Here is a 111954-nt window from a genome sequence, read left to right on the forward strand (position 1 = left end):
CGGCAACGCCGTGGGAGCTCAGGTCCGACATGGGCTATGCCTATGACAAGGACGGCAAGGCCTTCGCCTACAAGATGGGCACCAGCAATGCCGGCGAACTCCTGAAGGGCGCCAAGAAGGTGCCGAAGGGCACGCTCTTCTTCATCGGCCATAACGGCCAGCTCTACATGCGCACCGGCCCGTATCTTGAAGGCGACGGCAAGTTCAAGTTCGGGCCGGATCAGTAGGGGCGCCGGCGAACCCAAGCATTCGGTGTCATCACCCGCGAAGGCGGGTGATCCAGTATTCCAGAGGCCGTTGTGATTCAATCGACAGGCTGCGGCCTACTGGATGCCCCGGTCAGGCCGGGGCATGACAGCGGAGGATGTGGCAGCGAGGACTAAAACGCCCCCGCCAGCTCCCGCGCACCGGCATTATTGCTGTTGCTGTCCATCCGCGTATCCGTCACGGCCAGCAGCTTCGCCACCGTGTTGTGGCGGATCGCGACCGGGTTGCGCTCGTAGCCGCCGCGCTGGAAGAAGTTCGAAGTCGGCACCTGCTCGCGCATCGCCTGCGGCATCGTCACCATGTCGAGACCGGTGCCATCGCCGGTGAGGTTCATCATCTCGAGCTCGGCCGCGCTGAGCGGACGGCTGTACCCCTTGGTGCGAGCGAACAGCACCGAGGTCAAGAGCTTGTGGGTCTGCAGCATCGGGCCGATGTCGATGTCGAGCACCATCGCATGCATGGCCCAGCCCTGCGCGGTGTTGCCGATCTTCTCGTGCTCCGACCAGGTGTCGGGCACCGACTTCGCATGGGCCACCATCTTCTTCAGCACAGTGAGCTTGTGCTCGAGCGCCTGGCGCGCCGGCCCAGAGCTCCGCGCCACCTTGTCGGAGAGCGCGCGGATGAATTCGTGGCCCTGTTCGGCCAGCAGCTCGACGCTGTTGGTGGTCAAGAGTTGATTGTAGCCCATCGCGGTCGAGATCGCGCGCTTGCCGCCGTGCTCGATGCCCGCCTGCACGTCGTAGCTGCCGGTGCCGCCGGTTTCGAACGAATAAACCCGCACCGCCTGCTCGCGCGTCAGGCCTGATGCGAGCGCGTAGCGTGCGTAGGCGCGCTTGAACTCGATCTCGCTGGACGGCCGCTGCGGCGTGAACTGGTAGAGCTCCCGCGCCGCGCTCAGGAGATCGGCGACGACGGGAATCGGCTTCCTGGTCGGGCGCTCCGGCGTCTCCTCCGGCTCCGGATTCACCGGCCGCTTCGGCCCGTTATAGAGCGGCGGATGCTCCAGCACGTAATCGTCCAGCGTCACCTGCTGTCCGCTGCGCCGCTTGGCGTTGCGGCCTTTTCGCTTCTCGGAGATCTGGCTCCAATAGGCGCCGGCCTGCTCGTCGAAGGCGGCGCGCGCCGCCTGATATTCCTGCAGCTTGCGGCGATATTCGAGCACGGCCGGCGAGGCCCCGCCTTGCGCAAAAAACTGCGACAGGAGCTGGGCCTTGGCATCGCGGACGGCGGGCGGCAGCGCGTCGGACTCCCCGCCACGCGCGGCGGGCGCAAGCAGGACGAGCGCGAATGGAACCAGAGCCAAGGAAACTGACAGGCGATTTCGAATCGAGTGATGCATGCTGCCCTCTTAGCAGGCATCCGGTAACCGTCACGTTAACGCGCCGTTTACCATCGTCACTTCCAGGCGAACACCGGCTGTTCCAGCTCGGTGACGCGGGTATGCCGCCCCGCCAGCACCTCGCGGAACTGATAGATCAGCGCCGCCGTCGGCGCGTGGATCAGGCTCATCTGATGATGGAAGCGGATTACGCGGCGGGAGCTTTCGGGGATCGCGGTGAAGTCGAACGCATCTTCGCGCTCGATCGTGGCGAGCGCGATGCGGTGAACGGAGGCGACCTCATCCGGGTTCGGCCGGATCGCGGCACTGTCGGCCGTCCAAACCACCACCGGCGTGATCAGATAGCCGGAGCGGGTCGGATAATCGTCGAGCGTGCCGAGCACCTCCGCGTGCGTGAGGCGGAGGCCAAGCTCCTCATCAAGCTCGCGCAGCGCCGCCTCGACCGGCGTCTCGCCGGCGTCGCAGCGACCGCCCGGCAAGGCCCATTGGCCGCGATGGGCACGAAGGCTCGATGCGCGCTTGGTGAGCAGGAAAGCGGTGTCGTCGCCGTCATTGGATTCGGTCAGCGCCAGCACCACTGCGGCACGCTTCAGCGCCGACGGCTCGACCTCGTCAGGCAGCCGCGCGAATGCCGCACAGGCCTCTGCGATATTCCGTCTGGTGGCATCGTCGAAAGCTCTCATGATGCTTGACTACACCAGGACTGCATCTGATGAAACGAGGAGAGATCAAGCGTTGCAAGGATGGACTGGAAGATGACGAGCAAGGCCGCCGCGAGGCTCAAATCGGACGGCTGGAGCATCCTCGAGACCACGGGCTTCATGCACCTGATCGGCCCCTTGTGGGAACGCAAGGTCGACGGACATTACGAATTCGCACTCGCGACCGAGGACAAGCACCACAACCGCCGCGGCATGGTCCAGGGCGGCGTGATGATGACGTTCGCGGACCGCACCTGCGGCATGACCGCCCGCTACGTCTCCGGCAAGGAGTTCATGGCGACGGTGCAGCTCGACACCCATTTCGTCGAGGCCGGCCAGATCGGGGACATCCTGATCTCCCGCCCGCGCGTGGTGCGCTCGACGCGCAGCCTGATCTTCATGAGCACCGAAGTCACCGTCGACGGCCGCTGCATCGTGATGGCGAATGGCGTGTTCAAGATCTTGAAGGGGCCGGCATAGGCGCGCGGCCAGGCCGACGCTACGCGCCACACCCACCTCGTCATTGCGAGCGCAGCGAAGCAATCCAGCATCTTTCCGCGGGTGCATCTCTGGATGGCTTCGCTGCGCTCGCAATGACGGAATTAGCTGGCTATGCTGTCTGCTCCGATAGCGTTGAGGAAATAGCCCATGCAATACCGCCAGCTCGGCCGTAGCGGCCTGAAAGTGTCGCCGATCTGTCTGGGCACCATGATGTTCGGCGGGCCGACGGATGAAGCCGCATCCAAACGGATCATCGCGAAAGCGCATGAGGCCGGGATCAATTTCATCGACACGGCCGACGCCTATTCGAAGGGCGCCTCCGAGGAGGTCGTCGGCCGCGCCATCGCCAGCGATCGTCACGCCTGGGTGCTTGCCACGAAACTCGCCAATCCCATGGGCGACGATCCCAACCGTGTCGGGCTGTCGCGGCGCTGGGTGTTGCAGGCAGCGGACGAGAGCCTGAAGCGGCTCGGCACCGACCACATCGACATCTACTATCTGCACAAGGAGGACCATGCGACGCCGCTGGAGGAGACGGTGCGCGCAATGGGCGATTTGATCCGCGCCGGCAAGGTTCGCTATTTCGGCGTCTCGAACTATCGCGCCTGGCGCGTCGCCGAGATCTGCAACATCTGCGACCGGCTCGGCATCGACCGGCCCGCGGTAAGCCAGCCCTATTACAACGCGATGAACCGCATGCCCGAGGTCGAGCACTTTCCGGCCTGCTCCTATTACGGCCTCGGCATCGTCCCCTACAGCCCGCTGGCGCGCGGCGTCCTCACCGGCAAGTACAGGCCCGACGCAGCGCCGGACAAGGAGACGCGCGCCGGCCGCAACGACACCCGCATGATGCAGACGGAATGGCGGCCGGAATCGCTCCAGCTCGCGCAGGAGATCAAGAATCACGCCGAGAAAAAGGGCATCACCGCCGGCCAGTTCGCGGTCGCCTGGGTGCTGAACTCCGCCTTCGTCTCCTCGATCGTCGGGGGTCCGCGCACCGAGGAGCAGTGGGACGGCTACATCGGCGCGCTCGGCTACCGCTTCACTGCGGATGACGAGGCGCTGATCGACCGGCTGGTCGTGCCGGGCCATCCCTCGACGCCGGGCTACAACGATCCCGCCTATCCGATCGAAGGACGCCGCGCGCGGACGGCGTGAACTTTCGGGGACAACGATGCTGCTTGAAGACCGCTTCGGCCTGCCGCTCTCCACCTCTTCGGATGAGGCGGCATCCGCCTATCGCAACGGCGTCGACCTCATGCTCGCGGGGTGGACCGGCACGGCGGAAACGCTGGAGCGCGCCATCGCGGCCGATCCGGATTTCGCGCTTCCGCACATTGCTCGCGCCCGCGTTCATGCCTTCTACCAGCAGGGCGATCTCGCGCGGCAGAAGGCGACGGCCGCGCGCGAGTTGGTGGCGAAACGCGGCACGGAGCGCGAGCGCTCGCATGTCGAGACGCTGGCGCTCGCGATCGAGGGCCGGCTGGTCGAAGCGATCGCAGCAATGCGAAAGCATATCGAGAGCTGGCCGCGCGATGCGGTGGTGCTGTCGCTGCCGCTCGGTGCGTTCGGCCTGTTCGCGTTCTCCGGCATGGCCGATCACGACCGCGCGCGGCACGAGTTGTGCGAGCGCGTCGCGCAGCACTATGGCGAGGACTGGTGGTTTCTCACCATGTACGGCTGGGCCATGACCGAAAACGGCGACGTCGCGCGCGGCCGCCGCGTCACCGAGCGTGGCTTCGACCTGCGCCGTCAGAACGCCCACGCCGCACACGCCGTGCTGCATGCGATGTTCGAGGACGGCTCGATCGACGCGGCCGATCGTCTCGTCGACGAATGGATACCCTCTTACGATCGCGCTGGCATCCTGCACGGCCATATCCGCTGGCACCAGGCGCTCGGCGCGCTCGAACATGGCGATGCGGCGCGCGCGCTTGCGATCTATGCCGACGTGCTCCAGCCCTCCGCCACGCAGGCGCCGCCGCTCAACGTCATCACCGACGGCGCCTCGCTGCTCTGGCGCCTGTCGGCTTACGGCCACACCGTGCCGGAGGCGCTCTGGCTCGAGGCCGATGCCACCGCGCAAAAACTGTTTCCGAAATCGAGCCTGCCCTTTGCCGACGTCCACATGGCGCTGTTCGCTGCGGCGATGCAGAACCAGGAGGCGCTCACCGCGCGCCTTGCGGCGATCGAGCAGCGGCTCGGCGACGGCAAGCTACCGGCCGGTCCCGTGGTGCCGGCGATCTGCCGTGCGCTCGTGGCCTTTGCCGGCGCGGACTACACTTCATGCGTGCAAACGCTCGCGCCGGTCCTCGGCGAGGTCGTGCGCATCGGCGGCAGCCATGCCCAGCGCGAACTGATCGAGGATACCTACATCGTCGCGCTCATGCGCAGCGGCGAGCTGCCCCGCGCCCGCGCGCTGCTCGACGCCCGCCTGCACCGCCGGCCTTCACTTCGCGACACGCGCTGGCAGGCGGCGATGGGCTAGCTCTGCCACGAAAAAAACATCGGTCTGGCAGCAAGTGCCCTGCTAGGACGGGATGGGGCGATCAGGTGAATCGCCGATGGGTGGCGCGGTGGTATTCCAGTCGGGCTTGGCTGAACAAACGGGATCGCAACCTATTTGCGGTTCGATCGTTGTCGGGCGGAACTTTTCCGCCGCCGTGGCCCCCTGGCATACGAGCCTGATGATGCGCCTCCGCCGACCGGTCCTCGCCGCGGCCCTCGCGGCTCTCGCAAGCCCTTGTTTTGCCGAATCTTCTGCGCCCATTCCCGTCAACAACCCGCCGGCGCAAAACGCCTTCATCGACCTTCTGGCGCTGATGTCGGGCCACTGCAAGACGCTGAAGGTCGATGGGCGTACCTTCGCTTGCAAGACCGTGGCCTACGCCCATGGCGACAAGGGCCGGGTCAATTTCGCGGTCGCCGTCGACGATCCCTCCGACGCCAACCATGTCGTGTCGTTCTCCGGCGAGAACGGCCAGCGCGCGGACGACAATTCCTACGAGCTGCGAATCGACCGCATGCTGCTCAATTCCAAGGACCGGCCCAAGGTCGACGGCCTGCCGGTGCCGGCAGAGCAGACCTCGACCGGTGTCTGCCGCCAGACCGGCAATTTCGCCGCCAAGAAGGTGACGGACGTCACCTGTTCAGCCACCGACAGCGAGGGCCGCAGATACGAACTGCTGTTCGTCTCCGACGGCAAGCCGGTGAGCGTGCGCCGCATCCGGCAATCGTCGCCATCGATCCAGGATCCGTTCAAATAGCGCTCGTCGCGCCGCCCTGCTTGTCACCGGGCGAGCGCGCATCCTTCCGTTGAAACTCCAGGTCAGCCTTGTATGCTCTCTCGTGCGTCCTCATTGAGGATCGCGATCGGAGGCGGGGCCCGAGAGTTCAGCAATGCGCATCATCACCGAGCTGGCGCGCATCCTGATCATCTGTCTGTTCGCCAGCCTGTCGCGTGAATGCATCGCAGCCGACGGCCCGCGGCAGCGTTCGATCCTGGTTCTCGAGGAAGCCGATTTTCGTTCGCCTTTTTATTCGGAGATCTTTGCCGGTATCCGCGCCGCAGCAAAGCAGAACGGCAGAAGCCATACGGTGATCTACGGCGAGAGCCTTGATCTCGCCCGCTTCCCGGGACCACACTACGAAGAGAGTCTCGTCGGTCACCTCAAAACCAAATATGCACAGCGGCCGATCGACGTCATCGTCTCGATCGGCGTCACATCGGCGAAATTCCTTCAGACGCGGAAGCAGGAGATCTGGCCCGCCGCGCCTGTCGTCTACGGCTTCGTGCCCGATCTCCCCGAAACGCGCGCGCTGTTCCTGCCCGACACGACGGCCGTCTTCGCCAGAGTGAAGCCGACCCATCTCCTCACTGCAGCGCGCGCAATCGTTCCCGACCTGACCCGTGTCGTCCTGGTGGGCGACGCCTGGAAGAATCCGCTGGTGTACGGACACTGGAAGCAGGATTTCGCGGCAGCGATGCCCGGTCTCGAGGTCATCGATCTGTCCGACGCTGTGCTGCGCGAAGTCCGCAAGCAGGTCGCCACCCTGCCCGCCCGCTCTGCGATCCTGACCTCGGCAATGTATTCCGACGGCGAAGGCACGTATTATTCCCCCGCCTCGGCCCTCGCACGCGTCGCAGAGAGCGCGAACCGCCCAATCATCATCACATCAGATACATTCCTCGGGCAGTCGGGAGTGGGCGGCTTCCTGCTGCTGCCCGATATCATCGGACGGGAAGCCGGCGAGGTGGCGATGCGGATTCTCGATGGCGAAGCGCCGTCGAGCATCACGCCCACCGGCGGGGACAACGTGAAGCCGATCTTCGACTGGCGGCAGTTGAAACACTGGAACGTGGACGAAGCCAACCTGCCGCAGGGCAGCGAGGTGCGTTTCCGCGAACAGAGCTTCTGGGAGCAGTATCGCTGGCAGTTGATGACCCTCGCGAGCGTGGTGCTCGTGCAGGCGCTGTTGATCACCATCCTGCTGCGCGAGCGAAGGCTGCGATCCCTGGCCGAGGTCGAGGCACGTCAGCGCATGTCGGAGCTCGCCCACATGAACCGCCGCGCGACCGCGGGAGAGATGTCCGCCTCGATTGCACACGAACTGAGCCAGCCACTCGCCGCGATTCTGATCAATGCCGAGTCGGCCCAGCTGGTGTTGCAGAATCCGACCCCTGACCTCGGCGAGCTCAGGAACATATTGGACCACATCCGCTGCGACGATCAGCGGGCAGCCCAGGTCATCGACCGGCTGCGCTCGTTTCTGAAGCGACACCCGACCGAACGGCGCGAGCTCGACCTCAATGCGACGGTCGGCGAGGTATTCCGATTTCTCTCCGTGCAGGCGCTGACCCACGACGTCGGGCTCGCGACGGAGCCGTCGTCCGCGGACATTCGCGTGAAAGGCGACAAGGTACAATTGCAGCAAGCCATCCTGAACCTTGTCGTGAACGGCATGGATGCGGTGGCCCATCTTCCGGACGGTCGACGCCGCGTCGTCGGTCGAACCGGTTTCGCCGACGGGAATCAGGCCCTCGTCTCCATCGCCGATGCGGGCGACGGCATTCTTGCGGAGAACGTAACCGAGATCTTCGAGCCGTTCTTCACGACCAAGACGCAGGGCATGGGCATAGGCCTCTCGATCGCGCGCACCATCATCGAGGCGCATGGCGGGCGGATCTGGGCCGAAAACGCGCCGTCAGGGGGCGCCGTCTTTCACATCAGCCTGCCGCTGGTATCGCCGCGATAGCTGCGATCGCGTCGCGAAACGAGGGAAGATTGACATTGCGTGCTTTCCTCCCTGCCTCGCATATTCGGCTCAACACGCTCACCGAAAGATCCGATCATGCCCAGCCCCCTCCCCGCCCTCGTCGTCGTCGACGTTCAGCGCGCGTTCGACGAATGGGAGGCCGCGGGCAAGCGGCGCAACAATCCGGATGCGGTGGCGCGCATCGCCGATCTCCTCGCGGCGTTCCGGACGCGCGGCGCGCCGATCTTCCACATCCGCCACGAAGGCACCAAGCCGAATTCGACATTCCTGCCGTCGCGCTCCGGCTACGCCGTCAAGGACGAAGCGCGCGAGCAGCCGGGCGAACCGGTCATCGTCAAGCGCGTCAACAGCGCCTTTATCGGCACCGATCTCGAGCAGCGCCTGCGCGCGGGCAACATCACGACGCTCGTGATCTGCGGCGCGACGACCAATCATTGTGTCGAAACGACGACGCGGATGGCCGGCAATCTAGGCTTCGACGCATGGCTTGTGCGCGATGCGAGCTGGACGTTCGACCGCATCGGGCCCGACGGCGACAAGCATTCCGCCGAGGAAATTCATGCGATGACGCTGTCGAACCTCAACGGCGAATTCGCGCGCATCGTCACCGCCGATGACGTGGTCGCTTCACTCGAAGCGATGCGACAATAGACCGCGCGACATCGGCTCATTCACACGCGTTGATCGGAACTGATCTGCGTCGTTTCGACGCCCGCACTTTTCGGAACGTACCGGACTCCCATCTGTTGTCACACGATTTCTCAACTGGAGTGATGACATGAAGTATCTCTTTGTCGCGATGGCTGTCGGTGCTGCGGCGCTCGCCGGTGGATCCACGGCCAACGCGGCAGGCAAGGCCAGCGCGAAGCAGAACGCGCAAGCCGGCCAGTCGACCGACATCAGCGCGCAGCACAGGCACCACCACCACGGCCATCGCCATCACCACTGGCGTCATCACAACCACGGCTACTATCGCCCGCACTACCGGAGCTATGGCTACTACCCGCGGCACCACGGCTATTACGGCGGCGGACCGTACGGCTACTATGGCGGCGGAGGTCCCGGCGTGACGTTCAGCTTCGGCGGCGGCCGCTGGTAAGAGATAAGGCCCGCCAATGTGCGGGCCTTTTTTTCATCCCCGCAAGATCATCTCCGCCGTCTCCAGCCCGCTCGCCAGCGCCGCCTCGACCGTCCCCATGTCGCGGCCGCGATAGAGCGCTTCACCGGAGAACAGCACCGGGCGGTCGGCGCGCGCGAGAATCGCCTGGGCCTCGCGCGTCCGCGGCGTCGCCCATGAATAGGCGCCGCGGGCGAAGGGATCGTGCAGCCAGTTTGTCGCCGCAGCCGCCACGAGATCGCGCGCGATGTCGTCCCGCGACACGCCGAAGACGGCCGCAAGCGAATCGACCCCGGCATCGATCAGCCCTTGCCGATCGAGCTTCGCCAGTTCGGCCGTCCGCGGCCCGCCGAACCAGCCGGTGAGCACGGGATGCTGGTCCGGATGCCGCGTCCACCACACCGGGATCGACTGGTCCGACAGCAGGAAGGTCATATCCGCGAGATCTTCGGTTCGCTCGCGCCACCACGGCCGCGCGAACCGCAGCAGGATTTTTATCACGCTGCCAAAGCCGATATCGTCAGCTGCCGCAGCCTTCGCGCGTGCGGGCTCTGGCAGCGCGATCTCGCGCAGCAACGGCAACGGAACGGTGAGGATCGCGCGATCGCAGCCATGCACGTTGCCGCCGGCACAGCGGACGGCCAGCGCGCCGCCCGTCTCCTCGATCGCCGACACCGCGCAGCCGAAGCGAAACGTCACGCCAAGCCTGCGGCACTCACCCGCCAGAAAATCGATCAGCGCGCCATAGCCGCCGACGATGCGCGCCTGGGTGTGATGCCCGCCGTCCATCCATTCCTCGCGCAGCGCCAGCGTCGAGGCGCGCTCGGGGTCGGCGGCGTCATAGCCCTCGACCATGCGTTCGATCGAATGGCGCAGCTGAACATACTCGGGCTCGGCGAAATAACTGCGGAGGAAATCGGCAACCGTGAGATCATCCTTCAACGCCCCCAGCGCCGCGTGAAGCTCTGCCTCGTGCGGATCGTGACGGTCTTCGTGCGAGAGCCCCGTGCCGTCAAAGCTCCACTGGGTGCCTTCGATCTTCTGCAGCGACAGTCCCGCCTCGCACACAAGCTTGCGCGTGACCGGCGCCTCGCCATGGACGAATTCGGCGCCGCCGTCGGCGGGGTAGCCGAACTCCGACGCCGGCAGCGGATGGATCCGCCCGCCGCAACGCTCGCGCGCCTCCAGGATCGTGACCGTCCTGCCCGCACGTGCCAGCTCGCGCGCCGCCATCAACCCGGCCGCGCCGGCGCCGACGATGACGATGTGCTCCGGTTGTCCCATGCCGATGCCTTACTTGGGCATCGCTTGCGGGTCGTTCTTGATCAGATACCGCAGCAGCAACACGCCGCCACCGAGGTCGCGCGTACTCTCCAGCGTCATCGCGGCGAGCGGCGCGCGCTTGTCGCTGTCCGCGTCCGTGGAATCGAACACGAAGGGTGCGCCCCTGGCGCCATCGATCGCAGGGCTGAGGATCAGGTTGAATTCGTCGATGAGGCCGGCGCGCAGGAATGCGCCATTGGCGACGCCGCCGCCTTCCACCAGCAGGCGCTTCACGCCGAGCTCGCGATTGAGGCTATCAAGCGTCAGCGCGAGATCGATCTCGGACCTGCCGGCGAAGATGTAGGACACACCCTCGCCGCGGAGCCCGGCCAGATGCGAATCCGGGACGCTCTCGGTCAGCACCACCACGATCGGATCGCCGCCTATGTCGGAGCGGCCCCAGCCGATCTTGCCGTGCGCGTCGAGCACGACGCCGTAGGTCTTCGCATCGCGCCGCGCGAGCCAGTTTTCGCGCGGGAATGTCTCGGTCGTCGTGGGATAAGGCTTGCCCTTGGCGAACTCCGAGCCGGTGACGCGGCCGATCACCCAGGCGTCTCCGCCCAGTTCGTCATGGATCTTCTCGAACCAGTCTGTGCCCGCCCCCTTCGGACGCCAGCGGCTGGAATGCGTGCGGCCGTCCAGGCTCGCGTGCATCAGACAAATGACGTAAGGCTTCATGTAAATTTCTCCGGACTTTTCACGCTGGCTGCCCGCCGCCCTTATCGCGATCATTCTTATCGCGATCATTCTTGGCGCGATCGTTCACGATCACCGCCAGTGGATTGAGCTTGGGCGGTGCGACCAGCTTGAGCGTGTTGCTGTCGTGATGGTTGAACGGCGCGCCGCGCACGAACAACTCGGTCTGGATCAGATAGGTCCAGCTTCCGTCATCGTTGAAGGTGATGTCGCAGCGATAAGAGTCGGTACGGAAAGCCTGTTCCAGGAAATCGGTCGAGCAGATTCCGTAAGCGGTATCGCCGCGCTTCGCTGTGACGGAGATCGCCTTGTCATCGGGCCCGGCCTTGCCCGAGGCGAGCAGCACCTGTCCGCGCGGGATCGCGAGCGTCTGCATGATCAGCCCGGTCGCGGGCTCCCAGAGCCAGTAGCCGACCTGGTCGTGGAAGGTGATGTCTTCCTCGGGCGTGTTGATGTGGATGTGATAGCGCAGCCCGTAAAGCAGCTGCGGCCCGTTGGCCTGCGGATCGATCGGGTCCATGCGGATGTGCTCGATGAAGGTCCGCCGCTCCGGCCCCTCCGCCTTCGGATTGATATCGATGCCCTTGTCGGCCTGCCAAATGCCCGCGAGACGGCGGAGCGGACCGAGATTGGCAAGGCCGTCGGGCGAGACGTCCTCGGGCTCGGTGAAGATGTCGGCTGGAATGGGGAGCATGGGGGCCTCGCGTCGTTGCGGGGAACAGCAATAGCACAAGGGCGGCGGGAATCGACTGGAATGGAACCAGAGCGCGCGCCGGGTGTTATCTGCGCTTGAGTACGAGCCGCCGGCTCGAATGGGCAAGGCCGCCCATGTCACGTGTAGCGGGGGATCCGGTGCTGTCTGAGAAAGCTGCTCGGCAGTCAACTGATCTGGGCTTCCTCGCTGACGGAGGCGAGCTGGGCGCGATGATGAGCGCCCGCGACTGGTCGGATTCACCGCTCGGTCATCCCCGCGATTGGTCTCAGGCGCTGAAAGCGACGGTCGGCATGCTGCTGGCCGCGCAGGCCCAGATCGTCCTGTTCTGGGGGCCCGATTTCGTCGCGCTCTACAATGACGCCTACGCCCCGGGCATCGGCGCCAATCACCCCCGCGCTCTCGGTCGCCCGGCGATCGAGAACTGGGGAGAACTGTGGGACGATCTCGAACCGCTGCTATCCGGCGTGCGCCGAACCCGAAAGACATTCGCCGCCAAGGATCGTCCGTTCTACGTCGAGCGTCATGGCTACGGCGAAACCAGCTACTGGGACGTCTCTTACTCAGCGGTGCGGGACGATGACGGCTCGGTCGGCGGCGTGCTCTGCATCGTGTCCGAGACGACGGAGCGCGTGCTGGGCGAGACGCGGCTGCGGGCGAGCGAAGCGCGATACAGAGAGCTGACCACGACCCTCGAGCAGCGCGTGGCCGAACGGACCGCCGAGCGTCATTTGCTGGCGACGATCGTGGAAACCACCGACGGACAGATCCAGGCGCTCGATCTCGATTATCGCTGGCTTGCCATCAACACATCCTGCGCCGATGCCTATCAGCGCATCTACGGCAAGCGCCCGAAGGTCGGCGATTCCCTGCACGAATTCCTGGCCGACCGACCCGGGCATCTCGCTGCGGCAACCGCGATCTGGAGCCGGGCGCTGGCCGGCGAAGCCTTCACCAACATCGAGGAGTTCGGCGATCCCCGGTTCGACCGCCGCGTCTACGAGTTGAAGTTCGAGGTGCTGCGCGCTCCTGATGGCACGCGGATCGGCGCGTTCCTGACGGGGATCGACGTGACGGATCGCCTGGAGGAGCAGGCGCGGCTCGCGCAGGCCGAGGAAGCGCTCCGCCAGGCCCAGAAGATGGAGGCCATGGGCCAGCTCACGGGCGGCGTCGCGCACGATTTCAACAATCTGCTCACGCCGATCGTCGGCCTGCTCGACATGTTTCAGCGCAAGGGCATCGGCGGCGAGCGCGAGCGTCGCCTCATTACCGGCGCAGCGCAGGCGGCCGAGCGCGCCAAGACGCTGGTTCAGCGCCTGCTCGCTTTTGCGCGCCGGCAACCGCTTCAGGCCATTCCCGTCAACATCGGTCTCCTCGTTGCCGAGATGGGAGACCTGATCTCCAGCACGACCGGACCGCAAATCCAGGTGACGGTGGACACGCCGGAAGACCTTCCCGCGGCCATGGCCGATCCCAACCAGATCGAGATGGCGATCCTGAACCTCAGCGTGAACGCCAGGGATGCCATGCCCGACGGTGGCAAGTTGCGCATCTCGGCGAAGACCCGGACGGTTGGAGACTCTCGCAATCCGGAGTTGGCACCGGGCACCTATGTCTGTATCTCCGTCGCCGACACGGGCATCGGTATGGACGAATCCACGCTGGCCCACGCCGTCGAACCGTTCTTCTCGACCAAGGGTGTCGGGCAAGGCACCGGTCTCGGCCTCTCAATGGTCCACGGCCTTGCGTCACAGCTCGGCGGCGCGCTCACGATCAGGAGCGCCGTGGGAGCGGGGACGACGGTCGAGCTGTGGCTGCCGGTCAGCCACGCCGTCGCGGGTGCGATTGATGCCGTCCCGCAACCGAAGCTGCGACCACCGCCCGCCGGCACGGCTCTGCTGGTGGATGACGAACCGCTGGTGCGCATGAGCACCGCCGAGATGCTGGACGAGCTCGGCTACAGCGTCGTCGAAGCCGGCTCGGCGGAAGATGCGCTTCAACGCGTCAGGGAAGGCCTGCGGCCGAACCTGCTCGTCACCGACCATTTGATGCCCGGCATGAGCGGAACGGATCTCGGCCTTGCGCTGCGCAATCAATATCCCGAGCTGCAGATCCTCGTCGTATCGGGCTACGCCAACAACGAAGGCATCACGCCGGACCTGTCGCGGCTGACGAAGCCGTTCCGAAGCGATGAGCTGGCGGCGAGCCTGGCGGGCTTGGCGAAGGCGGGGCGGTAGCCGACGCAAGCGGCGAGCAGCTCGCATGAGCGAAAGCGACATGCCGGTGCGATGATGTGTATCGGCGATCACGCCGTGATTATTGATGCGCGGGCGACTGTACCCCAGTCCGATCGGAGGAGGCTGCCCAGCGGACGAACCTCCTCAACCCCGGCCGCATCTACTTCAACGCCAGACTCTGGGCGTGAACTGAGAAGACCGAGGTGGAGGCCCGCCGGTTCACGCTGGCGGGCTCGCTACGTTCTGAGAGCGTCAACCGCATGGGCGACGAGAACGCCAATGCTGAGTACGATCAGGCAAATAATCGCCGCTTGAAATAACATCGGAGTAAATTCCGTGGGCCAGGGTCGGCTTTTATAAGCCCTCACATTCCGCCAGCATTTGGCCACCCAGAAGGCGCTTCGGTGTCCGCCTCGTTACAAGTATGCAAGGTTCATTGGCCTTGCGCGACGACGCCTCACTCCTTCAAAGCGGTGAGAATCTACCAGTCGATCAGCAGCACAACGATTGCTAACATGGCGTAGATAGTCCTGCGGCCGATCCGGTTCATTCGAAAACCTCGTATCCGAACGCCACTCCCTCAGGATCGTTCTCTACGAACCATGCTTCCGCGGCATCCTGGCTGGCGAACACCTTGATGTGGTCCTTATCGCCGACCTGCTTGGCGATCTTGGCGTAAACGAAGACGGTCATTGATCCCTCTTCCATTTGCGCACATCGTGCTTTTTCTTCGGCAGCGCGGCGATGTATTCGCCGGCGTTTAGCGGCGTCGCGAGCTTGCGGCCGTCGACCTCGATTGGCTCCTCGAAAGGCCGCCTCAGCCCCTGGTCATTGCGTGTTTTGTATCCCAACAGGTGAGCCGGCGGCTTGCCTTGCTCAAAATCTGGCTCGACATCGGCGCCCGCCTGCCGCAGGCGGCGCAGATGAAACGGGGCTCGATATCCGAAAGCCGTACGTCATCCGGCCAGCGGTCCGCATTCGAGGCCACGCAATGGCAATTGTTACGTTTACCTACAAGCGGTTCCGAGCCTGAATAGCATGAGCAGTTTTCGCGCCAGGTAGCATCAATAAACGCCCCAGCGTCTGGCAAGGGTTTTTACTGGCGGTATTCCCCTAGCGCCGCCAGTATATTCACCTCCATCCATCCACGGAGATCGATATGCATCGTGTCGCTCCGATGCTGACGTTACTCACTGCCGCTGTGTTCCTTGCTTTTTTGGAGCCAGTTCGAGCTGCCGAGGCGGATCGATACTGCCTGCGAGGTCGCAATTGGGGCTTTCCGGGCAATTGTCAGTTCGCCACCCGCTCGCAATGCCTGGCTGCTGCTTCTGGCACGAACGCATATTGCGGCATCAACCCGCGCTATGCCGCTCCGCGGCGGCGCTAAGCGCCGCTCGGCGATTTGGCGGCACGGCATGGCAGAAGCGGTCAATCAAGGAAGGCCCCCGATGCGAAAGCTTGCACTGTTCGTCATCCTGCTCTCGTTCGCAGGAATGGTCCCTTCCAGCGAATCATTTGCTCAGAGTGCGCTGCGAGGTGCCGTCATCGGTGGTGCTGTTGGTGGTCGCCGCGGCGCTGCCATAGGGGCGACGGCCGGAGCCATCGCGGGCGCCCACCGGCGACATCACCATTGGCATCGATATTATTGGAGGAACGGCAACTGCTGGTACCGCTCGACCAGCGGAAGGTCGCATCGCGTGTCGCATCGGTACTGCCGTTGAGCCTTCGCGTAGCGGGCCGTGCGACTGGCCCACAGAAAAGATCGAGAACGGCAACTCAATAAGGAGATCGCAATGTTCTTCGCTCAGGAAGGATTCACATATCGAAATTTTCTGATGGATATAATTGCTGTATTCGCATTTGTCGTTTGGTTCTGGCTGCTCATTGTCATCTATGGCGACCTGTTCAGGCGCCACGACATTTCCGGATGGGGTAAGGCGCTGTGGGTGCTTGCACTTGTTCTGACCTCCTACCTCGGCATCTTTGCTTACCTCATCACCCAAGGCAGGGGAATGGCGGAACGCAGCGCTGAGCAGGCTCAGCGGGCGCGCGAGGAATTACGGCACATCGTCGGCTTTAGTCTCGCAGACGAGATTTCCAAGCTCGATCAGCTCAAAAAATCGGGATCCATAACGGACGCCGAGTACGGGCGCCTTCGCACCAAGCTGGTCTCCTAACCATCGGTGAGGGAAGCGGGAGGCCCATGATGTTCGCAAAGCCTTTTGGCACCGTTGGAGCTCTTATTGCTGGCTTTGCAATTGCGTGGACTGAAAGCGCGCATGCGGAAATATTCATAACAACAGCCACCATATCGCGGGGCGAGTTGGTCATCGTCGGAAGAGTAAGACGGCCCCGCGAGGCCAGCGTGGAAATGAAGATCAGTCCGAGCAAAACCGTGAAAGTCGAGAGCACTTCGACCGGAGGATTTCGGTGGATTGGACCGGAGTTTCCATCGACTTGCATCGTAAAGATCACGTCCGGACCAGATACGAGAGACGTGGTGATACAGAATTGCGGTCTCCAAGGACCAGCGGGTCCTCCAGGGCCGGCCGGACCTGCAGGCCCGATCGGACCGCCCGGGCCCAAAGGGAATTAGAAGGCAGACTTCGTCTTGCCGGTTTGCAGGTTGCCCACCGGATCGCTCTCACATCAACAATCGAGGTGTCGGTTCGAAGTCCTGACGGAGTGCTACTGCGCATTATTGGGCTTGGTCGCGTTTTCGACCGGAACCGCAGCGTGAGTTCCGCCATCCGTCCTTGTCCACCTCGACTTTGAAGCCAAGCGGCATCGGCGGCGAGCGCGCGCATCGCCTAATCGCCGGTGCGGCACAGGCGGCCGAGCGCGCCAAGACGCTGGTTCAGCGCCTGCTCGCTTTCGCACTCGATAGGACGGCGTCCAGGCGGCATCCGCATCGGTGCCGCATAAGTCAACTTGCCGCGCGGTCAAAAACCGCGCGGCGATGGGTAGCATTGCTTTTTTGATCGCAGAGTTCGTTCTCTGTTAGAGAGTAGATCTTATCGATCGTGGGTGCGCTCTCGCGAGAGGCCAGCACATGATTGAGCTTTGGAACAAGTGGTACGGGACCTTCGCCTCTGTCGAGGCGCTGGCAGCCGTCGTCGTTATTGCCGTGGTGACCGCTGGCATTCTTACGCTAATTGAGAGCCAGCGGCATAGGACAAAACATTGATGGGGAGGCGTAGGAAAACGGTCAGCTGGACCATCCGGTGAGAGGCGTTAAATGCTCCTATGCAGGAGGATCAAATGATCCTTTCTCGTGCAAGCTGGACACACAGGAATGCTCCTTGGCAGGAAGCATTATGCACATGCGCGGTGTTGAGCATACTGGTCGCGGCTCCTGCATTCTTGATGATACTCCTGCTGGATTCCCAGCTCCTCTTACCAGCGCTCAGTATTCTATTTTTCTCAGACGCGATGATCACTGCGCTCTTGGCTTGGGCAAAGTCGGGAAATGCGACATTCGAAAATGTAACGCTATGGGATGTTGCCGGGGCATTGACCATGTTGGGTTGTGCCGCAGCGATTCTTGGCGAACCAGATCAAGTGGCACTGCTTTTCGAGCAACCGGTCGGACAACATTCGGACGCGGCTCCAAGCGATAGCCCCTGATAACCGGCGACGTTAGGCCCCCGTTTCTTGGTGGCAGGTATCGCTCAACCGATCCTCGCTTGGAGCTGTCCATTCCCCTGCACCGGGGACATGACTCGTGCTTGATTATTTCAATACAGATGTCCTTAGCGTCCTCTTGCAGGTCGTTCTGATCGATCTTGTTCTCGCTGGCGACAACGCCATCGTCATCGGTCTTGCCGCAGCGGGACTTCCTCAGGCGCAACGAGGCAAGGCGATTTTCATCGGGATCGCCGCGGCGACGATACTGCGCCTATTGTTCGCCGGGCTGGCGACACAAATCCTTCAGATCGTCGGGCTCCTGCTCGCTGGCGGGATCCTGTTGTTGTGGGTATGTTGGAAAATGTGGCGCGAATTACATACGTCTTCCACGGAGCCCGCAGGTGCGAAGGAGGTTGCTGGAGCTGCAGGAAACAAACCTCGCAAAACACTCGCCCAAGCGAGTTGGCAGATTATCGTGGCCGACGCTTCCATGTCGCTCGACAATATCCTGGCCGTAGCGGGGGCGGCACGCGAGCATCCAGTGGTTTTGATTTTCGGCTTGGGGCTTTCCATCGCGATGATGGGCGTGGCCGCATCATTCATTGCCCGCCTTCTGCAAACTCATCGATGGATTGCTTACGTCGGCCTAGCCGTCATCCTTTATGTGGCGGGTGAGATGATATTTCGAGGGACGTTGGATGTCATCAAGGTTGCGTCGATATGACGGCCCTGTCTTAGGCTTGGACAACAAGGCGTCGGGCGAGTTCATGGGGCTCAAGCGACTCGCGAAACGCAAGCAGGCCGCCAAACGGTCAGCGGCAGTCCATTCGTCTCGGCGTTCGACGGACGGCAAGCCCCGAGCCTTCAGCGAGCGGAGGGCAGCTGCGAAGACAAGGTCGCTACTGATGCCCGCGATGGTCTTGGCTTGGGCTGAACCGCCAAAAACGCGATAACTTCAGACACTCAAGCGGTTATCTGAGTTAGATGGTGCCCAGGGGCGGAATCGAACCACCGACACTGCGATTTTCAGTCGCATGCTCTACCAACTGAGCTACCTGGGCGTGCTCCAAGAGAGGGGCCAAAGCCCATCGAGCGGGCGGTTTATAGTGGGCTGGAAGCGGCCTGTCCACCCACGCTTCGCCGATGGCTTCGCGGGGCACGACCCGGCTGTGCACAAGCTGGGGCGGGCTTGCCGCGGCTGGCGTGCAGCCCGTCAACCACGCCATTAAATAATTGATATTATTTATCTATTCTTCGCCATCCGCCTCGTCGTCACGACCGGGGATGACGTAGGAGCCTTTCAGCCAGCGGTTCAGGTCGACGTCGCGGCAGCGCGACGAGCAGAACGGACGGGTGGCCTGCGCCTGCGGCTTGCCGCAGATCGGGCAGGTTTTGAGCGGGCCGGCGGGCTTTTTGACGTGGTCGTCCATGATGTCGGCGGCTTACTCGGGATGAGGGCGTTCAAGAGCCTGTCGGCAAAGCGGTTCCTCGGGCGGACGCGCAGGCGTCGCGGGCCGGGTCCGGTGGCCCCATTCTACTGTGCATGGGGTTGTTTTCGAGATTTTTGTCGGCGGCTAGATGGCCGTGGCGTTGAGCCAGCCGAAGCGGGTCGGAAAACCTTCGCCGCCGAGCAGCGTCGTGGTCTCGTACAGCGGCAGGCCGACGACGTTGCTGTAGGAGCCGACCATCTTGACCACGAAGGAGCCGGCGATGCCCTGCACGGCGTAGCCGCCGGCTTTGCCGCGCCATTCGCCCGAGCCGATATAGGCCTGGATGTCGTCCTCGGAGAGGCGCTTGAAGCGGACGCGGGTCTCGACCAGGCGCTGGCGGAAGGCCTCGCGCGGCGTGACCAGGCAGATCGCGGTGTAGACGCGGTGGTTGCGGCCCGACAGCAGCCGCAGGCACTGTGCGGCCTCATCGACAAGGTTGGCCTTGGGCAGGATGCGGCGGCCGACCGCCACAACCGTATCGGCCGAGAGGATGAAGGCGCCGCGCAGCTCGTCGTCGAGCTGCACCGATTTCAGCGCCGCATCGGCCTTGGCCCTCGCGAGACGGTTGGCGCAGGCGCGCGGCAGCTCGCCCCGCTTCGGCGTCTCATCGACGTCGGCCGGCCGGAGCGCGTCCGGCTCGATGCCGGCCTGGTTGAGCAGCGACAGGCGCCGCGGCGAACCGGAGGCAAGAACGAATTTGGGGCGGCCGAGCATCAGGTGATTGGGGGATGAAGCAGGGGGTGAATTGCGCGCGGAACCTATCGGAAGGGGGCTGATTTCACAACCCGGGAACCCGGACTTTGGTGATTCGAGGCGTCCAACATGCGTGTGCCCTCGGTCTGTGACGCGGGTGTTACGGCTACCCGCTCGCCGCGCCGACCTTTGCAAAACGCCTGCGGATACGCATCAGGAGCTGGTCGCAGACCTCGCGGTAGGCGGCGAGCTTCTGGTCGCGGCTGCCTTCGATGGTGGTGGGATCCTGTGTCGGCCAGTATTCGACGTCGGCGGCGAGCGTGCGGGTCAGCTCCAGCGCCTTGTGGTGCGCTTCGGGCGAGAGCGTGATGATGAGGTCGAAATTCAGCCCCTCCCAGTCCTCCAGCTCCTCGAAGGTCTGCGGCTTGTGGACGGAGATGTCCTGGCCGAGCTCGGCCATCACGCTGACCGCGAACGGATCGAGCTCGCCCTTCCTCGCGCCGGCCGATTTCACGTAGAGGCCTTGCGGAAACATGTGCCGCAGTAGGCTCTCGGCCATCGGCGAGCGCACGCTGTTCATCGCACAGGCGAACAGCACCGATTGCGGATCGCGTGCGCGTGGGGGCGCAGCCATCCGCGTTTAGCCCTTCCAATGAAGAACAGTAATGAGCGTGAACAGCCGGCGCGAGGTCTCGAAGTCGACCCGCACCTTGCCCTTCAGCCGCTCCTGGAGCGTGCGCGATCCCTCGTCATGGATGCCGCGGCGCCCCATGTCGATGGCCTCGATCTTGTCCGGGGTCGCCGTCCGGATCGCCTGATAGTAGCTGTCGCAGATCATGAAATAGTCCTTCACGATCCGCCGGAACGGCGTCAGCGACAACAGATGCGCGACCACGGGCGCGCCGTCCTCGCGGCGGATGTCGAACATCAGCCGGCTGCCGGTGATGCCGATATGCAGCGTGAACGGCCCCTTCCCGTTGGCACCGTCAGGCGCAAACAAATTCTGCTCGATCAGGTCGTAGATGGCGATCGCGCGCTCGTGCTCGATGTCGGGCCCGGAACGGCCGATCGAGTCCTCGTCGAGCGTGACCGCGACGATGCGATTGGTCGAGTCGTCCTGTTCGGGCGGCTGGGTCATGACAGATTGAGGCGCAATCCAATCGAGCGCGAATGGGCGTCCAGCCCTTCCGCTTGTCCGAGCGTCATCGCGGCAGGTCCCAGCGCACGCAGCTGGTCCGGGCCGCATTTCAGGATCGAGGTGCGCTTCATGAAGTCGGCGACCCCGAGGCCTGAGGAGAATCGCGCCGAGCGCGCCGTGGGCAGCACATGGTTGGAGCCGCCGACATAATCGCCGATCGCCTCGGGCGTATGCGCGCCGAGGAACACCGCGCCGGCATTGCGGATCTTTCCGGCGAGCGCGTCGGGATCATCAGTCATGATCTCGAGATGCTCGGCCGCGATCGCATCCGCGAGCGGAACGGCGTCGGCAAGATTCTTCACCATGATGATGGCACCGAAATCGGCCCAGGATGCGCTGGCGATCGCGGTGCGCGGCAGTGTCTTCAGCTGGGCCTCGACAGCCTTTTCGACATCCGCGGCGAGGCGCGCGGAATCCGTGATCAGGATCGATTGCGCGCTGGCATCATGTTCGGCCTGTGCCAAAAGGTCGGCGGCGATCCAGTCGGCATTGCCGGTGTCGTCGGCGATCACCAGCACCTCGGAGGGGCCGGCGATCATGTCGATGCCGACCTTGCCGAACACCAGCCGTTTTGCAGCGGCGACATAGGCATTGCCGGGCCCGACGATCTTGGCTACCGGCGCGATCGTCGCAGTGCCGTGCGCGAGCGCGGCAACGGCCTGCGCGCCGCCGACCCGGTAGATCTCGCTAACGCCGCCGAGTTGGGCTGCCGCCAGCACCAGCGGATTGAGCTTGCCGTCCGGCGACGGCACCACCATTACGAGGCGCGCGACGCCGGCGACCTTCGCGGGTACCGCGTTCATCAGCACCGAGGACGGATAGGCCGCGGTGCCGCCGGGCACATAGAGGCCGGCGGATTCGATCGCGGTGTAGCGCCAGCCGAGCTCGACGCCAAGCGGATCGGTGAAGCGCTCGTCCTTCGGAAGCTGGCGGCGGTGATAGGTCTCGATGCGGTCGCGCGCGAGCATGAGCGCATCCAGCGTCGCCGCATCGCAAGCCTTTACGGCCGTCTCGATCTCGGCGACGGTGACGCGCAGGCCAGACGCATCCAGCTTCAGCCGGTCGAACTTTGCGGTGGCCTCGAGCAGGGCCGCATCGCCCCGCCTGGCCACGTCGTCGACGATGGCACGCGCGGCGGCCTCGACGTCGGCCGAGACCTCGCGCTTGGCGGCGAGGAAGGCCGCGAATCGCTGGTCAAAATCGGCGCTGCTGCGGTCGAGACGAACGGGCATTTTTGGCTTGGCTTCTGGCTGGTCTTTGGGGCGGATTGGCGTACCCGCCCCCCTGCTCAATGGCGCGGCGGGAAAGCTGCGTCAACCCTCGGGAGATGCCGTTCCGGCAGCGGCCCGACCTGGTTTGACTGGTATACCGGCCAACTCACCCCTCCTCCTCGATGCCCAGTCCCGCCCCCAGCTCGTCCGCCCCCAGATCCGTCAATTCGCATTCCAGACATTCGACGTCGAGGCGGATGGCGCCGCCATGGGCGAACAGCAGCAGGGCGCTGCCGCCGGGCTCCTCGTCGCGGCCGTCCTGAGGGTGAAACTCGATGCCGACGAGGTCCAGAACCTCGTCCGGCGCGCCGAGGTCGATTTTGCGCGACTTGCAGGCGAGCACGCGGTCGAAGCGGAGCGCGGCGACCAGCCGGCGGGGTTCGGCCTCGCCGTCCAGAGTCTGCTCCCAGTCCAGCCGGCTCATCCCGACCACCAGCCGCTTCTCGCTTTGCCGCCAGATGATGTCGGCGGCCTGGACGCGGGCGTCCTGCACATGGGTCGAGATCACGGCGAGATCGTCGGCGTCGAGCGCGATCAGTTTGAGCTGGGGAGACATCGCCGGCATTTCTCCTCGGGGACCGATAAGGCTCAACGCGCGCGGACGCGGAAATTTCCGTGAAACTAACGGGCCAGCCGGCTAGAGGCTATTGATATCCTCCATCTCCAGCACCTTGCGCGGATACCCCTCCCGGGCGACACGAATCATGGCGCGGCCCATCTGCTCGGTCGAGGTGACGAGCCGCGGCGAGATCCGGCGCAATACCGACCAGAGCGGCCCGGTCACATTGTAGACCGCCTGCACCCAGGCGGTCTTGGAGCGGATGCCGTGCAGCGGCTGGATCGCGCCGGGCCGGAACATGTAGGCCGCCTTGAACGGCAGCTTGAAGAGATCGTTCTCGGTCTTGCCCTTGACCCGCGCCCACATCCGCGATCCCTGCTCGGTGGAATCGGTGCCGGCGCCGGTGACGTAGACGAATGTCATCTGCGGATTGAGCTTCGCGAGCGTCGTCGCGGCCGCGAGCGTGAGATCGTAGGTGAGATGGCGATAGCGATCCTCGCTCATGCCGATCGAGGAGACGCCGAGGCAGAAGAAGCAGGCATCGAAGCCCGTGAGCTGCGCTTCGATCGCCGAGTAGTCGGTGAAATCGCCGTGCGAGATTTCGGTGAGCTTGGCGTTGCGCACGCCGGTCAGGCTGCGGCCGACCACGAGCACGCGGTCGATGCCGGGGTCGATCAGGCATTCGCGCAATACGCCCTGCCCGACCATGCCGGTCGCGCCAAAGATGATGACTTGCATCGGGACGCCCCCAACGGGCTCGCGGCTCATGCGGCGACCGCTATCTCGTCAAAGGATACACCGGTCAACGTCGCCGAGACATCCCACAGCATGGCGGCCGCGGCGAAATCCTTCGCCTGCGGCATGATCTTCGCCGGCCCGGGCGGCCCCTTCAATTCGTAGAACCAGTTCGGACCGTAGTAACCGCCGGGCTCTGCGGCCGGCGAGGTCGCGGCGAGCAAGGTTGGCAGTGCACCTTCGGCCGCAGACTGGCTGATGAAAGGCTGGAGCCAGCGGCTGACACGCGACTGGAAGGTCTTGGCGCCCGGCCCGTTCGCAATGAGATCGGTCCGCGCATAGCCGGGATGGGCGGCAAGGCTCATCAGCTCCCAGCCGGCGGCGAGGCTGCGGCGCTGCAACTCCAGCGAAAACATCAGCATCGCCAGCTTGGACTGGCAATAGGCGCGCCAGGGACGATAGGAACGCTTGCTCTGCAAATCGTCGAAATTGATCGCGCCGGAGCGGTGCGCGAGGCTCGACAGATTGACGATGCGAGGCGCTTTCGCGCGGCGAAGCTGCGGCAACAGCTGTGCCGTCAGCGCGTAATGGCCGAGATAGTTGGTGCCGAGCTGCATCTCGAAACCATCCTCCGTCTGCTGCCGCTTCGGCAGCGCCATCACGCCGGCATTGTTGATCAGGAGGTCGAGCTGCTCGTTGCTGGCGGCAAAGCGCCTGGTAAAATCGGCGACGGAGGAAAGACTGGCGAGATCGAGATGCTCGTAGGCGATCAATGCGTTGGGAAACCGCTCGCAAATGCCCTCGATCGCCCGCAGGCCCTTTGCGTCGTTGCGTCCGGTGAGTATGACAATGGCACCGGCGCCTGCCAGCGCCATCGCCGTCTCGTAGCCGAGGCCGCCCGTCGCCCCGGTCACGACGGCGGTCTTGCCGCTGAGAGAGGGGATGTCTGCCGTGCTCCAGTCGGTCATGCCATGTCTCCAGGCGCTATCAGGGGGTGGAAAAGGCCCGCGACCGGTCTAAATGTGCACTGGGTGCAAGTTTGCAAGAGGTGAAATAATTTGAAGGCTTCGAAGCCCGCCGCGAAATCAGTCAGGAAAAGCGCCAAGCCATTGTCGGCAGGAGCAAAATCCTCTGATGGCCCCGGCCTGCGCCAGCGTAAATTGCAAGCGACCCGCGAGCGGCTGACCCGCGCGGCGATGGCGCTGTTCCTGGAGCGCGGCTTCGAGGCCACGACCATCGACGACATCGCGACCGCGGCGGACGTGTCGCGCCGCAGCTTCTTCCATTATTTCGCGTCCAAGGAGGACGTCGTCTCCGCCTGGCAGGAGGGCGCGGCAACCGCGCTGGTCGCGGAGATCGTCGCGCGGCCCGCGAACGAGTCCATGCTGACCGCGGCCGAGAATGCGATCGCGGGGGCGATCAAGCGGATCGACCCTGCGGAAGCGGCGGCGATGTCGCGGCTCAAGCGCGACAATCCCGCGCTTCAGGCGCGCGACCAGCTCAAATACGAGAAGCTCGAGCGGGCGCTGGCCGAGGGGCTCGCCCAGCGCGCGAAAAACAAACCGGACAGACTGAAAGCGCAGCTCGTCGCCATGATCGCCACCGGCGCCATGCGCGTCGGCGGCGAGAGCTGGATCGGCGAAGGTGTGCGGGAGAAGCCGGAAGTTTTCGTGAAGCGCACGTTCGATGCGATCAGGGGTATCTTGAAGTGACGCACTTCCCTCTCCCTCGCAGAAATATCGTAGGGTGGGCAAAGCGAAGCGTGCCCACGCATTTTTTGCGATAGGGAGAGATGGTGGGCACGGCGCAAGTGCGCCTTTGCCCACCCTACGTTCCGCCCGAGGGGAGAGATCACCCCACCCCGCTCGCGCTGCGCGCGATCGACCCTCCCCCTCCAGGCCCCTGGAGGGGGAGGGTAAGAGTCTCTCACGCCTTGAAGAACGCCAGCAGGTCGGCGTTGATCGTCTCGGCGTGCGTGGTCGGCATGCCGTGCGGAAAACCCTTGTAGGTCTTCAGCGTGCCGTTCTTCAGCAGCTTGGCCGACAGCGGCGCGGAATCGGCGTAAGGCACGATCTGGTCGTCGTCGCCGTGCATCACCAGCACGGGCACGGTGATCTTCTTGAGGTCCTCGGTGAAATCGGTCTGCGAGAACGCGACGATGCCGTCGTAATGCGCCTTAGCGCCGCCCATCATGCCCTGCCGCCACCAGTTCTGGATCACCGCTTCCGACGGTTTCGCGCCGGGGCGGTTGTAGCCGTAGAACGGACCGGCCGGGAGATCGCGGTAGAACTGCGTGCGGCTGGCGGCGAGTTGCGCCTGGAGGCCGTCGAACACGCTCTTCGGCAGGCCGCCCGGATTGGCCGCCGTCTGCACCATCAGCGGCGGCACCGCCGAGAGGATCGCAGCCTTCGCCACCCGGCTCTCACCGTGACGCGCGATGTAATGCACGACCTCGCCGCCGCCGGTGGAGTGGCCGACATGGATGGCGTTCCCGAGGTCGAGATGCGCGGTCACCGCCGCGAGATCATCGGCATAGTGATCCATGTCGTGGCCGTCGGCGACCTGCGACGAGCGGCCGTGGCCGCGGCGGTCATGGGCGATGACGCGGTAGCCGTGCGCGACGAAGAACAGCATCTGCGCGTCCCAGTCGTCGGCCGACAGCGGCCAGCCATGGCTGAACACGATCGGCTGACCCGCGCCCCAATCCTTGAAAAAGATCTCGACGCCGTCTTTGGTGGTGATGGTGGGCATGAATGGCTCCTTCAGTGAGAATCAATCCGGGGCTCGCAAAAACGCGAGCCGGCAATCCGGAGATGGTCGGGCGATATCACGAGGTCGATGCCGCGCACCGACCGCGAACGTGCAATCAGGCAAACGTCATCGGCTTGTAGCGGCGCCAGGCGCCGATGGTCAGCACCACGAAAAACACCAGCACGATGCCCTGCACCACGGCGAAGACGGGGCCTCCCGGCGGATTCGGCGGCACGGCGGGCGCGAGCGCGGCGAGCGCCGGCACCTTCAGGAACGACTGGATAACCAGCACGAAACAGTTGAAATAGAGCGAGATCATCGCGGTCACGATATAGACCGGACGCCACACACCTTTGAGCTTCATGCCGTACAGCGCGAGGCAGGCGATCGCGAGCAGCACCAGCGAGATGATGCCGATGATATGCGAGGGCAGCAGCTCCTTGAACGGAAACAGGAAGCCGGTGACGCTGGTGAGGATCGTGAACAGCAGGAAGATCGCGGTGAGGCCCGGCATCGGCTTCGACCCGAGCAGGCCGAACATGACGACCAGGCCGGCGACGATGCCGATCAGGCTGATGATGACATGGACCAACGTGAAGGCGGGCAGGCTCAACCCAAGAACCACGGCATCTCTCCTACTCTCTGCATTGAGATCAGGCGATTGATATTACGGTCCTCATCGGATGGCTACATACGCGATGTCACAGGCTCGTGCGGAGCCATGCGCCGTCGTGCGAATCGACAAGCGCATGACTGGATTTTTTGCACCGCTGTCACAAACGAGAGCAGTTTGCATTTTGCAGCCCGGATTGTGCTTCCGCCTTCGCTCTTCGAGCTACGGCGGACAAGTCGCTCCATCCGGGCTACGAGGTCTTCGACGAAAGTTGGATCACACTTCCTTGGTGTCGAAGATCAGCAGATCGGCGCCGCCGCTGGCGAATTTCGGCACGTCGCCCGCGGCCGCCTTGCCCGCTTCGCTGCCGAATGCCGCCTGGATCGCGGCCACGTTGTCGAAGCTGAGAATGGCGACGAGATGGACCCCGGAAGGTCCGGCGGGAGAGCCGACCGTCCCCGTGCTGACGGCGTATTTCTTCAAGCCGGGAAGTTTCTTGGCGAGCGGAATGTGGGTTTCGGCATAGTGCTTGTCGAAGGCGGCAGCGTCCTTGGGCGTCTTGTAGAGCACGACGAGTTCGGCCATTTAGTCCTCCCTTTGAAGCTTGTTGTATTTAGATCCTCATGGTGAGGAGGCGCGCTAGCGCCTCTGCGGACGATGCTTTCACATCGCCGCCCGAACCATGAAGGCCCGGGTCGCGTTCCGGGCCTGCATCCTTCGGGACGCCGCTGTCGCGGCTCCTCAGGATGAGGGGATAGTCTGTGGGACACGTCGGGATGGCAAGCCTCATTCGACTTGCCATTCGCTTGTCTTGTCCTTGACTAAAGCGCCGGTTTTGCGGCGTCGCCGAGATAGCCGTGCAGGGAGGCCACGACCTGCGCGCCTTCGCCGATGGCGCCGCCGACGCGCTTGACCGAGCCGGAGCGGACGTCGCCGACCGCGTAGACGCCGGGCACCGAGGTCTCCAGTGGGGCCACCAGCTTGCCCTGGTTCAGCTCGGACTGGGCACCCGTCACGACGAAGCCGCCGCGATCGAGCGTGACGCCGCAGCCGTCGAGCCAGCTGGTGGCGGGATCGGCGCCGACGAACAAAAAGAGATTCTTGATGTCGGCAGAGTCTTCGTCGCTCGACAACCGGCTCTTCCAGCGGATGCGCCGCAGCAGCGAGGCCTCGTCGCCCTCGAGCGCGGTGATCTCGGTGTTGAACATCAATTCGATGTTGGGTGTCGCTTCGATGCGCTCGATGAGATAGCGCGACATGCTGGCCCCCAGGCCGCCGCCGCGGATGATCATCAGCACCTTCCTGGCGTGCCCCGACAGGAACACGGCCGCCTGCCCTGCCGAATTGCCGGCACCGACCAGGGCCACCTCCTCGCCGGCGCAGAGCCGCGCCTCGACCGGAGAGGCCCAATACCAGACGCCGCGGCCCTCGAACTTGTCGAGATTCTGGATCTCGGGGCGGCGATAACGCGCGCCGCTCGCAACCACCACTGCGCGCGAACGCAAGGGATCGCTGCCGTCGAGCGTCACCGCAAAGGCGCCGTCCCTGCGCGTGCAGTCGAGCGACTTCACCGTGACCGGGATCATGATGTCGGCGCCGAACTTCTGTGCCTGGTTGAACGCGCGTGCGGTCAAGGCTAGGCCGGAAATGCCGGTCGGAAAGCCCAGATAGTTTTCGATGCGCGCGCTGGCGCCGGCCTGGCCGCCGAAGGCGCGGGTGTCGAGCACGGCGACCGAAAGCCCTTCGGAGGCGGCATACACCGCGGTCGCCAGCCCGGCGGGTCCGCAGCCGACGATCGCAACGTCGTAGATGCGGTCGTTGCGAGGGCCTCCGATCATGCCGATCGCGCGCGCAACCTCGGTTTCGCTGGGGTTGCGCAGCACCTCGCCGCTTGCCGCGACGACCAGCGGCCAGTCTTCGGGTTTTGGCGAATAGCGCGCGATCACCTCGGCGGCGTCGCGGTCACGCTCGGGATCGAGCAGATGATGCGGCTGGCCGTTGCGGGTGAGGAAGCCCTGCAAGCGCACCACGCCGGCCGAATGCGAGGGACCGATCAGCACCACACCGCCGACGCCGGCCTGAAGCAGATTGACCCGGCGCAGGATCAGCGCGCGCATGATGCGCTCGCCGAGCTCCGCCTCGGCGACCAGCAGCGCGCGCAGGCGGGGCGGCGGCAGCAGCAGCGTCTCGACCTCGCCTTCGGCGCGGCCGTCGACCAGCGCCGGCCGACCCGAAAGCTGGCTGAGCTCGGCCAGAAATTGCCCCGGCCCCTGGTCGATCAGCGGCGTGACGTTGCCGAGCCCGTCGCGCTGGGTGATGGCGACGTGGCCCTTCAGCACGACGAACATGCCCGGCCCGGGCTTGCCGGTCTCGAACAGGAACTCTCCGTCGGCGTAAGTGCGGACCTCGCCGAAATTCCGCATGCGCTCGATCTCGGCCGATGTCAGCGCGGGAAAGGTCTGCTCGGGGCGCGTGAATCGCGACATCTGCGCGTCACCATCGTTTCGTTGCTGCTCGTCCTGCCCCGTTGCCACGTCCATGCACTCCAAAAAATTCTAATCGCCGGTCTTGCCGGCGGTCCCCTCATCTAGGGAAGCATCGTCGTTCTGCGAGGGGTCGGTGATTGCGGCGCGTTCGCGCGCCTGCACTTTCCGCCGCTTCAGGTTTTCGCGCAGCGCCGATTTCAGCCGGTCGTCCCGGGACGATCGGTCCTGCTTCGCGCTCTTGTCGTTCTCGCCAGCCATCACGGGTCCCATTACAGCGGTCCGCGATAACATGCCCAGAGAATGCGGCAGCTCAAGAGGCCCGCGCGATCCGATCGTGCGAAACTCGAAATGGATCGAATGCGAGCCTTGAGGCAACTGGCCAGTTGACGGGGGATATCGGAACCGAAATCGACGCAAAGTTGGTCGTTTCGCGCCAAAACGAGCATTTTGGCCCCGATATCGACCCGATTTTCTCGTTCTGGCAGGTCCTGCAAGCTTGCACAGGAGGGGGGCTTGTGGCAGATATCGGCCCGCTTGGTAGGCCCCCTTGGCGGCCGATTCTTATCCCAGCACAAGCTGCCGTAGCTCAGTGGTAGAGCACTCCATTGGTAATGGAGAGGTCGACAGTTCAATCCTGTCTGGCAGCACCATTCTCTGGGTTTCATCGCGCATCGATCGGCATTCTCGCGGCACCTGACGCCCGAGTTTTGCTTCAGTCCTCACCCCCTTCCGTGAAGAGGGCGCAGGGAAGACCGGGTGCCGGCTGGCACCCATGGTCCGCTGTGCTGAAGATGCGCACACGCAAATGCACAACGGAAAACAGGTGGGCCGGAAAACACCCGGCCTTCCCTGCGCGATGGGTTGACGGCTTATGCGCGCTCTCCCCGGAGCCGAGTTCCTTCTGGCCTCCGTCGCCTTGCGAATTGACGATGCCCCGAGACCCGGTTGAGCCTGGAAACATCTTCGCAAGGCTTGACCGTAGCGACGACGGTCAGGACCACACGTTTTCGCCGTACGCAGCTTCACCCCCTGCATCGCCCCGAAGGGCTTCGCGAGGGCGTTGGCGCCGTCCGTTCCGCTGGGAGTAAGGACCTCACGAGGTTCATCTCGCCCTGGTCCCGCGTTCCCATGCCCGGCGCTGCCGCGTCCACCGCCCCCCGACCCACGTTCGACACGACGTACGATCGCCCCTCTTCCAGGATCGGGATGGCGGGATAGTGCCGTAATTCCGAATTTCGGTAAAGTGGAATATTTTTGGAATAGAGGGTTGACGAGGTTTTGTGGGAGACGGGTGTTTTGCCCGTCGGGTCAGTTCCGCTGAACGACGAGTGCGTCCCGAGCACGCGGGAGTTTCTCTAATCCTGTGGCAAAGCTCTGCGTGCAACCAATCGGCGAGGAACGAAACACCAGTCGCCGCATTGCTGTTTTCGCTAACCTGAACTCTGCGAGAAAGGAACAAAAATGAAATCGACGAAACTCCTCTTCGCTATCGGCCTTTTCGCTGCCGCGGCAACCGCAGTTCCGGACAGCGCTGAGGCGCGCCGTGGGGGCGGCTTTCACGCGGGCGGGGCGCGTGTCGCACATTTCCACGGCGGCGGACGCCCAGGTTGGCATGGCGGTGGTACGCAATGGCACGGGGGCGGAGCGCGATGGGCCGGCGGCGGACGCTATTATCGCGGCGGCTACTACCGTGGGGGCTATGGTTGGGGAGCCGCGGCGGCGGGCGTCGCAACCGGTGCGGCGTTGGGCGCGGCTGCAGCTTATGGATCGTCCTGCTATCAACAGCAATGGAACGGCTATAGCTACGTGACGGTGAGAGTGTGCTGAGGAGCCGAAGCTTCGAGCGCATTCGTCCACTTGCGTTCGGCATTTCGCGAAATAATGGCGCCGACTGAGGACGTCCCTACCGAAGGACAAAGGGTGGCGACTGTTCCGCCACCCTTAATTAGATGTGATGGGTTTCGCTTGCGCTCACCCCATCCTAGGTCCCTACTCCGCCAATTCCCGCATCACCTTGATCAGGTCCGACTTGCCTTCGAAGCCGATGCCGGGAAGCTCGGGCATGACGATGTGTCCGGCTTCGACCTTCACGCCATCGGGGAAGCCGCCGTAGGGCTGGAACAGATCGGGATAGCTCTCGTTGCCGCCTAGACCCAGGCCGGCCGCGATGTTGAGCGACATCTGGTGACCGCCGTGCGGGATGCAGCGGGACGGCGACCAGCCGAATTGATGCAGCACGTCGAGGGTGCGCAGATATTCGACGAGACCGTATGACAGCGCGCAATCGAACTGCAGCCAATCGCGGTCCGGCCGCATTCCGCCGTAGCGCAGGAGGTTGCGTGCATCCTGATGCGAGAACAGGTTCTCGCCGGTCGCCATCGGACCGGGATAGAACTCCGAGAGCGCAGCCTGGAGCGCGTAGTCGAGGGGATCGCCGACCTCCTCGTACCAGAACAGCGGGTACTGGCGGAGCATCTTGGCATAGGCGATGCCGGTCTCCAGATCGAAGCGGCCGTTCGCATCGACGGCCAGCCGCGCCTCCGAACCGATCTCGGACAGCACCGCTTCGATGCGGCGCTTGTCGTCGTCGATGGGGGCGCCGCCGATCTTCATCTTGACGACGTTGTAGCCGCGGTTGAGGTAGCCGCGCATCTCGGCGCGCAGCGCCGTGTTGTCCTTGCCGGGGTAGTAGTAACCTCCGGCGGCGTAGACGAAGACGCGCGGATTGGCTTCGCGCCCCTTCTGCTCGGCCAGCAGCCGGAATAGTGGCTTGCCGGCGATCTTGGCGGTGGCGTCCCAGATCGCCATGTCGAGCGTTCCGACCGCAACCGAGCGCTCGCCGTGGCCGCCGGGCTTCTCGTTGCTCATCATCGCCGCCCAGAGCTTGTGCGGATCGAGATTGTCGCCGGCCTCGTTGAGGACGCTTTTGGGATCGGCTTCGAGAATGCGATTGCGAAACCGCTCGCGGATGAGTCCGCCCTGGCCGTATCGGCCATTGGAGTTGAAGCCATAGCCGACGACGCGCCGGCCATCGCGCTCGACGTCGGTGACGACAGCGACGAGGCTGGCCGTCATCTTCGAGAAGTCGATATAGGCATTCCGGATCGGGGACGAGATCGGCTTGGTGATCTCACGGACGTCGACGATGCGCATGGCGTGCTCCTGGCTCTGCGAGACCTTCTGTATTGCTCGTTGGCGAGCTTTACAAATGTGTAGTTCTGGACAGGGCGAATTGGCCAATGCCATGATCGGCTCGCCTCATGCGCAATCGGCATCGACTGGACTTCCCTTGGACCTCGACTGGCTCAAAGACTTCTCGGCGCTGGCGGAACTGAAGAGTTTCTCGCGGGCCGCCGACGCGCGGAACGTGACGCAGCCGGCCTTCAGCCGCCGAATTCGCGCGCTGGAGGATTGGATCGGAACCCCTCTGTTCGTACGCGGGGCGCAAGGCGCCGGCCTGACCTCGGCCGGTCAGCACTTTCAGCCGCTGGCCACTGACTTGATCCGCAGCCTGGAGCGAGCGCAGCGTGATACCCGATCCGTGGGCGAGCGCGATACGGTCGCCCTGTCCATTGCGGCCACGCATGCGCTGTCCTTCACCTTCTTTCCCGGGTGGATTCGACGGCACCTTCGCTTCGAGGCTCTCGGTGCGCTCAGCCTGATTTCGGAAAGCATGGAAGGCTGCGAGCAGATCATGCTCGGCGGGGAGGTCCACTTTCTGCTGTGCCACTATCATCCGGAAGCACCAGCGCGCTTCGAGCCGAACCGTTTCCAGAGCCATGGGATCGGCGACGACCGTCTGGTCCCTCTTTGCGCGCCCTGCGCTGATGGCCAACCGTCATGGCCGCTGGCCGGTACGACCACGCGTCCGGCACGTCTCCTTTCGTACAGCCGCGCCTCCGGACTAGGTCGCATCCTCTCGGCCCATCAGATCGGTCGAACCACGATCGCGACCATGGAGACCGGCTTCACGTCGCATCTCGCCGCGACGCTGATGACCATGGCGCGCGAAGGTCACGGCGTTGCCTGGCTGCCGCTGACATTGGCAAGAGAGGATGTCGAACAGGGCCGCCTCGTTCGTGCAGGACCGGAACAGTTCGATATTCCAATCGAGATCAGGCTGTTCAGGTCACCCGATTGCCGGAATGCCGTGGCCGACGATCTCTGGCATTCGCTGACCGCGGGCTGAGCGGCGTAGAGCAACATCATCTCGCAGGGGCTTCCCCTTCACCCACCTCATGTCCGTCGAAGCGATCGTCAGCGCGGCGCAGCCGCCGCTCGAAGAGCGAAGGCGGAAGCGAAACCCATCGCGCTTTGCCTGCGCGGAAGCATGATGGGCTTCGCAAATGCTCCACCCATCCGACGCGCTCTCGCTCCACGCCTGTAATCTGACGCGGGTCACGAACATCGTGCCGCTGATCACTGCGATCATGGCCTGAGAGACACTGCAGGAATCTGGCTGCGGTGCCGACGCACCTGCGAGGACGTTTTACACGGCCAAGACCCATGGCCGACGTCGCGCGCGCCATTCACGCCGGGTTCCATCAAGCCATGCTGCTGACGCATTCTCTGTCTTAGTCGGTGAGAACTTAAAACACTGCGTGAGAGCCACTCTGGTTCGCACAACGGTTCCACAGCCAAGGGGTTGGCTCGAATCCGCAAATGATTGGCGCAAGTTCATGAACGCTTCCGCGTTCGCTTGACCTTGTTTGCGGTGGAACCGGACGATCGAAAAAATCACAGGAGTTATAATGCTATTCCGCTCGAGCGCCGCAATTTGCGGCGCCCTGGTTGCGCTTGCCGTTTCTGTTACCGCTGCTCGAAGTGAAGCGGGTGGGGTTCACTCAAGCGCCGTCGTCGATGCCGCCTCTGGGGATGCGATCGTTGGCGCAGCATCCATGTACAATCCGTTCAAGCCCGGCAAGGAGGAGGGCGGTCCGAACACAGCCTCCGGCGAGCGTTATGATCCCTCTGTCTGGGCGGCTGCCATCAAGACGAGCTTGCGTCGGAAATTTGGTGGGGTCCAATTTGGCGCAAGGCCGAAGTATGCCCTCGTCGAGGCCGTAGGCAAGAAGGTCATCGTCAAGATAAATGACGTGGGGCCATTGAGGCCTGGCCGCATCATTGACCTCAACGAGCGAGCGATGCGCCATTTCGATCCAAGCCTGGAGCGCGGGGTCATTCATGACGTCAGAGTCGTCCCGCTTTCAGGGGACGATTGGATCCCGGGACCGGTGGGCTGAACGTCCCACGCGAAGGAGGTCGTGCACGTCGCGGACGGTGGGGGCGCCTTGATGGCCTCGCGATCAATTCTGCTTTGCCTCGCTGCCGCGCAACGTCCGCTTTCGCCAGACCTTCAGGTCAGCCATGACCTTTACGGTTGCCGCGAGGACAGCTGCGCAAAGCACGACCTTCGAGATTGTCTCCATCGTCCCCTCGATCAACAGGCAATGGATCACGCTGCCTGCGACGATGACGATCGCGAGGGGTATATGGACCATGCGCCACGTTCGCAGTCGCAGTCCCAATCGCCGGCGCAGCGCAGCCAGGAGCGCGACGGTGAAGATGGCCCACATGGCGATCACGCCAAAGGGGGAGAACGGCGTCGGCGATGAAAAGGTAAGGGCGTCGATCATGTCGGGCGGACTGGTGATCCAGAGGCCGGCGACATGGATCACCACCGCCACGGCCAGCGCGCCGCCGATCCAGTGATGTGCACGCCGTCCACGATAAGCCGACAGTCCCGGCAGGTATCCGCCAATCAGCAAAGGCTGAACGAGCACAAGACCGAGCGCGATAATGCCGGCGAAGCCGGCCAGGATGTAGACCGGGCCGCGCCATGCGAGCTGCTCGCTTCCCGCAGCAATGGCGACCGGCACGACAATGGCTGCCGCAAGGGCGACCCAGATCAGGGTCACCCGGGCCAGTCTCCACCCCTTCATTCGCAATCCGGTCAGGCCGCTTGAAGGACGAAGTGCGCTTCCAGGCTGGTTTCCTTTGCGCTCCGCATCACCGGACGCAGAAAGACGGTTTTGAATTCACCGCTGTCATAGGCGAGGTGACCATGCGGCTGGCCGAAGATGGGAATGATCTGCGGCATCTCGAGTCGGAACTTGCCGTCCTTGTCGGTGAGCGTGGCGCCATGACTCTGTGGCTCGTGCTCCTGCCCTTCGACCGTGTGCGCCCAGATCTGGATGCGCTGCCCGGCGAGTGGAGCCCCGTCGCCTGCGCGGCGAACGGTGCCGCTCATCCAGAAGCCACCCTTGCCGATCCGGTCCACGATCGCCGCGCCCTTGCGGTAGTTGTTCGCCCCGCCTGACATCGTTTCAGTCGGTGCGAGGCCTTCAGCGCGGGCGGGCAGGATGAGCCCGGAAACCCCGGTTGCCAAAACCCCGGTTGCCAAAACTTTGGTTGCAAAGACGGAGCCGCCGGCGACGAGGAGGTTGCGGCGGTTGAGTACGACGATGGTCATATCAGTTCCTCCTGGCACCGTGCAGCGGCGCCGCCGAGGGTACAACAACAGACGCGAGACGCCCAGTTGGGACGAAGGGTGCCATAGGTCGCAATAACAGTGTTGTGAACGGAGGTACGGGCCGGTCGTCACAGGCGGATGCCAAGCGACGACGGCGGGGTCTCTCAGACCCCGCCCTTATCCATCCACCGAGAACGGCACTGTTCAGTCACGCTTGCCCTGTCGTTCAAGGCGGAGCCTTTGCGCTCTCATACGTTTTATCTCTTCATTGAGAGCGTCGGTCTTTTCATCAAGGCGTGAATTCTCTGATTTCGGCTCGTCGCGCTGACGTATCTTCTCGAGTGCTTTCTCCACCGAGAGCTTGGTCGGATCGGCCATGATACCTCTCCAGCAAGGAAATCGAAGCAGCCAAGGTTGGAAATGAAAATGAAGCCAAGTTTTGAATGTTGACGTAAGTCAATCCTGCCCTGAAAGTCCGCTGGGGTCAAAAGCGTTGGGCCCGGACTCGGCGCTGGCGGCAATACTCCTTGGAGTCATCGCTCCCTTTGATGCCGCGTCTGGTCCTTAGCCGAGATTCAGACTCAAACCCGACAACTGCGTCCTGACGCGGTGTCATTTTTGTCCCGGATGCGCAGCGATTGCAGTCGTATGCTCGCCGTTCCTTTTTCGACGACAGCCACCGTCATCGTGTCGGGCTCGAAGGTCACCTCGATGTCGGCGCCGGCATCGACGGCAGTGCCGATCATCACCAGATCGACGAATTCCCTCCCATCGTTATCGCCGAAGATGGCACGCTTGATACCCAACCAACTTTGGACCGGCACCCTGAGCGGGTCGCATTCGTTTGCGTAGGCCAGAGTCACGCTGCCCCGAGGCCTGGCGCCGTTATGCACGAGATAGATGCCTTGGCCACCGACAAGCCAGAAACCGGGCGAATCTCGACCGTTCATGGCTCGCACCGCAACCGGCCATTGCCGGACGGCCTCGTTCCAGAGCGCCTTCAGCCTTGCATGAGGGAAGGTCAGCTTCATTGGAATTGGCTCCGCCGAGCTGCGTGGTTATACGTGATCGCGTCGGCAATCTGGTCGCGTGGCACAACGCACACGATCTGGGCATCATTCGGCAGGGCGAACGTCAGCCAATAGGTTTCGGCGTCGTACGCGGCGATCACCACGACGGCTTCGACGTAGGCAGCCTTGCTGTTGTCGGCGACGGAAAACCCAGCGTCCGTCAGCGCGGTGCGTTCCTGTTCGTCAAACTTCACGGCGTCATCTCGTGTCTGGAGGACGCCCCCCGCGACTCGCGGTTTACCCACATCGCTTACGGAAACCTCGTTAAACCGCATTAAGGTTGTGAAGGATTGGCAATGTCCGGCAACGATGGGAGCCCGACGACTCGAGCGTCACGGCTGCGCGAACGAGACCCAAGCCATTGAATGATCTTTCTTGTCAGCGCCGCATCCCTCAATATTCGGCAGGCATCCGCTGGTGGCGCCGCAGCGCCCTACCGCGACTGCGTCCAGATGTCGCGCTCCTCGTCCATGGTCAGGACGATCGGCATCGGCTTCGGCCGGATCGGTTGTTACCGCGATTTAACTGGCTGATCTCTCCGGATCGGGCGAGGGCTGCACGCGAGCACACCGTCCGCGAGAACGACCAACAATGCCGGAAATTGAAATTACCGACGAGTGCCGCGCTCTGATTGCGGCCGAGTTCCCGTCCGACGATACCGGACGACGCCTGGCAAGCGGCAAATGGCAGATACAGATCGATGAGGTGACGTGGCAAATGCTGCACAAGGCACGGCGGCCCGGCGAGTCAGTATCGGACTGCATCATTCGCGTTATCATCATCATCCAGCACAAGCGCGGCTTGCTGTAGCTGCCGCCAACGGGAAAGGTGCCGATCTATCTGCCGCTCTTCGCCGTGCCACGTGGAGTAGGAACGGCAGAACAATTCACGAGATGGAGTCAAAACTAGTAACGGAGGGCGATTTCGCTCTTGAGAAGCAAAGAGGTAAAATCCTGGCCCGCTATATCGTCTCTGAACGTTAGCACAGCAGATTTGGATTGCATTTGCGCGCTACGGCCGCGCTAACATTTCCATAATAAGCCACTACATGTGAGGCCGCAGCGCACATCGCACTCCCACCCGGTACCCACCCATGATCCCCTTCTCCGTGCTCGACCTCGCTCCCATCCGAAGAGGTGGCGATGCGGCGCAGGCGTTCCGCAATTCGCTCGACCTCGCCCAGCATGCCGAGGCCTGGGGCTACAAGCGGTTCTGGCTGGCCGAGCATCACAACATGACGGGTATCGCGAGCGCGGCGACGTCGGTGGTGATCGGGCACGTCGCGGGCGGGACCAGGACGATCCGGGTCGGGTCCGGCGGGATCATGCTGCCGAACCATTCGCCGCTGGTCATCGCCGAGCAGTTCGGCACGCTGGAGTCGCTCTATCCCGGGCGGATCGATCTCGGGCTCGGCCGCGCGCCGGGCACCGACCAGTTCACGGCGCGGGCACTGCGGCGCGACCTCGCCACGACTTCCGAAAATTTTCCACACGACGTGCTGGAGTTGCAGGCGCTGCTCGGTGATGTCCAGCCGAACCAGGCGATCCGCGCCGTGCCCGGCATGGGGACGAAGGTACCGCTGTGGATTCTGGGCTCCAGTACATTCGGCGCGCAGCTTGCGGCGATGCTCGGGCTGCCCTTCGCCTTCGCCTCGCACTTCGCGCCGCAGATGATGATGCCGGCGCTGCGCGAGTATCGCGCGCGCTTCGAGCCGTCGGCGCAGCTCGACAAGCCCTACGCGATGGTCGGCGTCAACGTGTTCGCCGCCGACAGCGACGCGGAGGCGCAGCGGATGTTCTCCTCGCTCCAGCAGCAGTTCATCAATCTGCGACGCGGCACGCCCGGCCCGCTGCCGCCGCCTGTGGACGACATGGACGCGCTGTGGTCGCCGGCGGAAAAGGCCGGCGTCGGCCAGTCACTGTCCTGCTCGGCGGTCGGCTCGCCTGCAACGGTCGAAGAGAAGCTGAAGGCGCTGATCGCCGAGACCGGCGCGGACGAGCTGATGACCACGGGCCAGATCTACGACCACGCCGCCCGGCTGCGCTCGTTCGAGATCGCGGCCGAGGTGCGGGACCGGCTGGCGAAGCAGCCGGCGGTGTGAGCGGGTGCGCTCCCTCCCCCGCAAGCGGGAGAGGTTAAAGCGAGTCTGCGACCGATCGGCCTAACCCAAGGTCGTCATACTTCTGACTCGCGCCGCTTACGCCGCGCGGATCGAGTTCATGAACCCGGCGACGCCGCGCTTGAGGCGCGCGCTTTCATTGGCGAGCGATTGCGCTGCCGATTGCACCTGCGCGGAGGCACCGCCGGTCTCGGAAGCGCCGCGCTGGACGTCGGCGATGCTGGTTTCGACCTGCGAGGTGCCTGCGGCGGCGCGCTGCACGTTGCGGGAGATTTCCTGCGTGGCGGAGCCCTGCTGCTCGACCGAGGTCGAGATCGCGGACGAGATCTCTGAGATGCGCCCGATCGTGGTACCGATCTCCTTGATCGCCGCGACCGAGTCGCGCGTCGCCGACTGGATGTCGGCGATCTGCTGGCTGATCTCATCGGTTGCCTTGGCTGTCTGCTCGGCGAGCGATTTCACCTCGGAGGCCACCACGGCAAAACCGCGGCCCGCTTCACCGGCGCGTGCCGCCTCGATGGTCGCGTTCAGCGCCAGGAGATTGGTCTGGCCGGCGATGGTCTGAATGAGATCGACGACGTCGCCGATCCGGCCCGCGGCCTGCGACAGCTCGCTGATGCGGCTGTCGGTCTTCTGCGCCTGGCTGACGGCCTCGCCGGCGATCCGCGCCGAGGTCTCGACCTGGCGGCTGATCTCACCGATCGAGGAGGCAAGCTCTTCGCTCGCAGCAGCCACCGAGTGCACGTTGGCCGAGGCTTCGCCCGACGCCGTGGAGGCGCGGCTGGAAACCTGCGAGACGGTGTCGGCGGTCTTCGACAGCGTCGTCGACGATGTCTCGAGCTGGCCGGCGGCAACCGAGACGAGCTCGATGATCTCGCCGACCTCGCGCTCGAACTGATCGGCAAGCCGGTTCATGTCGACCTTGCGGGATTCGAGCTGGCGCTGCTCGGTGACCGCCTGCTCTTCGCGCAGGCGATTGGTCTCCAGCATGGCGTCGCGGAACACCTGGACGGTGCGCGCCATCTCGCCGATCTCGTCGCGGCGATCGGCATGCGCGACCGGCGCCTCCAGCTGGCCTTCGCTGAGCGAGGCCATGCGCTCCTTCAAGGCCGTGAGCGGCTTGACCACGCTGCGGCCGACTGCCCAGGCGATCGCGATCGAGATCAGCATCAAGACGGCGATGACCACCGAGGCGGTCTGCGCCATCGACCAGAAGGAATTGTCGACCTCGGACATGTATTCGGCCGAGCCGATCATCAGGTTCCACGGCGCGAAGCCGCGGGTGAAGGCGACCTTGTCGAGCGGGGTCGCGTCGGCGCCGCTGCGGCGGAACGAATAGCGCAGCGTACCCTGGCCCTTCTTCGCGATGTCCATCAGCGCGACGGCGAACAGCATGCCGTTGGCGTCCTTGTTCGGACGCATGTCCTTGCCGACGAATTGCGGAATGCCGGGGTTGGAGACGCAAAGCCCGGTCTCGTAGTCATAAATATAAGCGTAGTTGCTGTGGTCTTCGTACCAGACGAAATTGTTGGCTTCGAGGAAGCGCTTCTTGGCCTCCTCCTCCGTCATCTGCCCGGCCTTGAACGCCTTGTAATAGCCGTCGGCGAGATTCCAGACGATATCGACGGCGGCGTGCGCCTTCTCGACGCGCTCGGTGACGAGCTGATTGCGGGCGATCCACAGCACGGTCGAGGCGACCAGCGCCATGCAGATGGCGGCGACCAGCGTCATGAGCGCGAGCTTGGCGCCGATCGAGCGCAGCGAAAACAGGTTCTTGAGAGCCGGCATTCTGCCTCTTCGGTGTTGCTGGACGGCGCACACACGAATCAGGGCGCAGGCCATCAGAAGGTGGGAATGCGCAAATTAGAGGCAATACGTTAAGAACTCAGTTACGCCGCAAAATCGCCGTGGCGTGCCGCGGGTGTTACTGAAGGGTTAATATCGCGCCTCCCGTCATTGCGAGCGCAGCGAAGCAATCCAGAATCCTTCCGCGTCGGGGGTCTGGATTGCTTCGTCGCAAGTGCTCCTCGCGATGACGCGAATGGTCTTGGATCAATCCGGAAACCCGAACAGCTTCGCCGGATTGCGCACGAGGATCTTCTCCAACTCCGCCTGATCCGCTGCGAAGCGGAACATCAGCTCGAGCAGATCGGCATCGTTCGGCGGCTGCTTGACGGAGACGGGATGCGGCCAGTCGCTGGCCCAGACGCAGCGGTCGATTGCGGCTTCGATGTAAGTGCGCGCGATCGGGATCACGTCGTCGTAAGGCGGGCCGGCCTGCGAGGTCTTCTCGCCGAGCGAGAGCATCACCCAGAAATTGCCCTTCTTGAGCAGCTCCAGCATCTTGCGCAGGTTCGGATCGTCCCTGCCGTTCGAAGGCACGGGCCGCGCCATGTGGTCGATCAGCACGGGCACGTCGAGATTCTCGTACTTGGCGACGCTGGAGACGATGCCGTCCTTCTCGGGCTGGATCTTCACGTACCAGCCGAGCTCGCGGATGCGCGCGATGGCGCGGGCGAAATCGGCGTCCGACAGCACGGCGCCGAGCTCCTGGCGGAAGCTGAAGCGCGCGCCGCGGACGCCGGCATCATGCAGCTTGGCGAGATAAGCGTCGTTCGCCTCCGCGAACACCAGCGCATTGGCGCAGCCGCGATAGTTCGGGCCCATCGCCGCGAGACCGTCGAGTACGACGGAATGATCCGCACCATAGGTCGTGGTCTGCACGATGATGCCGCGCTCGATGCCGAGCGTCTTGTGCACGCGCAGCGCCGCTTCCCAGGTTGCCGTCGGCATCCGATAGGCCGCGCCGGGGCGTTCCGGATATTTGTCGATGGGACCCAGCACATGAAACTGGCTGTCGACGGTCTTCGGCGGCGGCGCCTTGATCGGGCGGCGGGGGTTCGGATCGAACGGCAGATAGGTCGGCATGCAAAAAAACTCCCTCAGTCGATCACAGCGGTGAAGTCGCACTGCACCAGCGCGCCACCATCCATGTTGTCCATCGGCAGCGCGTGGCGCGCCGGGCGCGAATGCTCGTCCGGAAACATCTTCAGCCACTCGAGATTGACCGGGCCGCGCTGCGTACGGTCCTTCAGCCACACCGTCATCTTGATGATGTCGTCCGTGGTGCCGCCGGCGGCTTCCACTGTCGCCTTCATATGCGCGAACATGTTGGCGCATTGCGCATCCAGGCTCGCGGGCATCACGCCGGCCGCATCGCGGCCGAGAATGACGCCGGACATCACGAGATTGCCGATGCGGCAGGCGTTGGGAATCGGGTTGGCGTGCTTGAAGCCGCCGATATGGATGCTTTTGCGCCGCGTTTGACCCGTCATGATGCGCTCCCTCTTATGTGTTGATTCAGACGAACTGGCACGACACCGAGCCGAACGCGCCATAGTCGGCGTGAAAGGTGTCCCCGCGGCGGATGTCGACCGGCCGCGTGAAAGACCCCGCCAGCACCACCTCGCCGGCCGCGAGATGTTCGTCATGCGGCGCGAGACGGTTGGCGAGCCAGGCGATGCCGTTGGCGGGATGGTTGAGCACGCCGGCGGCAAGCCCCGTCTCCTCGACCTCGCCATTGCGGAACAGCAGCGCGCCGATCCAGCGTAGGTCCGCGTCCAGCGGACGGAACGGCCGGCCGCCCAGCACCAGCGCGGCGTTCGCCGCATTGTCCGAGATCGTGTCCATGACCTTCCGCGTTTTGCCGGTCTCGGGATCGACGCGATGCATGCGAGTCTCCAGGATTTCGAGCGCAGGCGTGACGTAGTCCGTGGCGTTGAGCACGTCGAAGATGGTGCAGTCAGGTCCACGCAGCGGCGCCTTCAGCACGAAGGCGAGCTCGACCTCGATCCGCGGCGCGTGAAAGCGGTCGAACGGGATTGGCGTGGCGTCGGCATAGAACATGTCGGCGAACAGCACGCCGTAATCGGGCTCGGAGATGCCGACCGCGTTCTGCATCGCCTTCGAGGTCAGGCCGATCTTGTGGCCCTTGATGACGCGGCCGCGCCCGAGCTGAAGTTTCGTCCAGGCGCGCTGGACGGCGTAGGCATCCTCGACGCTGAACTCGGGATATTCCTTCGACAACATCGGGATCAGCGCCTTGGTGCGCTCGGCTTCATCCAGGCGCGCAGCAAGGCGTTCGATCGTGGCATTATCCAGCATCGCTTACGGTTCCGCAGCGACGGTGTTGCGCAGCACGCCGATGCGGCTCGATTCGACCTCGACGACGTCGCCGACCTTGAGCCAGCGCGGCGGATCGAAGCGAACGCCCGCCCCGGTCGGCGTGCCCGTCACGATCATGTCGCCGGGCTTCAGCGTGGCGAACGTCGAGAGATAGGAAATCAGATAGTCGAACGGGAACATCAGCCGCTCGGTCGTGTCCTGCTGCCGTACCTCGCCGTTGACGCGCGTGATGATGTCATGAGGCCCGCGCGGATCGAGCTCGTCCGTCGTGACGATCCACGGCCCGATGCTGCCCGAGCGGTCGAAATTCTTGCCCTGGGTCACGTTGAACTTGCCGTGGCGCAGCCAGTCGCGGATCGTACCCTCGTTGCACAACGTCATGCCGAAGATGTGCGCCCAGGCCTTTTCGCGCGGGATGTGACGGCCGCCCTGCCCGATCACGATGACGAGCTCGCCCTCGTAGTCGAGTTGCTCAGAGACATGCGGCTTCTCCAGCGTCTGACCTGAGCCGGTCATCGAGGACATGCTGCGCACGAACAGGCTGGGGTATTTGGGCAGATCGGAGTTGTCATTATATTCGGCGTTGCGCTCGGCGTAGTTGACGCCGATGCACCAGAGCTTTTCCGGCGCGAGCACCGGCGGAAGCAGGACGAGGTTTTCCAGTGCGTGGTCGGGCTTTTGCCCGGCAACCGCTTCCTGCGCGTCGGCGAGCGCATTGGCCGCGATCAACGCCTTGACGTCGGAGAAGTCATGGCCGATCCGTTTGGTCAGATCAACCACGCCGCCTGCGACGGCCGCGCCGTAGCGCGGCTCTCCGTTCAACAGATAGCTCAGGAGTCGCATTGTCGTTCTCCAATGGTCTTGAGGCGGCGCGCGCGACGCAGCCACGCGATCAGTCTTTCGATTTGGGCGTCTGGAAGACGGTGTTCAGCGTCACGATCTCGCCAAGTCGGGCGTAGCGGGGACCGCCGATGCGCGCGATCGGATCGAGTGCCTTGGTCTCGACCTTGCCGTCGTTCACGAGGCCGTCGCGGATGTGGAACATCACGACCTCGCCGACGATCAGCCGGCTGCGGGCGTCGCCGAATTCGAGGCATTGCCGGAAGCGGCACTCCATCGCCACGGGCGCTGCCGCGAGCCGCGGCACTTTGATGCGCTCGCTGGCGAGCGTTTCCAAGCCCAGCTCCGCGACCTCGCTGATTTCAGGCGGATGCTCGACGGAGCTGTCGTGCACCGCAGACATCAACGGAGTGTCGGCGATGTGGATGACATATTCCTCGGTGTCGAGGATGTTGTGCGCGGTGTCCTTGTAATCGGCTCCCTTGCGGCCGACGCTGATGGCGAGCATCGGCGGCTTCTGCGAGACGAAGGTGAAGGCGCTGAAGGGGGCGAGATTGAGCACGCCCGAGCGCGACAGGCTCGTCACCCAGGCAATCGGGCGCGGCACCACGATTCCGGTCATCAGCCGGTAGATGCGCTCCGCGCCGAGCTCGGTGGGGTCGATCCGCATCGATCAGTCAGCCTTGATGTTGGCCTTGCGCACGACCGGAATCCACTTGGCGTCCTCGCGCTCGAGATAGGCCTTGAACTCGGCCGGCGTCATCGGGGTGGATTCGCCACCAAGCTTTTCGAACTTGTCGACCACACCGGGATCTTTCAGGATCGCGACCAGCGTCTCGTGAAGCTTGTCGACGATCGGCGCCGGCGTGCCGGCGGGCGCGAACAGGCCCGTAAAGGTCTGGCCGTCGAAATCCTTGTAGCCAAGCTCGGCGAAGGTCGGCACATCAGGCAGCGACTTCAGGCGATGCGGACTGGTGACGGCGAGCGCGCGGAACAGGCCGGCCTTGATGTGCTGGAGGCTGACCGTGAGCTGGTCGAACGCGAACTGCACCTGGCCCCCCAGGAGATCGTTGATCGCCGGCGCATTGCCGCGGTAATGCGCGGTGACCCATTGCAGGTCGAGGCTGGACTGCATCAACTCGCTGAGCAGGTGGTTGGTGGTGCCGGGGCCGGGCGAGGCCATCGTCAGCTTGCCGGGCTCGCGCTTGGCGAGCTCGATGAATTCCCCGAAATTCGTGGCCTGCACGGACGGGTGCACTTCGAGCACCAGCGGCGTCATCGAGATCGTCGAGATCGGAAGAAAATTCTTCTTCCAGCTATAGGCCTCGCGCTTGTTGATCTCGGTCGCGAACAACACCGGGCCGTTGGCACCGACGAACAGCGTGTAGCCGTCCGGCGCCGATTTTGCGAAGGCTTCGCCCGCGATCATGCCGCCGGCGCCGGCCTTGTTCTCGATGATGAAGGGCTGGCCGAGCTTTTCCTGGAGCTTGTCGGCCACGATGCGCGCGGCGCTGTCGACATTGCCGCCGGCCGGATAGGGCACGATCAGCTTGACGCTGCGCGCCGGCCATTGCTGGCCCGATGCGGGTCCCGCCAGCATCGCAGTGGCAGCAGCTATGGCAATCCAGATCAATCGCATGTCAACCTCCCGGCGGCGCTTCCAATTCCATATCGAGTGCCGTTGACGTCGCGCATGGCGCCCGATCGCGGCGCAATCTCCAGACGAGCGCTTTACCTGTCGAGTGAATTGTGGCGTTCTTGTCCATATTATGGACAAGACAAACTCCAGGAAATCCGCCCGCAGCGCGCTGGAGCCGCGACAAGGCGCGCAGGCGATCCGGCGCGCGCTCGCCGTGCTGCGCATTCTTGCCGCAGGTCGCGAGGACGGTGTGCCATTGGCCGAGGTCGTGCGAACGACCGGCCTCACCCGTCCGACCGTACATCGCATCGTCCACGTGCTGATCGAGGAAGGCATTGTCGAACGGCACGGCCGGAGCGGCCGCTATGCAATCGGCAATCAGGTGCCGGAGCTTGCTCTCGCACGCCCGCGGCCGTCGCGACTGCTGGTCGCGGCGAACCCGTCGCTGCAACGTGCCTCCACCGAGATCGGCGACACGCTATTCCTGACGGTGCGGACCGGCAACGACACGCTGTGCGTCGATCGCAGGATCGGCATTTATCCGATCCAGGTGCTGTCGATCGAGGTCGGCGCGCGCCGGCCGCTCGGCGTCAGCAGCGCCGGCGTCGCCATCCTCGCCGCGATGCCGGCGCCGGACGCGCGAAAAATCGTCGCAGCCAACGAGAAGAGATTTGCGGCCTACCGGACCGACGTTGCGACGGTGCTCGGCCAGGTCACTGCCGCGAGACGGCTGGGGTACGGCATGAGGGAGATCGGCCTCGTGCAGGGCACGAAATCGATCTCCACCTGGATCAAGACGCCGGATGGACAGCCGGCCGCAGCGATGACGGTCTCCGCCGTTCGGACGAGGCTCGGCCCGCGCCGCGAGCAGGAAGTCGTGGAGATCCTGCTGCGGGAGGCGCGCAGCATCGAGCAGGCGATCCACGGCTAGCTTCGCTTCTCCCCGCCTGCGGTAAGTCAATCGCATACGAGCGGGGGCGCATTAAGGCCATCACAGCGTCATGGCCGGGCTTGTCCCGGGCATGACGACCTCTTGTGAATAGTCAATGGGCTGACGTTCCGTACCAATTTATGGCACAACGGCCGCTTCCGACGACCGACCAACGAGGCCACGCATGCCCGCGCCAAAACCGCCTGCCTTCGAGACCCTGAGCCTGCATGCGGGCCAGCATCCGGATCCCGCGACCGGGGCCCGCGCAGTGCCGATCTACCAGACCACATCCTACGTGTTCCAGGATTCCGACCACGCCGCCGCGCTGTTCAATCTCGAGCGTGCCGGCCATATCTATACGCGCATCTCCAACCCGACCACCGGCGTGCTGGAAGAGCGGCTGGCGGCGCTCGAAGGCGGCGTCGGCGCGATCTGCACCGCGAGCGGCATGGCCGCGCTGCATCTGGCCATCGCGACGCTCCTGAATGCCGGCGACCATATCGTGGCGTCGAGCTCGCTCTATGGCGGCACCATCAATTTGCTGGCGCACACACTGCCGCGCTTCGGCATCACCACCACCTTCGTCAAGCCGCGCGACCTCGACGCGTTCCGCGCAGCGATCAAGCCGAACACCAGGCTCGTGATCGGCGAGACCATCGGCAACCCAGGGCTCGAGGTGCTGGACATTCCAAAGGTCGCGGCGATCGCGCATGAGGCAAAGATCCCACTGCTGATCGACAATACCTTTGCCACGCCCTATCTCAGCCGCCCGATCGAGCTCGGCGCCGACATCGTCATGCATTCGGCGACCAAATGGATCGGCGGCCACGGCATCGCGATCGGCGGCGCCATCGTCGACGGCGGCCGCTTCGACTGGCGCGGCTCCGGAAAGTTCGGCGTGCTGACCGAGCCTTATGGCGGCTACCACGGCATCGTCTTCGACGAACAGTTCGGCACGAGCGCCTTCATCATGCGCGCACGCACCGAGGGCTTGCGCGATTTCGGCGCCTGCCTGTCACCGACCAACGCATTCCAGCTCTTGCAAGGCGTGGAGACGCTCGGCGTGCGCATGGACCGCCACATGCAAAATACGCACCTCGTGCTGGAAGCCCTGAAGGCCAACAAGGCCGTCGACTGGGTGCTGCATCCCTCGCTTGAGGACCACACGGACTACCAGCTCGCAAAGACGCTGCTTCCGCGCGGCGCGGGCTCGATCGTCTCCTTCGGCATCAAGGGTGGGCGGCCCGCGGGGCGCAAGTTCATCGAATCGCTCCGCATGATCAGCCATCTCGCCAATGTCGGCGACGCCAAGACGCTGGTGATCCACCCCGCCTCGACCACGCATCAGCAGATGGACGCCGAACAGCTCAAGGCCGCCGGCATCGGCGAAGAGCTGGTGCGGCTGTCGGTCGGCATCGAGACGGCAAGCGACATCATCGACGATCTTGCGCAGGCGCTGCGCATCTCGCAAAAGGTCTGACACCATGAAGCTCACTGTCAACGGCGCCGAGGCGTTTGTCGCAACCGGCGGCCGCGAATTCGACAAGTCCCTGCCCGCGGTCGTCTTCATCCATGGCGCCGGCTTCGATCATTCGACCTGGGCGCTACACACGCGCTGGTTCGCCCATCACGGCTTTGGCGTGCTGGCGCCGGATCTGCCCGGTCACGGCCGCTCGGCCGGACCTTCGCTGTCAAGCATCGCGGAGATGGCCGACTGGACTGCGGCGCTGCTCGATGCGGCAGGAGCTAAGAAAGCGCATCTGATCGGCCACTCCATGGGATCACTGATCTCGCTGGAGACCGCGGCGCGACACCCCGGCAAGGTCTCCGCATTGAGCCTGATCGGCACCGCCGCGACCATGACGGTGGGCCCGGATCTGCTGAGGGCTGCCGAAGCCAATTCGCAGGATGCCAACGACATGGTCTCGATCTGGGGACTCGGCTTCAACGCGGAGCTCGGCGGCAGTCTCGCACCGGGCCTGTGGATGCATGGTGGCGCGCAGGCTGTGCTGAAGTCCTGCGAGCCCGGCGTGCTGTTCAAGGATTTGTCGGCCTGCAATGCTTACGCGAATGCGCTCGCTGCCGCCGCGACAATCAAGGTGCCGGCGACCCTCATCCTCGGCGAGCGCGACATGATGACACCGGCGAAGGCTGGCAAGGCGCTCGCCGCGGCGATCCCGCATGCGAAGACCGTCGTAGTGCCGGGCGCGGGCCACATGATCATGGCCGAGCGTCCGGATGAGTTGCTGGCCGCGCTGAAGGGCTGAGCCCGCTCACGACCCCGGCGTCCACTTCCAGACGATGTCGGAGACGTTGACCGGCTTCGGGATCAGTCCGAGCTTTGCAAAACGATCGGCGACGGCCTGCTGGGTCCTGATCACCTCGGCGTCGAGCGGCACCACGCTATAGCTGGAGCGGTTGACGAAGCGGCGGACCGCGTCGATGTCGACGCCGGTCGCCTCGGACTGCGCCTTTGCGACCTCCTCGTGGTGCGCTTCCGCCCACTTGCCTTCGGACGCGAAGGTCGTGTTGAGCTTTGCGACCAGCGACGGATACTTCTCCACGAAATCGGTGTTGGAGATGTAATAGGCGTTCGGCTTGTGGACGTCCTTGTCGAAAGCGAGAACGCGCGCGTTCTCCTTCAGTTCGGCGAGCGCCAGATAGGGGTCCCAGATCGACCAGGCGTCGACCGAGCCCTTCACGAAGGCCGCCGTCGCATCAGCGGGCGCGAGCGGCGCCGGCGTGATGTCGGACCACGACAGGCCGGCCTTTTCGAGCGATGCGACCAGGAGATTGTGCGCGCTCGATCCCTTGCCGAAAGCGACGCGCTTGCCTTTGAGGTCGGCCAGCGTCTTGATCGGCGAATCCTTCGGCACGATGATCGCCTGGTTGTCGCCCTCCGACTTCACGGCCGCGACATATTTGATTTTTGCGCCGCCGGCTTGCGCGAAGATCGGCGGCGTGTCGCCGACGAAGCCGAAATCGACGCTGCCGACGTTGATGGCCTCCAGCAGCGGCGGACCGAACTGGAAATCGACCCATTTGATCTCGATGCCGAGCGGCCTGAAGGCGTTTTCGAGCGTCTGACGCTGGCGCACGGCCGGGAAGAAGCCGCCCTTCTGGGTTCCGATGCGGATTTCCGCCGGCTTGTCCTCGGCGCGCGCGGGCGCGGCAAGGGCGGTCGCGAACAGCAGCGCTGCGGTCAGAATATGTCGTCGTGCAATCATGTTGGGGCCCTTTGCGTCAGGTTCAGTTGGCGAAGAGTGAGGAACTCGTGCGCCCGCTCCGCTCGGCGAACACAGCGCGGGCCGCACGCTCGGCCTCGCGCGCCGAGCGGAACTGGCGGCCTTCGAGGCTGTCGAACAGGCGTTCGGAGGAGAAGAAGCGGAAGCCACGCTCGTCTCTTGTGATGATACCGGCGGCGCGGTCGTGAATTTCGATGATGTAGGCGTTCGATTGGGCTTGGGACATGGCTGCTTGTTCGCCGAAGTTCGGCGTTCCTGTCTTTAAATTTGCGGTGTGAGAAGTTGCTAGGATGCGGTCAGCAACAACAGGCGCCGGTGGCCGCCGAGAAACAGCGCCGCGTCATGCACGCCTGCATGTCGTCAGGGTTACGCTGGTGATCGGTTCTCATATTGCGGCATCAAGCTCGAGGAGCAATTTCGACGTTCCGAATATCGAGCGATTGGCGCGATTGGTCAATGAAATGGCTATCCATATTTGGCAGCGGTGCGCTCGGGCGCTTCTCCCACCGCAAGCACTGACAGTCGGATTCATCTCGCGATGAGTTCAACACGGGCGTGTGGCCGACATGATACGCTTCCAGCAACCACGAGGTGGTCGATTTGGGAGGTCCTGATATGGCGGATGATCTGAAGGGGCGCACGGCGCTCGTCACCGGCGGCTCGCGCGGGATCGGCGCGGCCGTCTGTCGCGCGTTGGCCGAAGCAGGTGCGGCCGTGGCGATCAACTGCCGCGAGCAGATCGGGCAGGCCGAGCAGCTGGCAGGCGAGATCGTGAAGCAAGGCGGCCGTGCCATCGTCGTTGCCGCCGACGTCTCGCAGCGCGAGGCTGTCGCCGGCATGGCCGAGCGCGTCACGGCCGGGCTCGGCCCGATCGATATCCTCGTCAACAATGCCGGCATCGCGATCACGCGCGGCGTCGACGATCTCACCGAGGACGATTTCGACCGCACCATTTTGGTCAACCTGAAATCCGTCTTCCTGTGCACGCAGGCGGTGCTGCCAGAGATGCGCGCGCGGAAATGGGGCCGCATCGTCAACATCTCCTCGGGCGCTGCACGCGGCGCCGGCTCGATCGGCCCGCACTACAATGCGTCGAAGGCCGGCATGGAGGGACTGACGCGCGGTTATGCGGCGCGGCTGGTGAAGGAAGGCATCACCGTCAACGCGGTGGCGCCGTCGTTGATCGAGACCGATATGATGAGCGGCCAGCCGCAACTCGTCAGCCGCATTCCGCTCGGCCGCTTCGGCACGGCGGATGAGGTCGCGAAAGCCGTGATGCTGCTGGTCGACAATGCCTACATGACCGGGCAGACCATCGCGCTGAGCGGCGGGATGGCGTTCAATTAGGGCAATGCAGTAACCGCGGGCTCTCTCTTCCTTCTCCCCTTGTGGGAGAAGGTGGCGCGAAGCGCCGGATGAGGGGTATCTCTCCGCGCACGCCGATTGAGAGATGAGCTCGCGGATAGATACCCCTCACCCGTCTCGCCGCTACGCGGCGAGCCACCCTCTCCCACAAGGGGGGAGGGAAAAGAAGGTGATCACCACATCGTCGCAGCTGCCCGCTCCGGCCAGATGCGATCATACTCGGCGCCGCCGACCCTGTTCTCGCTCATCTCGGCGAGGATCTGGCCGGGCGTTGGCAGCGTCTTGGGATCGATCCGCTTGTCCGGATTCCAGAGGTCGGAGCGGACGATGGCGCGGGCGCACTGGAAGTAGATCTCGTCGACCTCCATCACCATGACGCTGCGCGGCGCCTTGCCCTCGACCTTGAACGAGGCGAGCAGCTCGGGATCGACGGACAGATGGGCGCGGCCGTTGGCCCGCACCGCGTTGCCGGAGCCGGGGATCAGGAACATCAACGATACCCTGGGATCGCGCACGATGTTGCGCAAGGAATCGACCCGGTTGTTGCCGCGGCGATCCGGCAGCATCAGCGTCTTCGGATCATGGATGCGGACGAAGCCGGGAAGATCGCCACGCGGCGAACAGTCGATACCCTCAGGCCCGATGGTGGCGAGCGCGGCGAACGGCGCCTTCTCGATGAAGATGCGGTAGAGCGGTGTGACATGGTCGGCGACTTTCACGGTCGAGGCGTCATTGGTGGCGCCGTAGATAGCCTCCAGTTCTTCGACCGTATTGATCACCGTCATTCCGCTCTCCTGGTTGCGCGGGCCTCTATTCGAGCCAGCCTTCGTTCCTGATCACGCGCACAAGCTGACGGCTGTGATAATCCGCGCTGCCCGCGTTGAGGATGGTGACATCGGCGTTGGCCGATGCGTCGTCGACGCTGCGCGCAAGGCGATCCGCGATATTGCCGTCGCTGTGCCGGGCCCGGGCAGCGAGCCGCTGCGCCAGCACGTCCGGCGGCGCCGTGATCGCGACCACCACGACGTTGGCATAGGCCTGGCGGAGCGCGCCGATCACCGTGCGCGAGACATTGGCGACGACGGCCCGGCCAGCACGGATGTCATCGTTGATTTCGAGCGGGAGAGCGTAGGAATGACCATGCGCTTCCCAGTGCACGGCGAAATCGCCGTGCTCGCGCGCGCGGCGGAATTCGTCCTGGCTCATCGCCATATTGTCTTCGGCGTCGGAAGATTCGCGCGTCACGACACGGCGCGGAAAGACGACGTCCTGATCGTCAATGCAGGCCGCCTGCGCGAGCCGCAACAGCGTGTCCTTGCCCGCGCCGCTGGGACCGACCACGAGCACGAGCCGCCCGGGTCCGATCCCGCTGGCCTCATCGTGTGCCATGGTCGCGGTCTCGCTCATGCGACGCGGTGTCCTTCGCGCCAGACGCTGCGGACCACGGGAACGTCGCCCGCGACATGCACACGGATCAGGTCGGCCCGCTTGCCGGTCGCGACCTCGCCACGATCCGACAGGCCAACCGCCTCGGCTGGCGCCTTCGTCACGGTGCGAACCGCCGCCGGAAGGCTGATCGCGCGCACATGCTCCGGCAATTGCAGCGCGGCCATCAGGAGGCTGGACGGGATGTAGTCCGACGACAGGATGTCGAGCAGGCCCTCGCGGGCGAGATCGACCGCGGCGATGTTGCCGGAGTGCGAGCCGCCGCGCACGACGTTCGGCGCGCCCATCAGGATGTCGATGCCGGCCTGATGCAGGCCGCGCGCGGCCTCCAGCGTGGTCGGGAATTCCGCCACCGACACGCGATCGCGCACGGCGTCTGCAACATTCTCGTCGGTGGTGTCGTCGTGACTCGCGAGGGGAATCTTGTACTGATGCGCCAGCGCCACGATCTCGCGCATGTTGGTCGCGGCATAGGCCTTCTGGTACTCGAAGCGTTTCGCGAACAGCTCGTCGAGCTCGGCATCGGTCTTGCCGCCGCCCTTGCCGCGATAATAGTCGCGCAGCTTGACCTCGTCCCGGAACTGGCGCTGGCCGGGTGTGTGGTCCATCAGCGACATCAGCTTGACGTCGGGACGGTCGATCAGCTCCTTGGCCTCCTCCACCACGCTCGGCATCGGGATTTCGCAGCGCAGATGCAGGAAGTGGTCGGCGCGCAGCAGGCTGGCGTCGCGCGCGGTGGTGATGGCGGCGGCGAGCACGCCGGCGCGGCCATCGACTTCCTCGGCGCCGTCCTCGCGCCAGACCCGGAGCGAGTCGAACACGGTGGTGATGCCTGATGTGGCGAGCTGGCCGTCATACGAGATGACGGCGGCAACCGGATTCCAGAACACCTTTGGGCGCGGCACGTAATGCGCTTCGAGATGATCGGTGTGGAGCTCGATCAGGCCGGGCATGATGAGGTCGCCGCCGGCATCCTCGGCACCGGCGGGCGCCCTGCTCTCGCCGATCTCGGCGATGCGCCCGTCGGCAAGAGCGAGCCAGCCCTGCTCGATCACCCGGTCAGCCAGCACGATCCTGGCGTTGGCGATCACTGTTTCCTTCGGCTTGGCATTCATTTCCATTTCCTTCAGGCCGCGGCGGCAAAGCTGGTGACGTCAACAATACGGTCGGCAATCAAATGGCGGATTTCGTCGTCATGGACAATGGCGACCATGGCGACGCCCTGGCGTTTCTTCTCGGCAACCAGCTCGACCACGACGGCGCGGTTGGCGGCATCCAGCGAAGCGGTCGGCTCGTCCAGCAGCAGGATCGGCAGATCCGAGATGAAGCCGCGCGCGATGTTGACGCGCTGCTGCTCGCCGCCGGAGAACGTCGCGGGCGGGAGCTGCCAGAGTCTTTCAGGAATGTTGAGGCGGTGCAGCAACTCGCCGGCGCGGGCTTGCGCCTCCGCGCGCGCCAGGCCGTTCACGATCAGGGGCTCGGCGACGACGTCGATGGTCGCAACCCGCGGCACAGCGCGCAGGAACTGGCTGACATAGCCGATCGTGGAGCGGCGGATATTGAGAACCTGCCGCGGCTCGGCGGTGGCGAGATCGACCACCGCGCCGCGATGGCGGATGCCGATGCGGCCGGAATCGCAGCGGTAGTTGCCAAAGATCATCTTCAGGATCGATGATTTGCCAGCACCCGACGGGCCGGAGAGCACGACGCATTCGCCGGGGTTGACGTGGAAGGTCACGCCGCTGACGACAGGCAATTCGATGCCGCCCTGCAGGTGCATCGTGAAGGTCTTCTTGGCATCAGCGATGTCGATCATGGCGGTCATCGGAAAACTCATCTTGGAAGGCTCATGGCGGCAGAATCGAGGAGACGAGGAGCTGGGTATAGGGCTCACGGGGATCGTCGAGCACCTGGTCGGTGAGACCGGTCTCGATGACGCGGCCGCCTTTCATCACCATCACGCGATGCGACAACAGCCGGGCGACCGCGAGATCGTGGGTGACGATGATGACGGCGAGATGCAACTCGGCGACGAGGCTACGCACGAGATCGAGCAGGCGGGCCTGCACGGAAACATCGAGGCCGCCGGTCGGTTCGTCCATGAACACCAGCCGCGGCTCGGTGACGAGGTTGCGGGCGATCTGGAGGCGCTGGCGCATGCCGCCGGAGTAGGTCCGCGGCGCATCGTCGATGCGCGCGATGTCGATCTCGACACGGGTGAGCCAGTCCGACGCGGTGTCGCGAATGCGGCCATAGTGATTCCAGCCCACCGCCATCAGCCGCTCGCCGACATTGGCGCCGGCCGACACCGCCATGCGGAGGCCCTGCGCGGGATCCTGATGCACAAAACCCCAATCGGTGCGGAACAGGAAGCGCCGCTCGGCTTCGCCGAGGCTCGTGAGATCGCGGGTGACGCCGTCGCGCATCCGGTAAGAGACCTGGCCGGCGCTCGGCGCGAGCTGGCCCGACAGCATCTGCAGCAGTGTCGACTTGCCCGACCCGGACTCGCCGACGATCGCCAGCACCTCGCCGGGATAGAGCGAGAACGACACGTCGCGGCACGCGGCGATGCGGCCATAGGACTTGCTGAGAGACTCGGAGACCAGCAGCGGCTGGTCGTTTTCGAGACTATCGAGATCAGCCATGTGAGCCCGCCTTCTCCTTGTACGGCGCAGCGCTCAGGCTGCCGTGATGGCCGGCGGCCTGACGGCCTTCACAATAATCGGTGTCCGAGCACACGAACATGCGCCCGCCCTTGTCGTCGGTGACGATCTCGTCGAGATAGGAATTCTCGGCGCCGCACAGCGCGCAGGGCGCGTTGAAACGATACGGCTCGAACGGATGATCCTCGAAATCGAGCGACACCACCTGCGTATAGGGCGGGATCGCATAGATGCGCTTCTCGCGGCCGGCGCCGAACAATTGCAGTGCCGGGCAATTGTCCATCTTGGGATTGTCGAATTTCGGCGTCGGCGACGGGTCCATCACGTAGCGCGCATTCACCTTCACCGGATAGGCGTAGGCGGTGGCGATGTGGCCGAAGCGGGCGATGTCCTCGTAGAGCTTCACATGCATCAGGCCGTATTCAGCCAGCGCATGCATGCGCCGCGTGTCGGTCTCGCGCGGTTCGAGGAAACGCAGGGGTTCGGGGATCGGCACCTGATAGACCAGCACCTGGCTTGCGTGCAGCGAGGTCTCCGGGATGCGGTGACGGGTCTGGATCACGGTCGCCTGATCCGTCGCCGTCGTCGTGGCGACGCCGGCGGTCTTGGCGAAGAATTTGCGGATCGAGATCGCGTTCGTGGTGTCGTCGGAACCCTGGTCGATTACCTTCAGCACATCCTGGGGACCGAGGATCGCCGCGGTCACCTGCACGCCGCCGGTGCCCCAGCCATAGGGCATCGGCATCTCGCGGCTGGCGAACGGCACCTGATAGCCGGGGATCGCGATCGCCTTGAGGATCGCGCGGCGGATCATCCGCTTGGTCTGTTCGTCGAGATAGGCAAAATTGTAGGCGGGCGCGTTCATTCCGCGGCCTCCTTCATGGCATCGGGCGCGTTGGCCTCGGCAAACTCCTTGCGCAGCTTGCGCAGGAGGCCGAGCTCGGACTGGAAGTCGACATAATGCGGCAGCTTCAGATGCTCGACGAAGCCGGTCGCCTGGACGTTGTCCGAATGTGACATGACGAATTCTTCATCTTGCGCCGGGGCTCCCACTTCCTCACCCAGCTCGCGGGCACGCAGCGCGCGATCGACCAGCGCCATCGACATGGTCTTGCGCTCGCTCTGGCCGAAGGCAAGGCCATAGCCGCGGGTGAAGCACGGCGCTTCCGTCGCCGAGCCCTTGAATTGATTCACCATCTGGCATTCGGTGAGCTCGATCGAGCCGAGCGGCACGGCGAAGCCGACGTCTTCCGCGAAGAATTCGACCTCGACCTCGCCGAAGCGGATCTCGCCGACGAAGGGATGGTTGCGGCCGTAACCGCGCTGGGTGGAATAACCCATGGCCAGCAGAAACCCTTCGTCACCGCGCGCGAGATTTTGCAGGCGCAGGTCGCGATCGGCCGGAAAGTTCAGCGGTTCGCGCGTGAGATCGCCGACGCTCGCCCCGTCCTCGGCCCGCGGCGAGGATTCGATCAGCCCGTCGCGGCCCAGAATATCGGTCACGCGCGGCGTCGGCGCCGTCGAAGCTTGAGCCGTCGCGGGCACTTCAGGCACAAACCCCTCGGCGAGAGAGGGATCGAGCAGGCGGTGCGTGTAGTCGAAGGTCGGCCCGAGGATCTGGCCGCCGGGAATATCCTTGAAGGTCGCAGACACCCGCCGCTGCACCCGCATCGCGCCGGTGTCAACCGGCTCGCTCGTGCCGAAGCGGGGCAGCGTGGCGCGGAAGGCGCGGACCAGGAAGATCGCCTCGATCAGATCCCCGCGCGCCTGCTTGATGGCGAGCGCCGCGAGCTCGCGGTCATAGAGCGACCCTTCGCTCATGACGCGGTCCACGGCCAGCCCAAGCTGCTCCGAGATCTGATCGAGTGTGACTTCGGAAACGCTCTGGTCGCCACGCCGCGCATTGGCGAGCAGGCGATGGGCGTTCTCGATGGCGCGCTCGCCGCCTTTGACTGCGACATACATGCGACTAGCTTCCCTTGTTCACGACACGCGTGGTGCGCGGGATCGCAACCACGGCATCATCGGCGACCAGCACCAAATCGATGCCGCGCGGAAACAGCGCCTCGTTGAACCGCAGCCGTTCGAACAGGTCGAAAGGCCTGATCGAGGCCTGAAGCGTCGCGACACCATCGATGCCGGGGCCACGCAACTCGAAACTGCGACCTGAGTCCAGGCTCTCGACCTGAAGGATCACCGTGGTCGAACGATCCGGATACTCATTCGTGCCCAGCGCGAAGCGCTCGAGCGACGGCAGCGCGGCGCCGTCACTGATCAGCGCGAAACTCGCAATCGAGGAGTCCTGCACCACCGGCGCGCCGGTGTGGAACTTGAGCCATTTCACCACGTCGGAGCTCTCCGCCATCCGCTCATCGAGCCAGAGCGGCGTGTCGTGGTCGAACAGCGTCAGCGCGATCGCGGCAGTGCCGCGCATCGCTGGTCCGGGCGCACCCGCCATCGGCACGATGCGCTGGACCGAGCCCGGCCGCGCCATCGCATCCATGACCGAACGAAAAGTCGATTGCGCCGACAAGACCTTGTCGGCGAAACCCGGCGGCAGTTCCGCAATCGTGGTCATGGCCTCACCCCTCACCGCGCACCATGGTGTAGAAATCAACCTTCGTCGCGGCGGTCTCGGCCGCCGCCTGCTTGCGCTGAATCATAAGCTGCTCGCGCAACGGCGCGATAACGTCACGCTCCACCGCCTCGCCGAAATCACTGGACTGCGCCAGCGCGTCGCACAGCGCGATCAACCGCGCCTTCTCGCCGTCGCGCCCCAGCGCGTAGCCGAAGCCGACCTCGCCGCTCGCGAGCCGGACCGCGGCGCGGGACACCGTCGCTTCGCCGAGATTGAACGGCGCGCCATCGCCGCCGACCCGGCCGCGCAGCATGACAAGGCCGTTTTCCGGCGCGCGCAGCTCCTGATGAGCCGGCAGGGCGAGAGCGCGGAGGCGAGCGGCGATCTCGCCCGCCTCCGCGTGCGCCAGCACGGCCATCGCGGCCTTGCGCTGGGCTTGCTGGTTGTTGTGCTGGGTCACCAAATCCACCGAACTTTTCTACGAACTTGCCGAATCCAAGTTGTCTATGATAATAGACAACTTGATACGGAAGCGCCATGACTGTTTCGTGACAAACGTGTGATTTCTGAAGTAGGCTTCTCGGCGACATGAGCATGCAGGACACAGCCTCTTCGGGCGTCGCGCTGTGGCGCCTCGTTGCCGACGGCATCGAGCGCGGCATCGCCGACGGCCGCTTTGCGGCCGGCGACAAGCTGCCGGGCGAGGTGGAGATCGCCGAAACCTATCGCGTGAACCGCCACACCGTGCGGCGCGCGCTCGCAGCCCTGGCCGAACGCGGCCTGGTGCGCGCCGAACGCGGCAGCGGAACCTATGTCGAGGCGCAGAAACTCGCCTATCCGCTGCGCTCGCGCACCCGCTTCTCCGAGATCGTCGGCGCGGACGGCCGCGAGCCGCATGGCCGGCTGATCGAGGCATCCGACGACGTCGCGACCCGAGACCTGGCGCGGGAACTGGGATTGAAGGCCGGCGCACCGCTGGTGCGGATCGAGGCGATACGCCTCGCCGACCGCACGCCGATCTGCGTCTCCACCACCTGGCTGTCAGCGGAATTGTTTCCGGGCGCGGGCGAGGTGTTCGCCGCGACCCGCTCGATGACGAAACTGCTCGAGCATTACGGCGTCCGCGACTACAGCCGCGGCGCGACCCGGATCACCGCCGGCATCGTCGACGCGACCGACGCCGCGCGGCTCGATCTGCCGCTCGGACGGCCGATCCTCGTGGTCGACGCGACCGACCACGATCTCGCGGGCAAGCCGCTGGTGACCAAGCACTCGCGCTTTGCCGCGGAGCGCGTGGAGTTTTTGGTGGAGTCGTAGGCCTCTTCCCCTCTCCCCTTGTGGGAGAGGGTGGCTCGCCGCGATAGCGGCGAGACGGGTGAGGGGTCTGTCTCCGCAAATCCCGTCAGAGCTTGAGGAGACATACCCCTCATCCGGCGCTTCGCGCCACCTTCTCCCACAAGGGGAGAAGGCAAGAAGAAGCTGTGATCAGGCGACCGCCCGTCTTCCAATAATCGCAAAGCGCAGCTTGCTCGAAATGAAATCGATCGCGGCGACCGCGACCAGAATCATCAGGATCAGGAACGACACCCTCTGCCATTCCAGCACACGAATCTGCTCGGCGAGCTGGAGGCCGATGCCGCCGGCGCCGACGATGCCGATGATCGTGGCCGAGCGGGTGTTGGATTCGATGAAATAGAGCACCTGGCCGGCGATCACGGGCAGCACCTGCGGCAACAGCCCAAAACGGATCTCGTGCAATGCGCTGCCACCGGAGGCGCGGATGCCTTCGACCTGCTTCTGGTCGGCGCCCTCGATCGCCTCCGAGAACAGCTTGCCGAACGCGCCGAAATCCGACACCGCGATGGCGAGCACACCGGCGAACGGACCGAGCCCGACCACATTGATCCACACCAGCGCCCAGATCAGCGTGTCGACGCCGCGGATCGAATCGAGGAAACGCCTGATAGGGAAGCGCAGGATCTGCGAGGGTATGACGTTGCGAGCGGCGAGCAAGCTGACCGGAAGCGCGAACACGGCCGCGAGCGTCGTGCCGAGCAATGCGATCGACAGCGTCTCACCCAGCGCCTTCAGATAGACCGGGAGCGAAGATCCGGGATCGGGCGGGATCATCATCAGGCTGATCCAGCCGAGCTGGCTCAGCCCTGCGAAGAATCGCGACGGCGAGAAGTCGAGATCGACGAGGCCGTAGACCAGGATCGCAAACGCCGCGACGATCATCGCGGGCATCGCGAGCCGCGCCGAGGCGGGGCGGTCGAACACATCGGGATAGCGCGCGCGAAGCTCGCGCGTGTCGACCTCCTGCGGTCTCGTCACGTCCGTGCCTCCTTGCCGAACAGACGGCCGCGCAGCCAGCCCGTGGTGATGTCGATGATGAAGACCGTGATGATGATGGTGAGCAGGATGGCACTGACGTCGGAGTAATAGAACTTGCGGATGGCGACGACGAGCTCCTGGCCGATGCCGCCGGCACCGACGAAGCCCATGACCGAGGCCTCGCGGACATTGATCTCGAAGCGCAGCAGCGCATAGCTGGCATAGCCCGCGGTCACCTGCGGCACGACGGCGAAGCGCATGCAGGAGAGCCAGCTCGCGCCGATCGAGCGGATGCCTTCGACCGGCTTCATGTCGGCGTTCTCGACGATCTCGGAGAACAGTTTGCCGAGCGCGCCGGTGGAGTGGATCGCGATCGCCAGCACGCCGGCCATCGGCCCGAGGCCGAAGGCGATCACGAAGATCAGCGCGAAGACGATGCCCGGCACCGTGCGGGCGAATTCGAGCAGGCGGCGCACCACGAAGCGCAGCCAGGGCGACGGTGACGTGTTCTCGGCCGCGAAGAAATTCAGGCAGAATGCGAAAGTCGCGCCGATCAGCGTGCCGACATAGGAAATCAGCAGCGTCTCGCCCAGCATCTTCAGCCATTTTCGCCAGCCCCACAGCCACTCGCCGAAATCGGTCCAGACCCGCTGGCCGCTGTCGAGCGTGAGGATGCGGTCGAAATAGCTGATGAAGTTGCCGAAATAAGTGAAAAGCGTGCGCAAATTCACTTCGGCGCCGATCGCGGCGAGAACCAGCGCGGCGGCGAAGATCATAACTCCCAACAGGAGGCGGAGTCGCTTGCGCGCGACCGCCTGGCGATAGGCCGCGTTGAGCACGGCGAGCTGCTGCTCGGGGAGGATCGAAACCGCGACGGTCATCTGGCCAGAGAAGGTGGTCGATCAAAGAGAAAGAGCCGGGTCCATCGACCCGGCTCCAGTGCTATCGTCCTGAAACTCAGGACGCCTTCTTCTTACGCAGTGCATCGACGAACTTGATCAGCTCGATCGTGCCATCCCAATCCTTGGTGGTAGCGGGATGAAAACCCTTCTTCTGGCCGTCGGAGAGGCGGTCGAACGCGGCCTTGTCCTTGGCCGGCGCGTCGAAGAACGCCTTCGCGATCGCCGCCTTGGCGCCTTCCGGCAGGTCGGAATTGTAGGCATAGGGGCCGTTGATGATCGGCGCCGACTTGTGGATGATGCGGAAATCGTCCTTCTTCATCGCCGAGCCGTCGGCGTTCTTCAGCATGTTCTTGGTCAGCATCTGCGCCAGCGTGGAATCGTCGTCGCTGGTCCACTGGTTGGCGGCGACGTCGACAGTGCCCTGGGCCAGCGCCAGGATCGCGTTCTCATGGCTGCCGGTGAAGACGACCTTGCTGAAATAGGTGTCGGCATCCGGGATGCCCATCTTGTCGAGCTCGAAGCGCGGCACGTTGTTGCCGGAGGTCGAGTTCGGGTCGACCAGGCCGAGGTTCTTGCCCTTGAGGTCATCGACCTTCTTGTAGGCGCTGCTCGCCTTGACGAAGAACACCGAATAGTAGCCGGTCGAGCCGTCGGCGTTGATGTCGTTGGCGAAGGCGTCGGTCTTGACACCGGTCAGGCGGGCGCGCGCGAACGACGCCGAGCCGTAGCTGGCGATCTGGATGTTGCCGGCGCGCTGGCCTTCGATGACCGCGGCGTAGTCGTTGGCGATACGCAGCGTGACCTTCACGCCCAGTTCCTTGGAGAGATAGCTCACGAACGGCGCCCAGCGCTCGGTGACGCCGGAGGCGTTCTCGGCCGGAACGACCGCGAAGGTCAGTTCGGGATATTTGGCTTTCCAGTCGTCGGCGGAGGCCGAGGTCGTGAACGCGAGCGCGGCGGCGCCGGCGAGGATGAGTCTGCGAGTGATCATGATACCCTCTTCATCGGTTGGGGTCGGTTGACGCAAAAGTTGGCAACTACAGGCGGAGCTCAGGCGGCCGCGGCCGTTCCGAGCGCCGGCACGCCCTCAGGCGCCGGCACGGGGATTCCGCCCATGACGTCGGAGGCTTCGAGATCGTAGAGCTCGCGCGCGACATGGTCGGTCAACTCGGCCGGCGCGCCGTCGAACACCACGCGACCCTGCGCCATGCCGATCAGGCGATCGCAATAGTTGCGGGCGAGATCGAGCGAATGCAGGTTGCAGAGCACGGTGATGCCGAAATGCTTATTGATGCGCAGCAGCGCATCCATCACGATCTTGGTGTTGCGCGGGTCGAGCGAGGCGATCGGCTCGTCGGCAAGGATGATGTCGGGCTGCTGCACCAGTGCGCGGGCGATCGCCACACGCTGCTGCTGACCGCCGGAGAGCTGGTCGGCGCGCTGGGCCGCGAGCGAGGCGATATCGAACTGCTCGAGCGCCGACATCGCCAGCGCCTTGTCCTGCTCGGGCCAGGTCTGCGTGAGAGAACGCCAGGCCGGCATGGTGGCAAGGCGCCCCATCAGGACGTTGGTCAACACGTCGAGCCGGCCGACCAGGTTGAACTGCTGAAAAATCATCGCCGAACGCGCGCGCCACTGCCGCAGCTCCTTGCCGCGCAGCGCCGTGACGTCGAGGCCGTCGAACAGGATGCGGCCCTGCGTCGGCGTCGCCAGGCGATTGATCATGCGCAGCATGGTCGACTTGCCGGCGCCGGAGCGCCCGATCACACCGACGAACCCGCCGGGGGAGATTTGAAACGAAGCGTCGTCCACCGCCGCTTTTGCGCCGAAGCGGCACGTCAGACCTTCAACCACCAGCATGCAGGGCTCCAGAGTAGCTGGAAACCACCGCTAACGCCGGCACTTGACACTTGTGTGACATCGGCGTTGCGGTGCGGCGATCCTGCACACCTCATCCCCTGTCATTGCATCGTCATGACATTGTCATCAAGCCACTCGAAGAGGAACGCCCGCCCTCAAGCTTTCGGATGCAACATGGCCGGCAAGATGCTTTCGGTCGAACCGACCATCGACCCTTCGGCGAAGCTGCATGAGACCAGGCTCGGCACCTATACCGAAGTCGGCGCGCGCACGATCCTCACTGAAGTCACGATGGGCGATTACTCCTATGTCGTGAACGACGCCCAGATCACCTACACTACGATCGGAAAATTCTGCTCGATCGCGGCGATGACCCGCATCAATCCCGGCAATCATCCGATGCATCGCGCCACGCAGGCGCATTTCACCTATCGTTCCAGCGCCTATTTCCCCGGCGAGAGCGACGACACCGAGTTCTTCGACTGGCGGCGTCAGCATCACGTCCACATTGGCCACGACGTCTGGATCGGCCATGGCGCGATCGTGCTGCCGGGCCGCAACATCGGTACCGGCGCGGTGATCGCGGCCGGCGCCATCGTCACCAAGGACGTGCCGGCCTACACCATCGTCGCCGGCAATCCGGCGCGCATCGTGCGTCGCCGGTTCTCGGAAGACGTCGCCGGACGGTTGGCCCGGCTCGCCTGGTGGGACTGGGATCACGACAAATTGCGTGAAGCCCTGCCCGATTTCCGCAAGCTCGGGATTGAAGATTTCCTCTCGACATATGAAGGACAGGCAGGCTCTCGCACCAAATCCCCTGCCAGCAAACGAAGCGCGGTCGCGTGACAGACATCTTCCTCGAGGGCGGCCGGGCCCTGATCGGCTCCGAGCTCGTCGAAACTTCCGTGCTCGTGTCCGGAACGGATATTGCAGAGGTCGATGCCTCTCGCGGCCGTGCGCGGCTGGCGATCGATGCGTGCAACCTGCTGGTGCTGCCCGGCATCGTTGATCTGCATGGCGATGCCTTCGAGCGGCAGATGATGCCACGCGCCGGCGTCGACTTCCCGATCGACGTCGCACTCGCCGACAGCGACCGCCAGGCGATCAGCAACGGCATCACGACCGTCTTTCACGCCACGACCTGCTCATGGGAGCCGGGCCTGCGCAGCGTCGACAATGCGAGGGGCTTGATGGAGGCGATCGAGCGGCAGCGCCCGCAATTCGCCGCCGACACCCGCTTCCATCTGCGGCACGAGACCTACAATCTCGATGCCGAGGCCGAGATCGGCCAGTGGCTCGCCGAGGGCCGCGTCGACCTGTTCGCCTTCAACGACCACATGGACGGCACGGTTGGGGACATGGCGAAGCCGCGCAAGCGCAACCGCATGGTGGAGCGCACCGGCCTCTCGGGCGAGGAATTCGACCGGCTGGTCGAGCGCGTGCTTTCGCGCGCCAGTGAAGTGCCGGCTTCCGTGTCGCGGCTTGCCGCGACTGCGCGCGCGGCCGAGGTGCGGATGCTCTCGCATGACGATGCGACGCCGGCGATGCGGCAGGAATATCGCGCGCTGGGCGCTGACATCGCGGAGTTTCCGATCAACGAGGAGACCGCGCGGGCGGCTGCGGCTGCGGGCGATGCCATCGTCTACGGCGCGCCGAACGTCGTGCGCGGCGGCAGCCATACCGGCTGGACCCGGGCGTCCGACATGATCGCGAAAGGACTCTGCTCGGTGCTGGCGTCGGACTATTACTATCCCGCGCAGCTGCTCGCCGCGTTCCGCCTCGCCGCCGACGGCGTGCTGCCGCTGACCGAGGCCTGGAACCTGGTGTCCGCAGGACCGGCCCGCGCGACCGGCCTCACCGATCGCGGCGTGCTCGCGGAAGGACGCCGCGCCGACGTGCTGCTGGTCGACGACAGCGTGCCGTTGCGGCCGCGGCCGATTGCGGTGATATCAGGGGGAAAGCTCGTGCATCTCGCCGATGCGACGCGACTGCTCGCTGCGGCGGCGACGCCGCGCGAGGCTGTCGTCGTGGCATAAACCGGTTATGTTCGGGCAATGACAGGTTTTCCCCGCTACGCGATCTATTTTGCCGCCGGCGCCGACAGCGCCCTCTCCCGCTTCGGCGCCGGGCTGCTCGGCTATGATGCCCACACCGGGAACGAGGTGCCGTTCCCGCACGAAGCGCTGCATGTCGCGCCGGACTGGCGCGACGTCAGCGCCGATCCCCGCAAATACGGCTTTCACGCCACGCTGAAGGCACCGATGGCGTTGGCGGCCGGCAGAGCTGAAGCCGAGCTCGTCGCAGCCTGCGCGGCATTTGCCGGCAAGGTGCGGCCGATGCCGTCGATCCGCCCGGTCGTCGATTCCATCAGCGGCTTCATTGCGGTGATCCCGGCCGAGCCGGTGGATGCGCTCCAGCAATTTGCCGCCGATTGCGTCCGCGAATTCGATGACTTCCGCTCGCCCATGACGGCGGAAGACCGCGCGCGCCGGAGGCCCGAGAAGCTCAGCGAGCGGCAACGCGACTATCTCGATTGCTGGGGCTACCCCTACGTGATGGAAGAATTCCGCTTCCACATGACGCTGACCGGCCGGCTGGACGCGGAGCGGCGCGGGCCGATTCTGGAGATGCTGAGGGGAAGATTTGCGGCGCTCGATCTCAATACGCTCGCGGTCGATCGTATCGCGCTGTTCAAGCAGGATGACGCCAACGCGCGCTTCCGCGTCATCGATGAATGGGCTTTGACGCGATAGGCTTCAACGCCAGCTCGCTAGATTGAAGGCGAGCGCCACGACGCCAACCAGAATGAGGCTGGTCGCCCAGATTGCATCCAGATTGAACCAGCTTCGCGAGACGAACCTCAATCCCAGATAGCGGTAGACCAGCCACGCCAGACATCCGCCGACGCTGACCATGGCGGTCACGTGTACCAGGGACACCACGACCGCCATCCCGAGACTTGTCTTCATCAGCACGCCCGCGGCCTCATGGCCGGCATCGAGTTCGAAGGCCCGACAGAGCCCGAGATAGATCGGCACGAGCATCAAGGCGGCGCCGTGAGCAATGGCGACGGCAAACGACCAGAGCGCCAGTTGCGTTGGCGGAATCCGTGCCAGCGCGCGCGGATGGCGCCGCGCGATCAACCGATAGACTCCGAAGCCGATGACGAGAAGGCTCGCGCCGAGCTGGATCGAACGCTGCCACTCGGCCAGCACGAGCAGGAACGCGAATGGCAGCAACACGAGAAGCGTTGCCAGGAGATGTCCGGTCGCCAGCGCCCACAACGCGCGGAAGAGCGCACGCGGGCTCTTGTCCATGAGCCCGGCCGAAACGGCGAGCGGCCATCCCATTCCCGGATTGACGCCGTGATAGAAGCCGCTCGCAACCAGAGCCAGCCAGAGCCAGCTCAGCGTCCAACTCCCAGGCTGCCAGTCTAGACCGACGGGTAGCAAAAGGAGTCCGTCGAACAATCGCCGCCCTCCAGCCTGATCTGGTGCGCGCGGTATCCGTCGGGGAAGCTCACGAAATAGTCCTTGGCGAGCTCGAGGCCGCCGTCGCGGCCGACATTGGCCATGACTTCCACACCCGGAACGCCGTCGGGGTAGAACTGGTCATCCCAGGTGGAATACAGCGAATTGGTCCAGTACACGCGCCTGCCGTCGCGGCTGATCTCGACCATCTGCGGACCGGCCGCAAATGCCTTGCCGTTCGGATGGGGCGTGCGGCGCGCGATGCCGCCGATGTGAACCGAGCCCGCAAGCTTCGGCTTTCGCGGATCACTCACATCGTACTGGCGCATTTCACCCGTGCCCCAGCACGAGACATAGAGAAACCGGTCATCCATCGACAGATCGATGTCGGTCACCAGCGGTGGCACGGCGCCAAAGCCCTGCAGCAGCGGCGGGAGCTGTTCCTTTGGTGCGGGCTCGGGTGGGATCGTCGCCGTCTTCTCCGCATGGAATTTTCCACCTTCGCGCCACCAGGTCCAAATCGATGCTTCGAGATTCGTGGTGTCGACCACGACGCCTACGAAGCCGTATTCGCGAACCGGATCATGGGCGGGCCGCACCTCCAGCGCCATCTGATGATTGGCGCCGAGGTCGATGGTCTGCACGTTGCGGCGGGCGCGGAGATCCCAGAAGTGGAGACGATGGCCATATTTGTTCGCCAGCAGATCTTCCGGGACGATCCCGTTCTCGAACTGCGGCGGCAATGCCCATTCGCTCGTCACCATGTAGTCGCGCGGCAGGTTCCACCAGAAATCATAGTGCAGCGTCTGCGGACCGCGATCGATCTCCCACCGTCCAAGGACCTCGAACGTCTCGCAATCCATGATGAAGACGCCTGGAGGCCCATTGGTGCCGTCCTTGCCGCCGCCGCCCAGCGTGCTCACATAGACGCCGTCCGGCCCGCAATGGATGGTGTGTGGCCGTGAGTAGCCGGTCTTTTTGAAGATTTCCTCGGGCTCGATGATCTTGTGGATCTTGGCCTTGGTCGGATCGGGCTTGGTATCGATGATGTAGATCCGCGACGAGCGTATCCCGGGGATGATGAGATAGCGCCGCTCGATGAAGGCATGTCCGGCGAGCGGCGACAAGGCCGAGGAGCAGGCATTCCAGCCGAAGTGATGAAACTCATCGCCCTTGTTGGGCATCGTCACCGTGTGGACGATTTGGCTGTAGGTCGGCGATCCCGGCTTGACGTCGATGACCGCGAGAGCATCCGGCTTTGAGAAATCCGGACTGAGCAGCAGCGTGTAGGCAAAGTTCTCCGCCGGTGCTTCCATCGCCAGCTTGGGCGATGCGTGAAAGGTGGGATCCGGCCTCATCGTCATGGCACTGCCTCCCTGTTCTGTCGGTTCGCGCCAGCCTGGTCCGGGATAGCGGCGTAATGAAGAACTGTTGCGCGATGTCTTGAGATGCTCCACGGGGCTGGTTGGCGAGCGTACAATATGTCATCGCCGGGCCGCGGGAAACGGTCCGAGCCGCGCTAATTCGACGCCATCAGCCGGATGGAAGCCGGCGGGATCAGGCTCGTGCGCACCTCACACTCGGCGTCGCCCCCGCGTAGGCGGGGACTGCCGAGAGGCCTGGCGACAACCGAATGGGTGCGGCGCTACTTCCCCCACCGCAACGCCAGCGCATCCCGCTCCTTGGCCAGCTCCAGCAGACCTGCGCGCGTCGCCGGGTGCAACGGCTGCAGCGGATGCCGCACGGCGTCCGATTTGATCACGCCGCCGGCCTGCATCATGACCTTGCAGGCGCTAAGGCCGCATTGGCGGTTCTCGTAGTTGATCAGCGGCAGCCAGCGCTCATAGGCGGCCTTCGCCTCCTCGCGTTTGCCGGCGAAATAGGGATCGATGATCTGGCGGATGCCGTCGGGATAGCCGCCGCCGGTCATCGCGCCGGTGGCGCCGGCGTCGAGATCGGCGAGCAGCGTGATCGCCTCCTCGCCGTCCCACGGTCCCTCGATGTCCTTGCCACCCGCTTCGATCAGGCTGCGCAGCTTGGAAGCGGCGCCCGGCACCTCGATCTTGAAATAGCGGATGTTGGCGAAGTCGCGCGCCAGCCGCGACAGCAGCTCGACCGACAGCGGAGTGCCCGCGACCGGTGCGTCCTGGATCATGATCGGAATGGTGATCGCGCCGGAGAGCACCTTGAAGAATTCGACGATGCCTTTCTCGGGCACGCGGAAGGTCGCGCCGTGATAGGGCGGCATCACCATCACCATGGCAGCGCCCGCCGCCTCGGCCTGCTTGCTGCGCGCGGCGCAGACGGCCGAGCTGAAATGGGTGGTGGTGACGATGACGGGAACCCGACCCGCGACATGCTCCAGCACCGCATGCATCACGGTCTCGCGCTCGGCATCGGTGAGCACGAACTGCTCGGAGAAATTGGCGAGGATGCAGAGGCCATTCGAGCCGGCATCGATCATGAAATCGATGCAGCGGCGCTGGCCCTCGAGGTCGAGCTCACCGCGCTCGTCGAAGATGGTGGGCGCGACCGGAAACACGCCGCGATAGGGGCGCTGGGCCTTGTGTTGTGGCGTGACCGGCATCGAACTCTCCATCCCTGATGTGGCTTACGTCTGTCGCAGCGCTCGCGGAGCGAGGCGTCACAGATGTACTCGCCGCGCGAAGCGGCGGCAATGCCGTTCGCGCGACGCCGGGATGGATGAGTATCGAAGTTATGCGGTCTTCACGGCCCCCAAAAAGCCCTCGACCGCGACGCGGAGACGATCGGCATCGGCCGACATCTTCTTCACGGATTCGGACAGCACCGTGCCGGCGTTACCGGTTTCCTGGTTGAGCCTGGCGACGCTGCCGATGGTGTCGGTGACCTCGCGGGTCCCCTGGGCTGCCTGCTGGAAGTTGCGCGAGATCTCGGTGGTGGCCGCGCGCTGCTGCTCGACCGCGGCAGCAATCGCCGTCATCTTCTCGTCGATGCCGCTGATGGCGCCCCCGATCGAGCGGATAGCGGTCACGGCCTGGCCGGTCGCGCCCTGGATCTCCTCGACCTGGCGCGAGATTTCCTCGGTTGCGGTTGCGGTCTGCGCCGCGAGGCTCTTGACCTCGCCGGCGACCACGGCAAAGCCGCGGCCTGCCTCGCCGGCACGCGCCGCCTCAATGGTGGCGTTCAACGCCAGCAGATTGGTCTGACCGGCGATGGCGTTGATCATCTTCACGACCTCGCCGATGCGGCTCGCGGTCTGGTCGAGGATTTCGACCGTCGCGTTGGTCCGCTCGGCCTGCGAGACGGCCTCGCGGGCCTCGCGGGCGCTCGACTGCACCTGCGCGGAGATCTCGCCGACGGACGCGGAGAGTTCCTCGGTCGCGGCGGCGATGGTCTCGAGATTGTTGGTGGCCTGTTCCGCCGCGGAAGAGACCGCCGCGGTCTGGCTGGTCGACTCGGATACCAGCGTACGCACGTCGGTCGCCGTCGCATCGAGCTCCCGCGTCGACGCAGCGACGCTGTGGATCACCGCCTGCACGGTGTCGTCAAAGCCGCGGCAGGCCTCGTCCACGGTGCCGGAACGGGCAAGCTGCAAGGCCTGCTGCGATTCGCGCTCCTGGCCCAGACGCTCGGCAGTCGCCGCGCTCTCGCGCAGGCTTTCGAGCGCGGCAGCCATGGTGCCGAACTCGTCGGGATGCCGGGCTTGCGGCACCGGTGTCGCATAGTCGCGCGCGCCGATCCGCGCGATGGCGTCGAGAATGGCGCGGACCGGGCGCATCAGGCGATTGCGCACGACGTACACGCCGGCCATGGTCACGGCGAGCGCCAGCAGGAACGCGAGCGACTGCACCACGAGGTTGGTGAGCGCCTTGTCCTGAACCGTCTCCGCGCGGGCGATCGACTGGTCCAGCGCCTTGTTCGCGACCGCGACGATGGACGCGAACGGCGACTGGCAGAGCGTATTCCACTCCGAGGCGGGCATCGCGGGCTTGCCGCTGCCGTCGAAATTCTTGGTGAGATCGCCGATCTGCTTGAGGACGCCGTCGGTCTTGGCCTTCGCGTCCGTTGCTGCGGTCACCAATTCCGCCGTCACGTCGGGGGCAGCCAGCAACTCGGTCATGCCGGCCCAGCCGGAGGTGATGGTGCCGTCCCATTGCGCCACGGACCGCTTCTGGGCGTCATCGAGCGGCTTGCTGGTGTTGACGTTCGAGCGAAGCGACGAGCAATGGATTCCATAACGGTCGCGCACCTGCCAGGCGAAGCGACGGACCTGGATCATGCGGGCGATGTAGGGGTCGTTCATCCAGGCGCGGTTCGACACCGCGGTGGAGGCCAGGTTCGCGGTGTCGATCACCTTGGTGACCGCATCGTACCAGGAATTGGTTCGCTCGATCTTGCGCTCGGTGCGCGGGCGCTTGGCCTCGTCGTAGAACAACTGGAATTGCGGCGCGGCGTCGTTCCAGCGCTGCTTCAACGTGCTGGCGAGTTCGTCGCGACGGGCGAATTCGATGGTGGCAAGCGCGGCGCTGATCCCGTCATAACCGCCCTGCTCGGCCTTCTCCGCCGCCTCGAGCTTGGCACGCGGATCGTCCTCGCCGAGGATCGCGCTCTGGGCATCGCCGCGATTATTGCGCAGGGCGAGCACGCCATGGAAGATCGCCTTGTCAGCGGCGGCAAGCCGCGCGGTCTCGAGACTGTCGCGGTAGCGGCCGAAGGCACCGAACATCTGGATTGCCGTCGAGGCCAGCGCGCCGGCGGCCAGCAGCGCCATCAGCGTCAGGAGAAGCGAGCTTACCGATTTCTTAAACATGGACATGGGGGGCCTGCAATTACACTTGCTGGCCACCCTGCCCTGCGACATGCCAAGGATCGGTTAAGGTTTTAGTCAAATTGCCGGGAGCTCGCGGTCTGCCGCGCCTTTGCGCTAGCGAAATCAGGCAACCTTGGTGAAATCGGGCGGGCGGCGCTCCGCAAACGCCGTGAACGCCTCGCGGGCCTCGGCGGTGCGCAGGCGCTGTCCGAACTGCTCGCCTTCCGCATTCATCTGCGCGACCAGCGCCTCGCCGTTGCGCATCAACTTCTTGGTGGCAGTGAGCGCGCCGGCCGGCTGGCGAGCAAGACGCTGCGCCAGCGCGAGCGCTTCGGCGTCGAGCTTGTCCAGCGCCACCACGCGGTTGGCGAGCCCCCATTCCAGCGCGGATTTGGCCGGCACGGTCTCACCCAGCGCGAACATCTCGTAGGCACGGGCGTAGCCGATGCGCGCCGGCATCAAGAGACTGGAGGCGGCTTCCGGCACCAGCGCGAGGCTGACGAAGGGCGTCGACAATTGCGCGTTGTCGGCGAGCACGACGAGGTCGCAATGCAGCAGCATCGTGGTGCCGACGCCGACGGCGCGGCCCTGCACGGCTGCGACCAGCGGCCGGGTGCAGCGCGCCAGTGACTGGATGAAGCGCACGACGTTGCGGCTGCCCTCGGACTTGCCGGCTGCGACCGCGGCGAATTCGCCGACATCGTTGCCGGCGGTGAACATGTCGCCCTCGCCGCGGATCAGGATCACGCGGGTGGACGGATCGAACTCGGCGGATTCGATGGTGTCGGCGAGCTTGCCGTACATCGCATCCGTCAGCGCGTTCTTCTTGTCGGGGCGCGCCAAGGTGAGGGTGAGGATTCCGTTGTCGTTCTCGATCCGGACATGCTCGGTCATGGGTCTCTCCTTTATTCGTCTGAAGGTCTTGGAAACTTGTCCTGAATGCTGGTCAGCCAGCGCGCGACGATGTCGATCTCCGCGCTGGTAAATCCGTCCGTCAGCGCGGCGTTGATCTGCGCCGCGTCAGTCTTCGCCTGCGCGAGCACGGTGCGCCCCTTCGATGTCAGCCATACGCGCCAGGCCCGACCGTCCTCGCGATCAGGCCGCCGCTCGATCAGTTTTGCGGCGGCCGTGCGGTCGACCAAGCCGGAGATGCCGGCCGGCCCCATGTCCAGCGCCGCCCCCGCTTCGCCCATCAGGATACCGTCCTGCTTGCCGAGGATGAACAACAGCCCCGCCTGCGCCGGCGTGACCTCGTTCTGCGGCTGCGCCGCCATCCAGCGCTGCAACCGGCGTTGCGCGACGTTCAGCAGATAGATCAGCCGGTGATGCCTCGCTGCGGCGGCTTTATTTCGCATGCGAAATATGTAGCCTGACTCCGGCAGGTTGTCAAAACCTGCCGTCGCTAACTCGCCGGGCCGCGACAGCCGTCGAGCAGGATCGCCGCGCATGCCCGCGCTCGCCGCTCGATCTCCTTGCGCGAGGGCAACGTCAGGCTTGCGTAGATCGCCGCACGCTGCGGTGCCGACACCATCATGCCGATCATCATGCCTGCGGCTTCATCGACGTCATCGAGCGCGATGCGCTTCTTCTTGACCTGGTCGCGGAGCCAGCCCGCAAGCGCCGCCGCAGTGCGGGCAATGCCATCCCTGTAGAAATTCGCAGCGAGGTCGGGGAACGTGGCCGATTGCTGCAGCACCATACGTTGCAGAGCCACGACCTCCGGATCGAGCGCAAGATCAGCGCAGGCGACCAGCACGGCAGTCAAATTCGTTTCGATGTCGGCCTGATTGTTGGCCTGAAGATTGACATCGGAGAGCAACCGATCGAGCCGGTCCGCACACATCGCTTCGAACAGTGCCGCCTTGCCGGGAAACAACCGATAGAGAGTCTTGGTTGAGATGCCGGCTCCACGCGCCAATTCCTCGGTGCTGGTCGCGGCATAGCCCTCGACGGCGAAGGCATGTCGTGCGGCCTCGATGACGATGCGCTTCGTCTCTTCATCGCTGCGCAGCGGCGGCCGCCCGCGGGGACGGCTCTCGTTTGAAGATTTTGCCTGAGCCATGTCTTTAAATGATGACTGTCATTCCATTGACAATTCCAAAGCTAGTCTCATTTTGGAAATCGTCAAGTTTCCTAATTCAGGGGAGCCGGCCATGACCGTCCACACCACCCCATCTGTTGCTACCCAAACCGCCCTTCCGGCGACCGCGCTGGAGGGCGTCCTGCCCGCCGCGCCGACCAGCGTCCGCCGGCAAAAGCTCAATCTCCGCAAGCTCTTGCTGACGGGTGCGGCAATCGTCGCGCTGGCCGGCGCGAGCTGGTACGGGTACGATTACTGGACCGTCGGCCGCTTCCTCGTCTCCACCGATGACGCCTATGTGAAGGCCGACAACACCACCATCGCGCCGAAGGTCAGCGGCTATCTCGACGGCGTCCAGGTCGGCGATAACGAGCATGTGAAGGTGGGCCAGGTGCTGGCCCGGATCGATGACCGGGACTTCCGCGTCGCGCTCGACCAGGCCAAGGCCGACGTCGCCGCCGCGAATGCGACGGTGACGAGCAAGCAGGCGCAGCTCGACGTCCAGCAAGCCGTGATCTCCGCCGCGAGAGCAACCATCGACGTCGATACGGCCGCAAAGACTTTCGCGGAGCAGGAGAACAAGCGCTACACCGACCTCGCCAAGACCGGATACGGCAGCGTGCAGAACGCGCAGCAGGCGCAGGCGCGCGATGCCGGCGCCGATGCCGCGATCCAACGCGACACCGCCAATCTCGCCTCGGCTCTCAAGCAGGTCGAACTCCTGAAGGCCGAGATCACGCAGGCCAGCGCCGCGGCGGCCCGTGCGACCGCACTCCAGCATCAGGCCGAGCTCAATCTCAGCTACACCACCATCGTCTCGCCGATCGACGGCGTCGTCGGCAACCGTACGCTCCGCGTCGGCCAGTATGTGCAGGCTGGAACGCAGCTGATGTCGATCGTGCCGGCCGAAGGCGCCTATGTGGTCGCCAATTTCAAGGAGACGCAGCTCACCCACGTGCGCGCGGGACAACAGGTCGAGATCGAGGTCGACACCTTCCCGGGCCAGGTCGTGCACGGCCATGTCGATTCGATCGCACCCGCCAGCGGCCAGGAATTCGCACTGCTGCCGCCGGACAACGCCACCGGCAATTTCACCAAGGTCGTGCAGCGCATCCCGGTGAAGATCGCGCTGGATGCCGAGACGCACGCAGCGATCGAGCTGCGGCCCGGCATGTCCGTGATTCCAACGATCGCAACCCGTTCAGCGCCGACCGCGCAAGCGGCAACGACGCCCTCAACGAAGTCCAAAGCGAAGCTTGTTTCCGGAGGGTCGTGCCATGTCAAACAGCCTCTCAATCTCGACGCCAGCACCCGCAATTCCGACCGCGACGCCTGACCGCGTCGCCGCCGATCCGAACCGCGCAAGCGCCACGGTCTGGATCGCCGTCTTCGCGGCGATGATCGGCGCCTTCATGGCGATCCTGAACATCCAGATCACCAACGCCTCGCTGCTCAACATCGAGGGCGGCATCGGTACCGGCGCCGACAACGGCTCCTGGATCTCGACGTCCTATCTGATCGGCGAGATCATCGTGATTCCGCTGACCGACTATTTGTCGCGGGTGTTCTCGTTCCGCAGGATCATGCTGAGCTTCGCGACGCTGTTCGCCGCGTTCTCGGTCGCCTGTGCCTTCACCCACGATCTGCCCTCGATGATCGCGATGCGCGGCTTCCAGGGCTTCTTCGGCGGCGTGCTGATCCCGATGGCCTTCACGCTGGTCTTCACCAAGCTGCCGAAGGGCCAGCAGCCAATCGGCCTTGCCATGTTCTCGCTCGCCGTGACCTTCGCGCCCGCGATCGGCCCGACCATCGGCGGCTATCTGACCGAGAATTACGGCTGGCAGACCATCTTCTTCGTCAACGTGCTGCCAACCGCCGTCATGGTGACGATCCTGTTCTTCACCCTGGAGCGGCAGCCGATGAATCTCGGGCTGTTGCGCGAGGGCGACTGGTTCGGCATCGCGACCATGGCGGTCGGCCTTGCCTCGCTCCAGGCCGTGCTTGAGGAGGGCAACAAGGACGACTGGTTCGGCTCGCCCTTCATCGTGCGGCTCGCGATCATCGCCGCCGTTAGCCTGTCGCTGTTCATCTACAACGAACTCGTGGTCGAGAAGCCGCTGCTCCGCCTGCGCCTCTTGATGCAGTGGAATTTCGGCGTCGGCACGATTGCCGCGGTTTTCCTCGGCTTCGCGCTGTTCGGCTCGGTCTATCTGCTGCCGGCCTATCTCGGCCAGGTGCAGGGCTACAATGCCGAGCAGATCGGCAACGTGCTGGCCTGGACCGGCCTGCCGCAACTCCTTTTGATTCCGCTGGTGCCGAAGCTGATGCAGCGCTTCGACGCCCGCTATATCGCAACCGTCGGCCTGCTGCTGTTCGCCGCGAGCTCCTTCCTGAATATCGAGATGTCGCTCGACTATTCCGGCGACCAGTTCTTCATTCCCAACGTCGTGCGCGCGGTAGGCCAGGCCTTGACGCTGGCGCCGCTGTCAGCACTCAGCCTCGGCAGCGTCGCACCGCAGGATGCGCCTGCGGCGTCCGGCATCTCCAACATGATGCGCAATCTCGGCGGTGCCATCGGCACCGCCGTGCTTGCCACCATCGTCACCAAGCGCGAGCAGTTCCACTCCAACATCATCGGCCATTCCGTCACGCTCGGTCGCGAGGAGGTCCGCGCCCGCATCGCGCAGATGACGAACTACTTCATCGCGCACGGCGTTCCCGACCCCAACGCCGCGCGCGAGCAGGCCATCATCGCGCTCGGCAAGACGGTGAAGCGCCAGGCGCTGGTGATGGGCTATTCCGACACCTTTGCGGTGATCGGCGTGGTGCTGGTGCTCGCCGCGATCGCGGTGCTGCTGACGCGAAGGGTGAAGGCGGCGGGTGGCGGAGGTGGTGCGCACTAGGAGGTCTACTCCCTCTCCCCGTCCTTGCGGGGAGAGGTGAAGAGCCGCCTCACGGCGCGCAGGTGAAGCTCGCCGCCTCCGTGATCGGGCCGCTCTTGTAGTGCGGCCAGGCCGGCCAGCGGCACAGTGGCAGCGCGCGGACGACGGGGAACCCGGGCGCTTCGACCTTCTGCTCGGTCACTTCGAGGTCGCCCGGCGCTTTGCCTTTCTCAACCCAATCGACCAGCGCACTGAGCATGTCGACATTGGCCGGCGCGCCGGAGCCGACATGATCGACACCCGGCGCGGTGTAGAGCCGCGCGAACTCCGCCGTCTCGGCCTTGCCGAGCTTGCGCTCGACGCTTTCGAAATAGCGGATGCCGGCATAGGGGCTCTGCGCATAATCGGCCATGTGCTCGAGCATGATCAGCCGGCCGCCACGTCCGCGAAAACGGCCGAGATCGGGATCGGTCGAATCCATCAGCTTCGAGACTTCGAGCAGCCGCGCCTTGTGCTCCTCCACCTTGTAGGTGGTGACGTCGAGCTTGGGATCGCGCGCGAACACATATTGAATGCCACCAGCGCCATAGATCCAGGCGATGCCGTTGTTGGGCGCGGGCGGCTGCGCCGGCGGCGCGGTGCCGAGCCACCACGCGGACCACCCACCGGTCGGCCCGATCGCCGGCGTGTCCTCACCCGACACGCCCCAGCCCGGATAATCGTCGAGCCCGTTGGCGAGCACGAACGGGAATTTGTAGGTGGCGTGCAGCGTATTCACGGCCTTGATCTGCGCGTCGGTGAGACACTGATCGCCCGTCTTGCCGGCCGCGCAGCGCAGCGTCTCGACCTTGAACGTCGCCTTGCAGGCCACGGGATCCTGCACCAGCGCGTCGTCGGAGCCGTCAGCCTTATCGCAAGCCGCCCGCACGGCGTCGCCGACGAGCTTGACCTGCGCCGGATTGATCCAGCCCTCGCCCATGGTCGCGAGCCCCGAGCGCGTGCCGGCATGCTGCAAACCGACCCAGTTGATCACGGGCACGCGCGCGAAAATGCCGTCGAAATCGTCGGGGTAGCGCTGCGCCATGGTGAGACCTTCGCGGCCGCCTTCGGACGAGCCCATGAAGTACATCTTTTCCGGCTTCTTGCCGTAGGCGCCCTCCATCAGCGCAACGGCGGCGTCGCGGACCTTCTTGTAGGCGCGATGGGCGAAGTTCTCGAAGGCTTCGTCATTCAGCGCGAAGAGCTGCGGCGGCTCGCCTGGCTTGGACTCATGGCCGGAATCGGTGCCGTAGGTGACGAAGCCGCGCGCGAGCGGCGATGGCTTGTCGAAGGGATAGGCCGGCGGCAGCGAAAGGCCAGTGATCAGCACGCCGTTAAAGCCGCCGCCACCATATTGCACCGAGCGCCCGTTCCATTCGACCGGAAGGTTGACCTGGAATTTGATCGGCGGCGCCTTGGGGTCGACAGGGTCTATATGGCCGAGCACCTTGCAGAAAGCGGGATTGGCGGGCGTGACGCGCCCCGACGGCGTCGGCCCGCGCTCGGCAACGGCGAGAGGTGACGGTGCGAGCAACGTCGCGGAATCGATCTTCACGGCGTCGGTGCCGCCGACGAGACCTTTGCAGACGGTGTCCGCATCCTCTGCCAGCGTCGCAGCGAACCCGTCGCCAGCGCTCACGGCTGCCATCGCACCCGCGAGCCATGCACAGAGCTTCGCTCTCTTTCGCGTCATCGTTTCCACCCGGCGTTCGCTGTTTTGTTGGATTGGTCCGTTGGCCGCATTGAATGCAACCTTCGCCGTTCCGTCAATCGCTTGCGCCGGAATTCGGCTCAGAACGACCCAAGCGCGCTGCCCAGAGCGATCACGGCCACCAGCGCCAGGAGCGAGGTCGCGATGCCCACCATGACGATGTCGAAATAGCTGTCGCGATGCGTCAGACCGCAGATCGCGAGCAGGCTTACCACCGCACCATTGTGCGGCAGGATGTCCAGCGTTCCCGAACCGATCACCGCCACGCGATGCATCAACGCAAGGTCGATGCCGGTGCGCGCGGCGAGCTCGACATAGGTCTGGCCGAGGGCATCGAGGGCGATGGTCAGGCCGCCTGACGCCGACCCGGTCAGCGCGGCCAGGATGTTGGTCGCGACTGCAAGCGAGACCAGTGGTCCGCCTTCGATCGCCAGCACCCAGTCGCGCACGATCGCGAACGCCGGCAGCGAGGCCACGACCGCGCCGAACCCGACGAGGCTGGCGACGCTGAATGCAGGCAGAACCGAAGCATTGGCCCCGGCGTCCATGGTACGGCGAAGCGCCGGCAGGCGCGCCCGGTTCAGCGCGATGGTCGTGACGATGGCCGCAGTCAGCGCGACCGCGACCGACCACACGCCCGCGACGGCCGCGAGCGTCGTGTCACCGAAGCGCTGCTCGGCGAGATAGCCGACATCGAGCCGCGGCAGCACCACGAGCGACATCACCAGATTCACGGTGACGACGACGACCAGCGGCGCGATTGCGCTCAACACAGGCGACGGCCGGTCGCTGCGATGACCGTGCTGTAGTTCCGCCGGATCAAACTCGCGCGCGGTCGTTGCACGCTCGCGCACAAGCTCGTCCGCGGCCGCGTGCTCGATCGCGCCCTCGATATCGTCGCCATAGCCTTCTCCGGCGCGGCGCGCCGCAGCTTCGGCACGGTGCAGCCACCACAATCCTGTCACGAGCATGATGAGGGAGGCGATGATGCCGAGACCCGGCGCGGCAAACGGCGTCGTGCCGAAGAACGGCATCGGGATCGCATTCTGGATCGATGGCGTGCCCGGCAACGCCGACATGGTGAAGGTCGACGTTCCCAGCACGATCGCAGCCGGGATCAGGCGACGCGGGATCGCAGCCGCGCGAAACAGCGAACGGGCCATGGGAACGATGACGAAGAACGCAACGAACAGGCTGACGCCGCCATAGGTCACCGCGGCGCCGGCGAGCACCACCGCCAGGATCACGCGACGCTCGCCAAGGCGCTCCGCCATGAAGGCGGCAACCGACGTGACCGCGCCGCTATCGTCCATCAGCTTGCCGAAGACCGCGCCAAGCAGGAAGATCGGAAAGAACTGCGCCAGAAATCCCGCCGCATTCACCATGAACACCTGGGTGAGGTTCGCAAGCAACGGCTCGCCGCCGAACAACGCGGCAACGAGCGCGGCGAACGGCGCCAGCAGGAGCACGCTCCAGCCGCGAAAGGCGAACAGGACGAGCAGGCCGAGCCCGACGAGGAGGCCGAGAAGACCCATGTCTCAGCACTCCGACAGGAGGACGTCGAGATCGGCGGTCGATCGCCGACCGATGTCGGCACCGTGTTCGGCGAGAAACGCGTCCGCGGCCGAGCGCCCCTCGGCGCGCAGCATCGAGACGAACTCCCACTCCGCGTTGAGTTTCGACGAGGCGCCGAACTTCGCCAGCATGTCGCTCTTGATGCGGTGCGTCCGCATCTTCGCCCAGCGCGCGCCCTCACCGCTGCCGGGATCGGCCGCCTGGCGCAGCAGCGCGATCATGCGCAGCTCTTTCATCAGCGGCGAGTTGAAGGAGATTTCGTTCAGCCGGTTGAGGATTTCGGCAGCCGTCCGTGGTTCCTCCGGCCGCTCGGTCGGATTGATCTGGACGAGGATGGTGTCGTGCGCATCGCTCTCGCGAACCAGCGGCGTGATCGTCGGATTGCCGGCAAAGCCACCGTCCCAATAGGGTTCGCCGTCGATCTCGATCGCGCGGAACATGGTCGGCAGGCAGGCCGACGCCAGCAGCACATCCGCCGTGATCTCCGCGTTGCGGAAGATGCGGCCGCGCCCGGTGCGCACCCGCGTCGCGGTGATGAACAGCTGGATCGGCGAGCGCGCGATGCGTTCGAAATCGATGCTCTCAGCCAGCACCGCGCGCAGCGGATTGTAGCCCGTCGGGTTGAGATCGTAGGGCGACAGCACGCGCGACATCAGGTCGGTGAGGATATAGAAGGGCGACGTATCCAGCGTCCAGCGCCCCATCAGGCGGTCGAGCGGAGAGCGTTGCAGCGGACTGAAGGCCGCAGCCTTCGAGACGCGGCGCCAATATTGTTCGAGCGCCTCGCGCGCGCCTTCGGCGCCGCCGGCCGTCCAGCCGTCCGCCAGCACGGCCGCGTTCATCGCGCCTGCGGAGGTCCCGGAGATCGCGGCGATCGTGAGCCATTTCTCTTCCAGGAGGCGGTCGAGCACACCCCAGGAGAAGGCGCCGTGCGAACCGCCGCCCTGAAGCGCGAGATCAATCAGTACGGCGTCCCGTTCCATGGCGGACACTCACGCAACTAAGCTCAAATGCGACATGCTTTTTAGCACGCCGAAGATGACAGCAGTGTAGAGAGCCGTAGCTGCGAATTGCAACCGGAACGTGGGGTGGTCTAGTGCTCGAATACCAGCCGTGCGCCAACCGTGCCCTCGAGCGCCCGGATCTGCGCAAGCAGCGCGGCCGAATCCTCACCGCCGAGATCGGCATCGAGCACAACGTAGCCGAGGTCGCCGGCGGTCTCCAGATATTGCGCGGCGATGTTGATGTCGCGCTGGAGGAACACCTCGTTGAGCCGGCGCAGCATGCCCGGCACGTTCCGATGCACATGGCTGAAGCGCGCGCCGGCGGGACGCAGGTGCAGTTGCACCTCCGGGAAGTTCACCGCGCCCATCGTCGACCCCGTGATGAAATAGTCGACGAGCTTGCGCGCGACTTCCCCACCGATGCGCTCTTGCGCCTCCTCGGTCGAGCCGCCAACATGCGGGGTGAGGATCACGTTGTTGAGGCCCTGCACCGGGCTCTTGAATCGTTCCGCGTTCGAGGACGGCTCAACCGGGAAGACGTCGATCGCAGCGCCCGCGATGTGACCGTCGCGCAAGGCGCCTGCGAGCGCATCGAGATCGACCACGGTACCGCGGCTGTTGTTGATGAAGAATGAGCCCGGCTTCATCGCCCGCAGCTCCTTCTCGCCGATCATGCCTGATGTCTCCGGCGTCTCCGGCACGTGCAGGCTGACGACGTCGCTCTGCGCCAGCAGCTCTTCGAGCTTCTCGACCGGCTCGGTATTGCCGTGTCGGAGCTTGTCGGTGCGATCGTAATAGATCACGCGCATGCCCATGGCTTCAGCAAGGGTCGAAAGCTGCGAGCCGATATTGCCATAGCCGACGATGCCGAGGGTGCGGCCACGCACCTCTCGGCTGCCGGCAGCGGACTTGTCCCAGCCGCCTTCATGGGCGGACACCGAGCGCGGAAAGATCTGACGCAGCAGCATCACGATCTCGCCGATCACGAGTTCCGCGACGCTGCGCGTGTTGGAGAACGGCGCGTTGAACACGGGAATGCCACGCTTCCGCGCTGCTAGGAGATCGACCTGATTGGTGCCGACGCTGAAGCAGCCGACCGCGAGAAGGCCGTCCGCGGCCGCGAGCACCTCGTCGGTGATCTGGGTGCGCGAGCGGATGCCGAGCAGCGACACGCCCTTCAGCGCGCGCCGCAGGTCTTCGCCGTCCAGCGCCTTGGTCAACCGCTCGACCTTGGTGAAGCCCGCGCTCCGGAACAGGTCGACAGCGCTGTCATTGACGCCTTCGAGCAGCAGTGCCTTCGCGTTCCGCTCGGGACTTTGGCCTGGGGCTGGCATGGAATCTCCGTAGGTCACAGCTTTGCCGCAGCTCATAGACCGCGGAGGAGACGCAGCACAATAGGGTTTGGATATGGGAAGAAGATGGCGAGGCGGGGGAAGCGTGCTTGGCATCCCACCACCTCTAGCTCCGTCATCCTGAGGGCGAGCCACCCGGCGCAGCGCGTCGCGTGGGGAGCCTCGAAGGATGAGCAGCCCGCATACAGCCGGGCCGTCGCCCTTCGAGGGCCGCTACGCGGCCGCCTCAGGGTGATGGATTCAAATCACATAAAACCCATGCGTGCCGTCGAGCCGCAGTTGCTCGACGAGACCGTATTCCCAATCGAGATAGGCCTGCATCGCACGCTCGGCGACATCGGTTCCTTCATAAGGACGGCGATACCGGTGCGCGGGATCGAGGTTCGGCAAGACGCGCGCCGGGCCGGTTTCGAGCGCGCCATCATAGCCGCCTTCCAGCACATAGACCTCCCAGCCCATCTGCGCGAGCCAGGATGCCGTCATGTCGGCACGAACGCCCTTGTCGTCGGTCAGGAGGATGCGCGCGCCACGCACGGGCGCGGCCATGTCGGTTTCCTGAACGAGCTGGCCGCCCGGATAATGACGGAAAGCCGGGAGATGACCGCCGGCATATTCCTCGGCATCGCGCACGTCGAAGCGATAGAGCGTGCGATCGGTCTGCGCGAGAAGCGCAGACATCTCGCTTGTGCCGATATGTCGAACACCGGCGCGATAGGCAACGTCGCGGGCATTGGCCGGGCCACCCTCGAACGGACCGATCGCGCCACGCCTGTCAGCGCCGTGATCGAGCGTGTGCCGCGCCAGCGTCCAGCCGATGGTGCCGTTGCGCAGCGCCCGCACCTTGTTGGGCACGCCGGCATTGATCAGCGACTGGGTACCGATGATCGAGCGCGTACGGCCGGCGCAATTGACGATGATGGTGGTCTCAGGGTCGGGGGCGGCCTGCCCTGCCCGCAGCACCAGCTCCGCGCCGGGCACGCTGACCGAGCCCGGAATGTTCATGGTCGCATATTCGTCGAAGCGGCGGACGTCGAGGATCGCGATGTTGGCCTTGTCCGCGATCAGCTTTGCCACCTCGTCGGCACTGAACGACGGCGTATGCCGCCTCACCTCGACCAGTTCGCCGAAGGCTTTGGAGTAGGAATTGACGTCCTCGAACACCTGATAGCCTGCCGTGCGCCAGGCCTTCAGCCCGCCATCGAGCGCGCTGATATCGGTGTAGCCGAGTGCGGCAAGCCGTTCGGCGCCGGTCGCGACCAGCTCTTCACCGTCGTCATAAAGCACGATCGCCACGTCCTTGCGCGGCAGCCTCACCTCAGCCTCGATCGCGATCCGTTCCGCGGCCATGTTGGCGGCGAACAGCGGATGACCGGTGGCGAAGCCGGCCTCGTGCCTGAGATCGAGCAGCGCGATCTCCTCGCGCAGGAGCAGCGCGCGGCGGATGTCGGCGGGGGTGACGGTGGGAAGCTTCATGGCACGAACCCTGGCGAGGAAAAGCCATGGGCTTTTGAACGATTGCCGCGCGCTTGGCTAGCCTTCGCGTCCGGTCATTCGCCCGGAACCAGCCGCCCGAGCGGCGGCTGCGCGGGACGCCGCAGCCTGCGGCGCGACAGATAGAGCAAAATGCCGGTGACCGAGAACAGAGGCATCAACGCTGCTGCAATCATGAAGGCGAGCTTGCCGGGCCAACCCAGGAACGCGCCGCGATGGATATCGAGCACATTCGCGATGATCTTTTCGCCGAGCGTCTTGTCGGCATAGCGCTCCGCCGAGATCACCTGCCCCGTGACCGCATCCACGCGGAATTCGTCGCGCGTGGTATCGAGCGTCGAATCCTTCGGCCACGACCGGATCCGGATGACCGTGCCCGGACCAGCTGGCAGCGTCAGCAGCGCTTTGGAGAAACGATCGCCTTCCTCGCGCTGGAGCGTCGACCACGCAAGATCAAATCCCACCGGCTGAACCGGCTCGGGACGCCCAACCGCACGCGGCTGCTTCGGCTGTATCTTCGCGGCGGCGACGTGCGGACGCGACAGCAGCCAGACGGCGCCGTCCTTGTACCAGTCGAACGAGTACCAGAGCCCGGTCAGCGTCATCACCAGATAGACCGGCAGCACCCAAGTGCCGATCACCGCATGCAGCGAGCGGTGCAGGCCGCGGCCGCTGAGACCGAGATTTGGCTTCAGCCACATCTTCACGCTGGCGGCGCGGCGGGGCCAGCGCAGCACGAGGCCCGAGATAAGCATGACGATCAGGCCGAGCGCGGCGACACCGGTGATCTGGCGCCCCCAGCCCTTGGCATCGCCAGGGATCAACAGCCATCGATGCAGCCTGCGCACGGTCGCGAAGAACTCCTCGCCACGCGGCGCACCCAGCACGCGCGCGTCGTAGGGATCGACATAGAGCGATGTCGGCCGCGCACCCTGCTCGTCGCGCGCGAAGCGGACACGCACCGCCGCGGCCGGATCGCTCGACAGCGTGACGGCCGAGACCTTGCCGAGGTCCTGCCCTGCCTTCAGCCGGGCCACCAGTGCGTCCGGCATCAACGCCGGCGCCTGGCGCGGCGCCACCTGCATGATACCGCTATTCAGATAGTCGCCGATCTCGTCCTCAAAGCTCATGATCGCGCCGGTCAGCGCGATCAAGGCCAGCAGCAGCGCAAGCACGAGGCCCGCGATCGAGTGAATCAGGTGCAGGGCGGCCTTGATGTGATGCCCCACCCTACTCATCGAAGCCAACCTTCTTGATAAGCGAGATCGCGGCCTGCTGATGTGCGGCGATCTGATCGATCGACGTCGCATCGGCGATGAACGTGCCCATTTCGGCAACGATGGATGCACGCTCCGCTGCTGCAAGCACGGGGTATTCCAACTCGGCAGCGGCGAAGATCCGCTGCGCTGCCGGCGTGACAAGGAATTCGAGGAATTGTCGCGCCAACGCCGGATGCGGCGCCTGTTTCGCCATCGCCGCGCCGGTGAGGTTCACATGCGTGCCGCCGCCCCTGAATGTCGATGGCACCGCCTTGACCTCCATCGCCCAGGCGCGCCATTCGGCGCCTTCCCGTCCGTCGCGCAATTGCGCCAATGCCACGGTGTTGCCGATACCGATCTCGCAAATGCCTTGCGCGATCTCGCGGATTACGTCGTTGTCCTTGCCATCAGGCTTGTGGGCGAGATTGGCCTTCAGGCCGACAAGCCAGGCTTCCGTCGCGGCTTCGCCGTGATGGGTGAGATAGGCCGCAACCAGCGCGACATTGTTCTGATGCAGCGGCGAACGTATGCAGAGCTTGCCGCGCCATCTGGGAGCGGCGAGGTCTTCGTAATCGATGGCCGCCAGCGCGCTGTCCATCCGCGCGAGCACGACGCGAGGGCGGACGGCAAGCGCGATCCATTGCGCATCGCCGCCGCGAAGATTTGCCGGAACAGCCTGTTCGAGACGCGACGACGTGAAGGCCTGCGTCAGACCGCGGGTGGAGAGCTGGGTCGTCTTGTCCAGACCGATCGTCAGCAGCAAGTCCGCAGGCGACGCCTCGCCCTCTGACACGAGGCGTTTGACGAGACTGTCCTCGATAAAGACGACATCCACCTTGACGCCGCTGGCTTCCGTGAAAGCCGCAACGACAGGCGCGACCAGGGCCGCTTCCCTGGTCGAATAGAGCGTGATCTCCTCGGCGCGACTCGCACCTGTGGTGGCAAGGCAGGCGGCCGCCAGCGCGATCAGGACCGCGATGGCTTTGTGCCGCACAGCCATTCCTAGAACCTCACCGTTGCCGACAGCGACACACGGCGTGCGTCACCGATCGCGACATTCAAATTGTTGACGGCGGAGGGATAGTAGACGGTGTCGAACAGGTTCTTGACGTTGAACTGGTAGATCACCGGCGTGTTCTGGTATTTCGTCTCATAGGTCGCGAAAATATCGGCGACCACATAGGACGGCAAGAAGAAGGTGTTGGTCGAATCGCCGGGACGATCGCCGACATAGCGCGCGCCGCCGCCGAGCCGGAGCTGGCCCGGCAAAGCCGTACCGAAATTATAGACCAGATAGAGCGAGGCCGTGTTCAGCGCGACGTTCTGCAGCTTCCTGCCGAGCAGCGTTACATCCTCGGACGCCGTCACCCGCGCGTCGGTGTAGCCGTAGCTGCCGATCAAGGCCCAGCTGTCGGTCAGCCTGCCGGTGACATCCAACTCGACGCCGCGCGAGCGGGCGCGACCGACGGTGTGGAGCTCGACCACGCCTGCGCTGTTGGTCTTCGTCGTCTGCACGTTCTTCTTGTCGAGATCGTAGAGCGCCAGCGTACCTGAGATGCGCTTGTTCAGGTCGAACTTGACGCCGGTCTCGTATGACACGCCTTCTTCCGGCGCGACATTGGAGTCGATCACGATGCCGATCGGCGCAATGGTCGAATTCGGCTTCAGCGATTCCGTGTAGCTCGCATAAAGCGAGATCTCGTCGGTCAGCTTGAAAATGGCGCCGCCGAGCGGAAGCACCTTGTCCTGGGAGACATTGGTGTTGGTGACGAACGGCTTTCCGCGGCCGGCGATCTGGTCGTAGTCCATGTAGCGCACGCCGCCGACCAGCGCGAACCGCTCGGTCAGATGCAGCGTGTCCTGGAAGAACAGCGACCACTGGCCGAGCTTGTCGGTCTGCGCGCTGTCGGGGTTCGACACCGTCGTGCCCGGTCCGATCAGCCCGTAGACTGGATTGTAGACGTTGATGGCGGGAGTCGCCTGCCGGATCAGATTGTCGCGATAGATGGTGCGATACTGGCCGTCGCCGCCGAACACCACCTCGTTGCGCATATTGCCGAGCCAGAAGCCGCCGGAAATGTACGACGTGCCATAGCTGGCATTGCTGAGCGAGCCCTGCGTGCCATCGTTGCTGCGCGTCTCGACGCCCGTCGTGAAATTGAGTGTGGAGATGCGAAGCTGGTTGGCGCTGAAGGTCTCGGTGTTGTAGCTGTAGCCGGCGTAGAGCTTCCAGTCCTGGTTGAAGCGGTGCTCGACCGAAGCCTGCATCAGGTCCGAGGTGCCCCAGGTGTTGTTGAAGGGCTCATCCAGCCGGCGCGTGGACGGCACGGCGAGCGGGGCCTTGGTCACCGGATTGAACGCCGTGCCGCGGTCGAACGGATAGATGAACTCGCGGTGTTCGTAGTTGAGCTGCACCGTGGTGTCCTGGCCGTACCAGGCCAGTGATGGCGCGACCAGCATCTCGCGGTGCCGGCCGAAATTCCGCCAGTAATCCTCGCTGACACCGTAGCCGATGAAGCGATAGGCAAGGCCCTGGTCGCCAATCGGACCGGTAACGTCGAGCAGGCCGTCAGCGCCGGTTTTCGAGGCACTGAAGGCGGAGCCGAGCAGCGTGACCGAGCCGTGCTGATAAAGCTCCGGCCGCTTGCTGATGGTGTTGACGATGCCGCCGGGATCCATGATGCCGTAGAGCAGCGAGGCCGGCCCTTTCAGCACCTCGACGCTCTCGACCGCGGGATTGAAGCTGCGGCCCTGCACCAGCGGCATGCCGTTGCGCATGATCGAGCCGTCGCGATTGTCACCGAAGCCGCGGCGGATCACCGCGTCCTGGCTGCCGGCGAGCGTGTTGGTCTGGGTGATGCCGGAGACATTGATGAGCGCATCGTCGATGTTGCGCGGGAGCTGGTCCTTCAACACCTGCTCAGGCACGACGTTGACGGCCTGCGAGGTATCGAGGGGCGAGGCGCCGCTGCGTAGCGTGGTCGAGCTCGGCATCGCGCGGTAGCCGAGTTTGGCGGCTTGCTGCGCGGCGGCCGCAACTGCGGCACGTTCCGATCTTGTCGGTGCTGCTGGCGTGGCGGCATTCCGGCTGCGCTGACGCGCGGCGGCTTGCGTCCGGCGCTGGGGCGATTCAGACGCGCGCGCCGGTTTCGGTCGCGGCGCTGGCGCATCCACTGTCACCGGCGGCAGCGCCGATTGCGCCTGCGCGGTCGTCGTGCTGGAGGGATATTCGGCGAGCAGCACCGCCGCACCAATGAGAAGACCTGCACGGCTCTTGCCGGCACGATGACGACGGCCGCAAACACGCTGGCCATCCACGAAGGCACGCACTTTCATTCCACTTCAAGTCATGAACGTTGAAGTGTGCGCCTGTAACAGTCGCAGTACGCGAAGAGAACCGCGAGGAGAGTTGAATCGCTCTAGTGTTGAATCGTTCTAACGGTCGAACAGCATTGAACGACAATCACGGATTGCTTTCACGCGAGTCGCGACACGCTGCACGCGAATTCACCGCAGCGTGTCACGGAATTTTTACATCTCACGCGATGGCAGGAGCAATCAGCTCGTCAATCTTTCGCTTGAGCGCCGCACCATCGGACGAGGCACGGAACGGCGGGCGAACGCGCAGCCAGCCCGCGTCGCCCGTCTGTGCGGCGAGGATTGCCTTCAGCGTCGCGAGGAACGACGGCGTGTTCAGCACGACATCTGTCGCGGCTTGCATGCGCGCCTCGACGTCCTTGCCGTCGACCATGCCCTTGACCAGCTCCGGCACGACGTTGGCCATGCCGCAGATGGTGCCGGCACCGCCGGCGGCAATCGCGCGGGCGATGTCGGCTTCATTGCCGACGGTGATGGCGAGTTCGGGGCTAGCTGCACGGAATGCCTGGAACTGCTTGAAGTCACCGCTGGAGTCTTTCAGACCGGCAACTAGCTTGCCGTAACGCTTGCGCAAGTTCGCAGCGACGCTGGTCGGGATCGCAACGCCTGACACCTGCGGGATGTGATAAAGCGAAGCACGCAAACGGTCGTCGGCGACGCCATCGATGATCGCGGCAAAAGCATCCTCGACGCCCTCGGGCGTGACGCTGCGGTCGAAGTAAGGCGGCAGATACAGCACGTGGCGCACGCCGAGGCCGAGCACGGTGCGCGTCAGTGCGATGCTGTCGGTGATGGCGGGAAAGCCGCTGCCGATGCCGATACGCTCGGGCGCGACGCCGGCCTTGAGCATAGCCTCGATAGTCGCGACGCGCTCGGTGACATTGAAAGAGGTGCCCTCGCCGGTGGTGCCGAACAGCACGACGCCGTCGACGCCCTTGCCGAAAAGCTGCTTGGCGTGAGCGGCGAGCTTGGCTGAGTCCACGCTGCCGTCCGTCGCCAGCGGCGTCACCGACGCCACCCAGAACCCGCGAATTGCCTCCGTCATCTCACCACCCATTGTTGCGGTCCCGGACCAAGCCTCTGATCTCGAACGATCTTAGAGGGCCTTCCGTGCCTTGTTTTTGCTTTACTTTTTTTCTTGTACCTTACATACAAGACGGACGCAAATCCTTTCCACCGTCACGGCGCGCATGAGACGCAGCCAGATTCCGAGGAGGTCTCGCATGAACATGGTGACCCCCATTGAGCGGCCCGACCACTTGCTCGGCGCCTTGCGCGACAAGCTCGGCGCGGCCGCCGTACTGACCGGCACCGACGTGCCCGCGCGCAATTGCAACGATTGGAGCGCGAGCCTGCCGCAAACGCCGCTTGCGGTGATCCGGCCGGTCGATGCGCAAGGTGTTGCCGATGCGATTCTGACATGCCGGCAGGCGCGGCTGCCCTTCGTGCCGCAGGGCGGATTGACCGGGCTGTGCCGCGGCGCATCGCCTGAAGCAGGCTGGGTCGCGATCTCGCTGGAACGGATGACCGGCATCGAGGAGATCGATCGGGCGTCGGCGACGATGACGGTGAAATCAGGCACGCCGCTGGAGACGATCCAGAAGGCCGCGGACGAAGCCGGCTTCTTCTTTCCGCTCGATCTCGGCTCGCGCGGCTCCTGCGCGATCGGCGGCAATCTCTCCACCAACGCCGGCGGTAACCGCGTGATCCGCTACGGCATGACGCGCGAACTGGTGCTGGGCCTGGAGGTGGTGCTGCCCGACGGCACCATCATCACCAGTCTCAACAAGCTGATGAAGAACAACGCGGGCTATGACCTGAAGCATCTCTTCATCGGCTCGGAAGGCACGCTCGGCATCATCACCCGCGTGGTGTTGCGGCTATTCCCGAAACCGCGCTCGACCATGGCGGCGCTGTGCGCGCTGAAGGACTATGCCGCGGTGATCGCGCTGCTCGATGCCGCGCGAAGCGGGCTCGGCCCGCTGCTGTCGGCATTCGAGGTGATGTGGCCGGACTATTGGGACGTGATCACGACGCGCGCCGGGGTGAAGCCGCCGGTCGCGGCAGGCCACGGTCTCTACGTGCTGGTCGAAGCGCAAGGCACCGACGAGAGCCTGGATGCGCCGCGCTTCCAGAACTGGCTCGAAGAGCTGATGGAGCGCGGACTGCTCGCAGATGCCGCCGTGGCGCAATCGCTGGCGCAGACGCAAAGCTTCTGGCGCGTGCGCGACATCTGCGCCGAGTTCGGCCAGGTGCTGGGACCGCACATCTCCTACGACATCGGGCTTGCGGTGGCGCGGATGGACGAGTTCGTCACGCGCTGCAAGGCCGCGTTGGCCTCCGGCATCAAGGGCTGCGAGAGCGTCTATTACGGCCATATCGGCGACGGCAACCTGCACCTCGTCTCCTGGGTCACCGGTCTTTCCGTCGAGCAGCAGCCGAAGGAACAGATGGACGCGATCATCTACGGTCTCGTGCGCGAGCTGGGCGGCAGCGTCTCCGCCGAGCACGGCATCGGCACGCTGAAGAAGAAGTGGCTGGGCCACGCCCGCAGCGATGCCGAGATCGCCTTGATGCTGACGCTGAAGGCCGCGCTCGATCCCGATCACCTGCTCAATCCCGGCAAGGTGATCTGAGAGAGCCTATGCGATCCTTGAGGCTCGATACGCCGAAATCGTTGTCGCAGCGGGTGGTGCTGCGGCTGCGGCAGGCGATCATCGACGGCGAGTTCGCGCTCGGTGCCGCCATCTCCGAAGAGATGGTGGCAAACTCCTTCGGCGTCAGCCGCACGCCGGTGCGCGAGGCGATGGGCCAGTTGCAGGCGCAGGGCCTCGTGGTGATCCGGCCGCAGGTCGGCAGCTTCGTGTTCACGCCGAGCGCGGAGGACATCAATGCGCTCTGCACCTTCCGGATCGCGCTGGAGCCCAGAGCCGCCGAGTTCGCCTTCCGCCACGATCGCAACGGTGCGGTCGCGACGATGAGCGAGGCGATCGCAGCGATGGAGCCGGCGGTCGCGGCCAAGGACAACATCGCCTATGGCCGCGCCGATGCCGCCTTTCACGAGGGGCTGTTCGCGCATTGCGGCAACCGCTATCTCAGCGAATCCTACCAGCTCGTCTCGGGCCGCGTCGCCGCGCTCCGCACCAATCTGACCTCGCCGATCGACGTGCGCACCCGCTCGTCATTCGACGAACACCGCAGGCTGCTCGATTTGTTCGCGCGCGGCGAGCTCGCGGCCTTCGAAGCGGCGATGACGACACACATCACCAATTCGGGCGTGGTCTACGCCAAGGCGCTGAAAGTGGATTGAGCGCCTCTACCGGGTATCCCTCGATCCCGGCCTGTCCAGGAAATCCAGCGCGGTGTTGATCTGTTCGAGTTGATGCTCAATCTTGTCGCGGTCCTCGACCGACTGCGTCTTCTCGAGCTGTTCCACGAGGTTCTGCTTTCGCAACAGCAAGTTCTCTATGACGGTACTCACAGCTCCCCCATCGCCCCGAAACGATGCGTCGAGGCAAAATCCGGTTACGGCACTGGCGCCGGGATGGTCGGGGCGCGCGCGAGCATGGCTCGCACCGGTCCCTTGATCAGAATGTTCGCGGAGGCGGTTGGTTCCTGCGAATGAACCACAACTCCGATGGATGGGCCTATTTGCGCAGGCTCGCCCAGACCCCGCCGAGGATCAGCACACCGCCGAACAGATGGATCGGTTTTGGCGGTTCACCGAGAATTGCGAACGACAGCAGCGCGCTCGCGATCGGTCCGAGATAAAGCACGAGCGAGGTTCGGACCGAACCGAATTTGCCGCCGAGCCAGGCAAAGCCGGCATAGGCGAGCAGCCCGGGAACAATCCCGGCAAAGACGTAAGCCGACAGCGCTTTCGTGCTGAAGACCTGCGCCGGCATGGTCCACATCTCGATCAGCGCCTGCGGCAGCGAGAACAGCGCGCCGGCGCCTGCAAACAGGCTCATGCGCGCCAGTAGCGACGCCTTGGGCGCCGCGCGCGATTGCAGCAGCGTGTAGCCGGACCAGCCGAGCATCGCGATCACGACCAGCCCGTCGCCAGTTGCCGTCTCCAGTGCGAACAAGGTCTCCGGATGACCGCCGGAGATGATGAGCAAGGCGCCGGCGAGCGCAAGCGCTGTGCCGAGCCATTGCAGCGGGCCGACATGCTCGATGCCGAGCACCGCAGAAATCATCAGCACCGTGATCGGCGACAGCGCCATGATCAACGCGATGTGAATCGCCGTCGTCGAGATGCCCGCGGCATAGACCGGGCCGCCGCAGAGGAACATGCCCATGAAGCCGGCCGCGAGGATCGGCCAGATGTTCTTGCCAAGTGGCACGCGGTCGGCGCGGATTTCGGCGAACGCGATCGGCGCGAGCCCGATGGCAACGATGCTCCAGCGGAAGAAGGCGAGCGCGAAGGGCGGGACCGAGCCCGCAAGCCCGCGCGCCAGAATCTGATTTGAGGCCTGCGCGGTCGCCACCAGGATGAAGCCGATCAGCGCAACCGCACCGAGCCAGGCCTCGGTGGACGGCGCCGCGCCGGCGTCATCACCGCCGTCAGAAATTTCCTTGCCCATGGCGCAATCGGATATCCGATGTCGGCCGCGGAGAGAACCCGGAAGCGGGATCGCTCATATGCATATGCGGCACGCGCACCCTTCCGGGCTGCGAGGCGATGCTCGCCATGCGCAAGGCCTGGATCGAGGCCGCGCTGCAGGGCTCGACGGTGACCAATCTCCGCCTCGTCGAGAACGCCGTGCGGATGGTCCGCCAGCATGGCGGCGAGCCGGCAGGGGTTCGCGAACGGTTAACGCGCTCCCGCAAGCCGGTTTGCCCCTGGCGGAACCGCAAATCTTCACGCGTCCGTCGGTTGTATTCGTACGCCCGGAGTCCTATGCGTAGGCGCCATGGACACCCAGATCATCACCGCCGAAAAGCCCCTGATGGCGCAGGCGCGCCCGCGCAAGCCGGCGCCGTTCCTTCCCATGAGCCGCGCCGAGATGGATGCGCTCGGCTGGGACGCCTGCGACATCGTGCTGGTGACGGGCGATGCCTATGTCGACCATCCGAGCTTCGGCATGGCCATCATCGGCCGGCTGCTGGAGGCGCAAGGCTTTCGGGTCGGCATCATCTCCCAGCCGGACTGGCATTCGGCCGAGCCGTTCAAGGCGCTGGGCAAGCCAAAAGTGTTCTTCGGCGTCACCGGCGGCAACATGGACTCGATGGTGAACCGCTACACCGCGGACCGCCGCCTGCGCCACGACGACGCCTATACGGCGGGCGGCGAAGGCGGCAAGCGGCCGGACCGCTGCACCGTCGTCTACGCCCAGCGTTGCCGTGAGGCGTTCAAGGACGTGCCGATCGTGCTCGGCGGCATCGAGGCCTCGCTGCGCCGGATCGCCCATTACGACTACTGGTCCGACAAGGTCCGCCGCTCGGTGCTGGCCGACGCCAAGGCGGACCTGCTGCTCTACGGCAATGCCGAGCGCGCCGTGGTCGAGGTCGCGCAGCGGTTGGCCGCCGGCGAGGCCGCGCGCGAGCTCAGCGATATCAGGGGCGTCGCGCTGTTCCGCCGCGTGCCCGAAGACTATGCGGAGCTGCACGCCGACGATCTCGACTCTGCAGACGAGGGCGCAACGCGCCAAAAAGGCGCCACCGTGATCCGGCTGCCGGCGCTGGAGCAGGTCGAGCAGGACAAGGAAGCCTATGCGCGCGCATCACGCGTGCTGCACCGGGAGAGCAATCCCGGCAATGCACGGCCGCTGGTGCAGCGCCACGGCGACCGCGATCTCTGGCTCAACCCGCCGCCGATCCCGCTCACCAGCGACGAGATGGACGCGGTCTACGACCTGCCTTACGCGCGCGCGCCGCATCCCTCCTATGGCGACGCGAAGATCCCCGCCTGGGACATGATCAAGTTCTCGGTGACGATCATGCGCGGCTGCTTCGGCGGCTGCACCTTCTGCTCGATCACCGAGCATGAGGGCCGCATCATCCAGAACCGCTCGGAGGGATCGATCCTGCGCGAGATCGAAAAGATCCGCGACAAGACGCCGGGCTTCACCGGCGTGATCTCCGACATCGGCGGCCCCACCGCCAACATGTACCGGATGGCGTGCAAGGACCCGAAGGTCGAGGCCGCGTGCCGGCGGCCGTCCTGCGTCTTCCCCGAGATCTGCCCGAACCTCAACACCTCGCATGACGATCTGATCCGGCTCTATCGCAAGGTGCGCGAGACCAAGGGCATCAAGAAGGTGATGGTCGCCTCCGGCGTGCGCTACGACCTCGCGGTCGAGAGCCCGGAATACATCAAGGAGCTCGTCACCCATCACGTCGGCGGTTACCTGAAGATCGCGCCCGAACATACCGAGCGCGGTCCGCTCGACAAGATGATGAAGCCGGGCATCGGCGCCTACAACCAGTTCAAGCGGATGTTCGACGCCGCGGCCGAGCAAGCCGGCAAGAAATATTACCTGATCCCCTATTTCATCGCGGCACATCCGGGCACGACCGACGAGGACATGATGAACCTCGCGCTGTGGCTGAAGAAGAACCGCTACCGCGCCGATCAGGTGCAGACCTTCCTGCCCTCGCCGATGGCGACCGCGACCGCGATGTACCACACCGGCGTCAACCCGCTGCGCGGCGTGCGCCGCGGCGGCAGCGACAAGGTCGAGGCGATCAAGGGCCTGCGCCAGCGCCGCCTGCACAAGGCTTTCCTGCGCTATCACGACCCCGACAACTGGCCGGTGCTGCGCGAGGCCTTGATCGAGATGGGCCGCCGCGATCTGATCGGCTCGCAGCCCCACCAGTTGGTCCCAGCGCACCAGCCGCCCGGCACCGGCAAGGCCGCCGGCACCAAGCGTCCGCTCCGCCCCGGCGGCAAGACGCAGAAGTTCACGACCAAGGGTCTGCGGGTGATGAAGTAGCGGCAGAGCCGGATGAGATCCGGTTCGGCCTGCGGCTTTCGTCCGCCCCAAAACAAAAATGTCGAAAACAACCCCATGCACAGTAGCCGGCATGCGCGGAATTAATGGCTTATGCGTTTTGTAGAGCCGTTGACCCGTCGGGCAAAACAGGCGCAGGATGGCAACATCGGGCGCATGGGCTAGGCAGGCCCCCGGCGCTACTCCGTATCGATATCCCCGAAGCTTCACGCCGCGTCCCGCGCGCAGGCCTGTTCAACGCGCTGCGCGGATCATGCTCGAAACGGCATCTGCCATCGATTTGAATCCAAACGACACGCCGGCCGATGAGGCGCGCGCCGCCTACGCGCGCACCGAAACTGGTTGACCTCGCCGCCATCATGCAACATATAGAGTTACATGAAACGCGACAGCCGCTTGTCCGGCGTGCTCCATGTGCTCCTGCACATGGCGCAGCAGCCCGGCCCCTTCACGTCCGAGACCCTGGCGAAAGCCATGGACACCAATCCGGTGGTGATCCGCCGCGTCATGGCCGGGCTGCGGGACCTCGGTTATGTCCGCTCCGAGAAGGGTCACGGCGGCGGCTGGACGCTGGCCTGCGATCTTTCCAAGGTGACGCTGCGCGACGTCTACACCGCGCTCGGCAGTCCCGCGCTGCTGGCCATGGGCAACCGGACGGAGGCGCCCGGCTGTCTGGTCGAGCAGGCCGTCAATGCCGCGCTCGACCACGCATTTCAGGATGCCGAAGCGTTGCTGCTGGCGCGCCTCGGCGAGGTGACGCTGGCGAGGCTGGCCGACGATCTGCGCAAGCGCCTCGGATCCCGAAAGCATCAAGGTATCGGCGCGCATCACGCGTGATCGGCGCCATTCAACAGGACAGCATCGTGACCGACATTCAAAGCGCGTTCGCCGATCCGAAAATGGTGGCGACATACACCGAAGGGCCGCCGCGCTTCGTTCCCGGCTACAATTCCATGCTGTCCATGGCGGCGATCCTCCTGGCCGAGCGTGCGCGTGACGATGCGCGGATCCTCGTTCTCGGCGCCGGCGGCGGCCTGGAGTTGAAGGCCTTTGCGCAGGCGCAGCCGCGCTGGAGCTTTGATGGCGTGGACCCGTCAACAGCGATGCTGGATCTCGCAAAGCAGACGCTGGGCTCGCTCGCCTCGCGCGCGCATCTGCACCAGGGCTATATCGACAATGCGCCGGAGGGGCCGTTCGACGGCGCGACGTGCCTTTTGACCCTGCACTTCGTCGATGTCGCGGAACGGCGGCGCATCGCCGCGGAAATCCACCGCCGGCTCAAGCCGGGCGCGCCGTTCGTGGCCGCTCATTTCAGCATCCCCGGTGGCGACGATGAACGGCCGATCTGGCTCTCGCGCTATTCCGCTTACCTCGCCGCATCCGGCGTCGCGCCCGACAAGGCGGCGGCCGCGCGAAAAGCGGTCGACGGGCAATTGAGCATTCTGGCGCCGGAGCAGGATGAACTGATCTTGCGCCAGGCTGGCTTCACGGGCGCATCCCTGTTCTACACCGGCTTCACCTTCCGCGGCTGGGTCGCGTACGCCTGAGGCGTCACGGCTTCGTCGACACACCGCCGTGAGGCAAGCCAGGCAGGCGCCGTCTCTCCCGCTATTCGGCAAGCCGGGCGAGCGGGCTCGGGTCCGCCTTCTGTTCACCCAGCGCCTGGCCCTGCGCCATGCGTTGCCGGATCATTGCGACAACCGGCCCTACCTGCTCGAACGCCCGATCGTGCGCATCATCGCCGGCAACCGCCAGTTTGGTCAGATCGTAAACGTCGATCCGATCGCGCGCGAGTTCGCTTCGGTAAGGCTCCTGGGTCGGGTCGATATCGCCCAGCCGGGCGACGTCGCCCCATATCGTCTTCGACAGCGAGAGTGCGCCGTCGTCGCGCGAGACAAACAGCGAGATGGGCGGCCGCGCGCCGCCCATCCGGTACAATTGCGAGCGGAAAACATCGACATCCACGTCGGGAGCCACCAGCATCACATTTTTCAGCTTGCTGCGTCTTGACGCGATGACCGGGCCACGGATTGCGCGCGTACGCAACGCTTCCAGTGCGATCCAATTGCCCATCGAATGAGCCAGGAGATAGACTTCGCCGACGGCAGGCGAGCTATCGAGCGTGCTCAACAGATTGTCGAGCGCATCGCGCGAAAAATTCGCGCTCTCCCGATCATAGGTATAGGCGCGCAGCCTCAGCTCGCCGCGCGATGGCCAGGTGAAAAGCACAGGCACGACCGGCGCCTTGGAATCGTGAACGATCTGCGCGAAGCGATACACTGCATCGTCGAAACGGTTGTTGAAGCCGTGAACGAAGACAAGCACCTTGTTCCGACCCGACTGCTTCACGGCCGCGGTGACAGACGCGGCAAAGCGCGCCTTGTCGAGATAGTCCGCCGACACGGTCGTAAAATCTCGCTGGGGGTCGCCGGGGAGGCGCTCAGGCCATTGCACTTCGCCGATCTTCCGCGCGGGATCGGGCGGGATCGAAACGGTCACCTCGGCAAAGGACAGCGCGTCGGAACGTTCACCGTTGAACATCTCGCCGGGATCGAGGTCCGATCGCTTGCGATTGGTTACGGCATAGATCGGGACATTCGTGTTTCCCGCGACAGTCTGCGCTGTTGGAATCAAAACGCCCTGCGACGGACGCCCAGCGCAACCAGCGAGCACCATTGCGATCGGCAAAGCCAACAAAACTGCTGAAGCAATGATGCGACTTGTTCCGACCACCGACAACACTCACAACACGACGGAATAATGCGACAGTCCACCATCCGACGCCGTTCAAACGACGCCGGATATCAACCAGCCTACACCGGCCGGGCGTGCGCAGATGTCACAGCCGGGCAACACTCAACGGGCGAGAAGGGTGGAATCTGGCTTTTCCGATCAAAGTAGAGCGACATGTTTATGAGGAGATGTCGAACGTCCCGCGTGGCACAAACTGCATATGCATTGCGGTTGCAGCACCGGCCTTGCTTTGGGTAATCGTCAGAACGCCTTGATATGCTTGGAGAAGATGCGAACCGGCTCGCCTTTGAGCTGGCCCTGCCGTTCGAACGTGACTGATGCAACGCGCTCGACCATTTGGCGCAGGCGCATGAACTGGGCCTCCCTTTGGACGGGCAGCGTGCCCTTCGTGCCGTCGAGATCATCCAGCGCACTGCTGCTGATCTCGCAATCGACGCTGTTTGCGCCGTGCATCATCGTAAACAGGAATGCCATTCGCTTGGCGTCGTATCGCAGAGGCCGGCCGCGGGTCAGCTGCACGGCTTTGTCGGGAACTCTCAGTGGACGCGGCAATTGTCAGCCTGCCGTTTCGGCGGCACACAGCGATGGCTCCGCCAAACGGCGTGCTTGCGAGGCAAAATCCTCGAACGTTGCGACCGCATCGCTCATGTTATGGCAGCCGCGACTGTCGCGTGACCCATGAACGCTGAGGTCGAACAGCTCCATCCAGAACAACGGGCTCTCGGACAAGCCCGCTCCCAGCGCTTCGAACATGCTGATCTCGCAATCCCCGACACGTTCGAGCGCAACCATCCGCGAGCCATGGGCGATATCGGGAAGTCCGAGCAACTTTCCGTACCCTCGCAATATCTTCACGTTGATGGGCGGCGCGGCGCCGTCATTGCTGGACATCAAGGCCATCGTAGCTTCCGGGGAAAAGGGGCTGCCCCGAGAACGCAAGACCAGTCTGGGGGCAGACAAGCGATTTAAGTCACATGCCCCCGGGTTTCTTGTTATCGTGAGCCAATAAGTTGATTTTTCATGCCGTGATCACGATCGGCGAGCCCAAGGAGCGAGGCCCGCAGCGGCAACGACGAAAGGGTTCGGTGTGCCGGCTGCCCATTCGCCCCATTTTGAAACAATGCCCAGTGCGACCGGCGGAATCGCCCGCCTGGTATGGGCACGCCTGCAGAACGCCGGCATCGAGGCGGACAGCCTGTTGTCCCGGGCCGGATTGACCCGCAAGCAGATCGAGGATCGCAAGGCGCGCCTGAGCGCCGAGAGCCAGATCAAGTTTCTGGAACTTGGGGCCGAGGCGTTGCAGGACGACAGCCTCGGCTTCCACCTGGCACGGGACTTCGACCTTCGTGAAATTGGCCTGCTCTATTACGTGGCCGCATCCTCCGGGACGATCGCCGAAGCCTTCGCAAAGGCAGAGCGCTATTGCCGTCTCGCCAACGAGGGGATTTCGCTGCGATTCGCCGCGAAAGAGATGACGGTCACGCTGAAATATGTCGGTGTGGAACGGCGCTCGGATCGGCACCAGATCGAATTCTGGCTGACCTCAATCATTCGCATGAACCGCGCCCTGACCAATCGCCGCCTGATCCCGAGCCGGCTCAAAATGGTACATCGCCGCCGAACGACGCCCACAGAGGTCAGGTCGTTCCTGGGGTGCGAGATCGAGTTCGGGTCCGATGTCGATGAGATCGCTTTCCCGGAATCCGTGGGGCCGATGCCGATCGAAAGTGCTGACCACTATCTGAACGACCTGCTGGTGACATATTGCGAGCAGGCACTCGCACACCGGAAATCCGGCGGAGTCTCGCTCAGATCGAGCGTCGAGAATGCAATCGCTCCATTGCTCCCGCATCGCGAGGCACGGGTCGAAGAGATCGCCCGCCGCTTGGGGATGAGCCATCGCACGCTGGTGCGGCGTCTCGCCCTGGAGGGATTGACCTTCAGCGGCATCCTCGACGAGATGAAGATCGACCTCGCCAAGAGCTATCTGAAGAACGATGAACTGCCCATTTCGCAAACCGCCTGGCTTCTCGGTTACGGAGAAGTCAGCGCATTCACCCACGCCTTCAAGCGCTGGACCGGAATGACGCCAAGGCAATGGCGCGCTCTGGACAGCTCCGAACGGGACAACGACGCAGGCGACGGGTCCGTTCGTGGCCAGGTTTCCTCCGAGCTGCCCATCGCAAATCGCCGCGACCATCCCTAAATTGCCCCCCATGAAGAAAATCGGATTCCTGTCCTTCGGACACTGGACACCCTCGCCTCAATCGCAGACCCGATCGGCCGGCGATACACTGCTGCAATCCATCGAGCTGGCCGTCGCGGCGGAACAGCTCGGCGCCGACGGCGCCTATTTTCGCGTACATCATTTTGCGCGCCAGCTCGCATCGCCCTTCCCGCTGCTCGCAGCGGTCGGCGCAAAAACCAGCAAGATCGAGATCGGCACCGCCGTGATCGACATGCGCTACGAGAACCCGCTTTACATGATCGAGGATGCAGGCAGCGCCGATCTCATCGCCGGCGGGCGGCTGCAACTCGGCATCAGCCGCGGCTCGCCCGAGCAGGTGATCGACGGCTGGCGCTATTTCGGCTATCGCCCGGCCGACGGCCAGAGCGACGCCGACATGGGCCGGCGCCATGCGGAGGTCTTTCTCGACCTGTTGCGCGGCGAAGGTTTTGCCGAGCCCAATCCGCAGCCGATGTTTCCCAATCCGCCGGGCCTATTGCGGCTCGAGCCGCATGCGGCAGGCCTGCGCGAACGGATCTGGTGGGGCGCCGGCTCGAACGCGACCGCGGCGTGGGCAGCGAAGCTCGGCATGAACTTGCAGAGCTCGACGCTGAAGAACGACGAGACCGGCGAGGCTTTTCATGTGCAGCAAGCGGCGCAGATCCGCGCCTATCGCTTGGCGTGGCAGGAAGCCGGTCACAGCCGCGAGCCCCGCGTGTCCGTCAGCCGCAGCATCTTCGCGCTGATGAACGATCGCGACCGCGCCTATTTCGGCGGCGAGCGCGGAGGCGAGGACCAGATCGGCTTCATCGACCCGCGCACGCGCGCGATCTTCGGCCGGAGCTATGCGGCCGAGCCGGACGCGTTGATCGAGCAGCTCAAGCAGGACGAGGCGATTGCGGAAGCGGATACGCTGCTGCTGACGATCCCCAACCAGCTCGGCGTCGACTACTGCGCGCATGCGATCGAGGCGATCTTGAAGCACGTCGCGCCCGCGCTGGGGTGGCGCTGAGGCGAACGGCGATACGCACCCCGCCGCGCGCCGGTTTCACCCCCGTCTTCGTGCCCACGATGCGCGGCGCAGGGAGCAGCGATCAGTAGAGCGCGAATGACGAAGCGATGACAGTTCGATGATGCCAGCCGCCCGGTTACATTTCGGTCATTGTGCCGTCGACCATCCCAGCGCCGACGTCACGGGCCAATGCGAGACGTCCGCCATCGAAAGCAATTCCAGCTTCGCGGACGATTTTTCCAACAGCCCGGCTTGCGCAATGCGCCGGGGATCATTGCGATAATCTTGAAAGTCCGCATCGGATGCGAAGCTGACGATGTGTACCTCGATCGTGCCATCCGGATTTCGAAGACGACGCTCGACATGCCCGTTGAACGCGGGCAATAGCGGCAGGACGGCATCCTCGTAGGCACGGAAGGCCTCGATACCCTCAGGCGGTATCCGGGCAATGAGCACCAGCGTTACGCAGTTGGCCTGACTGGTCATCGCTGGAATCCCGAGCCGAGACAGTCGCGCATTGGAGACGCTGCATCCTGCGGTCGCCGCCTCTCGGCGTCAATGACGACCGGAGGCCGCCGTCATCGTCAAACCGCCCGGCTTAATGCGCCGCCCTCAGGGTGAGGCGCCACTGAACCCGCGGGCGCATGATTGACGACGAGACCGGTCGGCACGGTGTTGTACCTCGACAGCGCAGCGGTGACCCGCCGCATCGCCGCCGAACCGAGCTCGCCGGCGCGCACCACCGGGATGATCAGATCCGCATGCGCGGCCAGCGCAATGGCGTCGGGCTGCAAGACGAGATTGCTCGCATGGACGATGATCAGATCGAACTCCGAGCGAATATCGTCCTCGGGCCGCGCATCGGCTTTTCTGCCGGCGCTCAGCAATTCGTCGATCGACTGAAGGCCCGCCGTGGTCGAGCCGTCCTGCCATTCGGTCACCGGAGGCTGGTGACCGGCGAATTCCGGCTGGAGCCGGATCAGCACGCTCATCATGCCGCGGTTCACCGCCGCGCGGTTCAGCGAGCGCGCAACGGTGTTGCCGCCGGCGCTCTTGCCGACCGACAACACGAGCGCAACCTTGCAGCCGCGTACCGGCGCACGATCGATCCGCTCGAGCAGCGGACGCAGGTAAGCGCCGAGATCGAGCTCGACTGTGCCGGCAATCGGCCTTTGCCAGACGGTGGTGGCAACGGCGCCAAGCGCCAGATCGGGAATGCGGGCCCAGACCGGGAGGTTCGGCATCGCCTCGGGCTGGCGCGCGGCAGACGCCGGAGGCTGGACTTGCCGCTGCTGGACCTCCTCCGCCTTCGCACGTACAGGCGTTCGAGCCGGAGCTTCAGCAGGATCGGCTTTGTCGGACATGCTTCCCATCGCAGCGACAGCGGCGGTCGACGTCAACAGCGAGCCGATCGCGAGCGCCGCGAGCAGCAAGGCGAGCGGCGGACGCGTCGAGCGCACCGGCGGAATCGCGGGCGAAGCGATCTTGGTCTGTGAGCTCTGCAGCTGGCGCTGCTCGCTGGTGGTCTTGAACCGCGACAGGAACTGCTCGTAGATGTTCTTGTTGGCATCGGCGTCGCGCTGCAGCTCCTGGAGCTTCACGAGCGCCTGGCCGTCGACCAGCATCTGCGTCTCGACCGCCTTGAGCTGCTTTTCCAGCGCGTTCTGCTGCTCCAGCTGCGCCTCATATTCGGACTTCGCGGTGTCGATGTTCTTCTTGCGCTCGACCTCGATCTGCCTGTTGAGATCGGCGAGCTGGCTGTAGGAGATCGCGAGGTCGGGATGGCGGTCGCCGTACACGGCCTTCTTCTGCGCGATCTGGTCGTTCAGGGTCGAGCGCTGCGCGCGCAGCATGCTCAGGAGATCCTGCTTCACCGGACCTTCGACATTGGCCTTGAGATCGCGCTGCACCTGCTCGTAACGCGCCTTGGCTTCCTCGGTGCGCGCGCGAGCGGCGGAGACCTGCTGATTGAGGTCGGTCACCCGCAATTGCTGGGTGGTTGAATCCTTGCCGGCATTGAGGATCTTGTGCTCGAACCTGAAGGCGGCAACGGCATCTTCCGATGCGCGCAGGCGCTCGTTCAATGCCTTCAGCCGGTCCTTGAGCCAGTCGGCCGCCTCGTCCGTCGCCTCGGTGCGGACACGGCCTTGGCTCGCGACGAACGCCTCGGCGATGGCACTGGCATAATGCGCGGCCCGCTCCGCATTGTTCGAGGTGAACGAGATCGCAATGACGTAGGTCAGTCCGCGACGCGAGATATCGAGACGGCCGCGGAATTTTTCGAGCAGGCGCGTCATGTCGGTGTAACCGCCCGCGATGTCCTGGTCGTCGGCGATCCTGAGCTGCTCGATCAGGGGGCGGAGAAAGCCGTCCGACTTGGCGATCTCGATCTGGCTCTGAAGTGCTGCGGCATCCTGGCCGATGCCCGGCAGCACGTCCTGCTCCGAGGTCACCCGCAACTCGCGGGGATCGAGGACGACCAGGGCCGTCGCGGCATACCGCACGGGAAGGATCATGAGGACGACGACGCCGAGCGCAAACAGCGCCAGGGCCAGCGTCAGGATGCGCCGGCCATTCTCGCGCAGGAAAGCGAGCGCACCGGAGACAGTCAGCGATCCCTTGATCAGCGCAGGAGCAGCACTGTCAGGCTTCGCCGCCGCAGCCCGCAGCGCTTCCCACGAAGCCGCGGGCTCCGTCGGGGCGATGCTTCGCGGAGATGCGCTTCGACCGAACGCCATGGGGTTGGACTCGAAATCAACTGACAGCCCCGGTTCAGAGGCTTGCTACACCGTAAATATCCATGGTTAACCGGCGGTTACGGCTGGCGCGCCGTGGCTCGTGAACAATCTGTTAACGCGCGCGCCGATGCGCCGCGCGGCATCGGCGCGTCCGGTTGAACCGGGCTGGCGCCATCATAATTTCGTCGTCGGCATTGCATTCCTCTCGACGACGTTCGAGGTGTCGACGCCCCCCACGAGGAGACGGGGACCTGGAAAATGGTGGTCGATGGCGTGGAGCTGACCCGCACTCCCTATAGGCCGCTCCAGCGCAATCGGAACGCAGCTCCGGCTGCCATTCAGGACAAAACCGCGAGCTCATACACATTTGAAATTGCTCGTTATTTTTTCGCCTCAATGATTCGGCGGCCGTCGACCTCGGCCTCGCCCGCTGCCGTAGGGAATTCCGCCCTTCGCTCCGGGATCGTAGTATTGTCGTCGGAAACTGCCGACGCACGAGACCGAGGATTTTGCGCATCCACTCGATCCGCGGCGCTCGACGAGATGCACTCCAGACTTTGGCTGATGATCGCGACTGCGGTCGGACGGCGCGGCAAATGGAGGACATGATGGCGTGGCGTGACGACAAGGCCCGGGCAACCCTGATCCGCGATGCAGCGGGCAGCGTGCCGCCGGGCAAGAGCCCCCGGGCCTTTGCCGAGCCCTTGTTCGGCTACAGCAATATCGAGGATCTCGACAATTACGATGCCGCCTCCCTCGCCCTGCTGGCGGAGCACGCCTGGGAGCATGTGCAGCGGCGCACGTCGGGCAGCGCCGATATCCGCGTGGTCAATCCGACGTTGCCGAACGGGCGCGAGATTTCCGTGCTCGAGATTCTCAACGACAACATGCCTTTCCTGTACGACTCCACGATGGCGGAGCTCGCCGAGCAGGGCATCGAAGTCACCCTCGTCGCCCACCCGATCATCGCCGTGGAGCGCGATGCCGAGGGCAAGCTGCTGCGGTTCTACGGCGAAGCCCTGCCGGAGGGAGCAAGAGGCGCTCGCGAAAGCCTGATTCACCTCCACATCACCCGCCTGGACGCCGACGCCGATCGCCAGAAGCTGATCGACAGGCTCACCAGGGCGCTGAGCAACGTCCGCGCCTGCGTCACCGACTGGCGCGCCATGCGTGACCGCGTCGAGGAAGCAATCAAGACGTTCTCGTCCAATCCGCCGCCGCTGCCGATCGACGAGGTCGCCGAAGCCAATCAGTTCCTGCAATGGCTCTGCGCGGACAATTTCACGTTCCTCGGTGTGCGCGAATATCGCTTCTCGCCCGACAGCGATGCGTCCGACGACATCACGACCGGCGAAGGCCTCGGTATCCTGCGCGATCCCGACGTGAAGGTCCTGCGACGCGGCAACGATATGGTGGTGATGACATCGGAAATTCGCGAGTTCATGCACGAGCCGACCCTGCTGATCGTCATCAAGGCCAATGTCTCAAGCCTCGTCCATCGCCGCATCCGGATGGATTATGTGGGCATCAAGCTCTACGCACCCGACGGCCGGCTCGAGGGTGAATTGCGCGTCGTCGGCCTTTTTACCTCCGGCGCCTATACCCGCTCGGTGCGGCAGATCCCTTATGTGCGCCACAAGGTTTCGCGGGTGCTGCAGCGCGCCGGCTTCGACCCGAACGGCCATTCGGGTAAGGCGCTCATGCATATCCTCGAAGATTATCCGCGTGACGAGCTGTTCCAGATCGACGTCGACACGCTCTACAACTTCGTCATCGAGGTCCTGATCCTCTACGAGCGCCCGCGCGTCCGGGCGCTGGCGCGGGTAGACAAGTTCGATCGCTTCGTCTCCATCCTCACCTTCATTCCGCGCGACAAATACGACACCGACGTCCGCACGCGCGTCGGAGCCTTCCTGTCGCAGGTCTACAAGGGAACCCTGTCGGCTTCCTACGTATCGTTCCCTGAAGGCGCGCTTGCGCGCGTCCACTTCATCATCGGGCGCTATGAAGGCAAAACGCCCGTCGTCGAGCGCGCCACGCTCGAGGCCGGCATCAGCGCCATTGCCGCGACCTGGATCGACAAGCTGAAGGCCGCGCTCACTGCGTCGACCGACGGCATGCGGGCGCGCATGATCGCCAATCGTTATGCCCAGGCCTTTAGCGGCGGCTATACCGAGGTTTTCACGGCGGAGCAGGCAATCGCCGATATCGCTACCATCGAAAGGCTGACGCCAGCCCGCCCGGTGACGATTTCGGTGCACCGCGACAGCGGCGATGACGATCCCAGGCGCTTCGGCCTGAAGGTGTTCTCCGACGCCGCCCCCCTATCGCTGTCCTATCGCGTGCCGGTGATCGAAAATCACGGCCTGCGCGTGGTCAACGAACGCACCTATCAGATCGTGCCCGGCAACAGGCCGGAGCCGGTCTGGCTCCACGACATGACGATCGAAACCAGTGATGGCCAGCCGATCGAGATCAACCCCGAATTCAGCCATCGCCTGGAAGCCTCGATCATGGCGGTGGTCACGGATCGCGCCGAATCCGATGGATATAACGCTCTGATCCTGCGCACCGCACTGGGCTGGCGCGAAGTCTCGACCATCCGGGCGCTGTCGCGCTACCTGCACCAGATCCGCGCTCCGTTCACCCAGGATTACATGTGGGAGACCTTGCGCAAGAACGCCGCGATCACAGCCAACCTCGTCGCGCTGTTCCAGACCCGGCGCGATCCGCGCCTCGTGCTTACCGATCGCGAGCGTTCGGCGCGCGAGACAACTCTCCTTGGCGAGATCGAGGAGCAGCTCCAATCCGTCGCCTCGCTCGATGAAGACCGCATCCTGCGCCGCTTCACCAATCTGGTGCAGTCGACCATCCGCACCAATCTTTGGCAGATCGGCGAAGACGGACATCCGCGTCCGGTGATCTCCTTCAAGTTCGACGCACGGCGGATCGACGATTTGCCGGCGCCGCGGCCTCTTTACGAGATCTTCGTCTATTCGCCGCGTGTCGAAGGCATTCACCTGCGGTTCGGCAAGGTTGCGCGCGGCGGCCTGCGCTGGTCCGACCGGCCGCAGGATTTCCGCACCGAGATCCTGGGCCTCGTGAAGGCGCAGCAGGTCAAGAACGCCGTGATCGTGCCGGTCGGCGCCAAGGGCGGCTTCGTGCCCAAGCGCCTGCCGCCGCCGTCCAATCGCGACGCCTGGCTCGCCGAGGGCACCGAGGCCTATCGCATCTTCGTCCGCTCGCTGCTCGAGCTCACCGACAACCTCGATGGCGACGCCGTCGTGCCGCCCGATTCCACCGTGCGCGATGACGGCGACGACCCCTACCTCGTCGTCGCCGCCGACAAGGGCACGGCCACCTTCTCCGACATCGCCAACGCGATCTCGGCCGAGAAGAACCATTGGCTCGGCGATGCCTTCGCATCCGGCGGCAGCCAGGGCTACGACCACAAGAAGATGGGGATCACGGCGCGCGGCGCCTGGGAGGCGGTCAAGCGCCACTTCCGCGAGCTCGGCACCGACATTCAGACCGTGCCTTTCACCGCTGCCGGCGTCGGCGACATGTCCGGCGACGTCTTCGGCAACGGCATGCTGCTGTCGCCGGCGACAAGGCTCGTGGCGGCGTTCGATCACCGCGACATCTTCATCGATCCCTCCCCCGACCCATCGATCAGCTTCGCCGAACGCAAGCGTCTCTTCGACCTGCCGCGATCGAGCTGGCAGGACTACAACAAGTCGCTGATCTCGCATGGCGGCGGCGTGTTCTCGCGCCTGCTCAAGGCGATCCCGCTCGCACCGGAAGTGCGCAGCCTTCTCGATCTCGACAAGGAGCAAGCCACTCCGTTCGAGGTAATGACGGCGATCCTGAAAGCGCGCACGGACCTGTTGTGGTTTGGGGGCATCGGCACCTATATCCGCGCATCGGGAGAGAGCGACGATCAGGCCGGCGACCGCGCCAACGATCCGATCCGCATCGCCGGCACTGACGTTCGCGCCCGGGTGATCGGCGAAGGCGCCAACCTCGGCGTCACCCAGCGCGGCCGTATCGAAGCGGCACAGAAGGGCGTCAAGCTCAACACCGACGCCATCGACAATTCGGCCGGCGTCAACACCTCCGACGTCGAGGTCAATATCAAGATCGCGCTGGCGCGCCCGGAGCGCGAGGGACGCCTCAGTCCCGCCGACCGCAACAGCCTGCTTGCCGCAATGACCGACGAGGTCGGCGCGCTGGTGCTGCGCAACAACTATCTTCAGACGCTGGCGCTCTCGCTCGCCGAACGCAAGGGCGTGGCGGAGACCGGCTTCCTCACCCGCCTGATGCAATCGCTCGAGCGGCGCGGCCTGCTCAGCCGCGCGGTGGAGTTCCTGCCCGACGACGCGGCGCTCACCGAGCGCACACGGCGTGGCCAGTCCCTCGCGCGGCCCGAGCTTGCCGTGCTGCTCGCCTACGCCAAGCTGACCCTCTACGAGGACCTGCTCGTCACCGGCGTGCCCGATGATCCCTATCTGGCCCGCGAGCTATCGCAGTACTTTCCGCACGAGATTCAGGACAAATTCCCGACCGCGGTCGAATTCCATCGCCTGCGGCGCGAGATCATCGCGACCAGCCTCGCCAATGCGGTGATCAACCGCGGCGGCCCAGCCTGTGTCGCGCGCCTCGTCGACGAGACCGACGCCGATATCCCGATCATCGTCATGGCCTATGTGGCGGTCGACGAGTGCTACGGACTGAAGTGGCTCAATGACGCGATCGATGCGCTCGATACCTGCATCGACGGCCAGGTGCAGCTGTCCCTCTACGCTTCCGTGCAGGACCTGCTGCTCTCGCGCATGGTCTGGTACGTGCGCCATGTCGATTTCAGGGACGGGCTCGAGGCCGTCGTCGCGCGCTTCGGCCCGGCGATCCGCCAGATCGTCGCGGGGCTCGACACCACCCTGCCGCCGGACATGCAGGCCGTGCGCACCAAGCGGCGGCAAGAGCTGACCGACGCCGGCGTTCCGCCCAGCCTTGCCGGCGAGCTCGCCGATCTCGACGCTCTGGTCTCGGCACCCGATATCGTGACGGTTGCCGAGCGCACCACGCGCCCCATCGGCGATGCAGCCGCAACCTTCTTCGCCGCCGAGGCGAATTTCCGTCTCGACCGGATCATCGCCGCCGCGCGCAACGTGCCGGCAAACGATTATTTCGAGCGCATGGCCATCGATCGCGCCGTTGAGCAGATCGCCGGCGCCGAACGAAGGCTGGCCGCCGATATGCTGGTAACAGGGCACTCCGGCCATCCGGCCGTCGAGACATGGCTCGCGGCTCACCCCGAAGCGGCGCGCATCCGCCGCTCGGTCGAGGAGATTGCTGCCAGCGGCCTGACGCTTGCCAAGCTGACGGTGGCGGCGAACCTGCTGGGGGATCTGGTCAAAGTCTGAGAGCGTGCGAGCAAGCGATGTGAAACTTCGCTGGCGAACGGAGGAACCCATGATCCACGCCACTTGCCATACCGCCGACAACGTCCGCTGCATCGAGTTCGATGCCACGCCTTGGTTCAGCGAGGCTGACGCTCCGCGCATTATCGATCTGGCCCAACGAGGATGGACCAGCTCCGCGATTGCAGAGTCGCTCGAGCACCGACGAGGATACGAAGGCCTGCACGACCTCGTTGAGTATGCGGCGAAGCGACTGCAATCGGAATCCCTGGAGGACCCGGCCTGGGAAACCTTCGCGTGCGTCGTCGATGGGCCAGAGGCTCTGGCCTGGCTCGCGAAGAACCGGCCTGAAGTCGTGGCAAGGATCCCGTAAAAAACGGGAAGCGTAGCAAGGGCCACAATGAATCTGGGGCAAACGGAGCGGAAATAGCGCGCCCGGAACTCGTCGAGCGTCCGACCCAATTGCGGCATTCGAGGGCGAGGCCTATGCTGGCGTCCGGCAATCACGCGGCCGCCCATCGTGCGGTGGAGGCAGCCTCACGATGGATGGCTCGCATACCCATCCGGAGGCCAAGCCATGACCATTGCCCCCACGCTCCACCGATACCTGGCTGCCGAGAAGATCCAGTATGCCGAGATCCCGCACGTTCTCACCATGTCATCCGCGCGCACGGCGCAGGCCTGCCACGTCTCGGGCGATCGTTTCGCCAAGGCCGTCGTGCTGCGGCATGACGGCGGTTATATGCTCGCGATCGTTCCGGCATCGCACCGTCTCAACTTGCCGGACTTGAAGGAGAAGCTCGGCGCGGATCTCGTGATGGCGAACGAAACCGAGATCAACAGGCTGTTCGCGGACTGCGCGCACGGAGCCGTTCCGGCAATCGGCCGGTGCTACGGGCTCGATCTCATCGTCGATGACAGCATCCGGGCGCAGCCCGAGATCTATATCGAAGCCGGCGACCATGAGACGCTGCTCCAGTTGACGCACGCGCAGTTCGAACGGCTGACGGCCAATGCGCCGCATGGACGCTTCAGCACGCACAGTTGACGCAGCATGGCGGCGGGATGATTTCCCCTGCGCCTTCGTCGCGGCGCGCGTGCGGTCGCGCCCGGTTCGTAGTATAGTCGCGTCACGGGGGCTGCGTTCACAACGGAGGTCCTCCATGAAGGTCAAGGACGTGATGCACAAGGGCGTCGATTGGGTCAGCCCCGACACCCCGGTCACCGAGATCGCGAAGTTGATGCAAGGGCACGACGTCGGCTGCATTCCGATCGGCGATGACGACCATCTGATCGGGATGGTGACCGATCGCGACATCGTCTGCAAAGGCCTCGCGAGCAAGAACTTCAACGCCGCGCGCGCGACGGCGCGGGACGTGATGACCGAAGGCATCCATTGCTGCCGGGACGACGACGATCTGGCGAAAGCCGTGCATCACATGGAGACGCTGAAAATCCGCAGGCTGCCCGTGATCAACAAGAGCAAGCGGATGGTCGGCATGATCAGCCTGGGTGACGTCGGCCAATTCGCCACCGTTGATCTGTTGACCCAATGCGTCAAGGGCGTGTCGGCCCATCATTGATGGCGACCGCCACCCGGCGCCCGGAACTTCGTCGCATCGCGCGCAGGCGCGCTGCCGGCGAACGCGCACGCCATGACACGCGACCTGCCAAGAAGCTGCTCCGTCGTCTGCTCGCCCCCATTGTCACCTGTGCAGCTAATTCTTCAATTCGTTCTTCAGCTCATTCCTGGCGTTCCGCATCTTGCTCGCACCCCGGAGCGGGGGCGTCGGCGGCGGAGCCGGATTTGCCCAGCCTGCCATCTGCAGGCAGGTGAGCAGATCGACATAGCTTTGGATTCCATCTGCCGAAGCCTCGCCTTCGCAACTTTCACGTATGGGACCCGGAACGGTCAGCCAGGTCGAACTCAACTGCTGCTGCGCAATTGTCTCATCACGCATGCATTCGCCGGCGTCCTGCGCCGGGGCGAGCCCTGAGGCCTTGTCGTCAGCGGAAACGTCGCGGCAGAGAGCTTCCACGTTGAAGACGGGCACGCGGTCCGAAATCGGCATCGCGGGCTGGCCAAGAAGCGGCAGGACCAGAAGCGCTGCTTTCATGAGATCCTCCCTTGAATCGGGTTGGTCGGGAAAGCTCGGCGAAGGTTAGGCCAGGTTTGTTTCCGGCCGGCTTCGCCCGGCCTGCAAAGGGTTTCGTTCTTGCCCGATTGCGGGTCGCAGCCAAGAGACTGATCACGGCGCGCCACGGCCGATCACGAAGCTTACCCGGGTCTTTGCACGTAGAGCGAGACAAACCGGTCGATCATCGGGTTGATCTGCTCCGGCACCTCCAGCGACAGGAAATGCCCGGAGCCGACGGCCTTGGCCGTGACCAGTTGCGGGCACAGCTCCGCAAAGCGATCCAGATCCGCGAGCCGATGGGCGGCTTCGATGTAGAGCACAGGGACCCGGCACGCCTGGGCGCACTCGCGCGCCCGATGCCCATCCCAGGGGAACAGACTTGTAAACGTGGACACCAGCACGTGCTGTGGCGTCGCCAGAAAGGTCTGTTCAAC

At 64.6% G+C, this 111954-nt stretch carries 112 protein-coding genes and 2 tRNA genes (2 of these 114 running past the window's edge); 41 read left to right on the top strand and 73 right to left on the bottom strand.

Annotation, left to right across the window (positions count from 1 at the left end; translation table 11 throughout):
- Positions 1–227: the 3' portion of a hypothetical protein gene (locus JQ627_RS13665; RefSeq protein WP_212484820.1), read on the top strand. It extends 91 nt beyond the left edge of the window; 227 of the gene's 318 nt are visible here — the last part of the coding sequence; its start codon lies beyond the left edge, outside the window; its stop codon occupies positions 225–227.
- A gap of 152 nt (positions 228–379) precedes the next feature.
- Here the strand turns inward: JQ627_RS13665 and JQ627_RS13670 are convergent, their stop codons facing one another.
- A complete protein-coding gene (locus JQ627_RS13670; RefSeq protein ID WP_212484700.1) occupies positions 380–1606 on the bottom strand; it encodes a hypothetical protein in 1227 nt (408 codons plus the stop codon).
- A 56-nt stretch (positions 1607–1662) separates the two neighbouring features.
- On the bottom strand, positions 1663–2292 hold the full coding sequence (locus JQ627_RS13675) for an NUDIX hydrolase (RefSeq protein WP_409363807.1): 630 nt from the start codon (positions 2290–2292) through the stop codon (positions 1663–1665).
- A gap of 69 nt (positions 2293–2361) precedes the next feature.
- On the opposite strand from JQ627_RS13675, the gene JQ627_RS13680 reads away from it, so the two are divergent.
- The 7 genes from JQ627_RS13680 (at position 2362) to JQ627_RS13710 (ending at position 9184) form a co-directional block, all read left to right on the top strand.
- Entirely contained in the window at positions 2362–2787 is a 426-nt protein-coding gene (locus JQ627_RS13680) for a PaaI family thioesterase (RefSeq protein WP_212484702.1), read from the top strand.
- Positions 2788–2955: 168 nt separating this feature from the next.
- The gene (locus JQ627_RS13685; RefSeq protein WP_212484703.1) at positions 2956–3966 is read left to right on the top strand and encodes an aldo/keto reductase; all 1011 of its coding nucleotides are present in this window, start codon (positions 2956–2958) and stop codon (positions 3964–3966) included.
- Between the two features lie 16 nt (positions 3967–3982).
- A complete protein-coding gene (locus tag JQ627_RS13690) occupies positions 3983–5296 on the top strand; it encodes a tetratricopeptide repeat protein (protein WP_212484704.1) in 1314 nt (437 codons plus the stop codon).
- Between the two features lie 202 nt (positions 5297–5498).
- Positions 5499–6074: a hypothetical protein gene (locus JQ627_RS13695; RefSeq protein ID WP_212484705.1), complete on the top strand. Its 576-nt coding sequence runs from the start codon at positions 5499–5501 to the stop codon at positions 6072–6074.
- A gap of 133 nt (positions 6075–6207) precedes the next feature.
- Positions 6208–8064 carry a sensor histidine kinase gene (locus tag JQ627_RS13700; protein WP_212484706.1) on the top strand — a complete coding sequence of 619 codons (1857 nt, stop codon included), beginning with the start codon at positions 6208–6210 and terminating at the stop codon, positions 8062–8064.
- A gap of 96 nt (positions 8065–8160) precedes the next feature.
- Complete coding sequence (locus tag JQ627_RS13705) at positions 8161–8736, top strand: cysteine hydrolase family protein (protein WP_212484707.1); 576 nt, start codon at positions 8161–8163, stop codon at positions 8734–8736.
- Between the two features lie 127 nt (positions 8737–8863).
- Positions 8864–9184: a hypothetical protein gene (locus JQ627_RS13710; protein WP_212484708.1), complete on the top strand. Its 321-nt coding sequence runs from the start codon at positions 8864–8866 to the stop codon at positions 9182–9184.
- 33 nt (positions 9185–9217) lie between these two features.
- Here the strand turns inward: JQ627_RS13710 and JQ627_RS13715 are convergent, their stop codons facing one another.
- Genes JQ627_RS13715 through JQ627_RS13725 form a run of 3 tightly spaced genes read right to left on the bottom strand, consistent with a single transcriptional unit; the run spans position 9218 to position 11915 of the window.
- Positions 9218–10486, bottom strand: coding sequence for an NAD(P)/FAD-dependent oxidoreductase (locus tag JQ627_RS13715; protein ID WP_212484709.1), 1269 nt, complete (start codon positions 10484–10486; stop codon positions 9218–9220).
- A gap of 9 nt (positions 10487–10495) precedes the next feature.
- Positions 10496–11203: a dihydrofolate reductase family protein gene (locus tag JQ627_RS13720; protein WP_212484710.1), complete on the bottom strand. Its 708-nt coding sequence runs from the start codon at positions 11201–11203 to the stop codon at positions 10496–10498.
- Positions 11204–11222: 19 nt separating this feature from the next.
- Complete coding sequence (locus JQ627_RS13725; RefSeq protein WP_212484711.1) at positions 11223–11915, bottom strand: FABP family protein; 693 nt, start codon at positions 11913–11915, stop codon at positions 11223–11225.
- A gap of 134 nt (positions 11916–12049) precedes the next feature.
- On the opposite strand from JQ627_RS13725, the gene JQ627_RS13730 reads away from it, so the two are divergent.
- Positions 12050–14170: an ATP-binding protein gene (locus tag JQ627_RS13730; protein ID WP_212484712.1), complete on the top strand. Its 2121-nt coding sequence runs from the start codon at positions 12050–12052 to the stop codon at positions 14168–14170.
- A 546-nt stretch (positions 14171–14716) separates the two neighbouring features.
- Here JQ627_RS13730 and JQ627_RS13735 read toward each other — a convergent pair.
- Positions 14717–14863 carry a hypothetical protein gene (locus tag JQ627_RS13735; protein WP_212484713.1) on the bottom strand — a complete coding sequence of 49 codons (147 nt, stop codon included), beginning with the start codon at positions 14861–14863 and terminating at the stop codon, positions 14717–14719.
- Positions 14864–15329: 466 nt separating this feature from the next.
- On the opposite strand from JQ627_RS13735, the gene JQ627_RS13740 reads away from it, so the two are divergent.
- From JQ627_RS13740 to JQ627_RS13755, 4 genes are all read left to right on the top strand, one after another.
- Positions 15330–15557 carry a DUF3551 domain-containing protein gene (locus JQ627_RS13740; protein ID WP_084795314.1) on the top strand — a complete coding sequence of 76 codons (228 nt, stop codon included), beginning with the start codon at positions 15330–15332 and terminating at the stop codon, positions 15555–15557.
- 406 nt (positions 15558–15963) lie between these two features.
- Complete coding sequence (locus tag JQ627_RS13745) at positions 15964–16347, top strand: SHOCT domain-containing protein (RefSeq protein ID WP_212484714.1); 384 nt, start codon at positions 15964–15966, stop codon at positions 16345–16347.
- A gap of 1084 nt (positions 16348–17431) precedes the next feature.
- Positions 17432–17797, top strand: coding sequence for a hypothetical protein (locus JQ627_RS13750; protein ID WP_212484715.1), 366 nt, complete (start codon positions 17432–17434; stop codon positions 17795–17797).
- 97 nt (positions 17798–17894) lie between these two features.
- The gene (locus tag JQ627_RS13755) at positions 17895–18521 is read left to right on the top strand and encodes a TerC family protein (RefSeq protein WP_212484716.1); all 627 of its coding nucleotides are present in this window, start codon (positions 17895–17897) and stop codon (positions 18519–18521) included.
- 261 nt (positions 18522–18782) lie between these two features.
- On the opposite strand, the gene JQ627_RS13760 is transcribed toward JQ627_RS13755, so the two are convergent.
- The 9 genes from JQ627_RS13760 to JQ627_RS13800 form a co-directional block, all read right to left on the bottom strand.
- Positions 18783–18858: transfer RNA gene (locus JQ627_RS13760), tRNA-Phe, on the bottom strand.
- 186 nt (positions 18859–19044) lie between these two features.
- The gene (gene yacG, locus JQ627_RS13765) at positions 19045–19227 is read right to left on the bottom strand and encodes a DNA gyrase inhibitor YacG (protein WP_212484717.1); all 183 of its coding nucleotides are present in this window, start codon (positions 19225–19227) and stop codon (positions 19045–19047) included.
- Positions 19228–19371: 144 nt separating this feature from the next.
- Positions 19372–20001 (bottom strand): Maf-like protein, encoded by a 630-nt coding sequence (locus JQ627_RS13770; RefSeq protein WP_014491500.1) that lies wholly within the window; start codon positions 19999–20001, stop codon positions 19372–19374.
- Positions 20002–20146: 145 nt separating this feature from the next.
- On the bottom strand, positions 20147–20614 hold the full coding sequence (locus tag JQ627_RS13775) for a low molecular weight phosphatase family protein (RefSeq protein WP_212484718.1): 468 nt from the start codon (positions 20612–20614) through the stop codon (positions 20147–20149).
- 6 nt (positions 20615–20620) lie between these two features.
- On the bottom strand, positions 20621–21118 hold the full coding sequence (locus tag JQ627_RS13780) for a UPF0262 family protein (protein ID WP_212484719.1): 498 nt from the start codon (positions 21116–21118) through the stop codon (positions 20621–20623).
- Positions 21115–22410: a histidinol dehydrogenase gene (gene hisD, locus JQ627_RS13785; RefSeq protein ID WP_212484720.1), complete on the bottom strand. Its 1296-nt coding sequence runs from the start codon at positions 22408–22410 to the stop codon at positions 21115–21117. Before hisD ends, JQ627_RS13780 begins: the two co-directional genes overlap by 4 nt.
- Before the next feature lie 145 nt (positions 22411–22555).
- Positions 22556–23005 carry a DUF2948 family protein gene (locus JQ627_RS13790; protein ID WP_212484721.1) on the bottom strand — a complete coding sequence of 150 codons (450 nt, stop codon included), beginning with the start codon at positions 23003–23005 and terminating at the stop codon, positions 22556–22558.
- A gap of 81 nt (positions 23006–23086) precedes the next feature.
- Positions 23087–23746 (bottom strand): NAD(P)H-binding protein, encoded by a 660-nt coding sequence (locus JQ627_RS13795; RefSeq protein WP_212484722.1) that lies wholly within the window; start codon positions 23744–23746, stop codon positions 23087–23089.
- Between the two features lie 26 nt (positions 23747–23772).
- Entirely contained in the window at positions 23773–24711 is a 939-nt protein-coding gene (locus JQ627_RS13800; RefSeq protein ID WP_212484723.1) for an SDR family oxidoreductase, read from the bottom strand.
- A 90-nt stretch (positions 24712–24801) separates the two neighbouring features.
- Between JQ627_RS13800 and JQ627_RS13805 the strand changes: the two genes are divergently transcribed.
- Positions 24802–25455 carry a TetR/AcrR family transcriptional regulator gene (locus tag JQ627_RS13805; RefSeq protein WP_212484724.1) on the top strand — a complete coding sequence of 218 codons (654 nt, stop codon included), beginning with the start codon at positions 24802–24804 and terminating at the stop codon, positions 25453–25455.
- 214 nt (positions 25456–25669) lie between these two features.
- On the opposite strand, the gene JQ627_RS13810 is transcribed toward JQ627_RS13805, so the two are convergent.
- The 5 genes from JQ627_RS13810 to JQ627_RS13830 form a co-directional block, all read right to left on the bottom strand.
- Positions 25670–26494: an alpha/beta fold hydrolase gene (locus JQ627_RS13810; protein ID WP_212484725.1), complete on the bottom strand. Its 825-nt coding sequence runs from the start codon at positions 26492–26494 to the stop codon at positions 25670–25672.
- A 115-nt stretch (positions 26495–26609) separates the two neighbouring features.
- Positions 26610–27119, bottom strand: a complete 510-nt coding sequence (locus tag JQ627_RS13815; protein ID WP_212484726.1) for a hypothetical protein — start codon at positions 27117–27119, stop codon at positions 26610–26612.
- A gap of 264 nt (positions 27120–27383) precedes the next feature.
- Complete coding sequence (locus tag JQ627_RS13820) at positions 27384–27692, bottom strand: EthD family reductase (protein WP_212484727.1); 309 nt, start codon at positions 27690–27692, stop codon at positions 27384–27386.
- Between the two features lie 236 nt (positions 27693–27928).
- Complete coding sequence (locus JQ627_RS13825; protein ID WP_212484728.1) at positions 27929–29647, bottom strand: FAD-dependent oxidoreductase; 1719 nt, start codon at positions 29645–29647, stop codon at positions 27929–27931.
- 15 nt (positions 29648–29662) lie between these two features.
- The gene (locus JQ627_RS13830) at positions 29663–29851 is read right to left on the bottom strand and encodes a hypothetical protein (RefSeq protein WP_212484729.1); all 189 of its coding nucleotides are present in this window, start codon (positions 29849–29851) and stop codon (positions 29663–29665) included.
- A 317-nt stretch (positions 29852–30168) separates the two neighbouring features.
- Between JQ627_RS13830 and JQ627_RS13835 the strand changes: the two genes are divergently transcribed.
- Positions 30169–30243, top strand: a tRNA-Thr gene (locus JQ627_RS13835).
- A 1339-nt stretch (positions 30244–31582) separates the two neighbouring features.
- Here JQ627_RS13835 and JQ627_RS13840 read toward each other — a convergent pair.
- Positions 31583–32746 (bottom strand): mandelate racemase/muconate lactonizing enzyme family protein, encoded by a 1164-nt coding sequence (locus JQ627_RS13840; protein ID WP_212484730.1) that lies wholly within the window; start codon positions 32744–32746, stop codon positions 31583–31585.
- A gap of 79 nt (positions 32747–32825) precedes the next feature.
- On the opposite strand from JQ627_RS13840, the gene JQ627_RS13845 reads away from it, so the two are divergent.
- Both JQ627_RS13845 and JQ627_RS13850 read left to right on the top strand, forming a co-directional pair.
- The gene (locus tag JQ627_RS13845; RefSeq protein ID WP_312015760.1) at positions 32826–33782 is read left to right on the top strand and encodes a LysR family transcriptional regulator; all 957 of its coding nucleotides are present in this window, start codon (positions 32826–32828) and stop codon (positions 33780–33782) included.
- Positions 33783–34344: 562 nt separating this feature from the next.
- On the top strand, positions 34345–34836 hold the full coding sequence (locus tag JQ627_RS13850; RefSeq protein WP_212484731.1) for a septal ring lytic transglycosylase RlpA family protein: 492 nt from the start codon (positions 34345–34347) through the stop codon (positions 34834–34836).
- A gap of 63 nt (positions 34837–34899) precedes the next feature.
- Here the strand turns inward: JQ627_RS13850 and JQ627_RS13855 are convergent, their stop codons facing one another.
- The 5 genes from JQ627_RS13855 to JQ627_RS13875 form a co-directional block, all read right to left on the bottom strand.
- Positions 34900–35535 carry a ferric reductase-like transmembrane domain-containing protein gene (locus tag JQ627_RS13855; protein WP_212484732.1) on the bottom strand — a complete coding sequence of 212 codons (636 nt, stop codon included), beginning with the start codon at positions 35533–35535 and terminating at the stop codon, positions 34900–34902.
- A gap of 11 nt (positions 35536–35546) precedes the next feature.
- Positions 35547–36065, bottom strand: coding sequence for a Twin-arginine translocation pathway signal (locus tag JQ627_RS13860; RefSeq protein ID WP_212484733.1), 519 nt, complete (start codon positions 36063–36065; stop codon positions 35547–35549).
- A gap of 204 nt (positions 36066–36269) precedes the next feature.
- Positions 36270–36443 (bottom strand): hypothetical protein, encoded by a 174-nt coding sequence (locus JQ627_RS13865; protein ID WP_212484734.1) that lies wholly within the window; start codon positions 36441–36443, stop codon positions 36270–36272.
- Between the two features lie 203 nt (positions 36444–36646).
- Positions 36647–37096, bottom strand: coding sequence for a DUF3085 domain-containing protein (locus tag JQ627_RS13870; protein ID WP_212484735.1), 450 nt, complete (start codon positions 37094–37096; stop codon positions 36647–36649).
- Positions 37093–37329 carry a hypothetical protein gene (locus JQ627_RS13875; RefSeq protein ID WP_212484736.1) on the bottom strand — a complete coding sequence of 79 codons (237 nt, stop codon included), beginning with the start codon at positions 37327–37329 and terminating at the stop codon, positions 37093–37095. Before JQ627_RS13875 ends, JQ627_RS13870 begins: the two co-directional genes overlap by 4 nt.
- A gap of 171 nt (positions 37330–37500) precedes the next feature.
- Between JQ627_RS13875 and JQ627_RS13880 the strand changes: the two genes are divergently transcribed.
- From JQ627_RS13880 to JQ627_RS13890, 3 genes are all read left to right on the top strand, one after another.
- A complete protein-coding gene (locus JQ627_RS13880; protein WP_212484737.1) occupies positions 37501–37668 on the top strand; it encodes a hypothetical protein in 168 nt (55 codons plus the stop codon).
- A 58-nt stretch (positions 37669–37726) separates the two neighbouring features.
- Positions 37727–37945, top strand: a complete 219-nt coding sequence (locus JQ627_RS13885) for a hypothetical protein (RefSeq protein WP_028159136.1) — start codon at positions 37727–37729, stop codon at positions 37943–37945.
- Positions 37946–38228: 283 nt separating this feature from the next.
- Positions 38229–39236: an LLM class flavin-dependent oxidoreductase gene (locus tag JQ627_RS13890; RefSeq protein ID WP_212484738.1), complete on the top strand. Its 1008-nt coding sequence runs from the start codon at positions 38229–38231 to the stop codon at positions 39234–39236.
- A gap of 96 nt (positions 39237–39332) precedes the next feature.
- Here JQ627_RS13890 and JQ627_RS13895 read toward each other — a convergent pair whose 3' ends face one another.
- The 7 genes from JQ627_RS13895 to JQ627_RS13925 form a co-directional block, all read right to left on the bottom strand.
- Positions 39333–41042 carry a methyl-accepting chemotaxis protein gene (locus JQ627_RS13895; protein ID WP_212484739.1) on the bottom strand — a complete coding sequence of 570 codons (1710 nt, stop codon included), beginning with the start codon at positions 41040–41042 and terminating at the stop codon, positions 39333–39335.
- A 264-nt stretch (positions 41043–41306) separates the two neighbouring features.
- Complete coding sequence (locus JQ627_RS13900) at positions 41307–42182, bottom strand: amidohydrolase (RefSeq protein WP_212484740.1); 876 nt, start codon at positions 42180–42182, stop codon at positions 41307–41309.
- A 14-nt stretch (positions 42183–42196) separates the two neighbouring features.
- A complete protein-coding gene (locus JQ627_RS13905; protein WP_212484741.1) occupies positions 42197–42589 on the bottom strand; it encodes a RidA family protein in 393 nt (130 codons plus the stop codon).
- A 25-nt stretch (positions 42590–42614) separates the two neighbouring features.
- Positions 42615–43418 (bottom strand): 2-oxo-hept-4-ene-1,7-dioate hydratase, encoded by an 804-nt coding sequence (gene hpaH, locus JQ627_RS13910; protein ID WP_212484742.1) that lies wholly within the window; start codon positions 43416–43418, stop codon positions 42615–42617.
- A gap of 3 nt (positions 43419–43421) precedes the next feature.
- A complete protein-coding gene (locus JQ627_RS13915; RefSeq protein ID WP_212484743.1) occupies positions 43422–44282 on the bottom strand; it encodes a fumarylacetoacetate hydrolase family protein in 861 nt (286 codons plus the stop codon).
- Positions 44283–44331: 49 nt separating this feature from the next.
- Positions 44332–44949 (bottom strand): flavin reductase family protein, encoded by a 618-nt coding sequence (locus JQ627_RS13920; protein WP_212484744.1) that lies wholly within the window; start codon positions 44947–44949, stop codon positions 44332–44334.
- Between the two features lie 3 nt (positions 44950–44952).
- Entirely contained in the window at positions 44953–45918 is a 966-nt protein-coding gene (locus tag JQ627_RS13925; RefSeq protein ID WP_212484745.1) for a tripartite tricarboxylate transporter substrate binding protein, read from the bottom strand.
- Positions 45919–46048: 130 nt separating this feature from the next.
- Here JQ627_RS13925 and JQ627_RS13930 point away from each other — a divergent pair, with 130 nt between their 5' ends.
- The 3 genes from JQ627_RS13930 (at position 46049) to JQ627_RS13940 (ending at position 49116) form a co-directional block, all read left to right on the top strand.
- Positions 46049–46849, top strand: a complete 801-nt coding sequence (locus tag JQ627_RS13930) for an IclR family transcriptional regulator (protein WP_212484746.1) — start codon at positions 46049–46051, stop codon at positions 46847–46849.
- Positions 46850–47033: 184 nt separating this feature from the next.
- Positions 47034–48329, top strand: coding sequence for an O-acetylhomoserine aminocarboxypropyltransferase (locus tag JQ627_RS13935; RefSeq protein ID WP_212484747.1), 1296 nt, complete (start codon positions 47034–47036; stop codon positions 48327–48329).
- Between the two features lie 4 nt (positions 48330–48333).
- The gene (locus JQ627_RS13940; RefSeq protein ID WP_212484748.1) at positions 48334–49116 is read left to right on the top strand and encodes an alpha/beta fold hydrolase; all 783 of its coding nucleotides are present in this window, start codon (positions 48334–48336) and stop codon (positions 49114–49116) included.
- A gap of 6 nt (positions 49117–49122) precedes the next feature.
- Here the strand turns inward: JQ627_RS13940 and JQ627_RS13945 are convergent, their stop codons facing one another.
- Both JQ627_RS13945 and JQ627_RS13950 read right to left on the bottom strand, forming a co-directional pair.
- The gene (locus tag JQ627_RS13945) at positions 49123–50076 is read right to left on the bottom strand and encodes a sulfonate ABC transporter substrate-binding protein (RefSeq protein ID WP_212484749.1); all 954 of its coding nucleotides are present in this window, start codon (positions 50074–50076) and stop codon (positions 49123–49125) included.
- A 22-nt stretch (positions 50077–50098) separates the two neighbouring features.
- Positions 50099–50320, bottom strand: a complete 222-nt coding sequence (locus JQ627_RS13950) for a hypothetical protein (RefSeq protein ID WP_212484750.1) — start codon at positions 50318–50320, stop codon at positions 50099–50101.
- Between the two features lie 389 nt (positions 50321–50709).
- Between JQ627_RS13950 and JQ627_RS13955 the strand changes: the two genes are divergently transcribed.
- A complete protein-coding gene (locus JQ627_RS13955) occupies positions 50710–51441 on the top strand; it encodes an SDR family NAD(P)-dependent oxidoreductase (protein WP_212484751.1) in 732 nt (243 codons plus the stop codon).
- Positions 51442–51632: 191 nt separating this feature from the next.
- Here the strand turns inward: JQ627_RS13955 and JQ627_RS13960 are convergent, their stop codons facing one another.
- Genes JQ627_RS13960 through phnG form a run of 9 tightly spaced genes read right to left on the bottom strand, consistent with a single transcriptional unit; the run spans position 51633 to position 58615 of the window.
- Positions 51633–52244, bottom strand: coding sequence for a pyridoxamine 5'-phosphate oxidase family protein (locus tag JQ627_RS13960; RefSeq protein WP_212484752.1), 612 nt, complete (start codon positions 52242–52244; stop codon positions 51633–51635).
- A gap of 25 nt (positions 52245–52269) precedes the next feature.
- Positions 52270–52866, bottom strand: coding sequence for a phosphonate metabolism protein/1,5-bisphosphokinase (PRPP-forming) PhnN (gene phnN / locus JQ627_RS13965; RefSeq protein WP_212484753.1), 597 nt, complete (start codon positions 52864–52866; stop codon positions 52270–52272).
- Positions 52863–54020, bottom strand: a complete 1158-nt coding sequence (locus JQ627_RS13970; protein ID WP_212484754.1) for an alpha-D-ribose 1-methylphosphonate 5-triphosphate diphosphatase — start codon at positions 54018–54020, stop codon at positions 52863–52865. The genes phnN and JQ627_RS13970 overlap by 4 nt, the downstream gene beginning before the upstream one ends.
- Before the next feature lie 11 nt (positions 54021–54031).
- On the bottom strand, positions 54032–54730 hold the full coding sequence (phnL, locus tag JQ627_RS13975) for a phosphonate C-P lyase system protein PhnL (RefSeq protein WP_212484755.1): 699 nt from the start codon (positions 54728–54730) through the stop codon (positions 54032–54034).
- A gap of 22 nt (positions 54731–54752) precedes the next feature.
- Entirely contained in the window at positions 54753–55550 is a 798-nt protein-coding gene (gene phnK / locus JQ627_RS13980) for a phosphonate C-P lyase system protein PhnK (protein WP_212484756.1), read from the bottom strand.
- Positions 55543–56433 (bottom strand): alpha-D-ribose 1-methylphosphonate 5-phosphate C-P-lyase PhnJ, encoded by an 891-nt coding sequence (locus JQ627_RS13985; RefSeq protein ID WP_212484757.1) that lies wholly within the window; start codon positions 56431–56433, stop codon positions 55543–55545. The genes phnK and JQ627_RS13985 overlap by 8 nt, the downstream gene beginning before the upstream one ends.
- The gene (locus JQ627_RS13990; RefSeq protein WP_212484758.1) at positions 56430–57533 is read right to left on the bottom strand and encodes a carbon-phosphorus lyase complex subunit PhnI; all 1104 of its coding nucleotides are present in this window, start codon (positions 57531–57533) and stop codon (positions 56430–56432) included. The genes JQ627_RS13985 and JQ627_RS13990 overlap by 4 nt, the downstream gene beginning before the upstream one ends.
- Positions 57534–57537: 4 nt before the next feature.
- Positions 57538–58146 carry a phosphonate C-P lyase system protein PhnH gene (gene phnH, locus JQ627_RS13995; protein WP_212484759.1) on the bottom strand — a complete coding sequence of 203 codons (609 nt, stop codon included), beginning with the start codon at positions 58144–58146 and terminating at the stop codon, positions 57538–57540.
- A gap of 4 nt (positions 58147–58150) precedes the next feature.
- Positions 58151–58615, bottom strand: coding sequence for a phosphonate C-P lyase system protein PhnG (gene phnG, locus JQ627_RS14000; RefSeq protein WP_212484760.1), 465 nt, complete (start codon positions 58613–58615; stop codon positions 58151–58153).
- A 119-nt stretch (positions 58616–58734) separates the two neighbouring features.
- Here phnG and phnF point away from each other — a divergent pair, with 119 nt between their 5' ends.
- Positions 58735–59463, top strand: a complete 729-nt coding sequence (phnF, locus tag JQ627_RS14005) for a phosphonate metabolism transcriptional regulator PhnF (RefSeq protein WP_212484761.1) — start codon at positions 58735–58737, stop codon at positions 59461–59463.
- Positions 59464–59631: 168 nt separating this feature from the next.
- Here the strand turns inward: phnF and phnE (JQ627_RS14010) are convergent, their stop codons facing one another.
- The 4 genes from phnE (JQ627_RS14010) to phnC form a co-directional block, all read right to left on the bottom strand.
- Positions 59632–60480 (bottom strand): phosphonate ABC transporter, permease protein PhnE, encoded by an 849-nt coding sequence (phnE, locus tag JQ627_RS14010; RefSeq protein WP_212484762.1) that lies wholly within the window; start codon positions 60478–60480, stop codon positions 59632–59634.
- Positions 60477–61361: a phosphonate ABC transporter, permease protein PhnE gene (gene phnE / locus JQ627_RS14015; protein ID WP_212484763.1), complete on the bottom strand. Its 885-nt coding sequence runs from the start codon at positions 61359–61361 to the stop codon at positions 60477–60479. Before phnE (JQ627_RS14015) ends, phnE (JQ627_RS14010) begins: the two co-directional genes overlap by 4 nt.
- 76 nt (positions 61362–61437) lie before the next feature.
- The gene (gene phnD, locus JQ627_RS14020) at positions 61438–62373 is read right to left on the bottom strand and encodes a phosphonate ABC transporter substrate-binding protein (RefSeq protein WP_212484764.1); all 936 of its coding nucleotides are present in this window, start codon (positions 62371–62373) and stop codon (positions 61438–61440) included.
- Positions 62374–62432: 59 nt separating this feature from the next.
- Entirely contained in the window at positions 62433–63242 is an 810-nt protein-coding gene (phnC, locus tag JQ627_RS14025) for a phosphonate ABC transporter ATP-binding protein (protein WP_212484765.1), read from the bottom strand.
- 174 nt (positions 63243–63416) lie between these two features.
- On the opposite strand from phnC, the gene JQ627_RS14030 reads away from it, so the two are divergent.
- From JQ627_RS14030 to JQ627_RS14040, 3 genes are read left to right on the top strand one after another with little or no spacing between them, the layout of a single operon-like run.
- Positions 63417–64088: a chloramphenicol acetyltransferase gene (locus JQ627_RS14030; protein ID WP_212484766.1), complete on the top strand. Its 672-nt coding sequence runs from the start codon at positions 63417–63419 to the stop codon at positions 64086–64088.
- A complete protein-coding gene (locus tag JQ627_RS14035; protein WP_212484767.1) occupies positions 64085–65278 on the top strand; it encodes an alpha-D-ribose 1-methylphosphonate 5-triphosphate diphosphatase in 1194 nt (397 codons plus the stop codon). The genes JQ627_RS14030 and JQ627_RS14035 overlap by 4 nt, the downstream gene beginning before the upstream one ends.
- A gap of 18 nt (positions 65279–65296) precedes the next feature.
- Positions 65297–65995, top strand: coding sequence for a DUF1045 domain-containing protein (locus JQ627_RS14040; protein ID WP_212484768.1), 699 nt, complete (start codon positions 65297–65299; stop codon positions 65993–65995).
- A gap of 3 nt (positions 65996–65998) precedes the next feature.
- Here the strand turns inward: JQ627_RS14040 and JQ627_RS14045 are convergent, their stop codons facing one another.
- From JQ627_RS14045 to JQ627_RS14075, 7 genes are all read right to left on the bottom strand, one after another.
- Positions 65999–66592: a hypothetical protein gene (locus tag JQ627_RS14045; RefSeq protein WP_249143089.1), complete on the bottom strand. Its 594-nt coding sequence runs from the start codon at positions 66590–66592 to the stop codon at positions 65999–66001.
- 83 nt (positions 66593–66675) lie between these two features.
- The gene (locus JQ627_RS14050) at positions 66676–68076 is read right to left on the bottom strand and encodes a selenium-binding family protein (RefSeq protein WP_212484770.1); all 1401 of its coding nucleotides are present in this window, start codon (positions 68074–68076) and stop codon (positions 66676–66678) included.
- A 281-nt stretch (positions 68077–68357) separates the two neighbouring features.
- Positions 68358–69299, bottom strand: coding sequence for a dihydrodipicolinate synthase family protein (locus JQ627_RS14055; RefSeq protein WP_212484771.1), 942 nt, complete (start codon positions 69297–69299; stop codon positions 68358–68360).
- Positions 69300–69428: 129 nt separating this feature from the next.
- Entirely contained in the window at positions 69429–71510 is a 2082-nt protein-coding gene (locus tag JQ627_RS14060; RefSeq protein WP_212484772.1) for a methyl-accepting chemotaxis protein, read from the bottom strand.
- A gap of 117 nt (positions 71511–71627) precedes the next feature.
- Positions 71628–72398 (bottom strand): enoyl-CoA hydratase, encoded by a 771-nt coding sequence (locus JQ627_RS14065; protein WP_212484773.1) that lies wholly within the window; start codon positions 72396–72398, stop codon positions 71628–71630.
- Positions 72399–72409: 11 nt separating this feature from the next.
- Entirely contained in the window at positions 72410–72859 is a 450-nt protein-coding gene (locus tag JQ627_RS14070) for a MarR family winged helix-turn-helix transcriptional regulator (RefSeq protein WP_212484774.1), read from the bottom strand.
- Positions 72860–72906: 47 nt separating this feature from the next.
- A complete protein-coding gene (locus tag JQ627_RS14075; RefSeq protein ID WP_212484775.1) occupies positions 72907–73566 on the bottom strand; it encodes a TetR/AcrR family transcriptional regulator in 660 nt (219 codons plus the stop codon).
- A 91-nt stretch (positions 73567–73657) separates the two neighbouring features.
- On the opposite strand from JQ627_RS14075, the gene JQ627_RS14080 reads away from it, so the two are divergent.
- Together JQ627_RS14080 and JQ627_RS14085 are read left to right on the top strand one after the other, a co-directional pair.
- Entirely contained in the window at positions 73658–74920 is a 1263-nt protein-coding gene (locus JQ627_RS14080) for an HlyD family secretion protein (RefSeq protein WP_212484776.1), read from the top strand.
- Complete coding sequence (locus tag JQ627_RS14085; RefSeq protein WP_212484777.1) at positions 74862–76487, top strand: MDR family MFS transporter; 1626 nt, start codon at positions 74862–74864, stop codon at positions 76485–76487. The genes JQ627_RS14080 and JQ627_RS14085 overlap by 59 nt, the downstream gene beginning before the upstream one ends.
- A gap of 49 nt (positions 76488–76536) precedes the next feature.
- Here the strand turns inward: JQ627_RS14085 and JQ627_RS14090 are convergent, their stop codons facing one another.
- The 9 genes from JQ627_RS14090 to JQ627_RS14130 form a co-directional block, all read right to left on the bottom strand.
- Positions 76537–78198, bottom strand: coding sequence for a tannase/feruloyl esterase family alpha/beta hydrolase (locus JQ627_RS14090; protein WP_212484778.1), 1662 nt, complete (start codon positions 78196–78198; stop codon positions 76537–76539).
- A gap of 98 nt (positions 78199–78296) precedes the next feature.
- Positions 78297–79751, bottom strand: a complete 1455-nt coding sequence (locus JQ627_RS14095) for a GntP family permease (protein WP_212484779.1) — start codon at positions 79749–79751, stop codon at positions 78297–78299.
- Positions 79752–79754: 3 nt separating this feature from the next.
- Positions 79755–80774: a patatin-like phospholipase family protein gene (locus JQ627_RS14100; RefSeq protein ID WP_212484780.1), complete on the bottom strand. Its 1020-nt coding sequence runs from the start codon at positions 80772–80774 to the stop codon at positions 79755–79757.
- Positions 80775–80884: 110 nt separating this feature from the next.
- Positions 80885–82129, bottom strand: coding sequence for a phosphoglycerate dehydrogenase (serA, locus tag JQ627_RS14105; protein WP_212484781.1), 1245 nt, complete (start codon positions 82127–82129; stop codon positions 80885–80887).
- A gap of 258 nt (positions 82130–82387) precedes the next feature.
- Positions 82388–83620 (bottom strand): rhodanese-like domain-containing protein, encoded by a 1233-nt coding sequence (locus JQ627_RS14110; RefSeq protein WP_212484782.1) that lies wholly within the window; start codon positions 83618–83620, stop codon positions 82388–82390.
- A gap of 74 nt (positions 83621–83694) precedes the next feature.
- Positions 83695–84876: a PepSY domain-containing protein gene (locus JQ627_RS14115; protein WP_212484783.1), complete on the bottom strand. Its 1182-nt coding sequence runs from the start codon at positions 84874–84876 to the stop codon at positions 83695–83697.
- Positions 84869–85897: an extracellular solute-binding protein gene (locus JQ627_RS14120; protein ID WP_212484784.1), complete on the bottom strand. Its 1029-nt coding sequence runs from the start codon at positions 85895–85897 to the stop codon at positions 84869–84871. Before JQ627_RS14120 ends, JQ627_RS14115 begins: the two co-directional genes overlap by 8 nt.
- Positions 85898–85899: 2 nt before the next feature.
- Complete coding sequence (locus tag JQ627_RS14125) at positions 85900–88233, bottom strand: TonB-dependent siderophore receptor (RefSeq protein ID WP_212484785.1); 2334 nt, start codon at positions 88231–88233, stop codon at positions 85900–85902.
- A gap of 202 nt (positions 88234–88435) precedes the next feature.
- Positions 88436–89320 carry a dihydrodipicolinate synthase family protein gene (locus JQ627_RS14130; protein ID WP_212484786.1) on the bottom strand — a complete coding sequence of 295 codons (885 nt, stop codon included), beginning with the start codon at positions 89318–89320 and terminating at the stop codon, positions 88436–88438.
- 178 nt (positions 89321–89498) lie between these two features.
- Between JQ627_RS14130 and JQ627_RS14135 the strand changes: the two genes are divergently transcribed.
- On the top strand, positions 89499–90911 hold the full coding sequence (locus JQ627_RS14135; RefSeq protein ID WP_212484787.1) for an FAD-binding oxidoreductase: 1413 nt from the start codon (positions 89499–89501) through the stop codon (positions 90909–90911).
- Positions 90912–90919: 8 nt separating this feature from the next.
- Positions 90920–91585 (top strand): GntR family transcriptional regulator, encoded by a 666-nt coding sequence (locus JQ627_RS14140; protein ID WP_212484788.1) that lies wholly within the window; start codon positions 90920–90922, stop codon positions 91583–91585.
- Positions 91586–91591: 6 nt separating this feature from the next.
- On the opposite strand, the gene JQ627_RS14145 is transcribed toward JQ627_RS14140, so the two are convergent.
- Positions 91592–91756, bottom strand: coding sequence for a hypothetical protein (locus JQ627_RS14145; RefSeq protein ID WP_212484789.1), 165 nt, complete (start codon positions 91754–91756; stop codon positions 91592–91594).
- A 166-nt stretch (positions 91757–91922) separates the two neighbouring features.
- On the bottom strand, positions 91923–92861 hold the full coding sequence (locus tag JQ627_RS14150; protein ID WP_212484790.1) for a DMT family transporter: 939 nt from the start codon (positions 92859–92861) through the stop codon (positions 91923–91925).
- Between the two features lie 330 nt (positions 92862–93191).
- Here JQ627_RS14150 and JQ627_RS14155 point away from each other — a divergent pair, with 330 nt between their 5' ends.
- The 3 genes from JQ627_RS14155 (at position 93192) to JQ627_RS14165 (ending at position 96778) form a co-directional block, all read left to right on the top strand.
- Positions 93192–95213 (top strand): YgiQ family radical SAM protein, encoded by a 2022-nt coding sequence (locus tag JQ627_RS14155; RefSeq protein ID WP_212484791.1) that lies wholly within the window; start codon positions 93192–93194, stop codon positions 95211–95213.
- Between the two features lie 396 nt (positions 95214–95609).
- Positions 95610–96068 (top strand): Rrf2 family transcriptional regulator, encoded by a 459-nt coding sequence (locus JQ627_RS14160; RefSeq protein WP_212484792.1) that lies wholly within the window; start codon positions 95610–95612, stop codon positions 96066–96068.
- Positions 96065–96778 carry a class I SAM-dependent methyltransferase gene (locus JQ627_RS14165; RefSeq protein ID WP_212484793.1) on the top strand — a complete coding sequence of 238 codons (714 nt, stop codon included), beginning with the start codon at positions 96065–96067 and terminating at the stop codon, positions 96776–96778. Before JQ627_RS14160 ends, JQ627_RS14165 begins: the two co-directional genes overlap by 4 nt.
- 61 nt (positions 96779–96839) lie before the next feature.
- Here the strand turns inward: JQ627_RS14165 and JQ627_RS14170 are convergent, their stop codons facing one another.
- The 3 genes from JQ627_RS14170 to JQ627_RS14180 all read right to left on the bottom strand — a co-directional run bounded on the left by JQ627_RS14170 (position 96840) and on the right by JQ627_RS14180 (position 98885).
- Complete coding sequence (locus tag JQ627_RS14170) at positions 96840–97973, bottom strand: alpha/beta hydrolase (protein ID WP_312015761.1); 1134 nt, start codon at positions 97971–97973, stop codon at positions 96840–96842.
- A 252-nt stretch (positions 97974–98225) separates the two neighbouring features.
- Positions 98226–98504 carry a DUF1488 family protein gene (locus tag JQ627_RS14175; RefSeq protein ID WP_212484794.1) on the bottom strand — a complete coding sequence of 93 codons (279 nt, stop codon included), beginning with the start codon at positions 98502–98504 and terminating at the stop codon, positions 98226–98228.
- 36 nt (positions 98505–98540) lie between these two features.
- On the bottom strand, positions 98541–98885 hold the full coding sequence (locus JQ627_RS14180) for a hypothetical protein (RefSeq protein ID WP_249143070.1): 345 nt from the start codon (positions 98883–98885) through the stop codon (positions 98541–98543).
- Positions 98886–99105: 220 nt separating this feature from the next.
- On the opposite strand from JQ627_RS14180, the gene JQ627_RS14185 reads away from it, so the two are divergent.
- Together JQ627_RS14185 and JQ627_RS14190 are read left to right on the top strand one after the other, a co-directional pair.
- On the top strand, positions 99106–100191 hold the full coding sequence (locus JQ627_RS14185; RefSeq protein WP_212484795.1) for an AraC family transcriptional regulator: 1086 nt from the start codon (positions 99106–99108) through the stop codon (positions 100189–100191).
- 10 nt (positions 100192–100201) lie between these two features.
- On the top strand, positions 100202–101224 hold the full coding sequence (locus JQ627_RS14190) for an LLM class flavin-dependent oxidoreductase (protein WP_212484796.1): 1023 nt from the start codon (positions 100202–100204) through the stop codon (positions 101222–101224).
- Between the two features lie 147 nt (positions 101225–101371).
- On the opposite strand, the gene JQ627_RS14195 is transcribed toward JQ627_RS14190, so the two are convergent.
- Together JQ627_RS14195 and JQ627_RS14200 are read right to left on the bottom strand one after the other, a co-directional pair.
- Positions 101372–101710 carry a hypothetical protein gene (locus tag JQ627_RS14195; RefSeq protein WP_212484797.1) on the bottom strand — a complete coding sequence of 113 codons (339 nt, stop codon included), beginning with the start codon at positions 101708–101710 and terminating at the stop codon, positions 101372–101374.
- A gap of 98 nt (positions 101711–101808) precedes the next feature.
- Positions 101809–103962: a GumC family protein gene (locus JQ627_RS14200; RefSeq protein ID WP_212484798.1), complete on the bottom strand. Its 2154-nt coding sequence runs from the start codon at positions 103960–103962 to the stop codon at positions 101809–101811.
- A 596-nt stretch (positions 103963–104558) separates the two neighbouring features.
- Here JQ627_RS14200 and JQ627_RS14205 point away from each other — a divergent pair.
- The 4 genes from JQ627_RS14205 to JQ627_RS14220 all read left to right on the top strand — a co-directional run bounded on the left by JQ627_RS14205 (position 104559) and on the right by JQ627_RS14220 (position 110965).
- Complete coding sequence (locus JQ627_RS14205) at positions 104559–109385, top strand: NAD-glutamate dehydrogenase (RefSeq protein ID WP_212484799.1); 4827 nt, start codon at positions 104559–104561, stop codon at positions 109383–109385.
- 49 nt (positions 109386–109434) lie between these two features.
- Positions 109435–109755 carry a hypothetical protein gene (locus tag JQ627_RS14210; RefSeq protein ID WP_212484800.1) on the top strand — a complete coding sequence of 107 codons (321 nt, stop codon included), beginning with the start codon at positions 109435–109437 and terminating at the stop codon, positions 109753–109755.
- 204 nt (positions 109756–109959) lie between these two features.
- A complete protein-coding gene (locus JQ627_RS14215) occupies positions 109960–110430 on the top strand; it encodes an aminoacyl-tRNA deacylase (protein ID WP_212484801.1) in 471 nt (156 codons plus the stop codon).
- Positions 110431–110545: 115 nt separating this feature from the next.
- Entirely contained in the window at positions 110546–110965 is a 420-nt protein-coding gene (locus JQ627_RS14220) for a CBS domain-containing protein (RefSeq protein WP_212484802.1), read from the top strand.
- Positions 110966–111100: 135 nt separating this feature from the next.
- Here JQ627_RS14220 and JQ627_RS14225 read toward each other — a convergent pair whose 3' ends face one another.
- The gene (locus tag JQ627_RS14225; protein WP_212484803.1) at positions 111101–111499 is read right to left on the bottom strand and encodes a hypothetical protein; all 399 of its coding nucleotides are present in this window, start codon (positions 111497–111499) and stop codon (positions 111101–111103) included.
- Between the two features lie 161 nt (positions 111500–111660).
- On the bottom strand, positions 111661–111954 hold the end of the coding sequence (locus tag JQ627_RS14230) for an alpha/beta fold hydrolase (RefSeq protein ID WP_212484804.1). It continues 489 nt past the right edge of the window; 294 of the gene's 783 nt are visible here — the last part of the coding sequence; its start codon lies off the right edge, out of view; the stop codon is at positions 111661–111663.

The organism is Bradyrhizobium liaoningense (assembly GCF_018130785.1).
Classification (GTDB): domain Bacteria; phylum Pseudomonadota; class Alphaproteobacteria; order Rhizobiales; family Xanthobacteraceae; genus Bradyrhizobium; species Bradyrhizobium liaoningense_A.

Excerpts from the sequence above, each read along its gene's own strand:
- phnC (WP_212484765.1), bottom strand. The coding sequence starts at position 63,242 with ATGCTGGTGGTTGAAGGTCTGACGTGCCGCTTCGGCGCAAAAGCGGCG.
- JQ627_RS14125 (WP_212484785.1), bottom strand. The coding sequence starts at position 88,233 with ATGAAAGTGCGTGCCTTCGTGGATGGCCAGCGTGTTTGCGGCCGTCGT.
- yacG (WP_212484717.1), bottom strand. The coding sequence starts at position 19,227 with ATGGACGACCACGTCAAAAAGCCCGCCGGCCCGCTCAAAACCTGCCCG.
- JQ627_RS14210 (WP_212484800.1), top strand. The coding sequence starts at position 109,435 with ATGATCCACGCCACTTGCCATACCGCCGACAACGTCCGCTGCATCGAG.
- serA (WP_212484781.1), bottom strand. The coding sequence starts at position 82,129 with ATGCCAGCCCCAGGCCAAAGTCCCGAGCGGAACGCGAAGGCACTGCTG.
- JQ627_RS14085 (WP_212484777.1), top strand. The coding sequence starts at position 74,862 with ATGTCAAACAGCCTCTCAATCTCGACGCCAGCACCCGCAATTCCGACC.
- JQ627_RS14100 (WP_212484780.1), bottom strand. The coding sequence starts at position 80,774 with ATGGAACGGGACGCCGTACTGATTGATCTCGCGCTTCAGGGCGGCGGT.
- JQ627_RS14140 (WP_212484788.1), top strand. The coding sequence starts at position 90,920 with ATGCGATCCTTGAGGCTCGATACGCCGAAATCGTTGTCGCAGCGGGTG.
- JQ627_RS13830 (WP_212484729.1), bottom strand. The coding sequence starts at position 29,851 with ATGGCTGGCGAGAACGACAAGAGCGCGAAGCAGGACCGATCGTCCCGG.
- JQ627_RS13725 (WP_212484711.1), bottom strand. The coding sequence starts at position 11,915 with ATGCTCCCCATTCCAGCCGACATCTTCACCGAGCCCGAGGACGTCTCG.
- JQ627_RS14155 (WP_212484791.1), top strand. The coding sequence starts at position 93,192 with ATGGACACCCAGATCATCACCGCCGAAAAGCCCCTGATGGCGCAGGCG.
- JQ627_RS13860 (WP_212484733.1), bottom strand. The coding sequence starts at position 36,065 with ATGACCATCGTCGTACTCAACCGCCGCAACCTCCTCGTCGCCGGCGGC.
- phnN (WP_212484753.1), bottom strand. The coding sequence starts at position 52,866 with ATGAGCGAGACCGCGACCATGGCACACGATGAGGCCAGCGGGATCGGA.
- JQ627_RS13825 (WP_212484728.1), bottom strand. The coding sequence starts at position 29,647 with ATGGACGTGGCAACGGGGCAGGACGAGCAGCAACGAAACGATGGTGAC.
- JQ627_RS13685 (WP_212484703.1), top strand. The coding sequence starts at position 2,956 with ATGCAATACCGCCAGCTCGGCCGTAGCGGCCTGAAAGTGTCGCCGATC.
- JQ627_RS13745 (WP_212484714.1), top strand. The coding sequence starts at position 15,964 with ATGTTCTTCGCTCAGGAAGGATTCACATATCGAAATTTTCTGATGGAT.
- JQ627_RS13930 (WP_212484746.1), top strand. The coding sequence starts at position 46,049 with ATGGACAAGACAAACTCCAGGAAATCCGCCCGCAGCGCGCTGGAGCCG.
- JQ627_RS13705 (WP_212484707.1), top strand. The coding sequence starts at position 8,161 with ATGCCCAGCCCCCTCCCCGCCCTCGTCGTCGTCGACGTTCAGCGCGCG.
- JQ627_RS13770 (WP_014491500.1), bottom strand. The coding sequence starts at position 20,001 with ATGCTCGGCCGCCCCAAATTCGTTCTTGCCTCCGGTTCGCCGCGGCGC.
- JQ627_RS13690 (WP_212484704.1), top strand. The coding sequence starts at position 3,983 with ATGCTGCTTGAAGACCGCTTCGGCCTGCCGCTCTCCACCTCTTCGGAT.
- JQ627_RS13775 (WP_212484718.1), bottom strand. The coding sequence starts at position 20,614 with ATGGCTGCGCCCCCACGCGCACGCGATCCGCAATCGGTGCTGTTCGCC.
- JQ627_RS14045 (WP_249143089.1), bottom strand. The coding sequence starts at position 66,592 with ATGGGATGGCCGCTCGCCGTTTCGGCCGGGCTCATGGACAAGAGCCCG.
- JQ627_RS14065 (WP_212484773.1), bottom strand. The coding sequence starts at position 72,398 with ATGACCGAGCATGTCCGGATCGAGAACGACAACGGAATCCTCACCCTC.
- JQ627_RS13670 (WP_212484700.1), bottom strand. The coding sequence starts at position 1,606 with ATGCATCACTCGATTCGAAATCGCCTGTCAGTTTCCTTGGCTCTGGTT.
- phnE (WP_212484763.1), bottom strand. The coding sequence starts at position 61,361 with ATGACCGTCGCGGTTTCGATCCTCCCCGAGCAGCAGCTCGCCGTGCTC.
- JQ627_RS13700 (WP_212484706.1), top strand. The coding sequence starts at position 6,208 with ATGCGCATCATCACCGAGCTGGCGCGCATCCTGATCATCTGTCTGTTC.
- phnL (WP_212484755.1), bottom strand. The coding sequence starts at position 54,730 with ATGACCGCCATGATCGACATCGCTGATGCCAAGAAGACCTTCACGATG.
- JQ627_RS13695 (WP_212484705.1), top strand. The coding sequence starts at position 5,499 with ATGCGCCTCCGCCGACCGGTCCTCGCCGCGGCCCTCGCGGCTCTCGCA.
- JQ627_RS13710 (WP_212484708.1), top strand. The coding sequence starts at position 8,864 with ATGAAGTATCTCTTTGTCGCGATGGCTGTCGGTGCTGCGGCGCTCGCC.
- JQ627_RS14200 (WP_212484798.1), bottom strand. The coding sequence starts at position 103,962 with ATGGCGTTCGGTCGAAGCGCATCTCCGCGAAGCATCGCCCCGACGGAG.
- JQ627_RS14040 (WP_212484768.1), top strand. The coding sequence starts at position 65,297 with ATGACAGGTTTTCCCCGCTACGCGATCTATTTTGCCGCCGGCGCCGAC.
- JQ627_RS13780 (WP_212484719.1), bottom strand. The coding sequence starts at position 21,118 with ATGACCCAGCCGCCCGAACAGGACGACTCGACCAATCGCATCGTCGCG.
- JQ627_RS14090 (WP_212484778.1), bottom strand. The coding sequence starts at position 78,198 with ATGACGCGAAAGAGAGCGAAGCTCTGTGCATGGCTCGCGGGTGCGATG.
- JQ627_RS13720 (WP_212484710.1), bottom strand. The coding sequence starts at position 11,203 with ATGAAGCCTTACGTCATTTGTCTGATGCACGCGAGCCTGGACGGCCGC.
- phnK (WP_212484756.1), bottom strand. The coding sequence starts at position 55,550 with ATGGCTGATCTCGATAGTCTCGAAAACGACCAGCCGCTGCTGGTCTCC.
- JQ627_RS13850 (WP_212484731.1), top strand. The coding sequence starts at position 34,345 with ATGCTATTCCGCTCGAGCGCCGCAATTTGCGGCGCCCTGGTTGCGCTT.
- JQ627_RS13890 (WP_212484738.1), top strand. The coding sequence starts at position 38,229 with ATGATCCCCTTCTCCGTGCTCGACCTCGCTCCCATCCGAAGAGGTGGC.
- JQ627_RS14225 (WP_212484803.1), bottom strand. The coding sequence starts at position 111,499 with ATGAAAGCAGCGCTTCTGGTCCTGCCGCTTCTTGGCCAGCCCGCGATG.
- JQ627_RS14070 (WP_212484774.1), bottom strand. The coding sequence starts at position 72,859 with ATGCGAAATAAAGCCGCCGCAGCGAGGCATCACCGGCTGATCTATCTG.
- JQ627_RS14110 (WP_212484782.1), bottom strand. The coding sequence starts at position 83,620 with ATGAAGCTTCCCACCGTCACCCCCGCCGACATCCGCCGCGCGCTGCTC.
- JQ627_RS13960 (WP_212484752.1), bottom strand. The coding sequence starts at position 52,244 with ATGACGGTGATCAATACGGTCGAAGAACTGGAGGCTATCTACGGCGCC.
- JQ627_RS14120 (WP_212484784.1), bottom strand. The coding sequence starts at position 85,897 with ATGGCTGTGCGGCACAAAGCCATCGCGGTCCTGATCGCGCTGGCGGCC.
- JQ627_RS14050 (WP_212484770.1), bottom strand. The coding sequence starts at position 68,076 with ATGACGATGAGGCCGGATCCCACCTTTCACGCATCGCCCAAGCTGGCG.
- JQ627_RS13730 (WP_212484712.1), top strand. The coding sequence starts at position 12,050 with ATGTCACGTGTAGCGGGGGATCCGGTGCTGTCTGAGAAAGCTGCTCGG.
- JQ627_RS13990 (WP_212484758.1), bottom strand. The coding sequence starts at position 57,533 with ATGTATGTCGCAGTCAAAGGCGGCGAGCGCGCCATCGAGAACGCCCAT.
- JQ627_RS13855 (WP_212484732.1), bottom strand. The coding sequence starts at position 35,535 with ATGAAGGGGTGGAGACTGGCCCGGGTGACCCTGATCTGGGTCGCCCTT.
- JQ627_RS13840 (WP_212484730.1), bottom strand. The coding sequence starts at position 32,746 with ATGCGCATCGTCGACGTCCGTGAGATCACCAAGCCGATCTCGTCCCCG.
- JQ627_RS14185 (WP_212484795.1), top strand. The coding sequence starts at position 99,106 with ATGCCCAGTGCGACCGGCGGAATCGCCCGCCTGGTATGGGCACGCCTG.
- phnD (WP_212484764.1), bottom strand. The coding sequence starts at position 62,373 with ATGATCACTCGCAGACTCATCCTCGCCGGCGCCGCCGCGCTCGCGTTC.
- JQ627_RS13895 (WP_212484739.1), bottom strand. The coding sequence starts at position 41,042 with ATGCCGGCTCTCAAGAACCTGTTTTCGCTGCGCTCGATCGGCGCCAAG.
- JQ627_RS14080 (WP_212484776.1), top strand. The coding sequence starts at position 73,658 with ATGACCGTCCACACCACCCCATCTGTTGCTACCCAAACCGCCCTTCCG.
- JQ627_RS13950 (WP_212484750.1), bottom strand. The coding sequence starts at position 50,320 with ATGTCCCAAGCCCAATCGAACGCCTACATCATCGAAATTCACGACCGC.
- JQ627_RS13935 (WP_212484747.1), top strand. The coding sequence starts at position 47,034 with ATGCCCGCGCCAAAACCGCCTGCCTTCGAGACCCTGAGCCTGCATGCG.
- JQ627_RS13945 (WP_212484749.1), bottom strand. The coding sequence starts at position 50,076 with ATGATTGCACGACGACATATTCTGACCGCAGCGCTGCTGTTCGCGACC.
- JQ627_RS13955 (WP_212484751.1), top strand. The coding sequence starts at position 50,710 with ATGGCGGATGATCTGAAGGGGCGCACGGCGCTCGTCACCGGCGGCTCG.
- JQ627_RS13880 (WP_212484737.1), top strand. The coding sequence starts at position 37,501 with ATGATCTTTCTTGTCAGCGCCGCATCCCTCAATATTCGGCAGGCATCC.
- JQ627_RS13970 (WP_212484754.1), bottom strand. The coding sequence starts at position 54,020 with ATGAATGCCAAGCCGAAGGAAACAGTGATCGCCAACGCCAGGATCGTG.
- JQ627_RS13870 (WP_212484735.1), bottom strand. The coding sequence starts at position 37,096 with ATGAAGCTGACCTTCCCTCATGCAAGGCTGAAGGCGCTCTGGAACGAG.
- hisD (WP_212484720.1), bottom strand. The coding sequence starts at position 22,410 with ATGCCCGTTCGTCTCGACCGCAGCAGCGCCGATTTTGACCAGCGATTC.
- JQ627_RS14220 (WP_212484802.1), top strand. The coding sequence starts at position 110,546 with ATGAAGGTCAAGGACGTGATGCACAAGGGCGTCGATTGGGTCAGCCCC.
- JQ627_RS13790 (WP_212484721.1), bottom strand. The coding sequence starts at position 23,005 with ATGTCTCCCCAGCTCAAACTGATCGCGCTCGACGCCGACGATCTCGCC.
- phnH (WP_212484759.1), bottom strand. The coding sequence starts at position 58,146 with ATGACCACGATTGCGGAACTGCCGCCGGGTTTCGCCGACAAGGTCTTG.
- hpaH (WP_212484742.1), bottom strand. The coding sequence starts at position 43,418 with ATGCTGGATAATGCCACGATCGAACGCCTTGCTGCGCGCCTGGATGAA.
- JQ627_RS13915 (WP_212484743.1), bottom strand. The coding sequence starts at position 44,282 with ATGCGACTCCTGAGCTATCTGTTGAACGGAGAGCCGCGCTACGGCGCG.
- JQ627_RS14030 (WP_212484766.1), top strand. The coding sequence starts at position 63,417 with ATGGCCGGCAAGATGCTTTCGGTCGAACCGACCATCGACCCTTCGGCG.
- JQ627_RS14150 (WP_212484790.1), bottom strand. The coding sequence starts at position 92,861 with ATGGGCAAGGAAATTTCTGACGGCGGTGATGACGCCGGCGCGGCGCCG.
- JQ627_RS14095 (WP_212484779.1), bottom strand. The coding sequence starts at position 79,751 with ATGGGTCTTCTCGGCCTCCTCGTCGGGCTCGGCCTGCTCGTCCTGTTC.
- JQ627_RS14205 (WP_212484799.1), top strand. The coding sequence starts at position 104,559 with ATGGAGGACATGATGGCGTGGCGTGACGACAAGGCCCGGGCAACCCTG.
- JQ627_RS13740 (WP_084795314.1), top strand. The coding sequence starts at position 15,330 with ATGCATCGTGTCGCTCCGATGCTGACGTTACTCACTGCCGCTGTGTTC.
- JQ627_RS14055 (WP_212484771.1), bottom strand. The coding sequence starts at position 69,299 with ATGCCGGTCACGCCACAACACAAGGCCCAGCGCCCCTATCGCGGCGTG.
- JQ627_RS14215 (WP_212484801.1), top strand. The coding sequence starts at position 109,960 with ATGACCATTGCCCCCACGCTCCACCGATACCTGGCTGCCGAGAAGATC.
- JQ627_RS13885 (WP_028159136.1), top strand. The coding sequence starts at position 37,727 with ATGCCGGAAATTGAAATTACCGACGAGTGCCGCGCTCTGATTGCGGCC.
- JQ627_RS13680 (WP_212484702.1), top strand. The coding sequence starts at position 2,362 with ATGACGAGCAAGGCCGCCGCGAGGCTCAAATCGGACGGCTGGAGCATC.
- JQ627_RS13865 (WP_212484734.1), bottom strand. The coding sequence starts at position 36,443 with ATGGCCGATCCGACCAAGCTCTCGGTGGAGAAAGCACTCGAGAAGATA.
- JQ627_RS14135 (WP_212484787.1), top strand. The coding sequence starts at position 89,499 with ATGAACATGGTGACCCCCATTGAGCGGCCCGACCACTTGCTCGGCGCC.
- JQ627_RS13750 (WP_212484715.1), top strand. The coding sequence starts at position 17,432 with ATGATCCTTTCTCGTGCAAGCTGGACACACAGGAATGCTCCTTGGCAG.
- JQ627_RS14190 (WP_212484796.1), top strand. The coding sequence starts at position 100,202 with ATGAAGAAAATCGGATTCCTGTCCTTCGGACACTGGACACCCTCGCCT.
- JQ627_RS13735 (WP_212484713.1), bottom strand. The coding sequence starts at position 14,863 with ATGACCGTCTTCGTTTACGCCAAGATCGCCAAGCAGGTCGGCGATAAG.
- JQ627_RS13940 (WP_212484748.1), top strand. The coding sequence starts at position 48,334 with ATGAAGCTCACTGTCAACGGCGCCGAGGCGTTTGTCGCAACCGGCGGC.
- JQ627_RS14195 (WP_212484797.1), bottom strand. The coding sequence starts at position 101,710 with ATGACCAGTCAGGCCAACTGCGTAACGCTGGTGCTCATTGCCCGGATA.
- JQ627_RS14060 (WP_212484772.1), bottom strand. The coding sequence starts at position 71,510 with ATGTCCATGTTTAAGAAATCGGTAAGCTCGCTTCTCCTGACGCTGATG.
- JQ627_RS14115 (WP_212484783.1), bottom strand. The coding sequence starts at position 84,876 with ATGAGTAGGGTGGGGCATCACATCAAGGCCGCCCTGCACCTGATTCAC.
- JQ627_RS13985 (WP_212484757.1), bottom strand. The coding sequence starts at position 56,433 with ATGAACGCGCCCGCCTACAATTTTGCCTATCTCGACGAACAGACCAAG.
- JQ627_RS13800 (WP_212484723.1), bottom strand. The coding sequence starts at position 24,711 with ATGACCGACTGGAGCACGGCAGACATCCCCTCTCTCAGCGGCAAGACC.
- JQ627_RS14075 (WP_212484775.1), bottom strand. The coding sequence starts at position 73,566 with ATGGCTCAGGCAAAATCTTCAAACGAGAGCCGTCCCCGCGGGCGGCCG.
- JQ627_RS13820 (WP_212484727.1), bottom strand. The coding sequence starts at position 27,692 with ATGGCCGAACTCGTCGTGCTCTACAAGACGCCCAAGGACGCTGCCGCC.
- phnF (WP_212484761.1), top strand. The coding sequence starts at position 58,735 with ATGAGCATGCAGGACACAGCCTCTTCGGGCGTCGCGCTGTGGCGCCTC.
- JQ627_RS13715 (WP_212484709.1), bottom strand. The coding sequence starts at position 10,486 with ATGGGACAACCGGAGCACATCGTCATCGTCGGCGCCGGCGCGGCCGGG.
- JQ627_RS14180 (WP_249143070.1), bottom strand. The coding sequence starts at position 98,885 with ATGGCCTTGATGTCCAGCAATGACGGCGCCGCGCCGCCCATCAACGTG.
- JQ627_RS13795 (WP_212484722.1), bottom strand. The coding sequence starts at position 23,746 with ATGCAAGTCATCATCTTTGGCGCGACCGGCATGGTCGGGCAGGGCGTA.
- JQ627_RS13905 (WP_212484741.1), bottom strand. The coding sequence starts at position 42,589 with ATGACGGGTCAAACGCGGCGCAAAAGCATCCATATCGGCGGCTTCAAG.
- JQ627_RS13900 (WP_212484740.1), bottom strand. The coding sequence starts at position 42,182 with ATGCCGACCTATCTGCCGTTCGATCCGAACCCCCGCCGCCCGATCAAG.
- JQ627_RS13920 (WP_212484744.1), bottom strand. The coding sequence starts at position 44,949 with ATGCGGATCGACCCCACCGAGCTCGGCGCGGAGCGCATCTACCGGCTG.
- JQ627_RS13810 (WP_212484725.1), bottom strand. The coding sequence starts at position 26,494 with ATGCCCACCATCACCACCAAAGACGGCGTCGAGATCTTTTTCAAGGAT.
- JQ627_RS14130 (WP_212484786.1), bottom strand. The coding sequence starts at position 89,320 with ATGACGGAGGCAATTCGCGGGTTCTGGGTGGCGTCGGTGACGCCGCTG.
- JQ627_RS13925 (WP_212484745.1), bottom strand. The coding sequence starts at position 45,918 with ATGCGATTGATCTGGATTGCCATAGCTGCTGCCACTGCGATGCTGGCG.
- JQ627_RS14160 (WP_212484792.1), top strand. The coding sequence starts at position 95,610 with ATGAAACGCGACAGCCGCTTGTCCGGCGTGCTCCATGTGCTCCTGCAC.